At 72.3% G+C, this 115,343-nt stretch carries 98 protein-coding genes, 3 tRNA genes and 2 pseudogenes (2 of these 103 running past the window's edge); 58 read left to right on the forward strand and 45 right to left on the reverse strand.

Annotation, left to right across the window (positions count from 1 at the left end; translation table 11 throughout):
• A protein-coding gene (locus tag BN2279_RS16495) for a hypothetical protein (RefSeq protein ID WP_059010307.1) crosses the window boundary here: on the forward strand, positions 1-153 show its 3' portion. It extends 357 nt beyond the left edge of the window; the window shows 153 of its 510 coding nt (coding positions 358-510); its start codon lies beyond the left edge, outside the window; its stop codon occupies positions 151-153.
• Positions 154-233: 80 nt separating this feature from the next.
• Here the strand turns inward: BN2279_RS16495 and BN2279_RS16500 are convergent, their stop codons facing one another.
• The 4 genes from BN2279_RS16500 to BN2279_RS16515 form a co-directional block, all read right to left on the reverse strand.
• Complete coding sequence (locus BN2279_RS16500) at positions 234-1,703, reverse strand: NAD-dependent succinate-semialdehyde dehydrogenase (RefSeq protein ID WP_059010909.1); 1,470 nt, start codon at positions 1,701-1,703, stop codon at positions 234-236.
• 27 nt (positions 1,704-1,730) lie between these two features.
• Positions 1,731-2,750 (reverse strand): dihydrodipicolinate synthase family protein, encoded by a 1,020-nt coding sequence (locus tag BN2279_RS16505; protein WP_059010309.1) that lies wholly within the window; start codon positions 2,748-2,750, stop codon positions 1,731-1,733.
• Positions 2,751-2,772: 22 nt separating this feature from the next.
• The gene (locus tag BN2279_RS16510) at positions 2,773-3,780 is read right to left on the reverse strand and encodes an ornithine cyclodeaminase family protein (RefSeq protein WP_059010311.1); all 1,008 of its coding nucleotides are present in this window, start codon (positions 3,778-3,780) and stop codon (positions 2,773-2,775) included.
• Positions 3,781-4,021: 241 nt separating this feature from the next.
• Positions 4,022-4,960: a VOC family protein gene (locus BN2279_RS16515; protein WP_059010313.1), complete on the reverse strand. Its 939-nt coding sequence runs from the start codon at positions 4,958-4,960 to the stop codon at positions 4,022-4,024.
• Positions 4,961-5,083: 123 nt separating this feature from the next.
• On the opposite strand from BN2279_RS16515, the gene BN2279_RS16520 reads away from it, so the two are divergent.
• From BN2279_RS16520 to BN2279_RS16525, 3 genes are all read left to right on the forward strand, one after another.
• A complete protein-coding gene (locus tag BN2279_RS16520; RefSeq protein ID WP_059010315.1) occupies positions 5,084-6,031 on the forward strand; it encodes a LysR family transcriptional regulator in 948 nt (315 codons plus the stop codon).
• 306 nt (positions 6,032-6,337) lie between these two features.
• On the forward strand, positions 6,338-6,565 hold the full coding sequence (locus BN2279_RS29400) for a hypothetical protein (protein ID WP_159037239.1): 228 nt from the start codon (positions 6,338-6,340) through the stop codon (positions 6,563-6,565).
• 127 nt (positions 6,566-6,692) lie between these two features.
• The gene (locus BN2279_RS16525; protein WP_059010317.1) at positions 6,693-7,211 is read left to right on the forward strand and encodes a hypothetical protein; all 519 of its coding nucleotides are present in this window, start codon (positions 6,693-6,695) and stop codon (positions 7,209-7,211) included.
• Positions 7,212-7,525: 314 nt separating this feature from the next.
• On the opposite strand, the gene BN2279_RS16530 is transcribed toward BN2279_RS16525, so the two are convergent.
• A complete protein-coding gene (locus BN2279_RS16530; RefSeq protein WP_079032216.1) occupies positions 7,526-8,896 on the reverse strand; it encodes an NAD(P)-binding domain-containing protein in 1,371 nt (456 codons plus the stop codon).
• Positions 8,897-8,999: 103 nt separating this feature from the next.
• Here BN2279_RS16530 and BN2279_RS16535 point away from each other — a divergent pair, with 103 nt between their 5' ends.
• The 7 genes from BN2279_RS16535 to BN2279_RS16565 all read left to right on the forward strand — a co-directional run bounded on the left by BN2279_RS16535 (position 9,000) and on the right by BN2279_RS16565 (position 14,648).
• A complete protein-coding gene (locus BN2279_RS16535) occupies positions 9,000-9,383 on the forward strand; it encodes an ArsR/SmtB family transcription factor (protein ID WP_059008377.1) in 384 nt (127 codons plus the stop codon).
• A gap of 262 nt (positions 9,384-9,645) precedes the next feature.
• Complete coding sequence (locus BN2279_RS31510; protein WP_407702265.1) at positions 9,646-9,969, forward strand: lasso peptide biosynthesis protein; 324 nt, start codon at positions 9,646-9,648, stop codon at positions 9,967-9,969.
• A 293-nt stretch (positions 9,970-10,262) separates the two neighbouring features.
• Entirely contained in the window at positions 10,263-10,883 is a 621-nt protein-coding gene (locus BN2279_RS16545) for an RNA polymerase sigma factor (protein WP_234347933.1), read from the forward strand.
• Positions 10,867-11,586: a hypothetical protein gene (locus BN2279_RS16550; protein ID WP_059010321.1), complete on the forward strand. Its 720-nt coding sequence runs from the start codon at positions 10,867-10,869 to the stop codon at positions 11,584-11,586. The genes BN2279_RS16545 and BN2279_RS16550 overlap by 17 nt, the downstream gene beginning before the upstream one ends.
• 134 nt (positions 11,587-11,720) lie before the next feature.
• Positions 11,721-11,951, forward strand: coding sequence for a hypothetical protein (locus BN2279_RS16555; protein ID WP_059010323.1), 231 nt, complete (start codon positions 11,721-11,723; stop codon positions 11,949-11,951).
• Positions 11,952-12,241: 290 nt separating this feature from the next.
• On the forward strand, positions 12,242-12,811 hold the full coding sequence (locus tag BN2279_RS16560; RefSeq protein WP_059010325.1) for a SigE family RNA polymerase sigma factor: 570 nt from the start codon (positions 12,242-12,244) through the stop codon (positions 12,809-12,811).
• Positions 12,812-12,977: 166 nt separating this feature from the next.
• Positions 12,978-14,648: a long-chain fatty acid--CoA ligase gene (locus tag BN2279_RS16565; protein WP_104531043.1), complete on the forward strand. Its 1,671-nt coding sequence runs from the start codon at positions 12,978-12,980 to the stop codon at positions 14,646-14,648.
• Positions 14,649-14,703: 55 nt separating this feature from the next.
• Here BN2279_RS16565 and BN2279_RS16570 read toward each other — a convergent pair.
• The 5 genes and pseudogenes from BN2279_RS16570 to BN2279_RS16590 form a co-directional block, all read right to left on the reverse strand.
• Positions 14,704-15,522: pseudogene (locus tag BN2279_RS16570) on the reverse strand (PAS domain S-box protein); the annotation flags it as partial.
• A gap of 483 nt (positions 15,523-16,005) precedes the next feature.
• Complete coding sequence (locus tag BN2279_RS16575) at positions 16,006-17,232, reverse strand: helix-turn-helix domain-containing protein (RefSeq protein ID WP_059010327.1); 1,227 nt, start codon at positions 17,230-17,232, stop codon at positions 16,006-16,008.
• Positions 17,222-17,536: a putative quinol monooxygenase gene (locus BN2279_RS16580; RefSeq protein WP_059010329.1), complete on the reverse strand. Its 315-nt coding sequence runs from the start codon at positions 17,534-17,536 to the stop codon at positions 17,222-17,224. Before BN2279_RS16580 ends, BN2279_RS16575 begins: the two co-directional genes overlap by 11 nt.
• Positions 17,537-18,570: 1,034 nt before the next feature.
• Positions 18,571-21,129 carry a PAS domain-containing protein gene (locus BN2279_RS16585; RefSeq protein ID WP_199827736.1) on the reverse strand — a complete coding sequence of 853 codons (2,559 nt, stop codon included), beginning with the start codon at positions 21,127-21,129 and terminating at the stop codon, positions 18,571-18,573.
• 125 nt (positions 21,130-21,254) lie between these two features.
• Positions 21,255-21,653: an SSI family serine proteinase inhibitor gene (locus BN2279_RS16590; protein WP_059010333.1), complete on the reverse strand. Its 399-nt coding sequence runs from the start codon at positions 21,651-21,653 to the stop codon at positions 21,255-21,257.
• Positions 21,654-21,852: 199 nt separating this feature from the next.
• Here BN2279_RS16590 and BN2279_RS16595 point away from each other — a divergent pair.
• The 3 genes from BN2279_RS16595 to BN2279_RS31075 all read left to right on the forward strand — a co-directional run bounded on the left by BN2279_RS16595 (position 21,853) and on the right by BN2279_RS31075 (position 22,400).
• A tRNA-Ser gene (locus tag BN2279_RS16595) sits at positions 21,853-21,942 on the forward strand.
• Between the two features lie 154 nt (positions 21,943-22,096).
• Positions 22,097-22,169, forward strand: a tRNA-Arg gene (locus tag BN2279_RS16600).
• Between the two features lie 96 nt (positions 22,170-22,265).
• The gene (locus tag BN2279_RS31075; RefSeq protein ID WP_267887132.1) at positions 22,266-22,400 is read left to right on the forward strand and encodes a hypothetical protein; all 135 of its coding nucleotides are present in this window, start codon (positions 22,266-22,268) and stop codon (positions 22,398-22,400) included.
• A 344-nt stretch (positions 22,401-22,744) separates the two neighbouring features.
• Here the strand turns inward: BN2279_RS31075 and BN2279_RS27825 are convergent, their stop codons facing one another.
• From BN2279_RS27825 to BN2279_RS16645, 8 genes are all read right to left on the reverse strand, one after another.
• Positions 22,745-25,420: an ATP-binding protein gene (locus BN2279_RS27825; protein WP_159037240.1), complete on the reverse strand. Its 2,676-nt coding sequence runs from the start codon at positions 25,418-25,420 to the stop codon at positions 22,745-22,747.
• Positions 25,421-25,464: 44 nt separating this feature from the next.
• Entirely contained in the window at positions 25,465-26,649 is a 1,185-nt protein-coding gene (locus BN2279_RS29405; RefSeq protein WP_159037241.1) for a class I SAM-dependent methyltransferase, read from the reverse strand.
• Positions 26,650-28,028: 1,379 nt separating this feature from the next.
• Positions 28,029-28,547, reverse strand: coding sequence for a DinB family protein (locus BN2279_RS16610; protein ID WP_059010335.1), 519 nt, complete (start codon positions 28,545-28,547; stop codon positions 28,029-28,031).
• 220 nt (positions 28,548-28,767) lie between these two features.
• Positions 28,768-29,025: a divalent-cation tolerance protein CutA gene (locus tag BN2279_RS16615; RefSeq protein ID WP_059010337.1), complete on the reverse strand. Its 258-nt coding sequence runs from the start codon at positions 29,023-29,025 to the stop codon at positions 28,768-28,770.
• A 34-nt stretch (positions 29,026-29,059) separates the two neighbouring features.
• Positions 29,060-30,538, reverse strand: a complete 1,479-nt coding sequence (locus tag BN2279_RS31755) for a PASTA domain-containing protein (protein ID WP_159037242.1) — start codon at positions 30,536-30,538, stop codon at positions 29,060-29,062.
• Positions 30,539-30,684: 146 nt separating this feature from the next.
• On the reverse strand, positions 30,685-33,303 hold the full coding sequence (gene rph / locus BN2279_RS16635; protein WP_059010345.1) for a rifamycin-inactivating phosphotransferase: 2,619 nt from the start codon (positions 33,301-33,303) through the stop codon (positions 30,685-30,687).
• Positions 33,304-33,590: 287 nt separating this feature from the next.
• Complete coding sequence (locus BN2279_RS16640; RefSeq protein WP_059010347.1) at positions 33,591-34,163, reverse strand: HhH-GPD-type base excision DNA repair protein; 573 nt, start codon at positions 34,161-34,163, stop codon at positions 33,591-33,593.
• A 422-nt stretch (positions 34,164-34,585) separates the two neighbouring features.
• Positions 34,586-35,041 carry a Rieske (2Fe-2S) protein gene (locus BN2279_RS16645; RefSeq protein ID WP_059010348.1) on the reverse strand — a complete coding sequence of 152 codons (456 nt, stop codon included), beginning with the start codon at positions 35,039-35,041 and terminating at the stop codon, positions 34,586-34,588.
• A gap of 127 nt (positions 35,042-35,168) precedes the next feature.
• Between BN2279_RS16645 and BN2279_RS16650 the strand changes: the two genes are divergently transcribed.
• From BN2279_RS16650 to BN2279_RS16665, 4 genes are read left to right on the forward strand one after another with little or no spacing between them, the layout of a single operon-like run.
• Positions 35,169-35,561, forward strand: a complete 393-nt coding sequence (locus tag BN2279_RS16650) for a hypothetical protein (protein WP_199827737.1) — start codon at positions 35,169-35,171, stop codon at positions 35,559-35,561.
• Complete coding sequence (locus BN2279_RS16655; RefSeq protein ID WP_079032220.1) at positions 35,558-36,094, forward strand: sigma-70 family RNA polymerase sigma factor; 537 nt, start codon at positions 35,558-35,560, stop codon at positions 36,092-36,094. Before BN2279_RS16650 ends, BN2279_RS16655 begins: the two co-directional genes overlap by 4 nt.
• A complete protein-coding gene (locus BN2279_RS16660; RefSeq protein WP_059010350.1) occupies positions 36,091-36,792 on the forward strand; it encodes a zf-HC2 domain-containing protein in 702 nt (233 codons plus the stop codon). Before BN2279_RS16655 ends, BN2279_RS16660 begins: the two co-directional genes overlap by 4 nt.
• 29 nt (positions 36,793-36,821) lie before the next feature.
• A complete protein-coding gene (locus tag BN2279_RS16665) occupies positions 36,822-37,040 on the forward strand; it encodes a hypothetical protein (protein ID WP_059010352.1) in 219 nt (72 codons plus the stop codon).
• Between the two features lie 58 nt (positions 37,041-37,098).
• Here the strand turns inward: BN2279_RS16665 and BN2279_RS16670 are convergent, their stop codons facing one another.
• The 5 genes from BN2279_RS16670 to BN2279_RS16690 form a co-directional block, all read right to left on the reverse strand.
• The gene (locus BN2279_RS16670) at positions 37,099-37,989 is read right to left on the reverse strand and encodes an RNA polymerase sigma factor SigF (RefSeq protein ID WP_059010354.1); all 891 of its coding nucleotides are present in this window, start codon (positions 37,987-37,989) and stop codon (positions 37,099-37,101) included.
• Between the two features lie 212 nt (positions 37,990-38,201).
• Positions 38,202-38,984 (reverse strand): RNA polymerase sigma factor SigF, encoded by a 783-nt coding sequence (locus BN2279_RS16675; protein WP_059010356.1) that lies wholly within the window; start codon positions 38,982-38,984, stop codon positions 38,202-38,204.
• A 151-nt stretch (positions 38,985-39,135) separates the two neighbouring features.
• Positions 39,136-39,222: transfer RNA gene (locus BN2279_RS16680), tRNA-Ser, on the reverse strand.
• Positions 39,223-39,271: 49 nt separating this feature from the next.
• The gene (locus BN2279_RS16685) at positions 39,272-39,757 is read right to left on the reverse strand and encodes a nucleoside deaminase (protein ID WP_059010358.1); all 486 of its coding nucleotides are present in this window, start codon (positions 39,755-39,757) and stop codon (positions 39,272-39,274) included.
• Between the two features lie 29 nt (positions 39,758-39,786).
• Positions 39,787-40,326: a tRNA adenosine deaminase-associated protein gene (locus tag BN2279_RS16690; RefSeq protein ID WP_059010360.1), complete on the reverse strand. Its 540-nt coding sequence runs from the start codon at positions 40,324-40,326 to the stop codon at positions 39,787-39,789.
• A gap of 327 nt (positions 40,327-40,653) precedes the next feature.
• On the opposite strand from BN2279_RS16690, the gene upp reads away from it, so the two are divergent.
• The gene (gene upp / locus BN2279_RS16695; RefSeq protein ID WP_059010362.1) at positions 40,654-41,289 is read left to right on the forward strand and encodes a uracil phosphoribosyltransferase; all 636 of its coding nucleotides are present in this window, start codon (positions 40,654-40,656) and stop codon (positions 41,287-41,289) included.
• A gap of 32 nt (positions 41,290-41,321) precedes the next feature.
• Here upp and BN2279_RS16700 read toward each other — a convergent pair whose 3' ends face one another.
• From BN2279_RS16700 to BN2279_RS16710, 3 genes are all read right to left on the reverse strand, one after another.
• Entirely contained in the window at positions 41,322-41,999 is a 678-nt protein-coding gene (locus tag BN2279_RS16700; RefSeq protein ID WP_079032221.1) for a LytR C-terminal domain-containing protein, read from the reverse strand.
• A 102-nt stretch (positions 42,000-42,101) separates the two neighbouring features.
• Positions 42,102-42,398, reverse strand: coding sequence for a type II toxin-antitoxin system VapB family antitoxin (locus BN2279_RS16705; protein ID WP_059010366.1), 297 nt, complete (start codon positions 42,396-42,398; stop codon positions 42,102-42,104).
• Between the two features lie 67 nt (positions 42,399-42,465).
• Positions 42,466-43,962: a M28 family peptidase gene (locus BN2279_RS16710; RefSeq protein ID WP_234347937.1), complete on the reverse strand. Its 1,497-nt coding sequence runs from the start codon at positions 43,960-43,962 to the stop codon at positions 42,466-42,468.
• 134 nt (positions 43,963-44,096) lie between these two features.
• Here BN2279_RS16710 and BN2279_RS16715 point away from each other — a divergent pair, with 134 nt between their 5' ends.
• Positions 44,097-45,032 carry an AEC family transporter gene (locus BN2279_RS16715; protein ID WP_059010368.1) on the forward strand — a complete coding sequence of 312 codons (936 nt, stop codon included), beginning with the start codon at positions 44,097-44,099 and terminating at the stop codon, positions 45,030-45,032.
• A 7-nt stretch (positions 45,033-45,039) separates the two neighbouring features.
• Here BN2279_RS16715 and BN2279_RS16720 read toward each other — a convergent pair whose 3' ends face one another.
• The 3 genes from BN2279_RS16720 to BN2279_RS16730 are packed head-to-tail and all read right to left on the reverse strand — an operon-like array spanning position 45,040 to position 47,798.
• On the reverse strand, positions 45,040-45,978 hold the full coding sequence (locus tag BN2279_RS16720; RefSeq protein WP_234347939.1) for a UbiA family prenyltransferase: 939 nt from the start codon (positions 45,976-45,978) through the stop codon (positions 45,040-45,042).
• The gene (locus BN2279_RS16725; RefSeq protein ID WP_059010370.1) at positions 45,969-47,162 is read right to left on the reverse strand and encodes a 4-hydroxybenzoate 3-monooxygenase; all 1,194 of its coding nucleotides are present in this window, start codon (positions 47,160-47,162) and stop codon (positions 45,969-45,971) included. The genes BN2279_RS16720 and BN2279_RS16725 overlap by 10 nt, the downstream gene beginning before the upstream one ends.
• Positions 47,163-47,177: 15 nt before the next feature.
• Positions 47,178-47,798 (reverse strand): hypothetical protein, encoded by a 621-nt coding sequence (locus BN2279_RS16730; protein WP_159037243.1) that lies wholly within the window; start codon positions 47,796-47,798, stop codon positions 47,178-47,180.
• Positions 47,799-48,043: 245 nt separating this feature from the next.
• Here BN2279_RS16730 and BN2279_RS16735 point away from each other — a divergent pair.
• Positions 48,044-49,632 (forward strand): annotated as a pseudogene (locus BN2279_RS16735) (SDR family oxidoreductase).
• A 19-nt stretch (positions 49,633-49,651) separates the two neighbouring features.
• On the opposite strand, the gene BN2279_RS16745 reads toward BN2279_RS16735, so the two are convergent.
• Complete coding sequence (locus BN2279_RS16745; RefSeq protein WP_059010377.1) at positions 49,652-50,716, reverse strand: hypothetical protein; 1,065 nt, start codon at positions 50,714-50,716, stop codon at positions 49,652-49,654.
• Positions 50,717-50,946: 230 nt separating this feature from the next.
• On the opposite strand from BN2279_RS16745, the gene BN2279_RS16750 reads away from it, so the two are divergent.
• Both BN2279_RS16750 and BN2279_RS16755 read left to right on the forward strand, forming a co-directional pair.
• Positions 50,947-53,160, forward strand: coding sequence for a terpene synthase family protein (locus BN2279_RS16750; RefSeq protein ID WP_059010379.1), 2,214 nt, complete (start codon positions 50,947-50,949; stop codon positions 53,158-53,160).
• Between the two features lie 98 nt (positions 53,161-53,258).
• Positions 53,259-53,750 (forward strand): hypothetical protein, encoded by a 492-nt coding sequence (locus tag BN2279_RS16755; RefSeq protein ID WP_059010381.1) that lies wholly within the window; start codon positions 53,259-53,261, stop codon positions 53,748-53,750.
• Here the strand turns inward: BN2279_RS16755 and BN2279_RS16760 are convergent.
• From BN2279_RS16760 to aac(3), 3 genes are all read right to left on the reverse strand, one after another.
• Positions 53,713-54,111, reverse strand: coding sequence for a hypothetical protein (locus tag BN2279_RS16760; protein ID WP_059010383.1), 399 nt, complete (start codon positions 54,109-54,111; stop codon positions 53,713-53,715). The two genes, BN2279_RS16755 and BN2279_RS16760, sit on opposite strands and share 38 nt — an antisense overlap.
• Before the next feature lie 89 nt (positions 54,112-54,200).
• Complete coding sequence (locus BN2279_RS16765) at positions 54,201-56,498, reverse strand: ATP-binding cassette domain-containing protein (RefSeq protein WP_059010920.1); 2,298 nt, start codon at positions 56,496-56,498, stop codon at positions 54,201-54,203.
• A gap of 187 nt (positions 56,499-56,685) precedes the next feature.
• Positions 56,686-57,558: an aminoglycoside 3-N-acetyltransferase gene (gene aac(3), locus BN2279_RS16770; protein ID WP_059010386.1), complete on the reverse strand. Its 873-nt coding sequence runs from the start codon at positions 57,556-57,558 to the stop codon at positions 56,686-56,688.
• A gap of 128 nt (positions 57,559-57,686) precedes the next feature.
• Here aac(3) and BN2279_RS16775 point away from each other — a divergent pair, with 128 nt between their 5' ends.
• The 21 genes from BN2279_RS16775 to BN2279_RS16880 all read left to right on the forward strand — a co-directional run bounded on the left by BN2279_RS16775 (position 57,687) and on the right by BN2279_RS16880 (position 83,360).
• Positions 57,687-58,955 carry an ATP-grasp domain-containing protein gene (locus BN2279_RS16775; RefSeq protein WP_199827738.1) on the forward strand — a complete coding sequence of 423 codons (1,269 nt, stop codon included), beginning with the start codon at positions 57,687-57,689 and terminating at the stop codon, positions 58,953-58,955.
• Positions 58,952-59,767, forward strand: coding sequence for a Rossmann-like domain-containing protein (locus tag BN2279_RS16780; RefSeq protein WP_059010388.1), 816 nt, complete (start codon positions 58,952-58,954; stop codon positions 59,765-59,767). The genes BN2279_RS16775 and BN2279_RS16780 overlap by 4 nt, the downstream gene beginning before the upstream one ends.
• On the forward strand, positions 59,764-60,858 hold the full coding sequence (locus BN2279_RS16785; protein WP_059010389.1) for a PLP-dependent cysteine synthase family protein: 1,095 nt from the start codon (positions 59,764-59,766) through the stop codon (positions 60,856-60,858). Before BN2279_RS16780 ends, BN2279_RS16785 begins: the two co-directional genes overlap by 4 nt.
• The gene (locus tag BN2279_RS16790; protein ID WP_059010391.1) at positions 60,855-61,955 is read left to right on the forward strand and encodes a dipeptide epimerase; all 1,101 of its coding nucleotides are present in this window, start codon (positions 60,855-60,857) and stop codon (positions 61,953-61,955) included. The genes BN2279_RS16785 and BN2279_RS16790 overlap by 4 nt, the downstream gene beginning before the upstream one ends.
• Positions 61,952-63,268, forward strand: coding sequence for an MFS transporter (locus tag BN2279_RS16795; RefSeq protein ID WP_059010393.1), 1,317 nt, complete (start codon positions 61,952-61,954; stop codon positions 63,266-63,268). The genes BN2279_RS16790 and BN2279_RS16795 overlap by 4 nt, the downstream gene beginning before the upstream one ends.
• A complete protein-coding gene (locus BN2279_RS16800; RefSeq protein WP_079032225.1) occupies positions 63,265-64,176 on the forward strand; it encodes a class I SAM-dependent DNA methyltransferase in 912 nt (303 codons plus the stop codon). Before BN2279_RS16795 ends, BN2279_RS16800 begins: the two co-directional genes overlap by 4 nt.
• Positions 64,173-65,759: an ABC transporter substrate-binding protein gene (locus tag BN2279_RS16805; protein ID WP_059010395.1), complete on the forward strand. Its 1,587-nt coding sequence runs from the start codon at positions 64,173-64,175 to the stop codon at positions 65,757-65,759. The genes BN2279_RS16800 and BN2279_RS16805 overlap by 4 nt, the downstream gene beginning before the upstream one ends.
• The gene (locus BN2279_RS16810) at positions 65,756-66,709 is read left to right on the forward strand and encodes an ABC transporter permease (RefSeq protein ID WP_059010397.1); all 954 of its coding nucleotides are present in this window, start codon (positions 65,756-65,758) and stop codon (positions 66,707-66,709) included. Before BN2279_RS16805 ends, BN2279_RS16810 begins: the two co-directional genes overlap by 4 nt.
• Positions 66,706-67,545 carry an ABC transporter permease subunit gene (locus BN2279_RS16815; protein ID WP_059010399.1) on the forward strand — a complete coding sequence of 280 codons (840 nt, stop codon included), beginning with the start codon at positions 66,706-66,708 and terminating at the stop codon, positions 67,543-67,545. Before BN2279_RS16810 ends, BN2279_RS16815 begins: the two co-directional genes overlap by 4 nt.
• A complete protein-coding gene (locus BN2279_RS16820; RefSeq protein WP_059010401.1) occupies positions 67,542-69,047 on the forward strand; it encodes an ABC transporter ATP-binding protein in 1,506 nt (501 codons plus the stop codon). The genes BN2279_RS16815 and BN2279_RS16820 overlap by 4 nt, the downstream gene beginning before the upstream one ends.
• Before the next feature lie 876 nt (positions 69,048-69,923).
• Entirely contained in the window at positions 69,924-70,694 is a 771-nt protein-coding gene (locus tag BN2279_RS16825; RefSeq protein WP_059010403.1) for a glycosyltransferase family 2 protein, read from the forward strand.
• A complete protein-coding gene (locus tag BN2279_RS28620; RefSeq protein WP_059010405.1) occupies positions 70,691-71,230 on the forward strand; it encodes a hypothetical protein in 540 nt (179 codons plus the stop codon). Before BN2279_RS16825 ends, BN2279_RS28620 begins: the two co-directional genes overlap by 4 nt.
• On the forward strand, positions 71,227-72,003 hold the full coding sequence (locus tag BN2279_RS28625) for a polysaccharide deacetylase family protein (protein WP_059010408.1): 777 nt from the start codon (positions 71,227-71,229) through the stop codon (positions 72,001-72,003). The genes BN2279_RS28620 and BN2279_RS28625 overlap by 4 nt, the downstream gene beginning before the upstream one ends.
• On the forward strand, positions 72,000-73,136 hold the full coding sequence (locus tag BN2279_RS16840; protein ID WP_059010410.1) for a glycosyltransferase family 4 protein: 1,137 nt from the start codon (positions 72,000-72,002) through the stop codon (positions 73,134-73,136). The genes BN2279_RS28625 and BN2279_RS16840 overlap by 4 nt, the downstream gene beginning before the upstream one ends.
• 396 nt (positions 73,137-73,532) lie before the next feature.
• The gene (locus BN2279_RS16850; RefSeq protein ID WP_059010414.1) at positions 73,533-75,581 is read left to right on the forward strand and encodes a DUF2206 domain-containing protein; all 2,049 of its coding nucleotides are present in this window, start codon (positions 73,533-73,535) and stop codon (positions 75,579-75,581) included.
• Positions 75,578-76,789: a glycosyltransferase family 4 protein gene (locus BN2279_RS16855; protein WP_079032228.1), complete on the forward strand. Its 1,212-nt coding sequence runs from the start codon at positions 75,578-75,580 to the stop codon at positions 76,787-76,789. The genes BN2279_RS16850 and BN2279_RS16855 overlap by 4 nt, the downstream gene beginning before the upstream one ends.
• On the forward strand, positions 76,786-77,274 hold the full coding sequence (locus BN2279_RS16860; RefSeq protein ID WP_059010416.1) for a hypothetical protein: 489 nt from the start codon (positions 76,786-76,788) through the stop codon (positions 77,272-77,274). The genes BN2279_RS16855 and BN2279_RS16860 overlap by 4 nt, the downstream gene beginning before the upstream one ends.
• Complete coding sequence (locus tag BN2279_RS16865; protein ID WP_059010418.1) at positions 77,271-78,581, forward strand: oligosaccharide flippase family protein; 1,311 nt, start codon at positions 77,271-77,273, stop codon at positions 78,579-78,581. The genes BN2279_RS16860 and BN2279_RS16865 overlap by 4 nt, the downstream gene beginning before the upstream one ends.
• Positions 78,578-79,744 (forward strand): glycosyltransferase family 4 protein, encoded by a 1,167-nt coding sequence (locus BN2279_RS16870; protein WP_059010421.1) that lies wholly within the window; start codon positions 78,578-78,580, stop codon positions 79,742-79,744. Before BN2279_RS16865 ends, BN2279_RS16870 begins: the two co-directional genes overlap by 4 nt.
• Positions 79,741-81,063: a polysaccharide pyruvyl transferase family protein gene (locus BN2279_RS16875; RefSeq protein WP_059010423.1), complete on the forward strand. Its 1,323-nt coding sequence runs from the start codon at positions 79,741-79,743 to the stop codon at positions 81,061-81,063. The genes BN2279_RS16870 and BN2279_RS16875 overlap by 4 nt, the downstream gene beginning before the upstream one ends.
• Complete coding sequence (locus tag BN2279_RS16880) at positions 81,060-83,360, forward strand: glycosyltransferase family 4 protein (RefSeq protein ID WP_059010425.1); 2,301 nt, start codon at positions 81,060-81,062, stop codon at positions 83,358-83,360. The genes BN2279_RS16875 and BN2279_RS16880 overlap by 4 nt, the downstream gene beginning before the upstream one ends.
• A gap of 48 nt (positions 83,361-83,408) precedes the next feature.
• Here the strand turns inward: BN2279_RS16880 and BN2279_RS16885 are convergent, their stop codons facing one another.
• The 3 genes from BN2279_RS16885 to BN2279_RS16895 all read right to left on the reverse strand — a co-directional run bounded on the left by BN2279_RS16885 (position 83,409) and on the right by BN2279_RS16895 (position 85,360).
• A complete protein-coding gene (locus BN2279_RS16885) occupies positions 83,409-83,837 on the reverse strand; it encodes an Hsp20/alpha crystallin family protein (RefSeq protein ID WP_059010427.1) in 429 nt (142 codons plus the stop codon).
• An 87-nt stretch (positions 83,838-83,924) separates the two neighbouring features.
• Positions 83,925-84,590, reverse strand: a complete 666-nt coding sequence (locus BN2279_RS16890) for a hypothetical protein (protein ID WP_059010429.1) — start codon at positions 84,588-84,590, stop codon at positions 83,925-83,927.
• Complete coding sequence (locus tag BN2279_RS16895; protein ID WP_059010431.1) at positions 84,587-85,360, reverse strand: MerR family transcriptional regulator; 774 nt, start codon at positions 85,358-85,360, stop codon at positions 84,587-84,589. Before BN2279_RS16895 ends, BN2279_RS16890 begins: the two co-directional genes overlap by 4 nt.
• A 74-nt stretch (positions 85,361-85,434) precedes the next feature.
• Here BN2279_RS16895 and BN2279_RS16900 point away from each other — a divergent pair, with 74 nt between their 5' ends.
• Positions 85,435-85,860 carry a pyridoxamine 5'-phosphate oxidase family protein gene (locus BN2279_RS16900; RefSeq protein WP_059010433.1) on the forward strand — a complete coding sequence of 142 codons (426 nt, stop codon included), beginning with the start codon at positions 85,435-85,437 and terminating at the stop codon, positions 85,858-85,860.
• Between the two features lie 9 nt (positions 85,861-85,869).
• Here BN2279_RS16900 and BN2279_RS16905 read toward each other — a convergent pair whose 3' ends face one another.
• The 6 genes from BN2279_RS16905 to BN2279_RS16930 form a co-directional block, all read right to left on the reverse strand.
• A complete protein-coding gene (locus tag BN2279_RS16905) occupies positions 85,870-87,714 on the reverse strand; it encodes an SWIM zinc finger family protein (RefSeq protein ID WP_059010435.1) in 1,845 nt (614 codons plus the stop codon).
• Entirely contained in the window at positions 87,711-91,286 is a 3,576-nt protein-coding gene (locus BN2279_RS16910; protein ID WP_059010437.1) for a DUF5682 family protein, read from the reverse strand. The genes BN2279_RS16905 and BN2279_RS16910 overlap by 4 nt, the downstream gene beginning before the upstream one ends.
• Complete coding sequence (locus BN2279_RS16915; protein WP_059010439.1) at positions 91,283-92,479, reverse strand: AAA family ATPase; 1,197 nt, start codon at positions 92,477-92,479, stop codon at positions 91,283-91,285. Before BN2279_RS16915 ends, BN2279_RS16910 begins: the two co-directional genes overlap by 4 nt.
• Before the next feature lie 83 nt (positions 92,480-92,562).
• The gene (locus BN2279_RS30700) at positions 92,563-97,545 is read right to left on the reverse strand and encodes a hypothetical protein (protein WP_059010441.1); all 4,983 of its coding nucleotides are present in this window, start codon (positions 97,543-97,545) and stop codon (positions 92,563-92,565) included.
• Positions 97,542-98,420 (reverse strand): DUF4132 domain-containing protein, encoded by an 879-nt coding sequence (locus BN2279_RS16925; RefSeq protein WP_059010443.1) that lies wholly within the window; start codon positions 98,418-98,420, stop codon positions 97,542-97,544. Before BN2279_RS16925 ends, BN2279_RS30700 begins: the two co-directional genes overlap by 4 nt.
• A gap of 258 nt (positions 98,421-98,678) precedes the next feature.
• Complete coding sequence (locus BN2279_RS16930; RefSeq protein WP_059010445.1) at positions 98,679-99,272, reverse strand: transglycosylase SLT domain-containing protein; 594 nt, start codon at positions 99,270-99,272, stop codon at positions 98,679-98,681.
• A gap of 755 nt (positions 99,273-100,027) precedes the next feature.
• On the opposite strand from BN2279_RS16930, the gene BN2279_RS16935 reads away from it, so the two are divergent.
• The 10 genes from BN2279_RS16935 (at position 100,028) to BN2279_RS16980 (ending at position 109,402) form a co-directional block, all read left to right on the forward strand.
• Positions 100,028-101,266 carry a helix-turn-helix domain-containing protein gene (locus BN2279_RS16935; protein WP_059010447.1) on the forward strand — a complete coding sequence of 413 codons (1,239 nt, stop codon included), beginning with the start codon at positions 100,028-100,030 and terminating at the stop codon, positions 101,264-101,266.
• An 86-nt stretch (positions 101,267-101,352) separates the two neighbouring features.
• A complete protein-coding gene (locus BN2279_RS16940) occupies positions 101,353-102,120 on the forward strand; it encodes a toll/interleukin-1 receptor domain-containing protein (RefSeq protein WP_059010449.1) in 768 nt (255 codons plus the stop codon).
• Between the two features lie 74 nt (positions 102,121-102,194).
• Complete coding sequence (locus BN2279_RS16945) at positions 102,195-104,084, forward strand: hypothetical protein (protein ID WP_234347942.1); 1,890 nt, start codon at positions 102,195-102,197, stop codon at positions 104,082-104,084.
• A gap of 20 nt (positions 104,085-104,104) precedes the next feature.
• Positions 104,105-105,424 (forward strand): hypothetical protein, encoded by a 1,320-nt coding sequence (locus BN2279_RS16950; protein WP_059010454.1) that lies wholly within the window; start codon positions 104,105-104,107, stop codon positions 105,422-105,424.
• Between the two features lie 46 nt (positions 105,425-105,470).
• The gene (locus BN2279_RS16955; protein ID WP_059010455.1) at positions 105,471-106,142 is read left to right on the forward strand and encodes a hypothetical protein; all 672 of its coding nucleotides are present in this window, start codon (positions 105,471-105,473) and stop codon (positions 106,140-106,142) included.
• Positions 106,139-106,417, forward strand: coding sequence for a helix-turn-helix domain-containing protein (locus BN2279_RS16960; protein WP_324612841.1), 279 nt, complete (start codon positions 106,139-106,141; stop codon positions 106,415-106,417). The genes BN2279_RS16955 and BN2279_RS16960 overlap by 4 nt, the downstream gene beginning before the upstream one ends.
• Positions 106,418-106,480: 63 nt before the next feature.
• Entirely contained in the window at positions 106,481-106,870 is a 390-nt protein-coding gene (locus BN2279_RS16965; protein WP_234347955.1) for a VOC family protein, read from the forward strand.
• Positions 106,871-106,878: 8 nt separating this feature from the next.
• Positions 106,879-107,655, forward strand: a complete 777-nt coding sequence (locus BN2279_RS16970; RefSeq protein ID WP_234347963.1) for an aminotransferase class IV — start codon at positions 106,879-106,881, stop codon at positions 107,653-107,655.
• Positions 107,656-107,871: 216 nt separating this feature from the next.
• Positions 107,872-108,405, forward strand: coding sequence for an EF-hand domain-containing protein (locus BN2279_RS16975; RefSeq protein WP_059010464.1), 534 nt, complete (start codon positions 107,872-107,874; stop codon positions 108,403-108,405).
• An 85-nt stretch (positions 108,406-108,490) separates the two neighbouring features.
• On the forward strand, positions 108,491-109,402 hold the full coding sequence (locus BN2279_RS16980; protein ID WP_059010466.1) for a class I SAM-dependent methyltransferase: 912 nt from the start codon (positions 108,491-108,493) through the stop codon (positions 109,400-109,402).
• Positions 109,403-109,586: 184 nt separating this feature from the next.
• Here BN2279_RS16980 and BN2279_RS16985 read toward each other — a convergent pair whose 3' ends face one another.
• Positions 109,587-109,808, reverse strand: coding sequence for a helix-turn-helix domain-containing protein (locus BN2279_RS16985; protein ID WP_059010468.1), 222 nt, complete (start codon positions 109,806-109,808; stop codon positions 109,587-109,589).
• Positions 109,808-110,296 carry a DUF2975 domain-containing protein gene (locus BN2279_RS16990; RefSeq protein ID WP_059010469.1) on the reverse strand — a complete coding sequence of 163 codons (489 nt, stop codon included), beginning with the start codon at positions 110,294-110,296 and terminating at the stop codon, positions 109,808-109,810. Before BN2279_RS16990 ends, BN2279_RS16985 begins: the two co-directional genes overlap by 1 nt.
• A gap of 235 nt (positions 110,297-110,531) precedes the next feature.
• Here BN2279_RS16990 and BN2279_RS16995 point away from each other — a divergent pair, with 235 nt between their 5' ends.
• The 3 genes from BN2279_RS16995 to BN2279_RS17005 all read left to right on the forward strand — a co-directional run bounded on the left by BN2279_RS16995 (position 110,532) and on the right by BN2279_RS17005 (position 113,852).
• Positions 110,532-111,491 (forward strand): protein NO VEIN domain-containing protein, encoded by a 960-nt coding sequence (locus BN2279_RS16995; RefSeq protein ID WP_234347964.1) that lies wholly within the window; start codon positions 110,532-110,534, stop codon positions 111,489-111,491.
• 97 nt (positions 111,492-111,588) lie between these two features.
• Positions 111,589-113,439, forward strand: a complete 1,851-nt coding sequence (locus BN2279_RS17000; RefSeq protein ID WP_059010924.1) for a DUF2075 domain-containing protein — start codon at positions 111,589-111,591, stop codon at positions 113,437-113,439.
• Between the two features lie 59 nt (positions 113,440-113,498).
• Positions 113,499-113,852, forward strand: a complete 354-nt coding sequence (locus tag BN2279_RS17005; RefSeq protein WP_324612842.1) for a nucleotide pyrophosphohydrolase — start codon at positions 113,499-113,501, stop codon at positions 113,850-113,852.
• Positions 113,853-114,214: 362 nt separating this feature from the next.
• Here BN2279_RS17005 and rox read toward each other — a convergent pair whose 3' ends face one another.
• Positions 114,215-115,343, reverse strand: partial view of a rifampin monooxygenase gene (gene rox, locus BN2279_RS17010; RefSeq protein WP_059010473.1) — the 3' portion only. The gene runs 299 nt beyond the window's last position; 1,129 of the gene's 1,428 nt are visible here — the last part of the coding sequence; its start codon lies beyond the right edge, outside the window; its stop codon occupies positions 114,215-114,217.

Raw genomic sequence — 115,343 nt, forward strand, 5'->3', positions numbered from 1 at the left:
GCCGAGTTCACGTTCGAGCCGCACGCCGTCCTGTTCGCCGACCCGATGTGGACGTTCGGTATCCGGCTGAGTGGGGAGGGCGCCTACGACCGGTGGGTGGCGGAAACGCGGGAGAATCCTGAACTTCCCTATCAGGAACGCGAGTGGGGATGAGCGCGGGAAGGCATGCGGGCGAGGGCGGGCGAGTCCGTCGTGAGGCAACCCCTCACCGTGGGTTCGACGGTCCGGGATGGTCACCAGGCTGTCGCGATGTACTTGGTCTCCAGGTACTCCAGCAGGCCGTCGTGGGCGCCCTCGCGGCCGGTGCCGCTTTCTTTCCAGCCGCCGAAGGGGGCGGCCGGGTCGGAGACGGCGCCGCGGTTGATGCCGACCATGCCGACGTCGAGCCGGTCGGCCACGCGCAGGGCCCGGCCGAGGTTCTGGGACTGGACGAAGCCGACGAGCCCGAAGACGGTGTCGTTCGCCAGCGTCAGCGCCTCGTCGTCGTCCTCGACGACGACGATCGGCGCGACCGGGCCGAAGATCTCCTCGGTCAGGGCCGGTGATCCGTGCGGGACGCCGGTGAGGATCGTCGGGGGGAAGAAGGCGCCCGGTCCGTCGAGGGCCCGGCCGCCGATCACGGTCTCGGCGCCCTCGGCGACCGTGGCGTCGACGATCCGGCCGATGTCGGCCACCGCCCCGTCGTGGATCATCGAGCCGAGGTCCACGGCGGCGTCGAGCCCGTGGCCGATCCGTATCCGGGCCATCGCCTCGGCGAACCTGGCCGTGAACTCGTCCGCGACCCGCCGGTGGACGTAGAAGCGGTTCGCCGCCGTGCAGGACTGGCCGCCGTTGCGGAGCTTGGCGACCATCGCGCTGTCCACCGCGGTGCCGATGTCGGCGTCCTCCAGCACGAGGAAGGGCGCGTTGCCGCCCAGTTCCATCGAGGTGCGGACGACACGCCGCGCCGCCTTGGCGAGGAGCAGCCGGCCGACCTCCGTCGAGCCGGTGAAGGAGAGCTTGCGGACGCGTGGGTCCTCCAGCATCGCGTTGACGACGGCGCCGGCGCGCGTCGTCGGAACCACGTTCACGACGCCGTCCGGCACGCCCGCGTCGCGGAACACCTCGGCCGTCGCGAGGGCGGTCAGGGGTGTCTCCGCGGCCGGTTTCAGCACGACGGTGCACCCGGCGGCGAGGGCCGGGCCGATCTTGCGGGTGGCCATCGCCGCCGGGAAGTTCCACGGGGTGACGAAGACGCTGACGCCGACCGGGCGCAGGTCGGTGATCATCCGGCCGTTGCCGTGCGGCAGGGGGCCGAAGGCGCCCAGTGCGCGGCATGCCTCCTCGGAGAACCAGCGCAGGAACTCCGCCGCGTAGTCCACCTCGCCGAACGCCTCGGCGAGCGCCTTGCCGCTCTCGCGGGTGATGAGCCGGGCGAGCGGGTCGCGGCGCTCCCGCATCAGGTCGAACGCCCGCCTGAGCAGCTCGCCCCGCCGCCGGGGCGGGGTCGCCGCCCAGTCCGTGGCCGCCGCCGAGGCGGCGGCGACCGCGTCGACGGCGTCCTCCGGCGCGGCATCGGCGACGGTGGCGAGCTGTTCGCCGTTGCCGGGGTCGAAGACGGCGAACGTCGCGCCGCCGCGGGCCGCGGTCCACTGCCCGTCGATGAAGGAGGCGCCGTGGGGAAGGGAGAGACCGGTCCCCGGGACCACATCGGTGGTGATCATGAGCATGCCTTGCTGTCGGGAGTGGTGTCAGGCCGGGAAGCGGCCACGGAGGAACTCGCTGTCCGGCAGATCCGTCACGGGAAGCCCGGCGGCCGACAGCCCGGCACGCAGGGTGCGCATGTGGCGGTCCGGCGCCCGCATGGCGGGGGCCCGCCGCGGCCCGCCGCCGAATCCGGCGAGCCAGGCCTGGTACTTCCAGATCGTCCGGGTGAGCCCGCCGGTGGCGCTCAGATAGCCGCCCGTCCCCGCGTCGTGGGCCTGCCGGGGGGGGTTGCCCCGCCAGTAGTCCTCCATCGCCTCGGCCCAGCGGCCGGCGCGTGCCTTGGCGAAGGCCGCGGGGAAGTACGTGCTCATCCACTGGGTGTTGCTGGTGCCGGAGAAGCGCAGGTCGAGCACGTCCATCAACGGGACGCAGTGGCCCTCGATGGGGCAACTGATGACCACCTCACCGGCGAAGTGGTGGTACGTCTCGATCACGCCGGCCGGCAGCGGGTAGCCCTGCTCGGCCTTGATCGCGACGATGTTCGGGATGGTGTCGAGCATCCGGCGGATCAGCGCCACGGACATGCCCGCGGGGTGGAACCGTTCGAAGCCCCAGCTCGGCAGCGGGAAGATCATCACACCGAGTCCGGTCTGCTCGCAGAATCCGCGGGTGTACTCGTAGACGTCGTCCTCGGACTCGGCGCGGAACTGCGGTGGGTACGACAGCAGTGCCAGGTCCGCGCCGGCTTTCTCGGCGAGCCTGGCGGCGCGGATGTTGTCGGCGAGCGTGCCGAAGGCGGCGTGGAAGAACAGGCCGAGCCGGTCACCCGCGGTGTCCCGCGCGATCGCGGTGAACTCCGCGTTCTCCTCGGGGGTCAGGTTGACCTCGGCCATGACGAGGGTGTGATCGAAGCCGAGACCGATGATGTGCTCGATGTCGTGGGCGATCGCGGCCCGGTTCAGCCGGGTCAGGTCCGCGGTGAAGGACGGGATGGTGACGCCGGACACTCCGGTCAGGTTCTCCAGCGCCCATTCGCGCGCTTCGCCGGGTCGGTAGGCGGGCATGGTGGCTCCGCTCCCTTCGCTGTTACTTGGTGACGGGGGTGACGAGGGCCGGCAGGCGGCGCCCGATCCCGCGTTCGGTGGCCTCGCGGTAGAGGTGCTCGGCCAGGACGATGTCCTGGAGGGCGGAGCCGACGGACTTGTAGACCAGGATCTGGTCGGGTGACGACCGTCCGGTGACGCGACCGCTGATCAGGTCCGCGAGCGGGACGAGCCGGGCGTCGATGTCGATCCCGGCGGCCCGGGCGGCGATCATGTCGCCGCTGTCGTCGCGCACTTCCTCGACGACGTCGGCGACGATCAGGTCGGCCCGGGCGATGGTGGTCGTATCGGCCTCGCGCTGTTCGGGGAGGGTGGACCCGATCGAGACGAGCGTCGTTCCGGGCCGCAGCCAGGCGCCGTCGATCACCGGGGTCTCGTCGCGCGACCGCGCCGCGCAGATGACCAGGTCCGCTTCCCGTACGGCCGCCTCGGGGGAGTCCACCGCCCGTGCCCGGCCCGTGACACGGTCCCGGGCGCGCGCGGCGAAGCGCTCGCGGTTGGCCGGGGTGGGGCTGAACACCCGCAACGCGCCGATGTCCCGCACGGCGGCCAGGGCGTCGACGTGGTTGGTGGCCTCGAACCCGGCGCCGATCACCCCGACGGAGACCGGTCCGGCCACGGCCAGCCGGTCCGCGGCGAGCGCGGAGGTCGCGGCGGTGCGCAGACCGGTGACGTGGTGTCCGTCGATCACGGCCAGCAGTTCGGCGGTACGGCGGTCCTGGAGCGTGATGACGTAGCTGACCTCGCCGGTGGCCGTGGCCGCGGTGATGAGCTTGGCGCCCACGACGTCCCCGGACGTCGACACCGCGGTGAGGCCGCGCAGCCAGACTCCGTCGCCCCGGGCCATGGTGCGCGGCGGCACCATCTCCGTGGTGATGGTGCCGCCGTACGCCTCGGCGAGGACGTCGACGGTCCGTTTCCACGCGGTCAGCTCCAGGACGTCGGCGCTGGACAGCGCGAGGGTCGAGGCGCGGGGCGCGGTGGTGTCCATGGTGTCGATCCCCTGCCGGTTCAGAACGGTTCCGCGAGCGTGGCGACGGGCTTGCCGGGGCGGCCGGGCGCGATCCCCTCGCCCGCGTGATCGCGGGTCGGGAGTGCGGTGCCGCCGCCGGTGATGAGGGGGTGGGGCATGGGAGGTGCTCCTTGCTGGTGATCGGGGCCGGCCGTGGGCGGCGTCCGCGCGGCCGGGAACCGGGCCGGAGCGCGGTTCGCTCCGGTACCGGCGGGCGGGATCAGACGGGGGGCGGGGGGGAGAGGCCCTTGTCGACGTCGTTCATCATCTGGCCGTAGACCTCTTCGGCCAGCGGCCCGGCCGTACCCCACTGGTCCTGTGTCTCCGGCTCGGTCACGTCGAGCACGTGTGGGTGCCAGGTGTCCTCGTCGATCGTCGTGAGCTCGGTCGTGTACTCGATGACGTTGCCGTGCGGGTCGAGGAAGTACGAGAAGGTGTTGTCCCCGATGCGGTGCCGGCCGGGGCCCCAGAGCTTTTCGGCGCCCGCGCGCAGCAGGCGGCCGGTGCCGCGCATGTACTCGTCCAGGCCCCGCATGTCGAACGACATGTGATTGAGCGAGACGTGGGGGCCTTGCGCGAGCCCGATGCTGTGGTGGGCGCTGTTGATCCTCATGAAATAGAACAGATCGCCGTTGACCGGGTGGGCGAGGGTGTCGGTGTGCCGGAGCGTGAGGTGCTTCTCGTAGAAGGCCCGGGTGCGCGCGATGTCGGGAGAGTTGAGAACGACGTGGGACAGCTTGACCGGGATGGACTCGCCCGCCTCGATCTTGCGGTGCTTCCGCGTCTCCACGTCGGCCGAGATCTCGACCACGCGGCCGTCGATGTCGAAGAAACGGAAGCCGTATCCACCACCCGGCGTCTGTACGGCATCAGGCTCAGTGATGAGCTGGATGCCGTCGGCTTCCAGGTCCGCCGCGAGTTCGTCGACCTCCGCGCGGTCCTCGGCGCCGAACGCGACGAGGTCGAGCCGCTTCTCCTCACTCCCGCGCAGCCGCACCGAGTACTGCTCGGGCGAACCCTCGGCCGCCAGGAAGACGAGGTCCTTCTCCACGTGGACCGGCGTGAGTCCCCATGTCCCGGTGTAGAAACGGGTCTGCGCCGCCAGGTCCGGCACCGCGATGTCGACATGGCGCAGATGGGTCAAGCGGTAGCCGCTCATGGCTCGCCCTCCGGGTCCAACGGGGCTGTGTGGTTCTCGTCACCTGGAGTATCGACGGGGCGACCGTCGCTGAGAACCCCGAATCTCCTGATCCGAGGTATCAGTGCTGCTTATGCTCCTGTCGTGGAACTCGGCCGGCTCGATCTCAACCTGTTGGTCCCTCTCGACGCGCTTCTGCGGGAGCGCGGCGTCACCCGCGCGGCAGCCCGCCTCGGACTGAGCCAGCCCGCGCTCAGCGCGTCCCTGCGGCGGTTGAGGCGGCATTTCAACGACGAACTGCTGGTCCGCAAGGGGAACTCCTACGTCCTCAGCCCGTTCGCCGTGCAGTTGCGGCACCGGCTCACCGAGGCGCTCGGCTCGATCGAGAACGTCTTCGCCGAGCACCCGTCCTTCGATCCCGGTGCGTCCACCCGTGAGTACCGGATCATCGCGTCGGACTACGCGATTTCCATGATCGGCGGACGGCTGGTCTCGGCGCTCTCCGCGGTCGCGCCGCACGCCCGCGTGCGTTTCTCGCGCTGGGACCTGGTGACGGCACTGGTCGCGGGGACATCGCTCCTCGACGACATCGACGGCCTGATGCTGCCCCACGGGTTCGTTTCCGAGTTCCCGTATCTGGATCTCTTCGCCGACACCTGGACGGGGCTGGTCGCCGTGGAGAACAGGAGTGTCGGCGACGCGCTCACCCTTGAGCAGGTCAGCTCCCTGCCGTGGGTCGTCGCCTTCCGCGACGACGGGCTCGCCAGCGCGGCGGAGCGGACCCTGCGCCTTCAGGGGATCGAACTCAACGTCACCGTCGTGGTCGACAACTTCATGTCCATGCCGGATCTGGTCGCCGACAGCGACCGCGTCGCCCTTGTCCCGACCCGCCTCGCCCACAGGGCCTCCGCGACCTCCCGGGTCCGCATGGTCGCGCTCCCCCGGACGCCGCCGACGATCATCGAGGCGTTCTGGTGGCACCGTTCACGGACCGGTGACCCGGAGCACACGTGGCTCCGCGGTCTGGTCCAGGACGTGGCCGCGTCGCTGGAACCCGCCGGAGCCCCGGCCGGCACCGGCGAGGGCCCCTGAGCGTCAGGGCACGGATCAGGCCCGCCAGGTGCCGAACGGCGTACCGGACCGTGTCCCGCGGGTCATGCCCCGGACGGGTTTGACTCGCGGCTGCCGTAGGTAAGTTGACGGTGTGATGTGCGTTGAACGGTCGCGCGCTGTCCCAGGCGCCGCGACCGGGTGCGACGTACGTCCTCGGGGGAAACGGAAAGCGCCGCACGGGCGGCGTGGCCGGGGAATTGACCCAAGAGGGCGTGCCGCACCAGCGCAGGGCCGACGGCGTCAAGGACTCGGACGTTTCCCTCGATCGACATCGAGGAGGACCCAGTGCCGTCGAACGAGCAGCAGGTTCCGGGCGATGGCGCGCCCGGCAGGAAACCGCGTCGCACCGGTGAGCCGGGTTCGCCCGTTGCCCTGCGCACCCTTGAACTGGTCGGATTGCTCGCGATCCTGACCGTCTGCGCCGTTGTCCACACCCTGGCGGGCGCGGCGGCCTTCGGGGCGGTCACCGCCGTCACAGCATCGTTCTTCGCCGCCTGGCGCACCCGCCGCTGAACGGACCGGAGCGCGTTGTCAGGAAAGGGTGGAAGCAACACCGGTTCCCTGCCGCCGTGTTGACGCTCCCGGACCCCCCGCCGAGCATGGCGTCAGGTGGCCGGTGTCGTGTCGGACGGAGTCGCACATGAAGTCGTTGGCCGGGGTGGTGGCTTGTGCCGCCGCCGTCGTGGGGTTGGCGAGTGTTCCGGGGACCGCGATAGCGGCCGAGCCGGGCGTCGCCGAGCAGTTCACAGTGCAGGTCGTGACGTTGAGGCCGTGCGCGATCCGCACCTTTTCGGTCGGGTCGGTGACCTTCGAGAGCGACGAGCGGGTCAGGGTGAGCGGCGTGCTGGGAGCCTGGGCGCCGGAGGAGTTGTGCACCCCCTCGTGGGAGCCGTCGAGCAGCAGCCTCGTGATCTCCGCCCGCAACTACCTTCCGAACAGCGTCGCCGCGGACACCACGAGGATTCCGCTGGAGGCGGCGAAGGGTCCGACCGAGTGGGTGGCCTTCCAGCGCTATGACGTGACGCTGACCGCGGACGAGTGGGAGTCCATCGTGGGCGTCTCGATCAGCGCCGAATGGCGCCAGGGCGACCACACCATGCATGAGTACGAGGGCGAACCGGTGTACATCCCCCTGACCCCGTCCCCGGACGGGACGTGAGGCGCCGTCCCGTCGTCGCCTCCCTCAGTCCCGCGGCCGTGTCGCGACCACCACCGTGGCGGGTGGGTCCTCGGAGGTGGCCAGGTGGGGGAGGAGGCCCGCGTCGGTGAGGGCGTGGGTGGCCAGGGGGGCCTGGGCCTCTGTCTCTTATAAACAACACCGAGCCCACGGGACAGGGAGAAATCCCGTATGCCGGCTTCTGCCTGAAAAAAAAAACATAAAGACCCGAGACGGTGGCTACAACCGTGACGTGTATACGCATGTATTTGTTTTGGCGGCCCCGCACGTCACCGCCCTGCCCTCCGCCCGCACGGTCAGGGGGGTGAAAGCGACGGCCCCCGGCGGGGGGGGGGGCCCCCCCCCCCGGGGGGGGGGGGGCGGGGCCGGCGGGGGCGGGGGGCGGGGGCGCAGCAGCCGCCGCCGCTGTCGGCGCCCGCCTCGTCGGACAGACCGGCGCCGCCGCACACGCCGGTCTCGGGCAGGGTCAACTCCACGCGACGCGCCGCCTCGTGGTCACCCGCCAGCGCGGCGGCGATCGAGCGGACCTGCTCGTGTCCGGTCATCGCGAGGAACGTCGGGGCGCGGCCGTAGGACTTCATCCCGGCCAGGAACAGCCCCTCCTCGGGGTGGGACAGCTCCGTGACGCCGTGGGGGCGGACCGTGCCGCAGGAGTGGACGTTGGGGTCGATCGACGGCGCCAGCGCGACGGGGGCGGAGAGCCGCTCGTCCAGGCCGAGGCGGACCTCGGAGAGGAACGACAGGTCGGGGCGCAGCCCCGTCAGCGCGATCACCTCGTCGACCGGCCCGGTGCGGCGGCCGTCGTCCGCCACCAGGACGAGCCGCTCGCCGTCGCGCTCCACGGCGGCGGTGCGGAACCCGTGGACGGCGGAGGCGTGCCCCGCCTCGACCGCCGCCCGGGCGCGCAGGCCCAGGGCGCCGCGGGCGGGCAACTGGTCGGCCTCGCCGCCGCCGAAGGTGTCCTCGCCGAGGCCCCGGCGCAGGACCCACACCGCGTGCGTGCCGCTCTCCTCGCGGGCCAGGTCCGCCAGCCCGGCGAGCGCGGTGAAGGCGGAGGCGCCGGAGCCGACGACGGCGGTGCGCTTCCCGGCGTAACGGGCGCGGACGGCCGGGTCGTCCAGGTCCGGCACGCGGTAGGCGATCCGGTCGGCCGCCGCGCTCTCGCCCGCCGCCGGGTAGCCGTCGGCGCCCAGCGGGCCGGGCCCGGCCCAGGTGCCGGAGGCGTCGATCACGGCGCGGGCGGTGACGCGTTCGCCGGTGGCGAGGTGGACGGTGAACGGCCGGCTGTCGCGGCCGGCGTCGACCACGCGGTCGCGGCCGGCGCGGGCCACCCCGGTCACGCGGGCGCCGTACCGCACCCGGTCGCCGAGGGCGTCGGCCAGGGGCTGGAGATACCGCTCGGCCCACTCGGCCCCGGTGGGGTAGGCACCCGCCTCCGGCCTGACCCAGCCGGTGGGGGCCAGGAGCTTCGCGGCGGCCGGATCGATCAGCTCCGCCCAGGTCGAGAACAGGCGGACATGCCCCCATTCCCGCACGGCGGACCCGGCGGCGGGGCCCGCTTCGAGCACGAGCGGGGTGATGCCGCGCCCGGCGAGGTGGGCGGCGGCGGCCAGTCCGACGGGGCCCGCGCCGATGACGGCGACGGGCGGGCGGGTGGTTTCCGACATGAAGGGCTCCTTCGCTCCGCGTCTCCGCTGAGGTCTCGTTGGATCGATATCCATCGATGCAGGGAACCTTGCCATCGGTATCGACAGACGTCAACATAGACGCATGTCGAATACGAGACCGGTGGAGCTGCCGCTGCTCCCCTCCGGGGACACGGACCAACGGGACACGGTGCCGTGCTGTCCGCCGCTGACCTCGGGGGAGTTGTCGCGGGCGGACGCGGAGCGGATGGCCGTGATGTTCAAGGCGCTGGGCGATCCGGTGCGCCTGCGGCTGTTCTCGAAAATCGCCGCCCACCCGGGCGGCGAGGCGTGCGTGTGCGACATCCAGGACGTCGGGGTCTCCCAGCCCACCGTCAGCCACCACTTGAAGAAGCTGCGCGAGGCGGGCCTGCTGACCTCCGAGCGGCGCGGCACCTGGGTCTACTACGCGGTCGCGCCCTCCGTCGTCGCCGCGATGGCCGCCATGCTCGACCTGCGCGACGCCTGACCCGCGCGGGGTCCTTCGCCGTACGGGCCGCTGAGCCCCGGATGCCTCGCGCGCCCTGCCCGGGGGAGCGGCGCGGCGCCACCCCGGCCGGATGGATCCGGCCGTCTCATGGGCACGTCGAATGCCCTCGAACCGGCGCCGCGACCGCCCTGGCGACGGCGCCCGGCCGTCCGGTCGGCCGCCGCCAGGCCGCCGGCCGCGCTGCCGCCCCGCCGGGCAGGGCTGCCTGCAACGTGCCCTGACCGCCGCGCTGTTGCGCCGCATGGGCGGCTCCTGGCCCACCTGGTGCACCGGGGTGCGCGTCGCGCCGTTCCGGGCCCACGTCTGGGGCGAGGTGGACGGCGTGCCCGTCGGCGCGGCGGCGCACCATCGCGGTGAGGCCGGACCGGGTGCGGGCCTCGGCCATCAGGAGGCGGGCCTCGTCCTCGGCGAAGACGCAGCCGGCGGAACGGAGTTCGGCGACAATGCCGGAGAAGGAGTGGGAGAAGGAGTCGGAAAAGGACATGAAGGGGCCCCTCGGGGGTGCTCCGGGCGCTCCCTCAGCCGGCCTTCGGTGAGAGCGCGCCACCTGGACTGCTGGTGGTGATCGGTCTCACCTCCTCCCGCGCTGTCGTGTCGCCCACACCCTAGCCGAGTCGCGACCCGGCCCGGACGGCGATCTGTACGCTGTGGTCCCGCCGGACGGCCAGGGTCATGGCAATCGTTCGTCTTTTCCGTAACGCTCAGGCTCCTTTCCGTAAGATCTGTGCCCCCAGTCGTGCATGATCGGTGCCCACCGGTCCGTGTACGCCCCTTGTCGTCGATGGAGACCGAAGAGAGGACCCGAAGGTCCGTGATGGTTCAGCTCGTTGGGGACGCCCCGCGCCGGGAGGCGCGGCGGTGACCGATCCGCTTCCCGCGCCCCGCGGCGCGGCCCCCCTGTCGTCGCTCCCGCCGCTTTCCGCGGACTTCCGCGCGTTCCACCAGTTGTACCGGCCCGCGTACGTCCGCTGGGCCGAGCTGTTCCTGGGGGCGCGGGCCGACGCCGAGGAGGTCGTCGATCGCACGTTCGAGCAACTCGCCGCCGAGTGGCCGGACGTGCTGCGGCTCGACGGCCCCGCCGGGCACGCGTGGTCCGTGCTCAAGCGGCACACCGTCGAGGCCGCGCACGCCCGCGGCCGGCGGGCGGTGGTGTCGGACACGGCGGCGTTCGAGACCCGGGCCCTGCGCTACGCGGTCGATCCCATAGGGGAGTTGGCCGAAAGCCTCTCCATCTACCAGGCGATCCGGGAGCTTCCCGAGCGGCAGCACGACGTCATCGTGCTGCGGTACTGCGTCGGTTACAGCACGGAGGAGACGGCCGACATCCTCGGCATCAGCGTGCCCGGCGTACGGTCCACCGCGCGGTACGCCCGGCACCGGCTCAAGGAGGTGCTCGGCCTGGACGACGGCGACCGGCCGGAAGCCGAACGGTGGGACGTGGCACGGGAGGTGAGCGGCGACGATGCCCAGGTCCATTGACGACGCGCTGGCCAGGGCGGTTTCGGCGCACCGTCCCCACACGTACACCGAGCAGGAGATCGAGGCCGCCGAGGCGCGCATCGCGGCCCGGGTGGAGGCCCGGCTCGCCGACCGCGTGCCGGGCCAGCGGCGCCGGGCGGACGCCGTTCCGGGCCGCGACGCCGTCGCCGGTCACGACGCGGACGCGGCGGGGCAGTTGGGCGTCCTGTGCCGGACCGTGGTCGGGCAGGAAGGCGCGCTCCAGCACCTGGCCGCCTTCCTGGCCCGGCGCATTCCGCACCCGGACGGCGCGCGGGTCCTCGGCTGCGTACTCCAACTGGCCGGGCGCGAGGACAGCGCGCGCTTCTGGTGGCAGTACGCCGCCGGAGCCGGGGACGCCGCCGCTGCCTACTGCCTGTATCTGCACCATCTGACGCTCGGCGAACGGTGGGAGGCCGAACTCTGGCACCGGCAGTCCGACCGCCCCGGCCGCGACGTCCGCGGTGGCCGTCACGACGAACCCACGGCGGGCGACGGCAGCAGCCCGGCCCTTGTGCTGCGCGTGCTGACGCTGCTGCGCGGCGACAGCGCGTATCTGACGGAGGCCGCCGCCGCGGTGGTCCACTACGTGCCGGACGCCGTCCAGTTCGTCGACGAGATCGAACTCCCGTTGCCCGCCGCCGATTTCGTGAAGAGGATCGAGGAGCTGACCGCGACGGGCTGAGCCAGGTTTATCCGGCGCTCGTCATTCATGCGAGCGAATCGCCCCAAGCCGGACGATTCCCCGGGGTTCACGTGGGCAACTCTGGAGCGCGACGTCGCGTTCCACCACCACGTGACTGCTCACGGAGGAGATGAATGGCAAGCAACCGCACCGCGCGGGTTCGTACCGCGCTCGCCGCGGTCCCTTTGGTCCCGGGCGCCGTCGGCGGCGCGTCCCGGGCCCGCACCACCGTCCCGGCGGTCATCGCGCCGCGCCCGTGCCCCGCCACCGTCGCCGGAGCGTCCGGCGCGAGCGCCATCGCCGGTGCGGACGGCGGCTGCGCCGGCCCGTCGCGCGAGCCTCTCGTCCGGGTGGTCACCGGCTGAGCCGTGCGGGCCGGTGACGCTCTGGGGTGTGTCGCCGGGCCCGGTCCGGAAGGGTCACGCCGCGCGGGCGCACCGGTCACGGAGCGCCCGCGCGGTCGCGCGACCCGCGTGACCGGTGGTGCCGGACGGGCGGGCATCAGGTGAATCCCTGAGCGCGACTGAGGGTAAGGAGGAGAAGCCCTCCACCTCTGGGAGGTGGTGTCGGGGTCCCGTCTACACCCTGGGGCGGAGGTGGCATCGCGACCTGTGGCCGATCCATTCCGGCGGTAATGTCACCTAATTTGTAAGGCATGACCACGCCCAGGACAGCCCAGACGGGCACGCCGCCGACCTTCACCTCATATGTGCAGGCACGCGGCGCGGTGCTGCTGCGCACGGCCCGCTCGCTGACCTCGAACCCCAGCGACGCCGAGGACCTGCTGCAGACCGCCCTCACCAAGACGTACCTGGCGTGGGAGAGGATCGAGGACCACCGGGCCCTCGACGGTTATGTCCGCCGCGCGCTGCTCAACACCCGGACGTCGCAGTGGCGCAAGCGCCGGGTGGACGAGTTCGCCGTGGAGGAGCTGCCGGAGCCCGACCCGGTGCCGGCGCCCGACCCCGCCGAGCAGCAGGCCATGCGCGACGCGATGTGGCGGGCCGTGGGGAAGCTGCCCGCCCGGCAGCGCGCGATGGTCGTCCTGCGGTACTACGAGGATTTGAGCGAGGCGTCGACCGCCGAGGTCCTGGGCGTCTCGGTCGGCACGGTGAAGAGCGCCGTCTCGCGGGCGCTGGCCAAGCTCCGCGAGGACGAGGAGCTGGCCGAGGTCGCCTCCCGCGCCCCGCAGGGCAGCCAGGCCGACCAGGCCATGGCCGCCTGACATCCGCGAGGGCACCCCGGCCCCGGCCGGCCCCCGCGCCCGGCCACGGTTTCCGGCCCGATCCCGCACGGGGGTGGTGCGCCGACGCCTCACGCCGCCAGAATCACCGGTGACCCAGCTCGCCCATGTCCGCGCGTGACGACGCGCGTCACGACGGGAGGCCACCGTGTTCGGCATGATGCAGGACGTTCCCCTACTGGTCAGCCGCATCCTGCGGCACGGCTCCACCATTCACGCCGGGTCCCTGATCACCACGTGGACCGGTGACACAGCCCCCGCCCGCCGCACCTTCGCCGAGGCGGGAGCGCGTTCCGCCCAGCTCGCCCACGCACTCGCCGACGAGTTCGGCATCCGCGACGGCGACCGTGTCGCGACCCTCATGTGGAACAACGCGGAGCACCTGGAGGCGTACTTCGCGGTTCCCTCCATGGGCGCCGTCCTCCACACCCTCAACCTCAGACTGCCGCCCGAGCAGCTCACGTTCATCGTCAACCACGCCGCCGACCGCGTCATCCTGCTCAACGGCACGCTGATCCCGCTCCTCGCGCCGCTCCTGCCCGGCCTCGGCGGGGTCGAGCACCTCGTCGTCGTCGGCCCGGGCGACATCGCCGAGCTCCGGGCCGCCGCGTCCGGCACCGGCGCCGCCGTCCACGCGTACGAGGAGCTGATAGCCGGCCGCCCGACCTCGTACGACTGGCCCGACCTGGACGAACGGACCGCCGCCGCCCTCTGTTACACCTCCGGCACCACCAGCGACCCCAAGGGCGTCCTCTACACCCACCGTTCGGTCTACCTGCACTCGATGCAGGTCAACACGGCCCAGTCGATGGGCCTCACCGACGCCGACACCACGCTCCCGGTGGTGCCGATGTTCCACGTGAACGCGTGGGGCATCCCGCACGCCGTCTTCATGTCCGGGGCGAGCCTGCTGATGCCCGACCGCTTCCTCCAGCCCGCCCCGCTCGCCGACATGATCGCCGCCGAACACCCCACCCACGCCGCCGCCGTCCCCACCATCTGGCAGGGCCTCCTCACCGAACTCGACACCACGCCCCGCGACATCTCCTCCCTCGCCCGCGTCACCATCGGCGGCTCGGCCTGCCCGCCCGCGATGATGAAGGCGTTCGAGGAACGGCACGGCGTCCGCGTCTGCCACGCCTGGGGCATGACCGAGACCTCGCCGCTCGGCACCAACTCCAGCCCGCCGCCCGGCCTCACCCCCGAGGAGGAGTGGCCCTACCGCGTCAGCCAGGGCCGCTTCCCGGCCGGTGTCGAGGCGCGGCTGGCCGGCCCCGACGGGTCGTTCCTGCCGTGGGACGGCGTCTCGGCCGGTGAGCTGGAGGTGCGCGGCCCGTGGATCGCCGCCGCGTACTACGGCGGCGCGGACGCCGGACCGCTGCGCCCCGAGGACCGGTTCGCCCCGGACGGCTGGCTCCGTACGGGCGACGTCGGCGTCATCTCGCCCGACGGCTACCTCACGCTGACCGACCGAGCCAAGGACGTCATCAAATCGGGCGGCGAGTGGATCTCGTCGGTCGAGCTGGAGAACCACCTGATGGCCCACCCGGCCGTCGCCGAGGCCGCCGTGGTCGCCGTCCCCGACGAGCGGTGGGGCGAACGGCCGCTCGCCGCCGTCGTCCTCGGCCCGGACCCGGCCGGGGCCGTCACGTACGAGGAGCTGCGCGCGTTCCTCGGTGAACGGATCGCCCGCTGGCAGTTGCCCGAACGCTGGACCACCATCGAGGCCGTGCCCAAGACGAGCGTCGGCAAGTTCGACAAGAAGGTGCTCCGGGCCCGTTACGCCAAGGGTGAACTGACGGTCACCACACTGGCGTAGCCACCCGGCCGCCGCCGCGTCGGCGCGCGCCGGCCGTTCAGTGCGCGCCGGCCCTTCAATGGGCGCCGATCTTGGTCAGCAGGTCGACGATCCGGGCCTGGACCTCGGGGTTGGTGGAGCGCTCCGCGAGGAAGAGCACCGTCTCCCCCGAGGCCAGCAGCGGAAGCTGGCCCGGGTCCATCTCGGCGGCCGTGTAGACGACGAACGGCGTGCGGTTCAGCAGCCCGTTGACGCGCAGCCAGTCGATGATCCCGGCCCGCCTGCGCCGGACCTGGTTGAGGTCCATGACCACCAGGTTCGGCCGGATGCGCGCCGCCACCTCCACCGCCTCGGTGTCGGAGGCGGCGTGCGCGGACTGCATGCCGCGCCGCTCCAGCGAGACGGCCAGCGCCTGCGCGATGGCCTGCTGCTCCTCCACCAGCAGCACCCGCGGCGGGTGCTGCTCGCTGTCCCGGGGCGCCAGGGCCTTCAGCAGAACGGCCGGGTCCGCGCCGTACGCGGCCTCGCGGCTCGCCTGGCCCAGACCGGCCGTCACCAGCACCGGCACCTCGGCCGCCACCGCCGCCATGCGCAGCGACTGGAGGGCGGTCCGGGTGATCGGCCCGGTCAGCGGGTCGACGAAGAGGGCGGCCGGGTAGGCGGCGATCTGCGCGTCGACCTCCTCGCGGGAGTTGACGATCACCGGCCGGTAGCCGCGGTCGGTCAGGGCCTGCTGGGTGGAGACGTCGGGCTCGGGCCAGACCAGGAGCCGCCGGGGGTTGTCCAGCGGCTCGGGCGGCAGCTCGTCGTCGGCCGGGGCGGACAGGCGGCGCAGCCCGCGGCCGTCGGAGTGCGCGTCGGTGACCTCGACCGCGCCGTTCGGCCCGTCCAGCGGGGCCACGGGGGTCGGCCGCAGCGCCCGACCGGCCTAGCGGGCGCGGTGCCACGCGGCGTGCTGGCCGCGACGAGTCGGGTCCGCCGGAGGAGGAACTGTGCGTCCAATATGTCGTGCAGAGGCTGTGTTGGAAGGTTAAAAGGGACACACAGATCTGCACCACCAGCTGCGTCGGAGGCGTCGGAGGGGGATAAGAGACAGCCGCACGCCCGCGCCCGAGGCCCGCCGCCCCGCACGACCCCTTCGGGGATGCCGGACAGGGTGACGGTGACCTGGGCGAGCGAGGAGCCGGCGTCCGGGCACGGGCGACGGTGATCCGTACCCGCGCCTCTCCGGCGGGGGTCGTTGATGCCGATTCCTCGATGAACAGGGTGATCACGGCGGAGATCGCCATTCGTGTCGAACGCATGGCAGACCTCCCTCGTCGACGTGCGGCTCCGCCACGTCCCACGATAGGCCGTACTTTCCGTACTGTCTAGTACTTCACATATCAGTCCGCACTTCCGGTACGGCCAACTCCCGCGCCAGCGCCCGCAACTCGTCGGACGGCACCGGGCTCATGGCCACCAGATCGGACACGAGCTGCTTGACGGCGGGCTTGGCGCGGAACATCTCCGGCAGCAGATCCCGCACCTCCACCAGCGCGGACACCGCGTCGGCAACTTGTCGGCGCTGGGCGTGCGCCGTGGCGAGGTCGATGCCGAAACGGGCCTGCCGTTCGGTGGACAGCCCGGAGGCGTCCACGGCTTCGGCGGCGCGCAGGGCGACGCCCGCGTCCCCGAGGTCCACGGCGACGGCGACTTCATGCAGGGCGACGTTGGTGGGGCCGAACTCGGTGTTGTAGTCGTTGCGACCGTCGCCCACCCGCTCGGCCATCTCCCGGGCCTGCCGCAGGTAGGCGTAGGCCTCCTCGGCCCGGTTCAACCGCCCTGCCGCGAGCGCGCGTTGCAAGGTCAGCGCACCCCGCAACGCGACGGCCTCGACCTGTCCGTCCTCCGCCGGCGGTCGCAAGGCGTCCGCCGCGCTGCCGGAGACCTGGGCGGCCTGCTCGTAGTGGCGTGCGCCGAGGAAGACGATGGACAGCCGGAACTCCCCGGCGGCCATCAGCAGCGGGTCACCCGCCCGTTCGGCGGCCACGATCGCGCGGTCCGCCGCGATCCAGGCGACTTCCGGCTCACCCATGTTCGCCAGGGCGGCGCTGCACGTGTGGTACATCGCGGCCAGCAGGCGGAACAGCTCGGGCCGTTCGTCATCGGTGCCCGCGCGGGTGGCGGATTCGAGCCGGGGCACGAGCCGTTCCAGCAACTCGGTCAGGTCCGCGTACGCGCCCTCGTGCGTCAGCGACCAGGCACGGTCCACGTCGGCCCGCAGGGCCGGAACGTCCGGCGGCTCCACCTGCCCCAGGACCGCCTTCAGCGAGTGCGCGCCGCTGAGCACCAGGCGCAGGCGGCTGGCGCCGGGGCCATCCCCCTCGGCCACGGAAGCCACGATGGGCGCCTCGGCCGCCAGTTCCGCGACCGGGACGTTGAGAACCTCGGCCACCTTCTCCAGAACGGTCATCCTGTCGACCCGCCGCACACCCCGTTCCACCTGGGACACCCAGGCCTCCGACCGGTCCAGCAGGCCGGCGAACTCCTTCTGCGACAGGCCCCGGCGCTTGCGGTGGAAGGCGATCTTGCGGCCGAGGGCCTTCTCGTAGTCAGCGCTCACCGTCAACACCCTTGCCGGACACGAGACGCAGCCGATCTACCTCGGTGGCGGACAGGTATTGCTCCCGCTCGGCGAGGAAGGCCCGCACGTAGTCCTGCTCCTCGTGGACCCGGAAGGCCGCCTCGTCCCGGTACAGCTCGTAGAAGACCCGCTGGAGCGGCCGACCGTCCACGCGGTGCACCGCGTAGACCACCGTCCCCGGCTCCTCCGCGCGAATCCGCGCTCCGGTCCGCGCCACCAACTCATCGAACGCGGCAGCGGCGTCCTCATCCTTGCAGGTGAACCGCACCATCAGTCCGTACATCCCGGTTCCTTCCTCACTGGCGTCTCGGGGTGGACACCGCCGTCAAGCCAACGCTACGGCCACCCATCCGCACGAAAAATACGGACTGATACTTCCGGCGCTCGCATATGAGGTACGGTGCTAGTACTTATTCTACGTGTCATGGCGGTCCGCGTCAGCCGACTCCCGAGCCGACAGCCCGAACCGCACGTGGACAGGGACGGAGAACTCCCATGCCGACCTACCACCGCACCTCCTCCGGACACCCCGAAGAGGTCACCCACTCCCGCGGCCACACAGTCACGGGCCACCTCCACACCCCGGCATAAGACCCATGAACTCTGGATCGAGGCCGGGTCCGCCGTCCCCTGGCCGGCCCGCCGCCCATCAGCATGGAGACACCCCTATGAACGACCACGCTGCGCGCCCGGAGCCCCAGGCCCTGACGGCCAGGGGAAGGGTGCCACACATCACTCAGTGGAGCGGCGAACACCCCGCGGAGGTACGGGTCGTGGAGCGGCGCGGACGCCTGGCCTACGCCGACGAACGCTTCTTCGACCGTGACACCGGTGGCGTCCTGTGGCGCCGCATCCCCTCCACCCCCGGCAGAGGGGAACCGGAGTTCGGCGCGGTACACGCTCTCCGGCAGCGCGTCGCAATGACCGGCCTGCTCTGCCAGGTGTGCGGCGCCCCCGCCGACCGCAACGAACACGGCGTCCTGTGGCTGATGGGCGAAGCCTCCGACGCGCCAGGCTCCTGGCCCCAGGGGTTGGAGACCGCCCATCCCCCGGTATGCCGCCCCTGCGCTTCCCTGGCAGTCCGGGCCTGCCCCCACCTACGCCGACGCCACGTCGCCTTGCGAGTCCAACGCTGCACTCCGGCCGGAGTCCACGGAGTCCTCTACCGCCCCACCCCCGAAGGCCCCGTCCCTGTGTCTTATACACATCCGACGCTGCCGACGAAGAGGCCAGATCCGACTCTGGCGCTCCCCGCGTCCCGAAATAAAAAAGCCAAGTGTCCACCACCTTGAGAATTCGCACACAACAGAGAGACAATCAACCGCACAGATTCGACCGCGCGGGGCGGGGCGCGGGGGCCTGCCCCGGAACCTGCGCCCGCGGCTGCGCCGGCTGCGTTCCCTGAGCGGGAGCCGCGAGCTGCGAGCCGACCGGAACGCCCTGCCCGAGCGTCTGCACGCTGACCCCGGATGCCCGGGGGCCGGCCTTCATCCGCTCGCTGCCCGGCATGGGGAGCGCGCGCACCTGCGGGCGCGGGGGAACGGGCGGGGCGCTGCCGTCGAGGATCGGGCTGGCCGCGACAACGGTGTGCTCGACGACCTGCGGCTCGTCGCTCTCCTCGGCGCCGTTCTCCGCGTCGTTCTGCGGGGCGTTCTGCGGGGCGTTCTGCGGGGTGTTTTCCGCGCCGTTCTGCGGGGCGGGCCCGGGGTCGGCCGACTGCTGTGGCGGCTGCTGTTGCTGTGCCGCCTGCGGGACGGCGGGTTCGAGCGCGGCGGCACCGGCGGGTTCCGGCGGCGCCTGCTGGGGCTGCTGTGCTTGCTGGGGCTGCTGGGGTGACGGGGCCGGCTCCGCCGGGCCGAGCGCGAGCGGCTCCGGTGCCTGCGGGGCCGCCCTTCGGCGCCGCCCGGTCGGCTCCGGCGCCTGCCGCTCGGGCACGGGCCGGGCCTGCGGGGGCACGACCTGCGCGGGCGCGGGCGGTGCCTGCCGCACGGCGCGTGGTGGCTGGGGCGTCTGCCGCACGGGCTGCGGCGGGTGAGGCGCCTGGGGCGGCTGGGGCGCCTGCTGGGGCATCTGGTGCGCGGACTGGTGCGGCACGGGGATGGGACCTGGCGCGGGCACGGGCGACGCGGGCACGGGCCCCGGTGCCTCCTCGGCCGGTCCGAGCGCCCGCCGCCGGCGGCCGTGCCCGGGGCCGAATTCCTGCCCCTGCCCCTGACTGTCCCCCTGCTCCGGCACGGGCGCCGCCGCACCGGAGTGCCTGCGCCGCCGGCCGGTCGGGGTGTCGGGCACCGGCTCTATGGCCATCGGCGTCCTGCCCGCCGTCCCCCGGACGGGCTGCGCCGGAACGGGCATCACCGTCGTGTCCCCGCTCGCGTCACGCGCCGGGACCGCGCGGGGAGCCGTTCCCCCGGCCGCCAGCACCGGCACCTCCAGCACATACGCGGACGAACCGCCCACCTGATGCGTCTGGAGCACACCGCCGTGCTGCCGCACGATGCCGCGCACGATCGGCTCGTGCACCGGATCACCGCCGGGATACGGTCCGCGCACCTCGATGCGCACCACGTCACCGCGCTGCGCCGCCGCCACCACGATCGTGGAGTCGGCACCGGGCGACAGCGCGGCGGGAACGGCCTGCCCGGTGGCGTCCACCCCCGCGACCCCGGCGACCAGATGCGCCAGCGCCTGCGCCATCCGCTCCGGGTCCACCTCCGCCTCGATCGGCGGAGCGTGCACCGCGAACTGCGCGCGCCCCGGCCCGATCAGCTCGGTCGCGCCCTCCACCCCGGCGGAGACGACGGTGTCCAGCGAGATCCGCTTGAACGACAGCTTCTCCCGGCCCTCGTCGAGCCGCTGATAGCTGAGCACGTTGTCGACCAGCGTCGTCATCCGGGCGTACCCGGCGGCGAGGTGGTGCAGCACCTGGTTCGCCTCGGGCCACAACTGCCCGGCCGGGTCGGCGGCCAGCGCCGACAGCTCCGTCCGCAGCGAGTCGAGCGGCCCGCGCAGGCTCTCGCGCAGCACCGCCAGGAGCTGCGCGTGGCGGGCGGCGAGCGCGTCGTAGGAACGGCGGTCGGTGAAGGCGAGGACCGCGCCGACCAGTTGATCCCCGTCCCGCACCGGCGCGGTGGTCAGGTCGACCGGCACCGCCCGGCCGTCCCGCGTCCACAGCACCTGCCCGCGCACCCGGTGCTTGCGGCCGGAGGTGAGGGTGTCGTGGAGCGGGGTCTCCTCGAACGCCAGCGGCGTGCCGTCCGCCCGCGAGTGCTGGACCAGCGGGTGCAGCTCCTGGCCGCCGAGCTGGCTGGCGCGATGGCCGAGGATCTGCGCCGCCGCCGGGTTGACCAGGACGATCCGGCCGGCGGTGTCGACGCCGACCACGCCCTCCGATGCGGCGCGCAGGATCATCTCGGTCTGCCGCTGCTGCCGGACCAGCTCGGCCTCGGTGTCGAGGGCGTCGGAGAGGTCGCGGATGATCAGCACCAGCAGTTCCTCACCGGCGTGATCGTCCGCGAACGCCGCCTCGATCGCGGACGCGTACGGCGCGTGACCCGCGTTGAGGCCGGCGCTGGTCACCTCGACCGGCAGCTCGACCCCGTCGGTCCGCCGCGCGACCATCCGGGTGGGCTTGGTCCGGACGCTCGGGTCCTCCTCCGGGCGGCGCATCGAACCGGGGATACGGCGCGGATCGAACTCGGGCACGATGTCGAGGAGTCCGCGACCGATGAGCGGGGCGCCCGGCACCTCCAGCGTGTCCACGGCGATGGCGTTCGCGTTGACGACGGTGCCGTTGCCATTGACGAGCAACAGCGCGTCAGGCAGCGCGTCGAGTATGGCGGCGAGGCGAGCAGCGCCCCTCGCTGGCCTGCTGCTCACGACGTCGGTTCCTCCCTTGACCCACGTGTTCCTGGTGCACGTAACCCGTGCGTGTCATCAGAGGGAGTCTACGGGCAGCCGCGCCGGACGCGGCGGTGCGTTCGAAAGAAGCAGCTCAGGGCCGCTCAGCTCAGCGCGGGGGGGGCGGGCACGAGGGCGTCCCAGCGGGCGATCTCGCACCCGTTGGAACGGCTGAACTCCGCCTGGACCGGCTGGCCTTCCCACACTCCCTCGATCGTGGCGGTGGCCGGGCCGCCGTACATGTAGGTGCACAGGGTGTCCGCCGAGACCGGCTCGAAAGGCGCGGCGGCCCGTTCGATCGCGGCACACGCGTCGGCCGGCTCGGGGTGGTCGCCCCCGGCGGGCGCACAGGTCAGCTCGAAGGTGCCGTCCGTCTCCCCGGTGCCGGTGACGGTGATCTCCAGACGATGCGTGTCGGCGCCCTCGTCCTGGGCGGTGGCGACGGCCGGCAGGGCGGCCGACGCGGCGAGGGCGAGAGCGGTGGCGAGGGTCGTGAACGGCATGGGGGCGCTCCTGGTGCGAGTGGCGATGTGGCGAGGGGAGGCGCCTGGTGCCTCCGCCCGCACTGCTAACGCTCCTCGGCCCGTTCCGTTGCGCAACTCGACGCGACGGCGACACCCCCGTAGGGTGGAATCCGGTTGGCTGCGGCCGTTCGGGCTGTGGCATCATTTGCTCGCACGCGGCGCTCGCGCTGCTGTGCGAGGAGGCTTCGCCTAGTCTGGTCTATGGCGCCGCACTGCTAATGCGGTTTGGGGTAACCCCCCATCCCGGGTTCAAATCCCGGAGCCTCCGCCGGTGGAACAAGATCACGCACACACGGAAGCCCTGGTCGTCACCGACCAGGGCTTTTGCTTGTTTCCGCAGCTCAGACGGGCTGCCCCGATCTGATTTCACCAGGACGGCCGGGTCATGTAATGTTGTCCCCGCACCACGGCCCCCGGGCCGGGCGCTCGTAGCTTAACGGATAGAGCATCTGACTACGGATCAGAAGGTTGCAGGTTCGAATCCTGCCGAGCGCACAGCCAAAGCCCCGTTTCCTTCGCGGAACGGGGCTTTCGTGTATGGCGTGGTGGCGGCGCTCCGGGAGTGGACCCGGGGCGGTATCGCGGCATCGGATGACCCCGGTGCCCGGGCCGCCCGTCACCGGCCTCCCCTTCGACCACCCCGCCACACGCTGGATCATCGCCGCCCAACTCATCATGCGCCTCGACCACTTCACCTTCACCGACATCAGCACCGAGACCGAGTAACAACCTTCTCCACGACCTCAGGTCGGCTCGCTCGGCTCCCCGCGCGGGGCCCAGGCCCCGGCCGGGCCTGCCGCCCGTGCCGCGCTCACGGCGATCAGCCGCCTTATGCCAAAGGAGGGGTGCGTGGTGGCCGGGGCGGTCGGCTCCACGGCTTTACGGAGCCACTTTGGCGCGAGCCTCGGAGATCGTGGCCCCAACGTCGTGCCTTACCGGACTGGTCCACAGACTGCCCGACGCGCCGGCAGCTTACGGGGCCATGATTGCTCGCGCCAAAGCAGCTCCAGCCCAAAGCCGCCCCACCGACCTATACAGAGATGTGCTCGCCGCTGACCACAACGGCTACGTCACTCTGACGCCTGTGGCATGGAGGCCAGATACGGAGCAACCATTCCTCCGTCTTCATACACCTCCAGTGACGCACGAATCTCAGAGTACAGCGCCTCTATCGAGGCATTCAGGGCTATATAGCCGTCCTGATAGAAGAAGGACACCGGCGCAAGCGCGTGGAGACCTCGAACCAGGCCCTCTAGCTCGCTCTCAGCTCCCGTCCAATTATCCGCAATCATCCAAGCATGAAGATGCTGAATCTTCGTAGCGACCGGCTTATCGCTAAACTTTTCGAGGACCTGAACCAATCGATCAATCCGGGGTCGAGGAACCGAGACACTCGCTTCTTGCTGCTTAATCCAGGCAGCAGTGTCCGCCGGCGAACGAAGGTCGAACAGTGGCCTAATTGAAGCGGGGGACAATCCTTGCAGCGGAAATACTTCGACTAGCTTTGCAAAGTCGGCTACGCGGATAGGAACGATGTCGTCGTTCTCGCAAACTTTAGACAACAGAGCTTCAGGATCCTCTGCGCCTTGAAAATCTGGAGCAACAACTACCGTAAAGCTAGGCTTAATCTCGACGGATGCATCCTTCACCAAACTCTCGCGATGCACCCGAAGGATGGATGTCCTGGCCGTGTCGGCCCGAATTTTGGCTACCTTCGAGGTGTTCTCTATCGGGATCTCAACGCCGTCGTCGTCGAGATGGATGACAACCGATTCACCACTCGACTTCGCATCGTAAGTGAATGCGTAGCTGGATGATTGAGCATTTTCGTGACGCCGCCCAAGTCGAGCTGTTACGATCCCATCCGTCCCGTGGCTTGCGCCTCCCCGTTTGACTACATGGAAACCCAGTATGGAAAAGGCATCCGCAACCGCGTCTTCTAGATCATCTTCCCTGTTGCGCGCATCATTCAGGTGCTGAGCAATCACCGTGGCCGACCTCGGGTATCGTTTAACCAGTGCTCTGAGGAACGAATCTCGCCGTCGCATAACACGCTCAACGACTTCCGGAGCCACATTCTCGTCAAGCATGTACGCCTCGGTCAGCAGCTCAGTGAGGCCTAGGAGGCGAAGAGGCTCATCGACCTTCTTAGCGTCCTTATAATTTGCTACGAACGGGTGCGACTCGTTGAGAACTACAGTTTTGCGGACCGGATCGTAGGAGACGAAACGCGCACTGGACACCTGCGGTTCCATGACGATCTTTTCCACTAGATCGTCTTTGCTGTCCACCGCATTGGCCATATCCTCCTCTTGAGAAGGAATAATGCCAAGACTGTCTTGAACTACGCTATCGCCCTCTGCCGCACGCCTTAGCATTCGACGTAGCGGCCCCTGACTCAACGCCAGGGGAGGATCAGCAAGCCTGTTGTCTTTCCCGAGTCGACCCAGCTTGTCATCCCGGTCCTTTTCCTGAGCTATCGTGCGCGCCCTATTGAAGACCGCCTTTAGATAAGACTTGACCTCATCCAGCGCAAGAGACTCTTTGATGCTTTCTCGTGCGCTGGCCACCCCTTCATCGAGTCCGTCGGCCCACACTTCCATGAAGAAGCGGCTCAAGGTTCCATGGCGCAGCTCAACATCAAGATCGAAGTCTGCCGCCTCCACTCCCAGGTTGATGAGCCTCCCTCGAACCCGGACGAAGAAGCCATGGCTTCTCTCAATACGTTCACTCTTACCCGAATTGATGGGATCCTTGAAAAGGATGGCTTTACCGGCGATAGGCCCAGCGTGAGGCAACTGGAGAGCGCTAGCCGTAGAACCATCCGGCAGTTGAATCTCCGAGGTCGCCAGTTGTGCCCACTCGGATTTCTTCCCTTTCCCGTGAGCCGGAAGCTGTCCCTCGTCCTTACCGACTACGAACTCCCAAAGCCGCTCTTTGTCAGCCTTGGTTGACTCCAAGTCCTCTGCATTATAGTAAAGCTTGAAATCGGGATGCAGAGGCAACGCAGTTCGAAGAATCCACCTCAGCCTACCAAGTTCAATTTCTGAAGCGGCAGGCTTCAGATCGGCAAGAATTACTGCTGTCCAGTGATCCGGCTCATTACCTCGAATCACTTCAAGGAACGCATTGTTCTCACCTAGGGAGATGAAGGCATTCTCCATCGCCGAGAGAGCATCTTCTCGACTCAGCTCGACCATATCCAATTGAAGGTCGATGGTATTTAGAAGCCCGGCGGGGGCATTTTCCAGGATAGAAAAGTCCATAGTAATAGCCCTATAAACCCCTCCTTGATACACCAAGTAGGTGAGGGATCGAGCAAGGACGTAAGTGGCGAGTTTACCGATCCCAAACTTTCCAACAGGGTTCTTACGTCCAGCCGGCGGACTTTGCGTCCTTTTCTTTGACTCGCCAATCTTCCAAAGATCATGGAGGTCGCTTTGCCCCATCGACTCGCCGTCATCGCCGACGACTACCACTGCCCCGGAGGCCGCGAGATCATTGGGAAGTGCCACCCAAACCCGCTTAGCGCCAGCATCATACGAATTGGTGATCAACTCTTCGAAGGCTTTATTAGGAGAGCTATAAAGTCCTTCAGAGAAGCGCTCAATGATGCCAAACGAGAGCTGAAGAGGAACACGGTCAACTAGCGAGCCACCACTGATAAGAGATGAGACCGGAACAAGATGTTCCACCTCAGCAGCCTGCGTAGCGGCTTCGTCCGACTGCCGAAATTCTGCGGTCACAGGTATTTCCCCCGGGAGAATATGGATTCCTGTATGCCAGTGAACTAACGCACTCTCGGGCTCTCAACCGTCAGGACTACCTCTTTGCGCATCCGCTTCGCCATCGAGGAAGATGGGTTAGCTGATGACACGGGAAGATACCTGCGGTTCTCCGGTAGAGCTCTTTCAGTTTGATCGATCACACGAAACCCAGATTCCTTGTACGCAAGGCGCACAAGGGAATCATTCTGGATGTAGTTACCACGCAGGGTTGAGTTACCGATCACTGTGACAACTCTGGCACCAGGTTTGCTAACCCTACGCAATTCGTCGCCAAACATGCACAAGTCTCGCGCGTATCTCGTGATTGTCGCAATGGGCAGCAGGCCCGGGTTCGGCACGGACGCCTTGATGGAATCAACCATTGTTTCGACTCGCTCAGTCGACGGTTCGCCCAAGGCACGTTCCGCGCCGATGCTGCTGGAGCGAATTTTTCGCAGTTCAGGGATAGAGTACCCGAGCCAAATAAGTGACAGTTTGTGACCGCGCAGATAATCAATGGCGTTCAGGTAAGGGGGCGAGGTAATTACCAGATCAATTGACTCATCTTCTACTCGCAACGAGCGAGCGTCGCCGCGCCTCACTAGAGCGGTACCCCGAACTTCTCGCTGGTCAAGAAGGCGCTTAAGCTCTTTAACTGATTTAGTGAAGCCACTCAAGACATCGTACTGGGATTCCAGAATTACCCTGTGTGGACGACTGTGTGACGTATCGGCAGCAAGAGAAGCCCGTGGAGATTTGGTGACAATTGTTCGACTCAGCGCGATCTGAAGGGCTTCCCTGATCGAGATATCTTCAAGACCATTAATTACCCTGGAGAGTCGGTTCAACTGTGCCCGCTGGTTTTGACCAAACCAATACTCCGCAAACTTGACGGTTTCCTCGTCAGGCCAAGGTAGAGAATTAGTCCGCGAGCGCCCAGCCAAGGAGACCGCGCGTGCCGCTTCTTCGGTCATGTTCAGCGTATCGACGTGCTGGGTAGCGACTTTGCTCATCAAGACCGCGAGCGGATCGACGTCGAACCCTTGAGCTCTATGCCCATTTGCTGTTGCTGCTGCCAACACGGTGCCCGATCCGCACATGGGATCCAGTACAGCTAGAGAGCCGCTCGCAGTGTCACCCTTAAGGTGGTCGATGGCGATATCCGGAGCCATCCGAGCCGGGAATGGATGGATCGTTCTGGCGCTCAAGCTGCACTCCTCCGTGTCGCCTGCACGGCAGGCTTAAGCATGCTGCAGGCATTCAATCAGCGTCGATCTTTCCAGTCAACATGCATTTAGCCAGGTTCAGTGATGGACGAGGTTGCCGCGCTCACCACACCGTCAGAGGGCGGGTAGCAGGTCAGAGCTTCGATGTGTAGAACCAGCACACCCCTTACAGTGGCACAACTTCGGACAGGGTCCAGGCACCGTCTGTGCAGGGCAAGCTGTACTGCTGCGGCAACGCTGGACGGCAGTACAGGGCCAGCCGCGCGACCGATCCAGTTGCTCGGATGCGGCTGGTCGGTGGTGACCATGAGCGTCATGCCCGGCATGTCCGCATGCTCGACCGCGAACGTGCATGGCGACCAGGCCAAGCCCTGGAAGTACGTCGGCCTGCCTCGCAGCCGCCAGCGGTAGGCCGTGCCGTCGACAACCTTCCGTCGTGATTCCTTGCGGACCAGTGCCATCACACCCCCTCCAACAGCGACGATGCTAGCGAGCCCGACCCCACCGTCCGTCTCAGTTTCCGTCTCATTCAGCACCGTTCCGGGCCGTTCAGACGAGACCGGTGGCGGTAGCCACCTCCGCGACTTCACGATCCGGAAGCACGTCCTCTGGGAGTCCGAGACGGCCACCAAGAGTGAAGAGCTGCGGAAGGAGATCGAGCTCATTTTTGAGCACCGATCGAACGACCCTCGCGTCGGGTACAACCAACGGCCGGCATGCCGAGCCCCTGTCGATGAACTACCTGTCTCGCTCTGAGAGCGGCTGGCGTACAGCAACGTAGTACCGCAACCGCAGTGACCGGCTGCGGCCGATCGCGGCCGTCACCAGTCCCACGATGACCGTTACGGCCGTAGATGACCAATCCGCTTTGAGCTACGGATCAGAAGGTTGCAGGTTCGAATCCCGCCGAGCGCACAGCCAGAGCCCCGTTCCCACTGCGGAACGGGGCTCTTTGGTGTGGCGCGGCGGCGCTGCTCAGGGAGTGGACCCGGGGTGTGGTCCTCCAGTGTCCGCGAGTGCCGTGGGATGTGCTGCGCTCTCTCGGGGGTGCACCTTCCGGGCGGTCAGGAGCGAGGGCGGTTGCCGGGTGTTTCCGCGCGGGTTTCCCCCACCCCCGCCTGCCGGGCCCGGACGGTCGAGTGCCGCGCGAGGTGCGCGGACGAGATCATGCTCCGCCGGTCCTGTCATAGCTCACCGGCCGCCCGCTTCGAGGCAGGAAGTCGTCTGAGTCATCGGCGAACCTGGTGGTGTGGGTGCGGTGGTGTCTGGGCCGTTCGGGTTCCGGTGGGTGGGGACGGTGGCGTGCGGGGTTCGGCGCTTTCGCGGGCTGTCTCCGTCCTGGCGGGGGCTGTGGGGCGGTCTCAGGTCAGGATCTTCCATTGCCGGCCGTCGATGAGTTCTCGGGCCGCGTCGAGATGGCCCGCGTGGCACGCGGTCTCGGTGATGACGTGCAGCAGGACGTCACGAACGGTGTGCAAGTGTGGTTCTCCGAAGAGGTGGTGGGGCCACCAGGCCAGGGGAGTGTCCGCGGTCGTTTCGGTCATGGCGGTGTTGGCGAGGTCCGCCTCCGTGCGATAGCGGTCGAGGACTTCGGTGTGCGGGACGTCGGGTGCCACCTGCCAGGCGTCGTCGATGTCGTCCAGGGCTTTGATGACGGCCGGGTCGCCGGTGACGACGGCGCGGAACCAGAACCGCTCGACATCGAGGGCGAGATGCTGGACGAGTCCCAGGCAGTTCCATCCGGACGGCAGCACGGGCCGCCGCAGTGCCTCTGTGTCGAGCCCGTCGAGTGTGCCGAGGACGTGGCGGCGCTGTCCGTCCAGGGCGGACAGGAGTGCTCGGATCTCGGCGTTCGATGCCGCGGTTGTGGTCGTGGTCACTGTGCGTTCTCCCCAGATGTGACCGCCTGGATCGCGGACGTCGGCGGTCCGTGTTCCCCGGGGCCGGTCCGTCGGACCATTGAACAGCGTCACGCCGCGGACGGCCAGCACTCTGCTCGGGGGATGGCGGGGACTTCTCGGGGTTTCGCTGAGGGGTGCCCCGGGCTTCTGACGGCCCGGTGGGGCACCGCCGTTATCTGGCCGAACTCGGCAAGCCCTTTCACCTCGCGCGGAACCGTGTGGCTTCGGGGCCCTCGCCGGTCGTGCGGCGGACCGGGTCCGGGTGACCGGCCGAGTCGGTACGGATCAGCACGGCCACGATCTCGGGGTTGTTCCACAGGTGATGCGCCAGGAGGTGCGCTTCGAGCGCCGGATAACGGCCGACCGGTGTCCTGAACAGGATCTGTGCCTCGGCCTCAAGCCGGGCCTCCACCACCCCCCGGGCCAGTTCCTCGGCCGTCTGCACGCAGTCGGTCATGGCCAGAGGCTACTGACGGCCGCCGCGTTCTCCGTCAGCCGCGCCAACTGGGCTCACCTCGTTCGCTCGGGGGACATCCAGCGTCGTTGTCAGTGGGCGCCGCTATGGTCCGATCATGAAGGTCATCTACATGATCACCTACCCCAACGGGAAGATCTACGTCGGCTCCGATCTCACCGACAGCCGGCTGACCTACTTCGGAAGCCCGTCGAAGGAGCTGCTTGAGCGCGACTTCGACCGCGAGGCTCTCCGTGACTTCACGATCCGGAAGCGCATCCTCTGGCAGTCCGAGACGGCCACCAAGAGCGAAGTGCTCCGGAAAGAGATCGAGTTCATCCTGGAGCACCGATCGAACGACCCCCGCATCGGCTACAACCAACGGCCGAAGTACCGGGTTCCTGTTGACGAACAGCCTGTCTCGCTCGGAGACCGACTGACGTGACAGCACCCGGTACCACGTCGTGGAATGGGGATCAGGTGTCGCAGGCTGTGCCGTCGTTGTCGCGGTCCAGGGCGGCGCGGTAGCCGGGGTCGCCCTCGTGGAGGGGGGCTGCGCCTGCTGCTCGGGCCGCGTCGCAGTTTTCGTAGTAGACGAAGCCACCGTCGTCTTCCTCGTCCACCGTCGGTTCCGGTTCGGGTTCCGGGGTGGGGCCCGTCCCTTATACACATCTGACGCTGCCGACGAAGAGGGTAGGGGGGGTGTTGGGGGCCGCGCCGACACTACAGCAAACGGTGAGTCGAGACCCGTTACTTCTGGGCGGCGTCGGATGTGTAGAGGGGACGGGGCCGGGATGGTGCCGGGGTCGCGGAGTTCTTCGCCCGCCGCCGGGGACTGGAAGCACACGACCCAGTCGTCGTGGCCGGCCGGGAGGGTGACGTCCGTGTAGGCGCTGTCGGCCTCGATGTCGGTCAGGCCGATGTCGCGCAGCGCGCCTTCGGCGTCCGCGTACGGCAGGCCGGTGACGTCGGGGGCCTCCGGGTGGGTGACGGCGGCGCCGTCGCGGGACGGGCAGGGGGTGCCCTCCGGCACCACGGCGAAGTCGATGGTGGTGCCCAGGGCGGCCTCCGTGCCGGCTGCCGGGGACTGGAAGCAGACGGACCAGTTGCCCTCGACCCGCTGGGCGGCGTCCTCGTCGGTGGCGTCGTGCGACATGGAGTCGAAGCCGGCCTCGCGGGCGGTGTCGCCCGCGGTCGCCAGGTTCTCGCCGGCGAAGTCCGGCACCGCGGTCCGGGTGACGGGTTCCGCCGCCTCGGTGGGGGTGGAGTCCGCCCGGTCGTCGTCCTTCTCGTCCTTCGCGTCGTCCGAGGGAGTGAACACCAGGAGCGCGAACCAGAGACCGGAGACCACGGTGGCGATGATCTTCTTCCGCTGCGGCCAGTCGCAGAGCCAGACGATGACGATGCCCGCGGGCGGGAAGACGATCAGCAGCGTGATGACGACGGCCGGGTGCTGCCACTTGGGTCTCGGCGGCAGGGGGAGCGGCGGCGGGGGCGGCAGGTACGGGGGATGCACGGCGGTGGTCTGTCCCTCGGCTCGGGCGGGATTCGGACCGCGCACGTTATATGACGGTCGGTAACAGCCGGGGGTGACGCCGGGTGACGGTACGGAAACGGCGGGCGGTGCGGTGAGCCCGCGCCGCCCGCCGTCGCCGTGGCCGGTCAGGGCAGGAGTTCGACGTACCCGTCGGTCCCGTGCACGCGGATCCGCTGACCGTCCCGGATCAGCCGGGTCGCCTGCTCCACGCCCACGATGGCCGGCAGGCCGTACTCCCGGGCGATCACCGCGCCATGGGTCATCAGGCCGCCCACCTCCGTCACCAGGCCCGCGATGCCGGGGAACACGGGCGACCAGCTCGGGTCCGTGAAGGTCGTGACCAGGATGTCGCCCGTTTCGAGATCGGCCTCCGCCATGTCGAGGACGACGCGGGCCCTTCCCTCGACGGTCCCGGCGGAGACCGGCAGGCCGACCAGGGCGCCGGCCGGCACGTCGTCACGCCGGTACGCCCCGGTGAGGGCCTCGCCGTCCGAGGTGAGGACCCGGGGCGGTGTCAGCGCGTGGTACGAACGGAACGCGTCCTTGCGCCGCCGGATGAGCCGGTCGTCCACCTGGTGCGAGCGTACGGCGTCGTGGAACTCCTGGAACGTGAGGTAGAAGACGTCCTCCTTCTCGGCGAGCACCCCGGCCCGCACGAGGCGCCCGGCCTCCGTCAGCAGGGCCCGCTTGTAGACGAAGTAGCGGCTGACGATGTTGTACTTCGGGTACTCGCGGTACCCGGCGAAGGCCCTGACCTGGTCGATCATCCGCTTGGTCTCGTCGGCCTTCCGGTCCCCGTCCGGCAGGGCCCGCAGGCGTGCCAGCACGTCCTGTTCCTTCTGCCGCGCCTTCTGCCGCCCTTGCTCGAAGCGCTGGGCGGCGGCGCCGGGCTGGAAGTTTCTGACATTGTCGAGGATCGCGGGCACGAGCGTGGTGGGGCGCTCGCGCCAGCGTGGCCTGGAGATGTCGATCTCGCCGACGCAGCGCATGCCGTACCGGTCGAGGTACGTCTCGATGGCGTCGCGTGCTTCGGTCCCGCCCGGGAGCTTCGCCAGATCGTCCAGGAAGTCCTCGTCCTCGTGCTCCCCGCCGCCGCCGGTGCCGAGGTCCCGCAGGAACGCCACCACCTCGGGATGCGGGCGGATCACGTCCGCGACGTCGAGCAGCGCCAGGCCCATCTCCGACGTGATGTTGTCGGGCGCGGACAGCGTCAGCGTGTCAGCGGCGTTCTTCTCGCCCAGCCACTCCCACAGCTTGTCGTTGAGCCACCAGGCGGCCTCCATCCCCGCCATGATGGCCCGAAGGTTCAGCGGGTCGCTGAGAACCCGCTTGTGCTCCTCGAAAGCCTCCAGCAGGAAGTCGAACAGCGCCGGTCCGGTCTTCGTCCGGATGTCGCGCTCCAGGGCGGCGACGGACGCCTCGCTGCGCTCGATCAGCTCGGTGACGATGGCCGGATCGGCCTCGGCCGGGGCGGACGCACCGCCGGCCGGCGGCCCGCCGGGGCCCGTGTCCGGGAGCGACGGAACGAAGTCGCCGTCGAGGACGGTCTCCAGCGCGTCCCTGACCAGCGGATCGCCCCTGCCCATGGTGTCCAGGAGGGCGGCGCGGCTCGCGGGCGAGGCCAGGCGCGGGGTGATGTCGACGAACAGCCTTCCGCCGGCCTCGTGCATCGGCGTCATGGCCGTCAACTGCCACATGGAGAGCCCCAGGGGCCTCATGGGGTCGGTCATCATCTGCCCGTGGCCGACGGAGACGTAGACGTGGTTCTCCTCGTCGCCGGTCTCGGGGACGGGGAACAGCGTCGTGATCGGCCGGCTCTGGACGATCTGGAAGCCCTCGTCGTCCAGGCACCATTCGATGTCCTGCGGGCGGCCGAAGTGGGCCTCGATCCGCCGCCCGAGCTCCACCAGCCGCACGACCTGCGCGTCCGTCAGCGCGGGCCGCTCCCGCCGCCCGGGGTCGATCGCCACTTCCTCCGTGCCGCCGGCCGGCCGGGCGTGCACGGCGCGCTGTTTGGCGGCGATCGTCCTGGCGACGATCTCGCCGTTCCGCACCGTGAAGACGTCCGGGTTGACCAGGCCGGAGACCAGGGCCTCGCCGAGGCCGAAGCCGGCGTCCACGGTGGCGACCTTCCGGTTGCCCGTGACGGGGTCGGCCGTGAACAGGACGCCGGCCGCGTTCGGGAAGACCATCCGCTGCACGACGACGGCCATCTGGACCGTGCGGTGGTCGATGCCGTTCCGTCGGCGGTACGTCACGGCCCGCTCGGTGAACAGCGAGGCCCAGCACCGGCTGACGTGCCGGAGGACCGCCGCGGGCCCCACGACGTTCAGGTACGTGTCCTGCTGGCCGGCGAAGGAGGCCGTCGGCAGGTCCTCCGCCGTCGCGCTGGACCGGACGGCATACGCGGCCTCCTCGCCGGACCGGGCGAGCGCGCCGGTGATCGCCGCCGCGAGGTCGCCCGGGAGGGGGATCTCCTCGATGGTCCGGCGGATCCGCGCGCTGAGCGCGCGGATCGCCTCCCGGTCGTCCGGGTCCACGCGCGACAACTCATCGAGCCGGTCGCCGAGCGACGGCGCCTCCGCCATGACCCGCCGGAAGGCGTCCGTCGTCACGCAGAAACCGTCCGGCACGCGGACGCCCTCGATCCGGGACAGCGCGCCCAGGTGCGCGCCCTTGCCGCCGACGTCCGCGATCCGCGTCTCGTCGATCTCCCGGAGGCCGTACACGTACTGCCCGGTCATCGCGACACCTCCGGGACAGCCGCGCCGCGTCGCCTCGCGGTGGCCGGCCGCGCTGGACCTGATCGCCCTCCCACCCGCGACCGCGCCGCCGGACTCAGCAGCGGTTCGACGTCACCGCGTCCCCTGTACGCCGACCTCAACACACGCACGTCGTGCCCTCGTTTCCGCAGGTTGTGGCTTGGGCCGACGATTCTGCGACGTGACGGGGGCCTTGTGGCAAGCCCCCCTGTGCGCTATACGTTGAGAGTGGCAAGGAGAGAGCGCTCTCCTTGCCTTTGTCATGTGGGTCAGGCGCGGCGTTTCGCTTCCTGTTTCGTCGCGCGGACCCGGGCCAGGGACGCGGGGTCGGTGATGTCGGCGACCGAGCGGTACGAGCCGTCCTCCCCGTACGGGCCGGCCGCCTCGCGCCAGCCGTCGGGGGTCACGCCGAGCCGTTTGCCGAGGAGGGCCACAAAGATCTGGGCCTTCTGCCGGCCGTAACCGGGCAGCGCCAGCAGGCGGCGCAGCAGGTCCGCGCCGTCCGCCGCGCCGCGCCAGACCTCGGCGGCGTCGCCGTCGTAGTGGTCGACGAGGTACTGGCACAGCGCCTGCACCCGTTTCGCCATCGAGCCGGGGTAGCGGTGCACCGCCGGTTTGGTGGCGAAGAGCGCGGCGAACGCCTCCGGGTCGTACGCCGCGATCTCCCCCGCGTCCAGGTCGTCGCGGCCCATCCGGGTCGCCAGGGTGTACGGGCCGGTGAAGGCCCACTCCATCGGGATCTGCTGGTCGAGGAGCATCCCGACGAGCGCCGCCAGCGGGCTGCGGGAGAGCAGTGCGTCGGCCTCCTCGCGCTGGGCGAGCCGGAGGGTGTGGTGGTTCATTCACCCATCATGGCCGGTCAGGCCGGACGAGACGGACAGGCGCGGGCGGTGTGGTCGGCGGTCACCGGATACGCGTGGGCGCCGCCCGCCGTGCGTCACGTTCGCGTCCGCGAACTCCCGGGCGGGGTCGGCCGCCTCGTGTTCCCGGATGCCGCGGGTGCCGGTGGCCACCGTGATCCGGGAGGTGGCGGCGCGGATGGGGACGGCCCGCGCGACGCCGGGGCCGCTGCCCGGCCGGATCGTGCGTAGCCCAGTTCGTCCAACTCCCGGGCGGCGTCGGCGATCTCGGTCCGTCGTGCCGGGGCCTCCGAGCGCGGGGCGCTGATCGGACGGCGACATGGCCGAGGTCCCCGGCGAGGTTCCTCACGCGTGTGGCCTGCCCGGGGAGTCCGACCGTGGGCTGCGAGTGGATTGTTCGGGGGTCACTCCGGGACGGCCGTGACCACCTGATCGTCCTCGATCCGCACCGGGATGGGCGGCAGGGGCGCGTCGGCGGGGCCTTCGAGGCGTTCGCCGGTCGCCGCGTCGAAGACCGAGTCGTGGCACGGGCAGTGCAGCCTGCCGCCGTCGGGCTGAACGGTGCAGCCGGCGTGGGTGCAGATCGCGCTGAACGCGGCGACCGTGGTCTCGTCGGCCCGGAACAGCAACGCGTCCCCGCCGTTGGGGGTCTTCACGGCGACGGCCTCGCCGACCGGCACGTCGACGAGGGCCGCGATCGGCCCCGCGCCCGGGTCGGCCGCGTCCTCACCGTCCTCCACGCCGCACGCGGTCAGCGCGAGGGCCCCGGCCGAGGCGGCGGAGGCGGCCAGAACGGTGCGGCGCCGAGGGCAGGCGGCCTGCCGTGGCTGGTGTGACTGGTGTGGTGGCGTCGTCGTCATACCCGAGCACACGGTGCCGACCGGCCCCCGGTTCAACGCGGCGCCGCGCCGGCGCGGGATGGTTGAACCCCGTGCGCGTCCGGCCCGTGTGGTGGGTGAGGGCGCGGCGGGAACGAGGGAGCGAGCCATGGTGGTCGGCTGGGCACTGCGGGCACTGACGGCGCTCGGCCTGCTCGGCTCGGCCTGGACGCATCTGGTGGTGTGGCGGGACTGGGCGCGTGACGACGCCGTGGTCGGGCCGTTGTTCCTGGTCAACGTGGTCGCCGGACCGATCCTGGCGCTGGCCGTGCTGCTGTGGCGCGGGCACTGGCTGCCGGAGCTGGCGGCCGTCGCGTTCGGCGCGGTGACGCTCGGGGCGTACGGTCTGTCGCTGACGGTCGGCTTCTTCGGTGTGGAGGAGCGGTTCAGGACCGACGAGGAGGTGTGGGGCGTGGTCACCGAAGTGGCCTGCGTGGTCTGCGGCGCGGCCCTGCTCGCGCTCCGGCCCGGTCCCCGCGCCCGGCCCGGGGGGCGCGGATGAACGATCACCCGCGGGAGGAGCGGGAGCACCTGCCGGAGGCGCAGTTGATGCGGGCGCTGCACGACGAACACGCGGCGGCGCTCTGGGCGTTCGCCCTCCAGCTCACCGGCGGCGACCGGGAGCGGGCCGAGGATGTGACGCAGGAGACGTTGCTGCGGGCCTGGCGTCATCCGGGCGTGCTCGACCAGACGACGCGTTCGGCACGTACCTGGTTGTTCACCGTCGCCCGGCGCATCGTGATCGACAACTGGCGCTCGGCGGCGGCGCGCGCCGAGATCAGCACCGACGCGCCGCCCGAGCTGCCCGTGCCGGACGACACCGAACGCGCCGTCCAGGGCTGGCTGGTCGCCGACGCGCTGGCCGAACTGACCGAGCGCCACCGCGAGGTGCTGGTCCTGTGCTCCTTCCACGGGCTGTCGGTGGCCGAGGCCGCCGCCCGTCTCGGGGTGGCGGAGGGGACCGTCAAGTCGCGGACGCACTACGCCCTCCGCGCGCTGCGCCTGGTGCTGGAGGAGAAGGGGGTGACGCGATGAGCGCCGATCCGTTCGCGATGTACGACGCGGCGTACGTGCTCGGCGCGCTCTCCCCGCAGGACCGGGCGGCGTTCGAGGAGCACATGCGCGGCTGCGACACCTGCGCCCGGGCCGTGGGGGAACTGGCCGGGCTGCCGGGGCTGTTGGGGTTGCTGAGCCAGGGCTCGTCCGGGGAGGAGGGGCCGGCGCCGCGCCCGGAGCCGCCCGCCGTGGTGCTGCCCGCGCTGCTGGCCCGGGTCGCCGGGGAGCGCAGGCGGCGGCGGGCGCTGGCCGCGCTATCGGCGGGCGCGGTGGCGCTGGCGGCGTGCGTGGCCCTGGTGTTCACCCTCACGGGTGCTTCCGGCGCCGGCGGGGAGTCCGAGAGCGGGGAGTCGGAGGGCACGGAGTCGGAGGGCGCCACCGCGATGACGCCGCTGGGGCACTGGCCGGTGACCGCGAGCGTCGAGCTGATCCCGGCGGGGAGCGGCGGCGGCACGCGGGTGGAGATGGAGTGCAGCTACACCGGTGGGCGGGAAGGCGACTACGTGCTGGTCGCGATCAGCGGCGACGGCGCGATCGACGAACTGGCGCGGTGGCACGCGCTGCCGCAGGACACGGCGCGGCTGGCGGTGAGCACGTCGCTGCCGCGCGCGGACATCGTGACGCTGGAGATCAGGATTCCGAGCGGGCTGCCGGTGCTCCGGACCGACCTGCGCTGACGGCACCGGATTCGCTAGGGTCGGCAGGCATGGCTCACAATCCGCACGCGCCCCAGGGTCCGCAGGACCACGACCCCGCGGGCAGCACCCAGATGTTCCAGGCGTTCGTCGACGACCAGGACCGGAACCGGCCATCGGCGCCCGCCGCACCGGCGGCGGTCTCCTCCGGGCCACGCGCCGGGGTGATCGCCGGTGTCGTGCTGGCGCTCGTGGTCGTCGTCGCCGTGGCCTGGCTGGCCCTCGCCTGACGGCCCGTCCGGGCGCGCGCTCCCCGGACCGGCGACGCGTCCGCCGGTCCGGGCCCGGTCACTCCTCGGCGGTCAGCCCGTCCCGCAACTGCGCGAGGGTGCGGGTCAGCAGCCGGGAGACATGCATCTGCGAGATGCCGACCTCCTCGCCGATCTGCGACTGCGTCATGTTCGCGAAGAAGCGGAGCATGATGATGCGCCGCTCGCGGGCGGGGAGCCGCGCGAGCAGGGGCTTGAGGGACTCGCGGTACTCGACGCCCTCCAGGGCGGTGTCCTCGTACCCCAGGCGGTCGGCCAGCGAGCCCTCGCCGCCGTCCTCCTCGGGCGAGGGGGAGTCCAGCGAACTGGCGGTGTACGCGTTCCCCACGGCGAGGCCGTCCACGACCTCGTCCTCCGTGACGCCCAGGCAGGCGGCCAGCTCGGGGACGGTGGGGGAACGGTCGAGCCGCTGGGACAGCTCGTCGCTCGCCTTGGTGAGGGCGAGCCGCAGCTCCTGGAGCCGGCGCGGGACCCGCACGGACCACGAGGTGTCACGGAAGAAGCGCTTGATCTCCCCGACGACGGTCGGCATCGCGAACGTCGGGAACTCCACGCCGCGTTCGCAGTCGAAGCGGTCGATGGCCTTGATCAGACCGATGGTGCCGACCTGGACGATGTCCTCCATCGGCTCGTTCCTGCTGCGGAAACGGGCCGCCGCGTAGCGGACCAGCGGGAGGTTGAGCTCGATCAGGGTGTCCCGCACATAGCCGCGCTCCGGGCTGTCCGCGTCGAGCGTGGCCAGCCGCTGGAAGAGGGAACGCGAGAGTGTGCGGGTGTCGAGGCTGTCGGTGTCCGCGGGAGCTTCCTGCGGCGACGAGGGCGCGTGCGGCGACGAGGGTGCGTGCTGCGCGGGTACGTGCGGCGTGCCGGTCGTGTCGAGCACCTTGGAGCTGCCCAGTTCTACGGACATGCCACCCCCTTGAGGTCGTGGACGGGTCGCGGCGGCGCGCTTCCGACAGTGACTCCCGACGAGAAGGTGGCGCCTCCTCGGAGATACCGGTCCTGCCGCCACGGCAAACGCGGTTTCCACAGAATGTCACAAGTCATCAACGCGACGTAGCTTCATGTCGATAAAACGGTATAGCTGATGGGGGAGTTCCCGGAGTTGGAACCCCATGTGACTTACGTCTCGATCAGATTTGCGGCGCGGAGCCGGGTGACGCTGCGGGCCAGCAGGCGGGACACGTGCATCTGCGACAGGCCCAGTTCCGCGCTGATTTGCGACTGCGTCAGATTGCGGTAGTACCGCATGAGGAGGATCCGCTGTTCCCGCTCGGGGAGTTGGACCAGCAGGTGCCGCACCAGCGCCCGGTGCTCGACGCCGGCCAGCCCGGGGTCCTCGTAGCCGAGCCGGTCGGCCAGTCCGGGACCGCCCTCGTCCCGCTCGTCGCCGGCGTCCAGCGAGCAGACCCGGTACGCCCGGGTCGCCTCCGCGCTGGCGCGGACGTCCTCCTCGGGAACGCTCAGCCGCCCGGCGATCTCCGCCGTCGTCGGCGTGCGGCCCAGCGCGGCCGTCAGCTCCTCGGTGGTGGCCCGCACCCGCGCCCACAACTCGTGGGTCCGGCGCGGCACGTGCACCCCGCGCACGCCGTCCCGGAAGTACCGGCGGATCTCGCCGACGATCGTGGGCATCGCGAAGGTGGGGAACTGGACGCCGCGCTCGCGGTCGAAGCGGTCGATGGCGTGGATCAGGCCGACGGTGCCGACCTGGACGATGTCCTCCATGGGCTCGTCGCGGCCCCGGAAGCGGGCGGCGATGTAGCGGACCAGGGGCAGGTTCGCCTCGACGAGGGCCCCGCGCACCCGCGCGTGCTCGGCGGTGCCGGGCTCGCAGCACGCCAGACGTTCGAACAGCGCCTGGGTCAGGGCGCGGGCCTGAGCACCCCGGGTCTGCGTCACCGCCACCTGCCGACCACCCCTTCGCTGGGAGAAGCGGTCATAGCATCACAAGACATTTCCACCCTGCGCAAGCACCCGGTCACCCCGTGTTGATGCCGGACGCACGGCGAAGGGCCCGGTCCGCCGGACCGGGCCCTTCGCTTCGCGTTACTCGCGGCGGTAGCGGAGGGATTTGAACCCTCGGTGGAGTTGCCCCCACACTCGCTTTCGAGGCGAGCTCCTTCGGCCGCTCGGACACGCTACCGGGAGAAAGCCTATCCCACCCGGTGGCGTGGTCGTGAACGGGTTACCGGTCACCGGCCGCGGAAGAAGTCGGTCAGCAGCCGGCCGCAGTCGTCGGCGAGCACCGAGCCGATCACCTCCGGGCGGTGGTTGAGCCGGCGGTCGCGCAGCACGTCCCACAGCGACCCGGCCGCCCCCGCCTTCGGGTCGATCGCGCCGTACACGACCCGGTCGAGCCGCGCCAGCACGCCGGCGCCCGCGCACATCGTGCACGGTTCCAGCGTGACGACCAGGGTGCAGCCCGTCAGCCGCCACTCGCCCAGCCGGCCGGCGGCGGCGCGCAGCGCGAGGACCTCCGCGTGGGCCGTCGGGTCCCCGGTGGCCTCGCGCTCGTTGCGCCCGGTGCCCAGCACCGGGCCGTCCGGGCCGCCGGGGCCCAGGAGGACCGCCCCCACCGGCACGTCCCCCGTTCCCGCGGCGGCGGCGGCCTCCGCGAGCGCCCGGCGCCTCGCCGGGCGCCACGGGTCGCGCAGCGGATCACCGCCCCCCGCTGTCATGCCGTCATGCCGTCACACCGTCCGCGTCCTCACCTGACCGCCTCCAGCACCTCGGCGCAGCCCAGGGTGTCGGCGATCTCGCTGAGCGCGTCGTCCGGGGTGAGCTTCAGGACGGTGCCCGCGTCGATGCCGAGGTCCGCCAGCAGATCGGCGTCCCCCAGCGGGCCGCGCGGCACCGCTTCCGAGCCGCCGGGGGCGGCGCTCTCCTCGTCGTCGACCACGTCCTCGACGCCGTCCTCCGTGCCGTCCAGATCGACCATCTGCTCCAGGGTGCCGGGGTCCTCCGGCTCCCGGCCCAGCAGCTCGTCGGTCAGCAGAATCTCGCCGTACGCGCTGCGCAGCGCGCGTGCGGCGTCGGAGACGAAGACCCGCGGGTCGTCCTCGCCGTCCACGCGGACGAGGCCGAACCAGGCGCCTTCCTGCTCGATGCAGACGAGAACGGTCTCGTCATCGGGAGCCGCCGCGCGGGCCAACTCGGCCAGCTCGTCCAGGCTCTCCACGTCATCGAGCTCTGTATCACTCGCTTCCCAACCATCATCGGTCCGCGCGAGCAGTGCGGTGAAGTACACCGTGACTCTCCCCACTCGGTTCGGCTGTGCCACCTGCATCGTGGCAGATAAGGGGTGCGCTGTCGGGTAACTCGGCAGTTCACCAACGGAATGTCCGCCCGCGTCATTCCCAGTGCGGGCGGGCGGTACGGGCGCGGTGCGGCGGGACGCGGACATACCCTGCGGCCGGATCGCGGGTCTGCGGCTCACCGGGTCGCGGCATATGCCCTCTCCTCCCTCCATGCACCACTCTCCCCGCCCCCGACGGCGTTTGTCCACCAGGGGTCCCCGACGGGAAACGCGCCGGTCAGTCCGGCGCTGTCGGTCACGTTCGGTACTGTCGGACGCATGCGGACCCATGTCGTCGACCACCCGCTGGTGGCGCACAAGCTGACCACGCTGCGCGACGCGCGTACCGATTCACCGACGTTCCGGCGGCTGGCGGATGAGCTCGTCACCCTGCTCGCTTACGAAGCGACCCGTGATGTCCGCACGGAGCTGGTCGAGATCGCAACTCCGGTGGCGGCGACCACGGGTGTGCGACTTTCCCACCCCCGTCCGCTGGTCGTGCCGATCATACGGGCAGGTCTCGGCATGCTCGACGGCATGGTCCGGTTGCTGCCCACCGCCGAGGTCGGGTTCTTCGGGATGATCCGCGACGAGCGGACGCTGGAGGCGTCCACCTACGCGAACCGGGTGCCGGAGGACCTGTCGGGGCGGCAGGTCTACGTGCTGGACCCGATGCTGGCGACCGGCGGGACGCTGGTGGCGGCCGTCCGGGAGCTGCTGGACCGGGGCGCGGACGACATCACCGCGATCTGTCTGCTGGCGGCGCCCGAGGGCGTCCAGCGCCTGGAGCGCGACCTGGCCGGGGCGCCGGTGACGGTGGTGACCGGCGCGCTGGACGAGCGGCTCGACGACAAGGGCTTCATCGTGCCCGGTCTGGGTGACGCGGGCGACCGCATGTACGGGACGGCCGGCTGAGGCGTACGGCGCTCCGCGGCGGGTTCCGCCGGTCAGCAGGCGGGGGTCGTCGGGGACGCGGTGCCGGGGGCGGTCAGCTCCGCGAGGCGGCGTTCGGCCTCGCCGGCGGCGGTCAGCTCGGTGAACGCGTCGCCGATGACGAAGTCGACGACCGTGTCCTCGCCGGCGTCCTCGCCGGTCCTGGGGTCGCCGGTCTCGGCGCCGTCGAGCTGGGCGGCGAGCATGGCCAGCGCGCCGGACTCCGCGGCGGCGGCGGTGCCCAGGAGCAGTCCGGGGGCGTCGACCTGGCCGTCGAGGTCCTCGGGGGCGTTGCCGACCTCGCCGATGGCGAAGCCGCGCTCGGCGAGCGTGTCGGCGGTCTGCTGGGCGAGTCCGGTGCGGCTGGTGGCGTTGTAGACGTTCACGGTGATGGTCGCGGGGTCGGGCAGCTCCGCGGTGTCGCCCGTCCGCGTGTCGCGCGCCGGGGGCACGCAGTCCTCGTCGGCGGGGCCGGAGCGGGCCCGGGTGGTGTCGGAGCCGCCGTTGTCGTCCCCGGAGAAGACGTCGATGAGCTGGAGGGTCCCGTAGCCGAGCAGGGCGAGCACGGTGACGGCGGCGAAGACGGCCAGACCGAGGCGTCCGCGGCGCCGGCGGGGGCGCATCCTGGGATACCGGTCGCCCGTGACGCGGAACTTCTTGCCGCCCATGCCAGGGGGCGTCAGCATGCTCATGGCCGCAGCGTAGTCAGGGGATCGGCGGCGGCCTAATAAATGATCAGCTCAGATGAAGGACCGACCCGATCGGGGCAATCGGCGCGCGGCCGGGCGGCGGGGTCAGTCCAGCTCCAGCACCCGCGCGTGAAGCACCTGGCGCTGTTGCAGGGCGGCGCGGACGGCCCGGTGCAGGCCGTCCTCCAGATACAGGTCGCCCCGCCACTTCACGACGTGGGCGAAGAGGTCACCGTAGAAGGTGGAGTCCTCGGCCAGCAGCGTCTCCAGGTCGAGCTGCTGCTTGGTGGTGACCAACTGGTCGAGGCGGACCGGGCGCGGCGCCACGTCTGCCCACTGCCGGGTGTGCTCCCGGCCGTGGTCAGGGCAGGGTCGTCCGTTTCCGATGCGCTTGAAGATCACACGGAGAGCCTACCGGGCGGGACGCTTCCGACGCAGCCTCCTGTCGTGGTGACGGGACGGACCCGCGTCACCGCGCGCGCCCCGTCACGGGCCGGTGGGCGGGGGGCGGTTCCGGCCGGGGTCCGGGCCGTGGTTCCGGCTCCGGCAGGCGCCAGGCGTAGCGTCCGACGGCGTGCGCGATCACCTTCGCGCCGATGTCGAGCGCGGTGGCGCTGATGTTGCGCAGGTCGTCGCAGGCGGCGTGGTAGCACGCGTCGTAGGGGGCGCCCGCGGTGCCGCCCCACAGGCTTGCCTCCGCCTCGGACTTGACGCCCTCGGCGCCGGTGAAGACGCCCCCGGCCGGGATGCCCGCCGCGACGAACGGCCCGTAGTCGCTGCGCCCGTCGAGGGGCGCGTGGCCGGGGGACAGGCCCCGTCCCTCCAGGAACGCCGTGATGTCGCGCCGGACCGGCTCCGAGCCCTCGTAGACGAACAGGCCGTAGTTGGGGGAGGCGATCATGTCGAAGTTCAGGTAGAGGGCGACGGCGTCGCGGGCGTCGGCCGGGAGGTTCGCCACGTAGTGCTCGGAGCCGAGCAGGCCGAACTCCTCGGCGGACCACAGGGCGAACCTGACGCGGTGCGGGGGGCCGTCCGCCGGGGCGGTGGCGGCCAGCCGCAGCGCGGTCTCCAGGATTCCGGCCGCGCCCGAGCCGTTGTCGTTGAGGCCGGGGCCGCCGGGGACCGAGTCCAGGTGGGCGCCGGCCATCACCACGCGGGACGGGTCGCCGCCGGGGGTCTCGGCGATGACGTTCGTGGTGGTGCGTTCCTCGGCCAGCTCCGCCAGTTCGAGCCGGACGGTCACCTCCTCGTCCGCCGTGAGGGCGGCGAGCAGTTCCTCGCCGTCGGCGCGTGAGATGCCGCCGGTCGGGATGGCGGCGTGTTCCGGGCCGCCGAGGGTGCCGGACAGTTCGCCGGGCACGTTGTTCCGGATCAGCGCCCCGGCGGCGCCGGCCTCCGCCGCGTTGGCCTGCTTCTCGGCGAAGGTGCACGTGCCGCGTTCGATCAGCGCGATCCGGCCGGTCAGCGGCCCGGGGCCGAAGTCGGCGGCGGCGCAGCCGGTGCCGGCCGGGGTGAGCGCGGCGGTGAGGCCGCCGGGCGGGGTGGCCGGGCTGTACGTCATCACCCGCACCGGGATGTCCCGTTCCTCGGGGGTGAGCCGGGTCAGCCGCTCGGTGAGCGGTTCGCGGTAGGGGAACGCGAAGCGCTGGTACGTGACGTCGTATCCGGCGGCGGCCAGGAGCGTCCCGGCGTAACGGGCGGACCGTTCGTGGCCGGGGGTGCCGGCGGCGCGGGTGCCGTCGCTCGCGTCCGCGATCCGCTGGAGGGCGGCCAGGTGGCGCAGCGCGCCCTCGCCGGTGACCGCCTCGGCCAGCGCGTCGGCCGGTCCGCCGCTGTCGGCCCCGGCGGCGGGGGAGGTGACGGGCGCGGCCAGGAGCAGCGGCGCGGTGACGGCGGCCACCGCGAGGGCGGCCGGCGCGCCGCGGCGGAGGCGGCGGGCGAAGCGGCGTGCGAGGGGATGTGTCACGGAATGGCACGTTATCGCCCGTCACGCGGGTGCCCGGCGTGCTCGTCCGGCATGTCTCGCCATCCGAGAGCCCATTGACCGGGCGGGGCGCGCGGCCGAGAGTGCGCGTATTCGATTACGCGGAGGGTGGCGTCGTGGGCGGGGTCTTCACCGGCTTCACGATCATCGCCACCGTCATCGCCATCGGCTATCTCCTGGGCCGCCGGGGGCTGCTGGGCGAGGACGGGCGGGAGGTCCTGACCCGGCTGGCGTTCCACGTGGCGAACCCGGCGCTGCTGTTCGTCATCCTCGCCGACGCCGATCTCGGGGTGCTCTTCTCGCCGTCGCTGCTGGCCACGGCACTGAGCACGGTCGCCACCGCCGCGATCTTCGTCGCGGTCGGCACCGTCCGCCGCTGGGGCACGGCCCGGGTGACGATCGGCGCGCTGTGCTCCGCGTATGTGAACGCGGGCAACCTGGGCATCCCCATCGCGCTCTACGTGCTGGGCGACGCGTCGCTGGTCGCGCCGATCCTGCTCCTCCAGCAGCTCGCGTTCACGCCCGCCGCCCTCACCGTGCTGGACATGACCGCCGTGCGCGGCGGCGAGGGCGGGCGGGGAACCGTCGTACGGCGGCTGACCACCCCGTTCCGCAATCCGGTCGTGGTCGGCTCGCTCGGCGGCATCGCGGTCGCCGCCTCGGGGCGCACCCTGCCCAGCGCCGTCATGGAACCGCTCGCGCTGGTCGGCGACATGGCGGTGCCCGCCGTGCTGCTCGCCTTCGGCATCTCGCTGCGCGGCAGCGCGCTGCCGGGGCGGGGCGAGGAACGCGGGCCGGTGCTGCTGTCGGTGGCGCTGAAGTCCGTCGTCCATCCGCTGCTCGGGTGGGCGACGGCCGCCTGGCTGTTCCGCCTCGACGCGGCGGACCAGCTCACCGTGGTCGTCACCTCCGCCCTGCCCGGCGCGCAGAACGTCTTCACCTACGCGGCGCACTACGGCACGGGCGTCCGGCTGGCCCGGGAGTCGATCCTGCTCACCACGGCCCTGGCCGGTCCCGCGGTCGCGCTGGTGGTGGCGCTGCTCGGCCCGTGAACGGGCGTCAGGCGCCGGTCGCGTGGCGGACGGCCAGCGAGCCGAGGACGATCAGCAGCAGCGCCGGGGGGTAGAGGCTCGCCCGGTTGAAGACGGCCATCGCGTTCTCGGGGTAGGGCTCGCGCAGCAGCCGCAGGCCGGGGGCGAGCAGCGTGTACAGGCCGGCCAGCGCGGCGCCCGCGACGCCGAGCGCGCCGCAGGACGGCCAGGCGGCGGCGGCCATGCCGGTGCCGCAGACCACGGCCAGGGCCAGGAACCAGAACGTCAGCAGGCCGCTGACCCGGTATCCGTAGACGACGGGGACGGTCCGGACGCCGAGGTGGACGTCCTCCTCCACGTCGGCCCAGTCGTTCACGATGTTCCGGCCGCCGATCTCCCAGGCCGCCAGCCAGGCGCAGAACAGCCACAGCAGCGGCCGGTCCACCTCCGAGGAGACCGCGAACCAGCCGACGCAGCCGCCGAGCGCCACCATCACGCCGGTCAGCAGGAACTTGAACGGCGTCACCCGCGCCAGCGCGCAGTACGCCGCCTCCAGCAGCGCCGCCGCGACCAGCAGCGCGGCGCACACCCAGCTCAGCATCGCGGACAGCGTCAGCGCCACCGCGCCCAGCGCGGTCACCCAGACGGCGGCCGTCGCCGGGCTGAGCCGGCCCTGCGCCAGCGGGTGGCGACCGCCCGCGCTGTCGATGTCGAAGCCCTGGTAGGCGCGGACGTAACGGAACCGCTGCCGGTCCAGCCGGGCGTCGATGAGGTCGTTGGCGGCGAACACCGCGAAGTACCCCGCCAGGGAAGCCGTCAGGACCAGGCCGAACCGGGCGGGGGGCGGGCTGCCGTCCGCCAGGAGGACGCCGAGCAGCGGCTGGGCCACGCTCAGCGTGGCCTGTGTGCCCCGGGAGAACCCGTACAGCGCCCGGACGTTCTCGGTCAGCACCGCGGTCACGGCCACCCGTCGTCCCCGGTGTCCTCGCCCGCGCCGGAGCCGACGTACTCGTGGGCGAACGCGGTGGCGTGCGGCCCCGGCTCGCCGAGGCGCTCGATCGCCGCGCGCCGCAGCCGCAGCGCGTACGCGGCGTCGCCGTCCTTCTCCGGCGGCAGGTGCAGCAGCCGCAGCAGCCGGTCGGAGAACTCCTGGGCCCGCCAGATCCGCGGCAGCCGCCGGGCGCCGTAGGCGTCGAGGGCGCCGTGGTCGCCGTCCGTGTAGCGGCGCGTCAGGGCGCCGGCCAGGGCGGTGGCGTCGGCGATGGCCAGGTTCATGCCCTTCGCGCCGGAGGGGGTCAGCAGGTGCGCCGCGTCCCCGGCCAGCAGGAGACGGCCGTGGCGCAGCGGCTCGGTGACGCTGCTGCGCATCCGCAGCACCTGGACGTCGGCGAAGCCGGTGATCTCCGGCAGCCGCGCGAGCCGGGCGCGCAACCGCTCGTGGATGCGGCGCGCGGGCCAGTCGCGGGCCGGGTCGCCGGGGGCGCACTGGAGATAGAAGCGGCTCAGGCGGGAGGTGCGCGGCATCATGCCGGCGAAGCCGTCGGGGTGCACGGCGTAGACGACTCCTTCGGCGGGACGGGCCACTTCGGCGAGGACGGTCAGCCAGTCGTACGGGTAGCGGCGGCGGAAGACACGGTGGCGGGCGGCGGGGAGGGCGGCGCGGGAGGCGCCTCGGTGGCCGTCGCAGCCGACGACATACTCGCACTCGATCTCGATGCCGTCGCACACCAGCCGCGGGCGGTGGGTCGAGATGTCCTCGACGGCCCGGACCGTCTTGGAGAACATCGGCGGCGGCCCGTGTCCGGCCAGCGCGGCGATCAGGTCCCTGACGAGCCACTGCTGGGGGTAGACCCAGTGCCGCCGGCCGGTGAGGGCGCCGTAGTCCACGCGGACGTCGTCGCCCAGGCAGCGGAAGGCGCACCAGCCGTGCTCGACACCGTCGTCGAGGAGCCGCCCGGCCAGGCCGGAGCGGCGCAGGGACGCGACCACGCGGTGTTCGAGGAGGCCGGCGCGCGGGCGGTGCTCCACGTGCTCCCGGGACTGGCGTTCGACCACGCGGCAGGCCACGCCGGCCCTGGTGAGCAGGTTGGCCAGCACCAGACCGGCCGGGCCCGCGCCGATGATGCCCACCTGGGTACGCGACCGCCGCATCAGGACCGTGCCATCTCACGCCGCCGGAACGGCGGACGGGTTGAAGAGTTCGTTGATCAGTGCCAGCGGGTCGTCGCCGTGCCAGACGAGGTACGTCTTGTAGGCCGCGAGGCGCCAGTGGCCGTCCTCGTCCGTCCAGGGGCGGCGGCCCGCGTCCAGCAGCGTGCGGCGGTACCCCGTGCCGGCCGCGGTCAGGGCCGGGCCGAGGGGGATGGACCTGCTGGTGAGGCAGGGTTCGAGGCCGGGCGCGAGGCCCAGCCTGGCCACCACGTGGTTCACGGACAGGGCCTGCCCCCCGGTCCGTGTGGTGGCGGAGTAGCGCACGAGAACGTCCCCGCCGCCGTCGATCCGGAGCAGCGCGGGCACGCCGTTCCCCGTCTCGCGGGCGGGGGTCCGTAATTGGGCGAGACAGGTCAGGTGCAACGATTCGCCAGCCATGGATTCCAGAAGAGTGGTGGTCAGACCCTCGCTGCTGAGCAGCATGCGGGTCACGGGAGAGGCGAAGTGCCGGATCCGCTCTCTCGGGTCGGCGGGGCCGTCGAGAGCGGCGCCGAGTATCGCGTCGAGAGGCACGTCGAGGGGCACGTCGAGGGGGAAGGTCCTGGGGAGAACCCCGCATGACGTCGGCACCGACATCTGATCACTCCTCACCGCCGGGCATCTCAGATGTCCAACGGCGCCGGACCCGTCAGGTCACGGCCAGGCTCCTATCCACTTCCCGCCGTGCGCCCGCAGCCGCTACCCTAGCTCTCCGACCCTCTCTCCTGACCGTGGGCGGCGTCGGTCGTTGATAAGCGACGGGGGGGCCGCGGTCACCCGCTTCAGGTCGCCCGCCGCCGGTCGCCCGCTCCCGGTTGCGCGCGCCGGGGGCGCGGCCGACGATGGCGGGCATGACGCGCCGCCGCTGCCTGGTCACCGGCGCCACCGGCTATCTCGGCGGCCGGCTGGTGCCCGCGCTGCTCGACGCCGGGTACGCGGTGCGTTGCATGGCCCGCACCCCGGAGAAGCCCCGGGACCGGCCGTGGGCCGGCCGCGTCGAGACGGTGCGCGGTGACGCCACCGACCCGGTGTCGGTCGCCGCCGCGCTGGAGGGCGTCGAGGTCGCGTACTACCTGGTGCACGCCCTCGGGGCGGGGAGCGGCTTCGAGGAGAAGGACCGCCGTGCCGCCCGCGTCTTCGGCGGGGCGGCGCGCGCGGCCGGGGTGCGCCGCGTCGTCTACCTGGGGGGCCTGACCCCGGCGGGCGTGCCCGAGCGGGAGCTGTCGCCGCACCTGCGGTCGCGCACGGAGGTGGGGCGGATCCTGCTCGGCTCGGGCGTGCCGACCGCCGTGCTGCGGGCGGCGGTCATCATCGGTTCCGGCTCGGCGTCGTTCGAGATGCTGCGGCAGCTCACCGAGCGGCTGCCCGTGATGGTGACGCCGAGCTGGGTGCGCACCCGCGTCCAGCCGGTCGCGGTCCGGGACGTGCTGCGGGTGCTCGTCGCCTGCGCGGAGCTGCCGGACGGCGTGAGCCGGACGTTCGACCTGGGCGGGCCCGACGTGGTGACGTACCAGGACATGATGCGGCGCTACGCCCGGCACACCGGGCTGCGGCGGCGGCTGATCGTGCCGGTGCCCGTGCTCTCCCCGTGGCTGTCCAGCCTCTGGGTGGGGCTGGTGACGCCCGTGCCGGGGGCGATCGCGCGCCCGCTGGTGGAGTCGCTGCGGCACGAAGTGGTGTGCGGGGAACGGGACATCGAACGGTACGTGACGGTGCCGCCGGGCGGGTTCCTCGATCTGGACGGCGCGCTGCGGGCGGCGTCGCGGCAGGTCGCGGGGACGACGCCGCCCACGCGGCCGGCGCCGGGCGATCCGCTGCCCGGCGACCCCGGCTGGGCGGGCGGCAGCCTGTACACCGACCGGCGGGAGCGGGCCGTGGACGCGTCGCCCGCCGCGCTGTGGCGGGGGGGCGGGGGGGGCGGCGGGGGGCGGGGGCGGGGGCCTTGCTCTCTTTATAACCCCCCGCCCCCCAGGCCCGGGAGAAAGAACCTTTGCGGCCTTTTGTTCGTTAAAAAAATTATACCGAACAGTGGCTAGTGACCGCCGTGTGATTCATAGCTCGTGCGCTCGAAGATGGAAAACAGATCCGGGCCCCGGCGCCCCGTCCCGCCAGAAGTCCAGGTGGTCCCCGACCCGCAGCCGCCCCGGGGCGGCTGCGGGTCGGGGACCACCTGGACTTCTGGCGGGTCGAGGCGCTGGAGCCGGAGAAGCTGCTGCGGCTGCGGGCCGAGATGCGGCTGCCGGGGCTGGCGTGGCTGGAGCTGACGGTGTCCCGCGACCGGACGGGCCGGACGGTGTACGGGCAGCGCGCCACGTTCCAGCCGCGCGGGCTGGCGGGGCACCTCTACTGGTGGGGGGTGGCGCCGTTCCACGCCTGGGTGTTCGGGGGCATGGTCCGCAACATCACGGGTGCCGCGCGCCGGGGTGGTTGAGGCCGCGGGGCCCCGCGGCCTAGTCGCCGCCTCCGCCTCCGCCGCCGTCTCCTCCGCCCCCGCCGCCGTCGCTGCCACCGCTGCCGCCGCCGTCTCCTCCGCCGCCGTCACCGCCGTCGGACCAGCCGTCGCCGCCTCCGCCGGGGCCCGAGTCGTCGCCGCCCCGGCCGAGTCCGGTGAACCAGGGCTCCTCCCACACCCGCGGCTCCTCCGGCTCCGGCAGCCGGTGGCGCGTGCCGAACCGGATCGTGCCGGTGGCGTCGCCGAGGCCGAAGACGACGGCGAAGAAGTGCGCGACGACCGCGTCGAGCGGGTCACCCGTCTCGTGCCGGACGTCCGCCAGCGGCAGCAGCACATCGCCCCGGCCCGCCGTCGGCGCCGGGCGGCGCAGCAGCGCCACCGGCCGGCCGTCGCGCAACAGCCGCGAGGCGCGGGCGTCGTGCCGCCACAGCTCCCAACGGCCTTGCGCGGCCTGGACGATGACCGTCCGCTTGGACTTGCGCCAGTTCTGCACGAGGGTGATGTGCGCGGGCATCTCGCCGAGCGTCACCACCAGGGCGGGCGGAACGTCGGTCAGCCCGGCGGGCATTCCGTACGGACCGCGCAGCCGGGCCACGGGCAGCCCGGGGGTCCACACGTCGGCCCGGACCAGGCGCCGGTCGACGGCGACCACGACCGGACCGGCGGGTCCGTGCGCCACGCGACGCGCCATCCACAGCGGTACGCCCTCGTGCGCGGCGCGTTCGGCCGCCTGCGCCACCGCGTCCCGGCCGCCGCTCAGCCGGACCGCCAGGTCACCGAGGACGCGGACGAACTCGGCGGCCCGGCGCACCCGGACGGGTTTGGCGGCGCCGGTGGCGCGGATGACGGGCACCGTGCCGGCGCCCGCCGGGATAGCGGACAGCGGCCGTTCGGAACCGCCGCCGCCGAGCCAGCCGCCGCGGAGGTAGGCGTCCGCCATGGCCGGGAGGTTCAGCTCGGCCAGCGGCATCCGGCGTGTGCCCACGCGCAGTTCGCCGTCGGTCAGGTTGACGCTGACCGACAGCGGATTCCAGGATTTCTCCGCGTAGATGACGTTGCTCATCGTTCCCCCGTGACGCCCCAGTTCACCGCCATCGTAGCCACCTGCCGGGGAGCGGAGGGCAGTTGGGCGGGCGGCCGGACGAAACCCTTCACCTGACGCCGTCCGGCGTCCCGGGGCCGGCGGATTCACCCACATGGGGGGTTTGGCGGCGGCGGCCGGTCCGGGTGGCGTGCGCTCGGGTCACCCTGGGCGCACCGGGACCGCGACCCACGGAACACGGAAGGCGCGTCATGGCACAGCCCTTCGAACTGCCCGAGTTCTACACCCCCTACCCCGCACGCCTGAATCCGCATCTGGAGGAGGCGCGGGAGCACTCCCGGCGGTGGGCCCGCGAGATGGGCATGCTGGAGGGCTCCGGGATCTGGGAGCAGAGCGATCTCGACGCCCACGACTACGCGCTGTTGTGCGCCTACACCCACCCCGACGCGTCCGCCTCCGATCTCGCGCTGGTCACCGACTGGTACGTGTGGGTGTTCTTCTTCGACGATCACTTTCTGGAGACGTTCAAACGCAGCCAGGACCGGGCCGGCGGCAAGGCGTATCTGGACCGGCTGCCCGCGTTCATGCCGATGGACCCGGCCACGCCGATGCCCGAGCCGGTGAACCCGGTGGAGGCGGGGCTGGCCGACCTGTGGCTGCGGACCGTGCCCGCCATGTCGCCGGAGTGGCGGGCCCGTTTCGCCGAGAGCACCGAGAACCTGCTCAACGAGTCGCTGTGGGAGCTGTCCAACATCAACATCGGCCGGGTCCCCAACCCCGTCGAGTACATCGAGATGCGCCGCAAGGTCGGCGGCGCGCCCTGGTCGGCGGGGCTCATCGAGTACGCGGCCCGCGCCGAGGTCCCGGCCGTGATCGCCGGTTCGCGGCCGATGCTGGTGCTGCGGGACGCCTTCTCGGACGGGGTGCACCTGCGCAACGACCTCTTCTCGTACCAGCGGGAGGTCGAGGACGAGGGCGAGTTGAGCAACGGGGTGCTGGTGCTGGAGACGTTCCTCGGCTGCTCCACGCAGGAGGCCGCCGAGGCCGTCAACGACCTGCTCACGTCGCGTCTCCAGCAGTTCGAGCACACCACCGTGACCGAACTGCCGCCGCTCTTCGCCGAGCACGGGCTCGGCCCGGAGGCGGTGACGCGGGTGATGGCCTATGTGAAGGGGTTGCAGGACTGGCAGTCCGGCGGCCACGAGTGGCACCTGCGGTCCAGCCGGTACATGAACGAGGGCACCCGGTCGCGGGCGCCGCTGGGGATGGCGGGGATCGGCGCGGGGCCGGGGATCGGGCTGTCGGCCACCGACATCACGCTGACCACGCGGCGCGCGGAGACCGCGCGGGTGCGGAACTTCACCCATGTCCCGTTCCGCCGCGTCGGGCCGTCCCGACTGCCGGACTTCTACCTGCCGTTCACGCCCCGGCTCAACGCGAACCTGGCGGGCGCCCGGGTCCGCCTGGTCGAGTGGTCGCGGCGGATGGGGCTGCTGTCCGAGGGGGTGTGGGACGAACAGGGGCTGCTCGACTTCGACTTGCCGCTGTGCGCGGCCGGGCTCGATCCGGACGGGTCGGCCGATGAACTCGACCTCGGGTCGGCCTGGTTGGCGTGGGGTACCTACGGCGACGACTACTACCCGGTGCTCTTCGGCGCCCGCCGTGATCTGGTCGCCGCCAAGGTGTGCACCGACCGGCTGGGGTTGTTCATGCCCGTGGACGAGCCGGCCGCCACGCCGCCGCCGGCGAACGCGCTGGAACGCGGCCTCGCCGACCTGTGGCAGCGGACCGCCGGGCCGATGGACGGGCCGGCGCGGCGCGCGTTCCGCGAGGCCGTCGACCGGATGACGGAGAGCTGGCTGTGGGAGCTGGTGAACCAGGCGCACAACCGGGTGCCCGACCCCGTGGACTACATGGAGATGCGGCGCCACACGTTCGGCTCCGACCTGACGATGAGCCTGGCCCGGATCGGGCACGGGCGGAGGATTCCCGACGCGGTCTACCGCAGCGGGCCGATGCGTTCGCTGGAGAACGCCGCCGTCAACTACGCGACGCTGATGAACGACGTCTTCTCGTACCAGAAGGAAGTCGAGTTCGAGGGCGAGTTCCACAACGGGATCGTCGTCGTGCAGACCTTCTTCGACTGCGACTACGCCACCGGGCTGGCCATCGTCCATGACCTGATGACCGAGCGGATGCGCCAGTTCCAGCATGTCGCCGCCAATGAACTGCCGATCCTGTACGACGACTTCGGGCTCGACGCGGAGGCGAGGAAGATCCTGGACGGCTATGTGCGGGAGCTGGAGAACTGGATGTCGGGCATCTACGTCTGGCACCGCGACTGCCGGCGGTACCGCGAGGAGGACCTGATCCGCCGCTTCGCGCGCCAGTGGCCGCTGAGCGGCCCCACCGGCCTCGGCACGTCGGCGGCGCGGCTGGTCACCGCGCGGGCGGGGGTCCGGTAGGGCCGTCCCCCGCTTGGCTGCTCCGGGATGGCCGGGTCCCGGGCGCGCGACCACGATCGGACCTACCGCGCACCGGGCGCGGGGAAACGGAGTCCGACATGCGCAGACGCGTCCTCACCGTCCTGGGCCTGGCCGCCCTGATGTCCCTGCCGCCGACGGGTGCCGTGGCCCTGGACGACGAGTGGGCCTCGGTGCTCTCGCCCGGCGCCCTGCTGCCGTTCCAGGTGCAGGAGATACGGGCGGCGACGTACACGTTCCACGAGCAGGAGGCGGCGACCGCCGCCGGTTACGCGCCGGTGGGCGCGTGCGTGCCGGGCTCGGGCCACCACTACGTGCGGTCGGTGGCCGAGGGGCAGGACGATCTGGTGGTCGGCGAGCCGAACCTGCTCGTGTACGCGCCGCTGGCCGGGGGCGGTCAGGAGCTGGTGGCCGTCGGGTACGCGTCGAAGACGCCCGCCACGCTGTTCGGCCAGGCGTTTGAGCCGCCGGGCGACGGCAGGCCGTACCACACGCTGCACGTGTGGGCGTGGAAGGTGAACCCGGACGGGCTGCTCAACCGGACGAGCCCGCGCGTCGCCTGCGACGGCTGACCTCGTCCCGCCCGGCGGGCCACAGCAGCCCGGCCGCGGACAGCGCGCCCCAGCCGACGGACACCGCGACGGCGGCCCGGCGCCGCCCGCGCCCCGGCAGCGTCGCGCCGAGCAGCGCCGCGTCCCCGAGGTCCGCCGCGATCCGCAGGACGGCGGCGGTGCGCAGCGCGGGCCCCTCCGGCGCGGGGGCCAGGGCGGCGCCGCCCGCGGCGCCCCGCCAGCCCAGGGGGCGCAGCGAGGTCCGCGTCGAGGCGTCGTCCGCCAGTCCCGAGGGTGTGGCCAGCAGCTTCGGCCACACCGCGACGGCGATCCCGTACGCGGCGGTGGCCACGCCGACCCTCCGCAGCAACCCGACCCGCATGTGCGCCTCCTTCGTCGTGCGTGCCTCGTGCCTCGTGTGTCGTGCCTCGTGTGTCGGTGCGATGGTGCGTAGGTGCGTGGGCGGCCCGCTCAGCGGGCGTCGCCTCCCACGTAGGTGCGCAGGTGGCGGGCCGTGAGGGTGTCGGCGTCGGCTATGAGGGCGGCCGGGGTGCCGGTGAACACGACCTGGCCGCCGTCGTGTCCGCCGCCGGGGCCGAGGTCGATGATCCAGTCGGCGTGGGCCATCACGGCCTGGTGGTGCTCGATGACCACCACCGTGTTCCCGTCGTCGACCAGCCGGTCCAGCAGGGCGAGCAACTGGTCCACGTCCGCCATGTGGAGCCCGGTCGTGGGCTCGTCCAGCACATAGGTCGAGGACTTCTCCGCCATGTGGATGGCGAGCTTCAGCCGCTGGCGCTCGCCGCCGGACAGGGTGTTCAGCGGCTGGCCCAGGCTCAGGTAGCCGAGCCCCACGTCGGTGAGCCGCTCCAGGATCGCGTGCGCCTGGCCGGTCGGGAAGAAGTCGCGGGCCTCGGCCACGGACATGCCGAGGACCTCGCTGATGTTCTTCCCGCGGAGCGTGTACGTCAGGACCTCGGGGGTGAACCGCTTCCCCTCGCACCGCTCGCAGACCGACGCGACCCCGGCCATCATGGCGAGGTCGGTGTAGACGACGCCGATGCCGTTGCAGTTGGGGCAGGCGCCCTCCGAGTTCGCGCTGAACAGGGCGGCCTTCACCCCGTTGGCCTTGGCGAACGCGGTGCGGATCGGGCTCAGCAGGCCGCTGTACGTCGCGGGGTTGCTCCGCCGGGAGCCGCGGATCGGCGACTGGTCGGCCACCACCACGCCGTCGCGGCCCGACAGGTAGCCGTGGATCAGCGAACTCTTGCCGGATCCGGCGACGCCGGTGACCACGGTCAGCACGCCCAGCGGGATGTCCACGCTCACGTCCCGCAGGTTGTGCAGGTCGGCGTGGTGGATGGAGAGCGAGCCCATCGGCTCGCGGGTCCGCTCCCGCAGCCGCGCCCGGTGGTCCAGGTGCCGCCCGGTGAGGGTGCCGGAGGCGCGCAGCCCGGCGACGTCCCCGCTGTAGCAGATCCGGCCGCCGTCGGTGCCGGCGCCGGGGCCGAGGTCCACGACGTGGTCGGCGATGGCGATGACCTCGGGCTTGTGCTCCACGACGAGCACCGTGTTCCCCTTGTCGCGCAGCCGGAGCAGCAGGCCGTTCATCCGCTGGATGTCGTGCGGGTGCAGGCCGACCGTGGGCTCGTCGAAGACATAGGTGACGTCGGTGAGGCTGGAGCCGAGGTGGCGCACCATCTTGACGCGCTGGCTCTCGCCGCCGGAGAGGGTCGCCGAGGTGCGGTCCAGGCTCAGGTAGCCGAGGCCGATCTCGACCAGCGAGTCCAGCGTCTGCCGCAGGGTCGCCAGCAGCGGGGCGACGGACGGGTCCTCGATGGTGCGGACGAACGCGGCGAGGTCGCTGATCTGCATCGCGGAGCACCGCGCGATGTTGACCCCCGCGATGGTGGACGACAGCGCGGCGGCGCTCAGCCGCGAGCCGCCGCAGTCGCCGCACTCGGCGAACACCACGGCCCGGTCCACGAAGGCGCGGATGTGGGACTGCATCGAGTCGCGGTCCTTGGTCAGGTAGAGCCGCTGGACCTTGCTGACGAGCCCCTCGTACGTCATGTTGCCCGAGCCGATCTTGACCTTGGTGACAGGCTTGTGCAGGAAGTCCTCCCACTCGGCCGGGGTGAAGTCCCGCAGCTTCTTGTCCGGGTCGTAGAACCCGGAGTGGGCCATGATCTGCCAGTACCACGAGTCGACGGCGAAGCCGGGGGCGGTGATCGCGCCCTCGTTGAGGGAGAGGTCCCGGTCCACGAGCTGGTCGATGTCGATCGTGGAGACCTGGCCGAGGCCCTCGCACGCCGGGCACATGCCTTCCGGGCTGTTGAAGCTGAAGGCGCTCGACGTGCCGATGTGGGGGGTGCCGAGGCGGCTGAAGATGATGCGGAGCATGGTGTACGCGTCGGTGGCGGTGCCGACGGTGGACCGTGAGTTCGCCCCCATCCGCTCCTGGTCGACCACGATGGCCGCGCTGAGGTTCTCCAGGGCGTCGACGTCGGGGCGGCCGAGGCTCGGCATGAACGACTGGATGAACGCCGTGTACGTCTCGTTGATCAGGCGCTGCGACTCGGCGGCGATGGTGCCGAAGACGAGCGAGGACTTGCCGGAGCCGGAGACGCCGGTGAAGACGGTGAGGCGGCGCTTGGGGATGTCGAGCGAGACGTCCGCCAGATTGTTCTCCCGGGCGCCGCGCACCTTGATGAGGTCATGGCTGTCCGCGGGGGCTGCGTGGGCGGTCGGGGTGGTCTCGGCGGACATGCGCGTCTCCCGGGAATCGGCGGCGTCGTCGGACAGCGGTGGGCGGACATCGATGGACCCGAGTATGACCCGGGCCACTGACAGTGGCGGTTTCGTTCGGCCCGGCCCGGTTTCCGGGCGGGCCACCGGGCCGTTCCGCCGGGCCGTTCCGCCGGGTCAGGGGTCAGGGGCCAGGGGTCGTTCAGGGTCAGGGGCCCGGCGTCGCTCCGGCGGCCGTGAGCTTCGACTCCATCCACGCCACGCCGAACCGCGTCGCGTCGGCCGCGTCGAAGAGGTGGGAGGTCGCCGCGCCCGTCGTGCCGCTCGTGCCGATGCCCGCCGCGAGCATGTCGCGGGCGATGGCCGTGAACGGCCACTCCACGTCGGCCGGGACGACGCCGGAGTAGTCGAACGCGCCGTCGCTGGAGTCGATGTCGCGGAAGCGGCGCCACACCCGTTTCCCGTCGACCGTGATCGGCTGCTCGAACTCCACGAAGCGCTTGCCCGGCGCGTCGGCCAGGGCCTCGGCGTGGTGGAGCAGGGTGAACGAGTCGAGCGGCGCGCCCAGCATCAGCACCTTGCCGCGCGCCTCCACCAGATGGGCCAGCGGGCTGCCCGGGCCGTGCGGATGGTCCCACGGGTGGTCCGCCATCAGCGCGTGCGCGTCGGCCCCGAGGGCGGCGAAGCTCGCGTCGGGGTGGCGGCTGCGCACGGCGCCCGGACGGCGGCGCAGGGCCTCGGGGAGGCGGCCGTTGGCGTGGTCGGCCTCGCTGAGCAGCGGGTCGTAGGCGGGGTGATGGGCGCGCACCGCGTCCTGCCAGGCCCGGGGCCAGGTGGGGAATTCGTACGGCAGGGCGTCGTTCCAGCCGCAGGTCACCATGAGCGTGCCGCGGGGGCCGACCACGTCCAGCAGGGCGCCGATGACGGCCTGGGTGCCGCCGGCGACCCAGCCGAGCGCGGACATCCTCGTGTGGAACATCACGGTGTCACCGGTCCCGAGACCGAGGTCGCGCAGTTCCCGTCCGAGCCGGTCCTGGGTCACCGGTCCACCGGAACGGCGCAGCAACTCCCTTTCGTCCATGGGCGGAACTGTGCCACGCGGCATGATCCCGTGCTTCCGGATTTTTCCGCGCGTTGACCGGATGACAATGAAAATGATTATCGATAGTCTTCCCGGCGGCCAGGTCCATGTCACTGGAAGGGCGCACCGTGGGACATCTGCTGATGATCGAGAGCTGGGTCGGCTCCATGAGCCGGCTGTTGCCGCGCGCGATCGGGGAAGCGGGGCACCGGTTCACGTTCCTCACCCGTGATCTGCACCATTACCTGCGCGGGGCGTCCTCCGCCGCGCCGCATCCGCTGCTCGCCGCCGCGAACGTGCTCACCGCCGACACCAATGACACGGACGCGCTGCTGGACCACGCCGCCCGGACGCACGAGGTGCTCGGCTTCGACGGGGTGATCTCGTCGTGCGACTACTACCTTCCCGCCGTCGCCCGCGTCGCGCGCCACCTCGGACTGCCCGGGCCCGCGCCCGAGGCGGTGGAGGCCGCCTGCCACAAGGACGCCACCCGCCGGGTGCTCGCCGGAGCGGGGGTGCCGGGGCCGGACCACGCGGTCTGCCGGGACTGGCCGGAGACGGCGGCGGCTGCCGCGCGCATCGGATATCCCCTGGTGATCAAGCCCGTTGACCTCTGCGCCGGGATGTACGTCCGCGAGGTCGACGGCGAACGGGCGCTCGCCGAGGCGTACAAGGCGCTGGGCGACTTCCCCGTCAACGCGCGCGGCCAGCGCCGCTCGCCCGTGGTGCTCCTCGAAGAGCTGCTGGTGGGCCCCGAGTTCAGTGTCGAGACGGTGTCGTACGACGGCACCTGCCACGTGGTGGGGGTGACCGACAAGAGCGTGGGCGGGGCGCCGGCGTTCATCGAGACCGGGCACATGTTCCCGGCCGCGCTCGACCCGGCCGCCACCCGGGCGGTCGCGGACACGGCGGTCGCCGCGCTGACGGCGCTGGGCCTGGACCAGGTGGTCGCCCACACCGAGATCAAGCTCACGGCGGACGGCCCCCGGGTGATCGAGGTCAACCCCCGCCCGGCGGGCAACCGGATCACCGAACTGGTCCGGCACGTCACCGGCATCGACCTGCCGGGCGCCGCCGTGGACGTCGCCCTCGGCCTGACCCCGGACGTCGCGCCGCGCGAAACGGGCGTGCGCAGCGCCGCCATCGGCTTCCTGCTGCCCGAACAGGCCGGTGAACTCGCCGGGTTCGACGGCGTCGAGGACGCCTCCTCGGCGGCGGGCCTGCGGGAGCTGGAACTCGCCGGCCCCGGCCGCGCCGTGCGGCCGGCCGCCAGTAACAACGACTATCTGGGCCACGCCATGGTCACCGCCGACGAGACCGGCGCGGCGCGCGGCCGGGGCGAGGCCGTGCTCGCCGGGCTGTGTCCGCGCTACGCGCCGGCGGACGGTGCGGCGTGAGGTCGGTCGCCGAACTGGAACGCCGCGGGCTGGCCGGGGAGTTCGGCCCCGACCCGGCCGGACTGCGGATATCCGTGGCCTTCACCCCCTGCCAGGCCGTGCGGCACCGGGACCGGTCGGGCGGCTACCGCAACGAGGTCCTCAGCCTGCGGCTGGCCGGGTCGGTCGGCTCCTGCGCCGTGGAGCCCGGCGCGCTGCCGGCCGCCACGCTGGACGACTGCGTCGGCGCGGACGTCGCGTCGCTGCTGGCCCACCCGTCGCCCGCCGTGCGGATCGCGGCGCTGGACGCGTACCTCGCGCACGTGCTGCCGCACACCCCGGAGAACGGCGCCCGCCCGTATCCGCTGCCGGACGGCGACAGCCTTCGCAAGTCCCGGGCCCGCGCGCGGGCCGTGGTGGACCTGCTGCCCGAAACGCCCGCGCCGCGCCGGGTGCTGGTTGTCGGCGTGGTCAACTCCCTGCTGGAGCGGCGGCGGGAGCGCGGCACCGGCTACGTTCCGTGCGGCCTCAAGGGCGGCACCACCGAGTGGGGCGAGCCGGTCCGCCGGGACGCCGCCGCCGAACTCGACGGCTGCGACGCGCTGCTGGTCTCCGGGATGACGCTGGGCAACGGCACGTTCGAGCCGCTGCTGGAGCACGCGCGGTCCACCGGCAAGCCGTTGGTGCTGTTCGCGCAGTCGGGCAGCGCGGTGCTGCCGCGTTTCCTCGGCGCCGGGGTGACCGCCGTGTCGGCCGAGCCGTACCCGTTCTTCTGGCTGGACGGCGGGCCCGGTGTGCTGCACCGCTACGCCGTGGGCGGAGGTGCCGTATGACCGTCGTCGCCACCGAACAGACCGGGCACGCGGGGCCGGTGACCGCGCGGCCCGAGATGCTGGCGCTGCTCGGCCGCACGCCGATGGCGCGGATCACCGTTCCGCTGCCGCGCCCGCATCCCGGGTTCTGGGCGAAGCTGGAGGGGCTGAGCGCGGGCGGCCTGAAGGCGCGCGCCGCCGTCGCCATGCTGCGCGGCGCCCGCGAGCGCGGTGAACTGCGGCCCGGGGCGCCGGTGGTGGAGTCCACCTCCGGCACGCTCGGCCTCGGCCTGGCCTTCGCCGGACAGGCTCTCGGGCATCCGGTGATCCTCGTCGGGGACGCCGAACTGGAGCCCGCCGTCCGTGCGTTGCTCCGCGCTCACGGCGCCGGGCTGGAGCTGGTGGAACGGCCCGCCGCCCGGGGCGGCTGGCAGGCCGCGCGCATCGCCCGGCTGCGCGAGCTGCTCGACGCCCTGCCGGGCGCCTACTGGCCGGACCAGTACAACAACCCGGACAACGTCGCCGGTTACGCCACGATGGCCACCGAGATCGGGGACGCGCTGGACCATCTCGACGTCCTCGTGTGCAGCGTCGGAACGGGCGGCCACAGCGCGGGCGTCCCCGGCCCGCTGCGCCGCCGCTGGCCACGACTGCACGTGATCGGCGTCGACTCGATCGGCTCCACGATCTTCGGGCAGCCCGCCCGGCCGCGTCTGATGCGCGGCCTCGGCTCCAGCATCCACCCGCGCAACGTCCGCCACGACATCTTCGACGAGGTGCACTGGGTCGGCCCGGCGGAGGCGGTGGACACCTGCCGCAGGCTGGCCAGGGGCTGTTTCGTCAGCGGCGGTTGGAGCACCGGCGCGGTCGCGCTCGTCGCGGCGTGGGCCGCCCGCACCCGGCCGGGCGCGGTCGTCGCCACCGTGTTCCCCGACGGACCGCACCGCTACGTCGGCACCATCTACGACGACGACTACTGCCTGCGCCACGGCATCGGCACCCAAGGGCCGCCCGCCGCGCGCCCGTTGGAGATCGCCCACCCGCGCGCCGTGGAGGCGACGGGCTGGACCCGCTGCCGCACCGTCGTCGATCCGCTGCGGAGCCCGGCATGAGACTCACCGTGAGGACCGCGACACTCGAACTCCGCACGCCGCTGCGCATCTCACGCTCGGTGATGGCCCGCCGTGACGCGGTGTGGCTGGCGGTGGAGGACGACGAGGGCGTCACCGGGCACGGTGAGGCCGTCAGTTCGGTGTATCTGGGGCTGACCGCCGAACGCGCCAAGCATGCCCTGCTCGGCCACGCCGCTCCCGCGCTGGCCCGTCAACCCGACCCGGAGACGGCCCTGTCGGCCCTGCTGGACGGCACGCTGCTGCCGCGCGGCTTCCCGCCGGGCGCGATGGCGGCGGTCGATTCGGCGCTGCTCGATCTGGTCGGCAAGCGGGCCGGCCGGCCCGTGCACGGCCTGCTCGGCGAGAGCGAAAGCGGGGACGGGGACGATGGCGGTGAGGTGGTCGCGGCGACCGCGCGCACGATCGGGATCACCGACACGGCCGACGCGGCGGCGCAGGCGGGCGAGTTGGCCGCCCTGGGCTTCACGGTCCTGAAGATCAAGGCGGGATCGCCCGATCCGGCGGACGACCTCGACCGGGTCGCCGCCGTCCGCGACGCCGCGCCCGGCGTCCGGCTCCTGCTCGACCCCAACGGCGCCTGGACGCCCACCGCGGCCGGGGAGTTGCTGCCGCGGTTCGCCGCGCTCGGCGTCGAGGCGGTCGAACAGCCCACCGCGGCGGGCGATCCGGAGGCGCTGGCCCGACTGGCGGAACGCTCGCCCGTGCCGGTGATCGCCGACGAGGACGCGGCCGGGTACGAGGAGGCGCTCCGGCTGGCGGGCCGCGTCCACGGCGTGAACATCAAACTCGCCAAGTGCGGTGGCGCGCACCAGGCGTTGCGGATCCGCGCGGCGCTCGACGGCAGCGGCACCGAGGTGATGCTCGGCTGCCTGGCGGCGTCCTCGCTCGGCATCGCCCCGGCCGTCCACCTCGCGGCCCGCGCCCGCTGGGTCGATCTCGACGGTCATCTGCTGCTCGCCCACGACCCGTGGCAGGGCATCGGCGGCGCCGACGGAACGGTCCGGGCCGCCGCCCGGCCCGGGCTCGGCGTCGGCCCGGCGCCCGGAACGTCCCGGCCGGAAGGAGACCCGGCGTGAGAACCCTGCGCGCCGTACGCGGCTTCCCGCTGGCCGTACGGCTGTTGCTGGTCAACCAGTTCGGCGTCAACACCGGCTTCTACCTGCTCATCCCCTACCTCGCCGTCCACCTGGAGGAGGACCTGGGGATGTCCGCCGCGCTGATCGGCGTGGTGCTCGGGGTGCGGAACCTCAGCCAGCAGGGCTTGTTCATCATCGGCGGCTCGGCCGCCGACCGGCTCGGCGCGCGCGGTGTCATCATCGCCGGATGCGCCGTGCGCACGGTCGGGTTCGCGCTCTTCGCGCTCGGTGACGCGCTGGCCGTGCTGCTCGCGGCGTCGGTGCTCAGCGGGTTGGCGGGCGCCCTGTTCAACCCGGCCGTCCGCGCCTACATCGCCGTCGAGTCGGGGGAGCGGAAGGCCGAGGCGTTCGCGCTGTTCCAGGTGTTCGCGATGGCCGGGGCGATGGCCGGGCCGTTGCTCGGCAGCGCGCTGCTGCTGATCGACTTCCGCGCCTCGGCGCTCACCGCCGCCGCGATCTTCGCCGTGCTCACCGTCGCGCAGGCCCTCGTCCTGCCCGCGCGCCGCGCGTCCAAGGACCCGGAGCCGGGGAAGTCGGCGGGCGGGGACGGGCGTCGGCCCGGGGTGCTCGCCGACTGGCGCGAAGTGGCGTCCAACCGCCGCTTCCTGGCCTTCGCCGTCGCCATGACCGGCATGTTCACCCTGGAGAGCCAGCTCTACCTGCTGCTGCCGGACGGCGCGAGGACCGCGACCGGCTGGGCGGGGGCGGCCGGGCTCATCTTCCTGGTGGGGACGGTGCTCAGTCTCACCCTCCAGCTCCGTGTCACCACCGCGCTCAAGTCGCGCGGCAGCAGGGGGCGTTGGATCGCCGCCGGACTCGCCTGCATGGGGCTGGCGTTCGTGCCGCCGCTGCTGGTGGCGGACGGTGACGCGCCGGGCGGGGCGGCCGTGCGGCTGCTGCCGGTGCTCGCCGGGGCCGCGTTGCTCTACCTCGGGGTGATGGCGGCGCAGCCGTTCGTCATGGAGCTGATCCCCTCGTTCGGCCGGGAGTCGCTCACCGGCACCTCCTTCGGGCTGTTCTACGTCGTGTCCGGCGTCGCGGCGGCCGTCGGGAACACGGCCGTGGGCTGGGCCATGGACCTCGGCGAGCGCGGCGGCCGGTCGTGGCTGCCGTGGCTGTTCTGCCTGGCCGTGGGCCTGTCGTCCGCCGCCGGGGTCGCGTGGCTGAGCCGCCGGGGCGCGCTGCCCGAACCGGTCACGGCCGGTGTCCGCCCCGCCGGTTCGGCGCGTCCCGCCCGGGAGGCCGTCTCATGACCGGCGGCCCTGCCCCGGGCGGCGACAGCAATCTGCTCACCGACCGGCCCGACTTGTACGAGGCGCGGTTCCCCGATCCCGAACGCCTCGCCGCTCGCTGGGCGGAGGACGTGCTGCTGCGCCACGGCGCCGGGCCGCGCGTGCTGGACGCGGGCTGCGGCACCGGGCGCGACGCCGCTCATCTGCACGGCCTGGGACGGCGGGTCACCGGCATCGACGTCGCCACGTCGATGCTCGCGTACGCCCGCACCCATCATCCCGGGCCCGAGTATCTCCGCGCGGACCTGCGGGACTTCGACCTCGGCCGCACGGTGGACGCCGTGCTGTGCCTGGACAGCGCCCTGTTGTACTGCCACGGCAACGACGAGCTGGACGGGTTCCTCGCCTCCTGCCGCCGCCATCTTTCGCCCGGTGGGCTGCTGGTGGCGGAGATGCGCAACGGCGCGTTCTTCCTCGGTGACAGCGAACTGCTGGACCGGCCCGTGACCCGCACGCTCAGCGACGGCGGCGTCGTCCGCACCTCCGTCACCACCCTGTGGGTCGATCGCGCGGCCCAACTCCTGTGCCGTCGCCGGGTGTGGACCGCCGACGACGGTTCGCCGCCCCTCGAACAGCGGTCCGCGTGGCGGCTGCTGTTCCCGCGGGAGCTGTGCCACTTCCTCGCCGTCGCCGGGTTCGAGGTGCTGGAGCTGCACGACGGGCCAGGACCGCGCACCGAACCGCCCTGGCGGCCCGGCGCTCCCGCGCCCGAGGGCACCACGGCAGACGGCGACCGGCTCCAACCCCCCCCTCCTTACCATCTCGCCCCGCCGACGAACGGGGAACCACTTCTACCCCCGCGCGCCCGCGCGCGTCCCGAACTCCCCACCGACCCGAACTTTTCACCGAAAGAGGAACGATCAGCATGACCGAGCAGTCGCACAGATCCCTCCCGGCCGGCCCGGCCCGTCGTACCGTCCTCGCCGTGGGCGGCGCCTCCGCCGCCGCCTTGGCGCTGACCGCCTGCGGCGGCGGCTCGGGCTCCGGCGGGAACGGTGAGGGCGGCGGCGACGAGCCGCGCCCCGGTGGGCGGTTGCGGGCCGCGTTCGCGGGCGGTGGCGCGAGCGAGACCCTGGACCCGCACCTGACCAACCTGTTCGCCGACGCCGCCCGCGCCAAGGCCCTGTTCGACAAGCTCGCGGACTTCGGCTCCGACATGTCGGCGCAGCCGCGTCTCGCCGAACGCTGGGAGCCCGGCGACGGGTTGGACGTCTGGACCATCACCCTCCGGGCCGCCCAGTGGCACGACGGTTCGCCGGTCACCGCCGCCGACGTCCTGTACAGCTACCGCCGCATTGCCGACCCGGACGGGGCGTTCCGCGCCAAGGCGTCGCTGGAGCCGATCGATCTCGACGCCAGCCGCGCCGTGGACGACCGGACCGTCGAGTTCAAGCTGAAGCGCCCGTACGCCGAGTTCCCCAACGTGCTGGCCGCGTTCGGCGCGTACATCGTTCCCGACGGCGCGGAGACGTTCGACAGCCCGGTCGGCTCGGGGCCGTTCCGCTTCGTCTCGTTCGAGCCCGGCAGTTCCCTCCTCGTGGAGCGCTTCGACGGCTACTGGGACGGCGCCCCGCACCTGGACGAGCTGGAGTTCGTCATCGCCGACGAGGAGTCCGCGCGCATCAACGCGCTGCTCGGCGGCCAGGTGGAGTACGCCCACGAATTGAACCCGGCGACCGCCCGCGCCCACGAGAACGGCGGCCAGGCCCACATCGTGCGGCTGCGCAACAGCGCCATGCAGGGCTTTGTGATGAAGACCGACCGGGCGCCGTTCGACGACCCGCGCGTCCGGGAGGCGTTCTTCCTGATCGCCGACCGGCAGGAGCTGGTCGACGGCGCCCTGTCCGGCGCGGGCGAGATCGGCAACGACCTGTTCGGCAAGGGCTATCAGTACTACGCCGACGACATCCCGCAGCGCGCGCAGGACCTCGACCGGGCGCGGGAGCTGCTGGCCGAGGCCGGTCACGGCGACGGGCTCACCGTCACCCTCGACACCTCGCCGGTCGCCACCGGGTTCATCGAGGCGGCCGAGATCTTCAAGGAGCAGGCGGCGCGCGCCGGGGTCACCATCGAGGTCGCGGTCGGCAACGAGGACACCTACTGGGCCGACACCCTCGACTCCGGCACCCTGGCCTGCACCCGCTCCGGGACGATGCCCATCGAGTCCCACATCTCGCAGCGCCTGCTCAGCGATTCGCCCACCAACGCCACCCACTGGCGGCACGACGACTTCGACGAGCTGTACCGGCAGGCCCAGTCCACCTCCGACGAGGGCGAACGGGCCGCGCTGTACGGGCGGATGCAGCGCCGTCTGCATGCCGAGGGCGGCTTCCTGATCTGGGGCTTCGCCGACTGGATCGTGGCAACGGCCGGAAACGTGCGGGGCGTCGCCGAGGACGCTCCCGCCAACACCCTGGACTGGGCGCGCTTCGACCGGGTGTGGCTGGCGTGACCGACGGCCGTTCCTGGCTGCTGCGGCGGCTGGTGGTCGGCGTCGCGCAGATCGCCGGGGTGGTGGCGCTGGTGTTCCTGCTCACCGAGGCCCTCCCCGGCGACGCGGCCGTCGCGCTGGCCGGGGACGCGCCCGATCCCGAACGCGTCGCGCGCATCCGGGAGATCATGCGGCTGGACGAGCCGGCGGCCGAGCGTTTCGCCGACTGGGCAGCCGGTCTGCTCCGCGCCGACCTCGGCACCTCGCTGGTCTCCGGGCGGCCGGTGACCGGCTATCTGGCGGACGCCCTGGGGCCGACGCTGCTGCTGGCCGGTCTCACGCTGCTGTTGCTCGTGCCGGTCTCGGTGGGGCTCGGGGTGCTCGCCGCGCGCCACGAGGGCGGCCGGACCGACCGGTTGATCAGCACGGTGACCCTCGGGGTGTACGCGGTGCCGGAGTTCGCCCTCGGGGTGCTGCTGATCGTGGTGTTCGCGCTGCGTCTTGGCTGGCTGCCGCCGACGGCGGTGGGGCACGGCACCGATCTGCTCGCCGAACCGGCCGTGCTGGTGCTGCCGGTGCTGGTGCTGCTGGCCCGGCCGGTCTGCTCGATCAGCAGGCTGGTCAGGGCCGGGATGATCGAGGCGATGGCGTCGCCGTACGCGGCGCAGGCCCGGCGGTACGGCGTGCCCGGCCGCCGGGTCCGCTGGGCGCACGCGCTGCCCAACGCGGTCGCGCCCGCCGCGCAGCAACTGGCCAGGACCTGCGACTGGTTGCTGTCCGGAGTGATCGTGGTGGAGGCGCTGTTCGTCATCCCCGGCCTGGGCACGGTCCTGATCGACGCGGTCGCCGCCAGGGACATCCCGGTGGTGCAAGGGCTCGCGGTCGTCTTCGGAGTGGTGACGGTGGTGCTGAACCTGGGGGCCGACGTGGTGACGCGCCGCTTCGCGCCCCGGGCGGGGGTGGCGGCGTGAACGGCCGCGCGCCGGACGGCGGGACGGGCGTCACGGCGGGCCGTGGGCAGGCCGTGCTCGGGCTGGCCCTGATCGCCGTGCCGCTTCTCCTCGCCGTCGCCGGACCGTGGTTCGCGGGTGAACCGGGCCCGCGCGGCGTCTCGTTCACCACCGGCCAGGGGCACTGGCTGGGCACGGACTTCACCGGGCGCGACGTGTGGCGGCAAGTGCTGCTCGGCGGGCGGTCGGTGGTGCTGACGGCGGTGACGGCGACGGCCGTCGCGTATCTGGTGGCGCTGCCGGTCGCGCTGGCCGCCGCGCTGACCCACCGGGCGTGGCTGGAGGAGCTGTTGATCAGGCCGCTGGACGTGGTGCTGGCCGTGCCGTCGCTGTTGCTGCTGCTGATGACGGCGGCGCTGTTCACCCCGGGCCCGGTCGGGCTGGCGCTGATCGTGGCGCTGATCAACGTGCCGGACGCGGCGCGGATCGTGCGGGCCGCGGCGGCGGAGGCGGCGGCCCGGCCGGCCGTCGAGGCGATGCGGATGCAGGGCGAGAGCTGGTGGCGGATGGCGATCGGCTATGTGGGCCGGTCGGCGCTGCGCACGCTGGCCGCCGACGCGGGGGTGCGGCTGACCGGGACGCTGTATCTGGTGGCGACCGCCGCGTTCCTGGGCGTCGGGGTCGCGCCCGACGCGGCCGACTGGGCCGTGATGGTGGACCACAACCGGACCGGGCTGTTCGTCCAGCCGTGGGCCGTGGTGGTCCCGGCCGTGCTGATCGTCGCGTTGACCACCGGCACCAACCTGCTGTTCGACGCCGGGCTGGCGAGGCCGGGGAAGAGAGGGAAACGCCCGTGACCGTGGCGCGCGTGGAGAATCTGCGGGTCGAGATCGGCGGCCGGGCGGTGGTGGACGGCGTCTCGCTGACCGCGTGGCCGGGCCGCTGCACCGCGCTGGTGGGCCCGTCCGGCAGCGGCAAGAGCACCACCGGGCTGGCGCTGCTGGGTGAATACCCGGCCGGGGCGCGGGTGTCGGGGACGGTGACCGTGACCGGCCGCGCCGGGTACGTTCCGCAGCAGCCCGCCGCCGCGCTCAACCCGGCGCGGCGGGCGGGGGCGTTGCTCGCCGACATCGCCCGGCAGGCGGGCGGCACCCGGGCGGAGCGCGCCGAGCGGACGCGGGCGGCTCTGCTGGCGGCGCAGCTTCCCGAACCCGAGCGGGTGCTGCGCCGTTATCCGCACCAGCTTTCGGGCGGCCAGCAGCAGCGGGCCGGTCTGGCGCAGGCGCTGCTGTCGGGCGCGCCGGTGGTGGTCGCGGACGAACCGACCACCGGGCAGGACGCGTTGACCCGGCAGCGGGTGGTGGCCGAGCTGCGCGCGGTGCTGGCGCGCGGCGTGGCGGTGGTGCTGCTCAGCCACGATCTGGACGTGGTGCGGGAGCTGGCCGACGAGTTGGTGGTCCTGGACGGAGGCCGGGTGGTGGAGTCGGGGCCCGCGGACCGGGTCTTCGCGGCGCCCCGGCACCCGTGGACCGCGAAGATGCTGGCCGCCGGGGCGCCGAGGCCGGCGCCGGAACGGGCGGTGCGGCCGCCGGGGGACGAGCCGGGCGGCGCGGGGCTGCGGGCGGTGGGGCTGACCGCGTGGCACGGCGCCCGCCGGGGCGGGAGCACCGTGCTGCGCGACGTCTCGCTGACGCTGGGCGCGGGGGAGTGCCGGGCGGTCGTCGGCCGGTCCGGCTCGGGGAAGACGACGCTGGCGCGCTGCCTGGCCGGGCTGCACCGGCGCTGGTCGGGCCGGTTGGAGCTGGACGGGGTGGCGCTGCCGCGCAGTGTGCGCGAGCGGCGGCGGGAGCAGGTGGCCGCCGTGCAGTACGTGTTCCAGGACGCGCGGGCCTCGTTCGACGAGTTCCGGCCGGTCGCGGCCCAGATCGCGCGTACCGCCGTCCGGTTGCGCGGCGCGACGGAGGAGGCGGCGCGGGCGGAGGCCGTCGAGACGCTGGCGGCCGTGGGGGTCGGGGCGGGGACGGCGGACCGGCCGCCCGGCGGGCTCTCCGGCGGGGAGCTGCAACGTGCCGCGCTGGCCCGCGCCTTGCTGGCCCGGCCCAGGGTGCTGCTGTGCGACGAGATCACCTCGGGTCTCGATCCGGTCACCCAGCAGGGGGTGCGCACGCTGCTGGCCGGGCTGAAGGAGCGCACGTCGCTGGTGCTCATCACCCACGATCTGGCGGTGGCGGCGAGCCTGGCCGACCGGATCGCCGTGCTCGACGAGGGCCGGGTCGTGGAACAGGGTCCCGCGGCGGAGCTGTTGGCCGCGCCGGCGCATCCGTTCACGCGCCGGCTGCTGGCGGCATCGTCGCATTAGGCCGATATTCGATTCGGTTCTCGTGCAACTTTTCGGTTACGTCGTTGGTCGTTGGCCCGCTCGTCGTCATCTCCCGGTTGTCCTTTCATGTCGTTCTCGTTAAACAAAGCCGCGCGTGCGCCCTGGGAGTGAACGATTTATGGAGATGAGCGCGCGTTCACCTGGCGTCGAGAGAGCCGCGCACGCCGAAGTCGGGTGACTGTGTGTGTGGTTCTGACCTGCGGTTGAGCGTTCTCGTGGGTCTGCGGGAGACGCGTGGGGCGGCAGAAGGCCGCCGGGGCGCCGCCGATCGGCCTCCATCTGTGGAGAGATGGCCGCAGCGCCCGCATCTCGGCCACAAATGCAAAATGATTACATCATCTGCTTTTTTGGTGGCGAGTTCCGCTAGTGTGGTCCCGGCTTCACAGCGCCCCCCGGCGTCACCGCTCATGGCGTCGAGGCGGCGCCCACGTGTCCGCACCCGATGGGTGCCACCACGCTCGCTCGCTTCCCGGGGAGGGGAACATGAACTGCTCAGCCGTCAGGGTGAGTCACGCCCCCAGCGGTGGCTGAGGGCCACAGGCCACTGTCGGGTGACGGGTGCATCGGTGCCCCGGAAACCGAGATGATCCGGCGCCACCGGCCGCACGCGTCGCATTCCCCCACGGGCCACGCGTAAAGCGGGACGCCGCACCTTCCGTCGAACGCACGGCTGGGTGCTGCGAATTCCCGGTGACGCTCTCATGAATTCCTGAGTCGGCGGGTCAGTGCTGTCCTGTCCGGAACATTCGACCGTCGGACTGATTTCCCATGCCCGCGCGCATGGGTCAACGGATTCCCGCGCATGGCGCGGCCGTTATTTCGGGCATCGCTCAACGCAGCCGGAGGGGGCTCCCAATGAAGGTGCTGTCGATTGTCATTCCCGCGCTCAACGAGGCTTCCAATCTGCCTTCGGTGATGGCGACGATACCGACGGCGGAACTCGCCGCGTCGGGTTGGAGAACGGAGGTGGTCGTCGTGGACAACGCCTCCACCGACGGCACCGGCGACGTGGCCCGCGCGCTGGGCGCCCGGGTCGTCCTCCAGCCACGGCGCGGCTACGGCAACGCCTACCACGCCGGATTCGCGGCGGCGACCGGCGAGGTGATCGCCACCGGGGACGCCGACCGCACCTACCCGTTCGACGCGTTGCCCTGGCTGGTGGGGACCCTTGAGGTCCGCGACGTCGAATTCATGACGACCAACCGCCTTGTGCCCGGCAACGACGAGGCGATGAAACCGTCCCACGCCATCGCCAATCACGCACTGAGCGCTGTCAGTCGCGCACTGTTCCGAAATGGTCTGCGCGACTCGCAGTCGGGCATGTGGATCTTCCGCCGCTACGTCTGGCACGGCATCGATGTCCGCTCCACCGGCATGGCCTTCTCGCAGGAGATCAAGAACGCGGTGTCGCTGGCCGGTTACCGCTACCTTGAAGTCCCCATCGAGTACCGCAAACGCGGTGGCGAGGTGAAACTGAACGCGATGCGGGACGGTGTGGCCAATCTGCGCCAGCTCGTGGACCACCGCTTCCGCAGGCCCAGGCCCAGGAGCGTGCCGGTCGTGGCCGGCCGCCTCGTCGAGAATGCCGTCGCCGCGCCGCCGACCGAAGAACTCGGAGCCGCATGAGCAGAGTCGACGCCCGCACGTCCGAGGCGGCGCACGACCGGGACGGCGACGCCCCGGCGGGCCCCGCCGGTACCCGGGCGCGCCCGCGCCGCCGTCGCGACCGGCCCCGCGACGGCGCGCGGGCGGGCCGCCGCGCGCTCGTCGCGCTGGTGGCCGCGGTCGTCGGGGTGGCGGCGGCGCTCGCCGTACCGGCGGTCCGCGACGAACTGCGCAACTCGTTCACGCGGTTGCCCAGCGAATACGCCGAGCTGTACTTCACGGCCCTGCCCACCGTCGAGGGCACCACCGCCGTCGTCCCGGTCACGCTCGCCGACCACCACACCGGTACCGGGTCGTACCGGCTGCGCGTGTGGCTGGAGTCGGCCGACGGCGAGATCACGGCGTCGGACACCATCACCGTCGTTCCCGAGGGGGACACGCCCGCGCCGTCCGTGATCCGCCTGCCCATGCGGGGCGACCCGGTCGCCGTGGGCGTCGAACTCCTCGGCCACGACCAGACCTTGCACTACCGATTCGAAACCGGGGGCACACCATGAACGCCACGCCGACGGCACCACCCGCGGGCGGCCGGCCCCCCGCCGTCGTCACCACGAGCTGGGACGACGGCCACCGGCTCGACCCGCGTCTCGCCGCGCTGCTCGACAAGTACGGCATCGGCGCCACCTTCTACATCGCGCCGCACAATCTCGAACTCGCCCCCGCCGACCGGCTGCCGCCCGCCGGCATCCGCGAACTCGGCGAGCGCTTCGAGATCGGCGGGCACACCCTCACCCACCAGCGGCTCCCCCAACTCACCGAGGACGCCGCCCGCGAGGAGATCCGCGCGGGCAAGGAGGAGCTGGAGGAGATCACCGGGACCGCCGTCACCAGCTTCTGCTACCCGCGCGGCGAGTACACCCCCGCGCACGTCCGGCTCGCCCGCGAGGCCGGGTTCACCGTCGCCCGCACCGTCCGGCGCAGCTCGCTCGACCCGGGCGACCCGCTGGAGATGGTCACCACGGTCAACGCCTACGCCCATCGCGTCGACATCCCCCTCGTGCTGCGGCTGGCCCGGATGCGGCCCTGGACCGCCGCCCGGCTCTACCTGCGGTGGGACGACCTGGCGTTGTGGTGGTTCGAGCGGTGCCGTGAACGCGGCGGCGTCTTCCACCTCTGGGGACACAGTTGGGAGGTGGACGCCCGCGGCGACTGGCACCGGCTGGAACGCGTGCTGGACCACATCTCCCGCCGCCCCGACGTCCGTTACGTGCCCAACGGCGAACTGCCCGGCGTTCCCCGCGCCACCGCGCCGGAGGAGGAGGCCCGATGAGCACGATCCTCCAGATCACCCCGTACTACCCGCCGCACCTCGGCGGGCTCGAACGCGTCGTGGAGAGCCTCGCCGCCGGACTCGGCCGCCGCCACCACGACGTCCGCGTGCTCACCACCACCATCGGCGCGGACGGCGCGCCGCCGCTGGCCCGCGACGGCGAGGTGACCGTACGGCGGCACCGCTCCGTCGAGTTCGCCCACACTCCGCTGGCCCCCGGGCTGCTCGGGTCGCTGCTGCGGGCCCCGCGCACCGCCGTGCTGCACCTGCACTGCGCGCACGCCGTGCTGCCGGAACTCGTCGCGCTCACCGCCCGGTTGCGGCGCCAGCGCTTCATCCTCCACTTCCACCTCGACGTGGACGCCTCCGGCCCGCTCGGCATGCTGCTGCCGCCGTACAAGAAGCACGTGTTCGGCCGCGTGCTGCGCGCCGCCGCGGCCGTCGTCGTGCTCACCGACGCGCAGGCCGCGTTCGTCCGCGACACCTACCGGGTGCCCGCCGACCGGGTGTTCGTCGTGCCCAACGGTGTGGACCGGCGGTACTTCATGCCGGTGCGGGAACCCGCGGGCGGTGACCGCCCGACGCGCCTGCTCTACGTCGGACGGCTCAGCCCGCAGAAGAACGTCGGTCGGCTGCTGGAGGCGATGAGCCTGGTCACCCGGCCCGTGGCGCTGACCGTCGTCGGGGACGGCGAACAGCGGGCGCACCTGGAGCGGCAGACGGCCGGACTCGGCCTGGACAACGTCACCTTCGCCGGACAGCGCCTCGGTCCCGACCTGATCGCCGCCTACGCGGACGCCGACGCGTTCGTGCTGCCCTCCGACAAGGAGGGCATGCCGCTGGTCGTCCTGGAGGCGATGGCCGCCGCGCTGCCGATCGTCGCCACCGACGTCCCCGGCAACGCCGAACTCATCGGCGGCACCGGCCTGCTGGCCGCCCCCGAACCCCGGGCGCTCGCCGCCGCCGTCGACCGGATCGCCGAAGACCCCGCGCTGCGCCTGCGGCTGGCGCGGAACAGCGCCGAGCGGGCCGCCGCGTTCACCTGGGACGCGGTCGTCGCCCGCGTTGAGGAGGTCTACGCCACGGCGCTGGCCCCGTCATTCACCCCCGCCCTCACCGAGAGCCGCGCATGAGCCCGACCGCGACGGCCACCGCGACCGCGAAGGCGACGGTCCGGCGCGCGACCAGGCCCCGGTGGCTGCTGGCCGGCGTGGCGCTCGCCCCCGCCGTCGAGATGCTCCCCGGCGTCCCGGCCGTCGCGCTCCCCCCGGCCGCGCTCTGGCTGGTGATCGGCGCGCCCGCCGTCGTCGCGTACCACCCTGTCTCTTCTACCCATCCGACGCTGCCGACGCAGAGGATAGTGTAGATCTCGGTGGGCGCCGGATCATTTATCAACCCACACGATCCACCGACATCCGTATGTCACGCCACACCGCTACACCACTAACAGCACTACCGAGCTCGGACTCGCGGTCACCGGACATCTCGTCGTCGGGCTGGCGCTCAACACCGCGCTGCCGCTCGCCGGTATGGACGATCCGCTCACCCGCCGGCCGCTCGCGCTCGCCGCCGCGCTGGCCGTCGTGGTCGCGGCCCTCGTGTGCCCGGCGCCACCCGGCCCGGCGGCCCGCGGGGGCGGGCGACCGCCGTTGCCCGAGGGGCTGTTGGCCGTCTCGGCGGCCGGAGCCGTGACCGTCGCGCTGTCGGTCGCGGGCGCGATCCGGCTCAACAACGGGCTGGGCTCGGCCGTCAGCGTCACCGCGCTGGTGGCGGTGGGGGCGCTGCTGGCGCTGCTGGTGTGGCGCCGCGGCCGGTACCCGGCGGCCGTGCTGGAGTTCGGCCTGTTCCTCGCCGCCGCCGCGCTGCTGCTGCTGACGTCACTGCGCGGCTGGTACATCACCGGCCACGACATCCAGCGGGAGTTCGGCGTCTACCAGATGACGACCGACGCCGCCCACTGGGACATCGCGGCCTTCCGCGACCCGTACAACGCGTGCCTGAGCATCACCCTGTTGCCGACGTCGCTGTCCGAACTCACCGGCATCTCCGGCACCCACGTCTTCAAGGTGCTCTTCCCGCTGCTCTTCGCGCTGACCGCGCCGCTGGTCTACCGGTCGGTGCGGAACGTCGCGCCGCAGAGCGTCGCGCTGCTGTCGGCCGTCTACCTGATGGCGTTCCCCACCTTCTTCACCGACATGGCGTTCCTCGCCCGGCAGGAGATCGCGTTCCTGCTGATGGCGTGCGCGACGGTCGTGCTCACCGACGGGCGGCGCCCGGTGCGCGCCCGGCGCGTGGTCTTCCTCGTGCTGCTCGTCGGCATCGTGCTGTCGCACTACTCCACCACCTACGTGGTGATCGCCGCCCTGGTGATCGCGCTCGGCACCGACCTCGTCTGGCGGTTCCTGTCCGCCCGCGCCAACCGGCGGCGCGGCGGGGCGAGGCGGCCGCGCCCGGCCCAACGCGCGTTCCTCACCTGGTGGATCGTCATCGCCCCCGCCGCGGCGACGGCCGTCTGGGTGGGTGCCGTCACGCGGACCACGGACCAGCTCGACAGCACCGTCACCCAGACCTACGACGACATCATGGGCAACGGCAGCGGCGAGAGCGGTTCTTCCGACACCGCCTACGGCCTGCTCGGCGGCGCGGCCGTCAGCGCCGAACAGCGGCTGGCCGACTACCGCGCCGACACCCTGGACGAGACGGCCGAGGCGCGGGCCGCCGGGGACTACCTGCCGCTGGACATCGTCAACTCCCACGGCATCACGGCTGCCCAGGAGGAGACACTGCCGCTGACCTCGGCGGGCCGCGCGCTCACGGACGCGGGCGTGGACGTCGAGGCGGCCAACCCCCTGGCCCGCCAGTCCGCCGCCCGGCTGCTCCAGGTCTTCCTGCTCCTCGGCGTCGTCACCACCGTCGTCGGCCGCCGCCGGGCGTTCCGCCCGACCCGCGACCAAGTCACCCTGACCGTGGGCATGGTGGCCGTCATGGGGCTGCTCACGGTCCTGCCGCAGCTCTCCGTCGACTACGGAGTGCTGCGCGCGTTCCAGCAGGGCCTGTTCTTCTTCGCGCCCTTCGTCGCGGCGGGCACGCTCTGGCTGTTCCGCTGGGCCGGGCGGCGCGCGGTGCCGCTGGCGTGCGGGCTGGCGCTGGCGTTCTTCCTCGACCTCACCGGCGTCGTGCCCAAGCTCGTCGGGGGCTACCCGCCGCAGCTCCATCTGGACAACGCCGGTCAGTACTACGACATTTACTACCTCCACCCGGAGGAGCGCGCCGCCATCGACTGGCTGCGGCAGCGGACTTCGGAGGACGAGGCGCACGACGTGCAGTCCGAGATCCAGACCGACCGCTACACCTTCAGCCGGCTCCAGACCCTGATCGAGGGCCGGGCGCAGAACGACATCTACCCGACCCTGATCGGCACCGACAACTACGTCTTCCTCGGCTCGACCACCGTGCGCAAGGAGGAGGCGACGACGTTCTACCGGGGCGATCTGGTGACCTACCACTATCCCGTGGAGTTGCTGGATATCACGAAGGACAAGCTCTACAGCAGCGAGGGGGCGGAGATCTACCGATGAGGCGACCGCGGGTCCTGCTCGTCAGCCACTACTACCCGCCGCACGTCGGCGGGATAGAGAACGTCGTCCGCCACGAGGCCGACCACCTGGCACGCCAGGGCGCCGACGTGACCGTGCTCACCAGCGGGTCGGAACGCGCGCCGCACGCCGCCGACGCGCCGGGCGTGCGCGTCGTGCGCGTCGTGCGCGTCCCGGCGTGGAACGGTGTGGAACGGCGCACGGGCGTGCCGTTCCCCGTCCTCTCGCCGCGTCTCCCGGCGGACGCGCTGCGCTGGGCGCGCTGGGCCGATGTCGTGCACATCCACGACTGCCTCTACATGACGTCCTGGGCCGCCGGTCTGGCCGCCGCCCTGACCCGCACCCCGCGTGTCCTCACCCAGCACGTCGCCCTGGTCGAGCACCCCTCCGCGCTGGTGCGGGGCGTGCAGCGCGCCGTGTACGCGGTGGCCGGGCGCCCGTTGCTGCGTCGCGCCGCCCGCGTCGTGGTGCTCAACGCGACCGTGGGCACGTTCGTCACCGGGCTCGGCGCCCGGCCCGCGACCGTCCGCCACGTCCCGAACGGCGTGGACACGGCCCTGTTCCGGCCGCCGCGCTCGGCCGCCGAACGCGACCGCGCCCGCGACCGGTTGGGCCTGCCCAAGGACCGGGTGCTGGTGCTGTTCGCCGGCCGACTGGTGCCGAAGAAGGGGTACGACCTGCTGCTGGCGGCGGCCGACCCGGCGTACGACCTGGTCTTCGCCGGGCAGGGCGCGGAGGGCGTGGTCCACCTGCCGCGCGCCGGCGTGCACCACCTCGGGTCCCTGCCGGCCGGGCGGCTGGCCGAGGCGTACCGGGCGTGCGACGTCTTCGCCCTGCCCTCGACCGCCGAGGGCTTCCCGCTGACCGTCCAGGAGGCCATGGCGTCCGGGCTGCCCGTCGTCACGACCGACGACCCGGGCTACGCGCCGTACGGGCTCGACCGGGAGAACGTCACGCTTCTCCCGCGCGACGCCGACGCGTTGCGCGCCGCGCTGACCCGGCTCGCCGGTGACGAGCCGCTGCGGCGGCGGATGGGCGAGTATGCCCGGGGGTACGCGACCGGCGGGCTGGCCTGGGAGGAGCACGCGCGGACGCTGCTGCGGCTGTACCAGGAGGCGACCGGGGACGCGACCGGCAAGGAGGCCGGGGACGCGGCCGGGACCGCGCGCACCCCGGTGGCGGCCGGATGAGGACCGTCCTGCTCCGGCCCGCGCTGGAAGTCACCGCCGTGCACGGCCTGTTGGGCTGGTTGTACGTCGCGGCGGTGGCGGCCGTGCGTCCGGACGACCTCACCGTGCCGATCACCTCGCTGCTGCCGCTGCGCCGCGACACGTTCGGCACCTGCTGCTTCGCGGCCTCGGCCGCCGCCGCGTTCGCGCTCCAGGCGGGCGCCAGGAGCCCGTTGCCGTGGGCGCCGGACCGGCCCCGGCGCGCGCCGCGGCCCGGCCCGGTGGACGCGGCGCTGCGGACCGTGCTCGCCTACGGGCTGGTGGTCTGGGCGTACCTCGCGGTCAACTCGCTGACCCACCCGGAGACGATCGCGCTGCGGCTCACCCACTTCGCGCCGTTCCCGACCGAAGGGGCCACCGCCGTCGCGTGCTTCGCGGCCTCGGCCGCCGCGCTCGTCGCGCTCCGGGTCCGGATACGGGCCGCCGCCGGGGGTGACGCGGCATGACGCTGACGCCCGAGCGGGCCGTCCGGCCCACCCTCACCACCCGGCTGGCCGGGCTGCGCGACGACCCGCTGCTCCTCAACTCCTTCTTCCTCATCCTGACCACGGCGCTGGGCGCGGCGGCGGGCTTCGGGTTCTGGATCGCGGTCGCGCGGCTGTTCCCGGCCGCCGACGTCGGGCGCGCGTCGTCGCTGCTGTCCTGCCTGGCGCTGCTGTCGTACTTCAGCCTGTTCGGGCTGAGCAGCACGCTGGTACGGCGGTTGCCGACCAGCGACCGCCCGGGCGAGGAGGTCAGCACCGCCGTCACCACCGTGACCGGCTGCTCGGTGCTGATCGCCGGTGGCTTCGTCGCGCTGATCCCGGTGGCGGCACCGCAGTTGGGGTTCGTCCACGAAACGCCGTGGCACGTCGTGGGGTTCGTGGTCCTCGCGGTCGGGGCGGCGGTCAACCTCCTCACCGACTCGATCTTCGTGGCGTTCCGCGCGACCCGCTCCAACCTGCTGATCAACGGCGTGCTGATGAGCGCGGTGAAGCTCGCGCTGCCTCTCGCGCTCGTCGGCGGCGGGCCGTTCGGCATCTTCCTCGCCAGCGGCATCGCCTCGGTCGTCGCCGCCACCGCGAGCATCGCCACCATCCGGGGCCGGCTGCGGGTGCCGGTGCGGCCGTCGTTCTCCTGGCCGGTGCTGCGGGACTCGCTCGCGTACTCGCTGACGAGTTACGTCTCCAGCGCGCTGAATCTGGTGCCGCAGATCGTGCTGCCCATCATCGTCCTCCAGGGCCTCGGACCGGTCCCGGCGGCGACGTACTTCGTCGCGTTCCAGATCGCCAACCTCGTCAACTCCGCGTCGTACGCGATCGGCGAGGCGCTCTTCGCGGAAGGCTCGTACGAGAAGGCGCCGTTGGGCGACCTGGCGCGGCGCTCGGCGCTCGCGATGCTGGCCGCGACGGCGCCGGTCGCGGCGCTGGTCGTCGTCCTCGCGCACCCGGTGCTGCGGCTGTTCGGCCCCGAGTACGCGGCGAGCGGCACGGCCACCCTGGTCGTGTTCACCGTGTCCTCGCTCGCCGTCGCGTTCAACGCCTGGGCCAGCTTCCTGCTGAAGGTGACCCGGCAGCTCGTGCCGATGGTCGTCTCCAACGTGGTGCTGGTCGTGGTGATCCTGGCCATCGCGCTGGGGAAGCTGGACGACGGGCTGTACTGGGCGGCCGTCGCCTGGGGGATCGGGAACTTCGCGTCCGGCGCGGTCGCCGCGGCGGCCCTGCTGCGCCGCCGCCCCACGGCCGGGAGCGCCGGGAACGGGGTGGGGGCATGAGGATTCTCCAGATCGTCAACATCGGCTTCGAGGCGGGCGGCGCGGAGAAGAGCGTGCGGCTCATCGCGGACGGCCTCGGCGCCCGGGGCCACGAAGTCCGCGTCGTCGCCACGGATCTGCTGGCGTCCGGCCGGGAGGCTGAGCTGTTCGCGGACGACCTCGTTCCGGCCATCGGCGGCAACGCGGCCCGCAGGTTCGCCCGTTACTTCTGGAACCCCGACGCGTACCGCCGGATCCGGGCCGTCGTCGGCGCGTTCCGGCCGGACTGCGTCCACCTGCACACCATCGGCGAGTTCAGCCCGGCGGTCCTGGCCGCCACGGACGGCTGCCGCCGGGTGCTGACCGTGCACGGGCCGGAGGACTGGACCCGTTCCCTCCTGCGGTGGAACCTGCCCAGCGCCACCGCGGGACGCCGGCTGTCCGCCGCCGACGCCGCTCGTTACGCCTATCTGCGGTTCCTCCAACGGCCCGCCTACCTGCCCCGGTTGCGGCGGGTGGACCGGGTGCTGGCGCCGAGCCGTTACTTCGCCGAGGCCGTCGCGCCCGACGTCGGCCGGGTGCCGGTCCACGTCGTGCCCAACGGCATCCCGCGCGGGGCCGGGCCCCGGCCGGTCACCGGCACCGGGCACGTGGTGTTCGTCGGCCGGCTCGAACCGGTCAAGGGCGTCCACGTGTTGCTCGACGCGTTCCGCGCGCTGCTGCCCCGCCACCCCGCCGCGCGGCTGACCGTCGTCGGGGACGGCTCGGACCGGGACCGGCTCCGGGCCGCGGCGGACGACCTGACGGCCGCCGGGCGCGTCGAGTTCAGGGGCTGGCTGGCCCGCGAGGACGTCACCGCCTGCCTGACCGACGCGTCCGTCGTCGTACTGCCCTCGCTGTGGCCGGAGAACTTCCCGACCGTGGCCCTGGAGGCGCTCCAACTCGGCCGCCCGCTGGTCGCGTCCCGCGTCGGCGGCCTGCCCGAACTCGTCGGCGACGACAACGGCGCGCTGGTCGGGCCGGGCGACCCGGCCGCGCTGACCGCCGCCCTCGACGGCCTGCTGGGCCGTCCCGACGTGCTGGAACGCAAGGGCGCGGCCTCGGCGGCGCGCGCCGGACGGTACGGCGTCGAGGAGTTCCTCGACGCGCTGGAACACCACTACGGAGAGGTCGTGGCCGGATGAGGATCGCCCTGGTCAACGTGTTCGAGCGCGGCAACCGCGGGGACGCCGCCCTGCTCAGCGTCACCATCCGGCAGCTCAGACAGACCTTCCCGGGCGCCGAGTTGAGCATCGCCGGCTTCGAGAGACCCGAGGACCGACCGGAGTTCGACGGCGTTCCGACGCTCGGCTCGATCCGCCGCTATGTCGGCGACGAGGACACCGGGCGCGTCACCCGCGTCACCCGCAAGGTCCTGACCCTCGGCGTCGCCGCGTTCGCCGCCCTGCCCGGCACCCGGCACACCCTGCCCGTCCTCGCCCGGCTGCTGCCCGCCGAGATGCGGCGCGAACTCACCGCCATCGCTCGCGCCGACCTCGTGGTCGGCCCCGGCGGCGGCTACGTCAACGCCCGCGACGACTTCCCCTCGGACATCAACATCGCGCTCCTGACCCTGCCGTTGTGGCTCGCGCACCGCTGCCGCGTGCCCGTCGCGCTCGGCCCCCAGTCCTACGGCCCGTTCCCGCGCCGCTTCCAACGCGCCCTGCTGCGGCGGTCGGTGGGCCGCGCCGACCGCGTCATGACCCGCGAGTCGATCAGCGCCGAACGGCTGGAGGCGGCCGGTGTGCCGCGCGAGCGGATCGTGCGCAGCGTGGACGCCGCGTTCGCGTTCACCATCGGCTCCCGGCGCGACTGGCGCGCGGAACTCGGCATCCCCGCCGACGCCACCATGGTCCTGATGACGACCAAGGACGACCTGCCGCCGGACGGCCAGGCCGCGTACGAGGAAGCCCTCACCGCCGCCGTGCGGCACATGCTGGCCCGCCCCGACTGTCACGTGGTGCTCGTCCCGCAGGTCACCTGCGGGTTCCAGGACGACGACGACCGCATCGTCAACGCCCGCCTCGCCGCCGCCGTTTCCAGCCCCCGGCTGCACGTCCTGGACGACGACCGCCTCGACCACCACGACGTCTCGGCGCTCTACCCGTGCGCGGACTACATCATCGGCACCCGGTTCCACGCGGTGATCTTCGGGCTGATCGCGCGGGTGCCGTGCGTCGCCATCGAGTACGACCACAAGACCAGCGGCATCATGCGGGACCTGGGCCTGGAACGCTGGGTCGTGCACATGGCCGATGTGCGGCCCGGCCAACTGATCGGGCTCATCGAGGAGATGATGACCGCGCCGGACGCGTACCGGAGCCACCTCGACGCCGTCCTGCCCGGTTACGCCGAGCGCGCCACCGACTTCGTCGAGAACCTGCGGCGAACCGTCCCCGCCGTCCCGGCCGTTGCCGCCGCCGCGCCGGGCGTGGCGGCGACACGGGAGGTCGTCGGCCCGTGACCTCGGTCCTGCTCGTCACGCCGTACTTCCCGCCGGACATCGGCGGCGTCGAGAACTACGTCTGGAACGTGGCCCGTCTGCTGCGGTCCCGGCACGACTGGCGGGTCGCCGTCGCCGCCACCGCCTCCCACGGCACGACGCCCGGACGGCACGTGGGCCCCGACGGCATCCCCGTGTACCGCCTCCCGGCCCCGGTCACCCTCTCGCAGACCCCCGTCGGCCCGCACTGGCCGAGGCTGTTGCGCGCCGTCATCGAGCGGGAGGGCGCCGAAGTCGTCAACGCCCACGCGCCCGTACCGCTGTTCGCCGACGCCGCGGCGCGGGCCGCGCGGCGCGCGGGCGTGCCGTTCGTCCTGACCTACCACACCGGCCGGATGCGCAAGGGCAGGCCGCTGCCCGACGCGGTGTGCGCCGCCTACGAGACGACCGTGCTGGCCAGGACCGCACGCCACGCCCGCGAGGTGATCTGCTCCTCCGACTACGTCACGACCGACCTGCCCGGCCTCTTCCTGGGCCGCGCCACGGTCATCTCGCCCGGCGTCGACCCCGGACTCTTCACCACCAGCCCGGTGCCGGAGGCGCCGCGCGTCCTGTTCGCCGGATCGCTCGCACGCGCCGCGTCCTACAAGGGACTTCCCGATCTGCTGCACGCGGTCCGCGCCCTGGCCCGTACGACCACGCCCGGCGTACGGCTCGAAGTCGTCGGCGCGGGCTCGTCCGCCGCCGGGTACCAGAGCCTCGCCAGGCGGCTCGGGCTGGCGGACCACGTCACGTTCACCGGGCGCCTGGCCGGCGGCGAACTCGCCGCCGCCTACCGCCGCGCCCGCGTCCTGGCGCTGCCGACCCACTACGACAGCTTCCCCAGCGTGCTGGTCGAGGCCATGGCCAGCGGCCGGCCCGTCGTCACCACGCGGGTCGGCGGCATCCCGTCCCTGGTCGAGGACGGCGGCAATGGCCTGCTCGTCGGCGCGGGCGACATCACGGCGCTGACCGGCGCGCTCGGCGCGGTCCTCGGCGACGACGCCCTCGCCGGCCGGCTCGGCGCGGCGGGGCACGCGCTGGTGCGGCGCGAACTGACCTGGGAGCGGCAGACCGAGCGCACGGTCGAGGTCTTCGAACGGGCCTTGGGCCGGCGCCGCGCCGCCCCGGTGCGCACGGTCGCCGTCGTCACGCCGTACTACCCGCCGAAGATCGGCGGCGTCGAGAACTACGCGTCGCGCGTCGCCCGCGCCGTCGCCGACGACCCCGCGCTGCGGGCCGTCGTCATCACCACCAACACCACCGGGCGGCGCGCCTCGTTCAGCATCGACGGCCCTGTGCCCGTCGTCCGGCTCGGCACCTGGGCCAAGCTGTCCAACACGCCCGTGAATCCGCTGTGGCCGCTGCAACTGCGCCGCTGGCTGCGCCGGTTCGACGTCGATGTCGTCAACGCCCACGCGCCCGTCCCCGGGTTGCCCGATCTGGCGGTCGCCCTGTCCGGGCGCCACCGCCCGGCGGTGCTGACCTACCACGCCGGGTCGATGCGGAAGGGCGACCGGCGCGTGGACCTGCTGATCGGCGCGTACGAACGGCACGTGCTGCCGCGCGTGTTCGGCCGGGCCCGTGCCCTCGTCGGCGTCTCGCCCGTCTCGCTGGCGGCGGGACGCGCGGGCGCCGTGCGGATCACGCCGGGCGTGGACACCGAACGGTTCACGCCCGGCCCGCCGCCCTCGACGCGCCCGCCGGTCGTGCTCTACGTCGGGCGGATGGACCGTTCGTCGGCGTGGAAGGGCGTGGACGTGCTGGTGCGCGCGTTCGCGTCCCTTGCGCCCGGTCTCCCCGGGGCGCGGCTGTGCCTGGTGGGCGGCGGGGACGCCACGGGCGACCACGCCGGACTGGCCGCCCGGCTCGGCGTCGCCGATCGGGTGGACCTGCCGGGCGAGCTGACCGGCGACGCCCTGACCGCCGCGCTGCGCGGCGCCGCCGTGCTGGTGCTGCCGTCGCTGAGCGAGGCCGAGTCGTTCGGTATGGCCCTGGTGGAGGCGATGGCCTGCGGCACGCCGGTCGTCGGCTCGCGGGTGGGCGGCATCCCGTATGTGATCGACGAGGGCGTGACCGGTCTGCTCGTGCCGCCCGGCGACGCCGACGCCCTGGCGGCGGCGTGCCGCCGCCTGTTGACGGAGCCGGCGCTGGCCGACGCGCTGGGCGCGGCCGGCCGCCGGGTGGCGGAGGAGCGGTACGCCTGGCCGCGCCTGACGGATCGCTGGCTGGCGCTGTTCCGCTCGCTGCTGCCGCCACCGGCGGCGGGGGGCCGCTGACCGGACCGCCGGGCGGCGGCCGGTCCGTCAGGTGGCGACCGGTCCGTGTCAGGCCGCGGCGCTGATCGAACGGCGCGGCTCGCCGCCGCTGATGGCGATCTTGCGAGGCTTGGCCTGCTCGGCGACCGGGATGCGCAGCCGCAGGACACCCGCGTCGTACGAGGCGTCGATGCGCTCGGTGTCCAGGGTGTCGCCGAGGATCAGCCGGCGGCTGAAGGACCCGGTGGGCCGCTCGGCCGTCAGCACCTGCGCGTCCTCACCGGCGCGGGACCTGCGCTCCGCCCGCACGGTGAGCACGTTGTGCTCGACGTCGAGGTCGATGCTCTCGGGGTCCACGCCGGGGAGATCCAGCTCCACCAGGAACGTGTCACCCTCGCGCCAGGCGTCCATGGGCAGGGCCGCGGGCCGCGCGGCGGTGCCGAGGACCTGCTGGGCGAGGCGGTCGATCTCACGGAAGGGGTCGGTCTGGAGCAGCATCGTTCGTTCCTCCTTCTCGTCCAGTGAGGGAAGCTCAACCGACACCTCCTTTATAACTCCGGACGAGGAAAGTTGACAAGCTGGCGCTCAGGTTTGTTGCTGGTCCTGCGCGGCGTCCCGGGAGGTCTCGTGGAGAGCTTCGTGGAGGGCGGCCAGGAGCGGGCCGGGGTCGTCGGCGTAGATCCGCAGCACACGGGCCTCGCCGGTCCCCCCGAGGGGGCGCCGGAACACGACCGGCCCGGCCGGCACCACGGTGACGTTCGTCTGGCCGCCCACCGCCAGATCGACCGTGCCGTCCGCGCCGATCCGTACCGTCCGTCCGCCCGGGAAGCGCCGGTCCAGCCGGACGGAGGCGATCCGGTCGGCCGGCACCGCTATGTCGACCAGCGCGCCGTACCGCACACGCAACGACCCGTCCCGGCCGACGACATGCGGCCTGACCGCGCACGAGGCGTGCAGTCCGACCACGAAGAAGATCCCCCAGACGTCGATCGCCAGCACCGCCCGGTGCGCGGCGGGCCAGGGGATGAGCAGCGCCAGCGCCACCGTCTCGACCACCGAGACGAACAGCATCACGAACACGAGAGCCGTCTGCCCGGCCGCGTACGCCACGGCACGGTCGCCCGCCTTGACCCCGTGCGCCGGGCGGCGCCCGATCCAGCGCGCCAGCGACGCCCACAGCGCCAGCTCGTGCCGCACCAACTGGGTCATGACACGCCACGCCCGCACGCCGAGCCGCCCGTTCGCCCTCACCGGCCGTCCTTCCGCAGGAGCCGCATCGCCTGCCGTACCGCCTCGGCCTGGGCCGGGGCCAGGTCCGCGAAGAACGCCTCGGCGAGGCCGGAGCCGCCGCTCGCCCCGGCCGTTCCCTCTTCTTCCCCCACGCCCTCGCCCCAGGTGACGTCCGGTGGCACCGCCGCGACGATCGCCCGCGCCGTCTCCCCGACCCGGGGGTCGTCCACCGGGGCCCCGGCCAGTTGGTCCAGCCGCGCGTACACGTCGTAGGCCCGCGCGAGGGCGTCGCCCCGCAGTGAACGCGTCAGCCCGGCGAGCCACGCCCGCACCTCCGGCCGTTCCGCGCCGTCCAGGAGCACGAGCAGCTCCCGTTCCTTCGCCGCCATCGCCGGCTCCGGACCCGGCATCCGTGCCATCTCCTGGAACAGCTCGGCGAGTTCGGCGGAGACCGGCCCCTCGGGCGGCAGGCCGCGCTCCCGCAGCTCCGCGAGCCGCGCCCGCCGCGCCCGGATCGCCTCCTCCTGCCGCGCCAACGCGGCGTCGAGGTCGGCGAGCACGTCGTCCAGCTCGCCGCCCGCGTCGTCCGCGAGGACGTCCCTGATCTCGTCGAGACCGAGCCCCAGCTCGGTCAGCCGCCGGATCCGGGCCAGCCGGACGGCGTCCCGCAATCCGTACACCCGATAACCGTTGGGCTGCCGCGCCGACTCGGGTAGGAGGCCGATGTGGTGATAGTGCCGGACGGTGCGGGTCGTGACTCCGGCCAGTGCCGCCAGTTCGCCGATGCGCATGAGTCCAGTACAGACGTTGTCGTCGCGACAGGGTCAAGCCGTCACCGAAACCGACCGAGACCGAAGGAGACACCATGGCTCTCACCAAGCAGGAGCGCGAGGAGTTCCTCGCCGAGCCGCACATCGCGGCTCTGGCCGTGGACGCGGAGGAGGGGCGGGCCCCGCTGACCGTGCCGATCTGGTACCAGTACGCGCCGGGCGCCGACCTCTGGGTGATGACCGGCGCCGACTCCCGCAAGGCGCGGCTGATCAAGGCGGCGGGCCGGTTCTCGCTGATGGTCGAGCGCGTGGAACCGACCATCCGCTACGTCTCGGTCGAGGGACCGGTGACCGAGACCTCGCCCGCCACCCTGCCGCAGTTGCGGGAGCTGGCGGCGCGCTATCTGCCGCCCGAGAAGGTCGACGGGTATGTCGAGTACGCCTGGCGGGACCACGGCGAACAGGTCGTCTTCCACCTCCGTCCCGAACGCTGGGTCGCCACCGACCTCGGCACCGTCTGACCCGCCCGCTCAGACGGACGCGGGCTCCCGCTCGTCCTCCTCGCGCCAGGAGGCGGCTATCAGGGCGCGCTCCGTCGCCGCGAGATAGACGGCGGTGGCGAGCCAGGCCCGCGCGTAGCCGTCGGGGTCGCTGTCGGCCAGGCGGCCGAAGACGTCGCGGCCCCGGCGGTCGGCCTCGGCGGTCAGGGCCGCGCACAGGCCGGCGGCCGTGCGCAGCCCGGCGCGGCGCAGCGGGACGCGCGCCCCGGCGTCGTCCCGGCCCGCCTCCGCCACCGCGCGCCGCCCTCCGGCGACGGCCAGCTCGACCAGCCGCCGCACCCGCCACAGCGGCGAGTCGCCCAGCGGGTCGGCCGCCGCGCCGCCGTCCGTCACCCCGGGGGTGGTGGCGGGCGGCAGGTGGGCGCCCTCGACGCGGTCGTACCCCAGGTCCGCCCGGCCCAGCCAGGCGTCGGGCAGCCGCAGCGTGCGCTCCGACCCGGGCACGGGCCCGGCCGCGAGCGGGCGGAGGGTGGCCGTGCGGTCGGGGTCGAGCCGGGCGACCACGCGGACGCACAGGCCGGGACGAGAGGCGAACCGCCGCAGGTTCGCCGTGTGGGCCAGGGACGGATGCCCGTGCGCCGGGACCAGCCGGATGACGGGACCGGCCGGGGCGCCGTCGCGCAGCTCCCGGGCGAACACCTGATCGCCCCGCGCGCCGGTGATCACCAGATCGCAGCCGAGCGGCTCGTCCGCCGCGCCCTCGTCCGCGCCCGTCATGTCCGTCGCGTCCGGCCCGACCGCGAGGCGGGCGGCGACGGCCTCCGCGAGCGGGCGGGTGAACAGCGCGCCCGGCGGGCCCTCCTCCCACGGCCGCCCGGGCAACGGAGTGGCGCGCACGCCGCGCCCCGTGCCGAGGCGGCCCTCGGGCGAAACGGTCGCGCCCGTCACGAGCAGGCCGCCGCGCGCCAGCGCGGCGTGGTCGAGGGCCGGGGCCAGGGCGACCGTGGCCGTCGCCGCGCCGACGGCCCGTGCCGGGCCGCCCGGCCTGACGTCGGCCACGGAGAACCAGCGGCCGTCCTCCCCGACGAGCCGGGTCACCACGCCGCCGTATCTTGTCGCGCTGATCACCGGCTCCCGGAAGACGCCGTGCACGCGCAGGCCGCCGCCCGGCCGGTAGTCCCGGCGGGCGGTGCCGATCAGCGACGGGTCGGGGTCGGCGGCGGCGATCCGGCCGGAGGTGAGGAGAAGATCGCGCAGCGCGGCGGTCAGGTCGGCCAGCCGGTGACCGTCGTGGCCCGCCCGCGCGGCGCGCAGGCCGCGCACCACGCGCAGGGCGGCGGCCTCGGCGCGGAGCAGCCCGGCCAGCCGCGCGGTGTGGGCGGCGCGGAGCACCTCGGCCTGGGCGACGGCGTCGGCGGCCGGGACCCCCGCCGCCAGCACGGCAGCGGCGGCGGCCCACAGCCCGGCGGCGGCCGACCGCCGCGCGGCGCTGGGCGGCTCCGGGACCGGGCTCGGTGCCGGATCGGGGGCCGGTTCAGGGGCCGGGCCGTCCGGATCGGGGACCGCCGCCGGCTCGGTGACGGCGTCCGCGAGCGGGCAGGCGGTCAGCACGGCCGCGCGGTGCGGGCAGCGCGGCGCCAGCAGGCAGGTGCAGCGGGCCTGGTCCGGGTCGGTGATCGCGCCCGAGGGACCGGGCAGGAGCGTGACCTCGGCGTCCTCGCCCCACGGCACCCGGAACGTTCCCCCGTCGTCGGTCACGGGCGTGGCGGCGCACCGTTCGACCGCCGCGTCCAGCTTCTTGCGCAGCCGCGAGGTGAGCCCCTCCACGGCGGAGGCGGCCACGTCGGGGGCGACCGGGGGAAGCGCGGTGGTCATCGGTGCTCTCCTCGGAGACAGTCGCCGACCCAGCGGGCGAGGGCGAGGGGGCTCAGCGCGGCGACCGGCATGCCCGCGGCGGCGAGCTGCCCGGCGACCGGGACCGAGTAACGCGGGGTGCCGGAGTCGTCCAGCGCGGCGCAGCCCATCAGGCGCACCCCGGACCCCGCCAGGGCACGGACCTCGCCGAGCAGGCCGCCCAGCGGATAGCCCTCCTCGAAGTCGCTGACCACCACCACGAGCGTGCGGCCGGGGACCGTCACCAGGGAACGGGCGTGCGCGAGCCCGGCCGCGATGTGCGTGCCGCCGCCGACCCGCACCTCCAGCAGCAGCGACAACGGGTCGCTCACCCGGTCGGTCAGGTCGATCACCTCCGTCGAGAAGGCGAGGAAATGGGTGGACAGGGTGGGGACCCCGCCCAGCACGGCGGCGGTGAGCGCGGACCACACGACGGAGGACTCCATCGACCCGGACACGTCCACCACGAGGATCAGCCGCCAGTCCGCCTCCCGGCGCGATCGCGTGCTGAACACCGGCCGCTCCGGCACCACCACGGTGCGGCCGTCGTCGAGGCGGCGGGCGTGCGCGAGGTTCGCCCGCAGGGTGCGCGGCAGGTCGAGGCGCCCGCCGGGGCGCCGGGTCGGGCGCGGGGTCGCCAGGCCGGTCAGCGCGGGCCGCAGTCGGGTCGCCAGCTCCCGGGACAGCTCGTCCACCAGACGGCGGACGAGCGGGCGCAGCCGCGCGAGCCGCTGCTCGGGCAGGCCGCCCGCGAGGGAGAGGACGGAGGTGAGCAACGCGACCGAGGGGCGCACCGACGCCGGGTCCAGCTCGCCGAGGACATCGGTCCTGCCGTGCTCGGCGGCGCGGGCGAGCACCTCCTCGCGGACCTCCGTGCCGAACAGCGCGTCCAGCTCCTCGGCCCACTCCCGGACGCCGGGGAACGACGCCTCCCGGCCACCGCCGCTCCCGCCATGGAAGTCCCCGAAGTCCTCCGCGCCCTCGCCGCGCCCCGACCCGTACAGCTCGTCCAGGGCGTGCGCGTACCGGCGGGCCCCGGCCGTGAGCCGGTCCCGCTCCCGCCCGAGCAGCAGCCGCCACCGGTCGCCCGGGGACAGCGCGGCCCCCGAGCCGGCCGCCCCCGCACGGGCCGCGTCCAACACGGCGTCCGGCCCGGCGGGAACGGCGTCCGCCGGAACGGCCTCGGCGGAGGCCGGCAGCCGCAGGGCGGCGAGGGCCTCCAGGGCGGCGAGGCCCGCCGCGTCCGCCTCGGCCCACCGCGCGAGGAGCGCGGGCGGCGCGTCCAGCGTCAGGTCCGGCCGGTCCCCGAGGCGCTCGGCGACCTCGCCGAGCAGCCGGTCCCGCGCGGCGGGCGCGAGGATGTCGAACCCCCCGCGCAGCGCGGGCAGCCGCTCCAGGAACCCCTGGTCGGGCAGCGAACCGACCCGGTCGAGCAACGGCCCGAGCGCCGCCGGGGCCGCCTGGAGCAACGGGCCGGCGGCCGTGAGCAGGCCGCGCAGCAGACCCGTCAGCCGGCGGCGGGCCTCCGGCGACGTGGCCGCGTCGACCCAGCCCGCGACCCGCGTGCCCAGCGCGTCGGCGCCGTCGAGCCCGAGCAGGACCCGGGCGGCGAGCGCGGCGCCCTGGACCATCGGCGCCCCGGTGCGGCCCAGCGCGGCCAGCGCGTCGTCCAGCCGCAGGCCGAGACGCCGCTCACCGGCCCGCGCGCACAGGGCGATCAGGGCCGCGGCGTCCTCGGGCCGGTCGCTCCCGGCGAGGCCGGGCAGCGAACGGACGGCCGTGTCGAGCAGGGTGGCGGCGAGCGCGGCGACCGCGGGGGCGCCGTCCGGGGCGAGGCCGGGCAGGTGTCCCCGGCGCAGCGCCTCCAGCAGGTCCAGCGCCTCGATCAGCTCGGCCAGGGTGGCGGTCCCGGGGAACGTGGCCGACGCGTCGGCGAGGCGGTCGGCGACCAGCTCCGGCAGGTCGCACCCGGCGGCGGCGCGCAGACCGGCCAGGGGCTGCGCGCGGGGGGGTCCGCCCTCGGCGGCCTGGCGGCGGACCGCCGCGCGCGGCGCCCGGGCGGCGGCCGTCGCGGCGGTGACGCCGCGCCCGCCCGCCAGGTCGAGCCGCGCGGGCACGGCCGGGGTCCACGCCAGCCGCCAGCGGGTGGTGAGGGCGGCGCCGTCGCCGGTGCCGCTCCCCTCGACCGGCTCGCCGTACCCCGCGCCGCACCCCCCCAGCCGCCGCAGCAGGATCTCGCGGCGGCGGTCGAGCGCCGAACGCAGCGGATCGAGCCTGACCTCGCGCGACTCGGGCCGCTCCGGCCCCGGCAGGCGCGCTTCCGCCAGCTCGGCCTCGACGGACGGGCCGAGACCGGAACGGGGCGCGCCGGGCGCGATCCGGCCCCGGGCGGAGCCGACCAGCACCGTTTCCAGCGCGGCGGCCAGTGCCCGGCCGCGCCCCAGCGGCTCGCCCTGGCCGAGCACGGTGGTGACCGCCTCGACCAGCTCGCCGCGCCCGGGGGCGGGCCGGGCGCGCAGCCGGGCCAGGTCGCACGCCAGCCGCAGCGTCTCGGCGGCCTCGCCGGTGCCCGCCGTGTGCCCGGCGGCGCGCAGCTCCCGGCACACGTCGGTGATGGCGCGGGCGGCGGCGTCGTGGATCAGGGCCGGGTCGCCGCCCGCCGCGAGGACGGCCTGCTGCCAGCGCGGGTCGCGGATGCCCGCCGGGTAGCCGGAGCGGGAGTCCAGCAGCCCGAAGGCGTACGGAACGAGGGAGGTGACGACGGGCGGCGCGGCACCGTCCGGGTCCTGGGCGGGCGGCCCGGGGGCACCGGGCGGCTCGGTGGCGGGCGTGGCCAGCGCCGGGGCGTGGAACGCGCCCACGACGGCCGCCACCCGGCGGCCCCCGGCGGCGGCAGCGGCGAGGACCCGCCGCATGTGCGCCTCGCGGGCCAGGTCGGCCGGGGGCACGCCGTCACGGCGCTCCGCGTCGCGGCGCAGCGCCCAGCCGACGCCGAGGGCGGCCCGCCGGACCGCCTCGGGCGCGCAGCCGGGCGCGAGAACCTCCACGGCGCGGTCCCACATGTCGTCCCCGTCGCGGCCGGTCCCGGCGTCGGCGAGCGCGCCGGCGAACGTACCGCCTCCTGCCGCGTCCCCGCCGTCCCGGTCCGGGGCGGTCGCGTCCCAGCCCGGGTCGGACAGCGGCAGGTCGCAGCAGACCACCTCGGCGCCGTGCTCCCGCGCCCAGCGCAGCGCGGCCAGCTCGGGCGAGAAGTCCGCGAACGGGTAGAAGCCGAGCCGCCCGTCCGGCCTGGTCCCGGCGAGCGCCACGGGCGCGACGGTGCCCGGGTCGGCCAGGTGCGTGAGCCACGGTCCGAAGTCGGCCGGCAGCTCCACGCAGACGACCTCCGGGGCGGCGGCGTCCAGCAGGGCGGGCACCACGGCGGCCAGCGCCGGGCTGTGGTGCCGGACGCCCAGCAGGAACGGGCGGGCCGACGCGGCGAGCGCTTCGACGGCGGCCCGCGGGTCGCCGTCGAGGGCGTCCTGGGTCGCGTCGCGGGGCGTGGTGAGCGTCACCGCAGGCTCTCCCGCAGGTCCCACAGGCGGCGCCAGAGCGCCGAGCCGTCCTCGGCGCGGCGGCGGACCGGGCCGTCCCAGTAGCCCAGCAGCCGGGCGTGGTCGGACGCGTCGTCCTTGCGGACGACGCCCAGCAGGTGTCCCGGCAGCAGGTCCAGGACGTCGCCGCCCGGCAGATACGCGGCGGCCACCCCCAGGGACGCCGCGACCTGCACGGCCTCGGCGGTGGACATCACCGTGCCCGGCTTCTCCACGTCCCAGCCCTCGGCGGACCGGCCGGACCGCAGGTCGCGGAAGACGGTCACGAGCACGTCGAGCACGGCGTCGTCCACCCCGAACGCCGCGCCCGCCCGCCGCACGGCGGCACCGGCCTGCCCGCGCACGAGGGCCGTCTCGGCGTCGGCGTCCGCGATCGGGTGCACCGTCTCGAAGTTGAAGCGGCGCTTGAGCGCGGCCGACATCTCGGACACGCCGCGGTCGCGGAGGTTCGCCGTGGCGATCACGGTGAACCCGGAGGCCGCCGGCACCTGCGCGTCGTCCGTCCCGGCCAGCTCCGGAACGCTCAGCCGCCGGTCGGACAGGATCGACACCAGCGCGTCCTGCACCTCCGGGAGGCAGCGGGTGATCTCCTCGACGCGCGCGACCCGGCCGCCGCGCATCGCGGTCAGCACCGGCGAGTCGACCAGCGCGGCCGGGCTGGGGCCCTGGGCGAGCAGCAGCGCGTAGTTCCAGCCGTAGCGGAAGGCGTCCTCGGTGGTGCCCGCGGTGCCCTGCACGGTGAGCGCGCTGGTGCCGCAGACGGCGGCGGCCAGCAGCTCCGACAGCATCGACTTGGCGGTGCCCGGCTCGCCGACGAGCAGCAGGCCGCGCTCCCCGGCGAGCGTCACGACGCACCGCTCGACCAGAGCCCGCTCCCCGACGAACTTGGCGGGGATCTCCAGCCGCTCGGGCAGGCCGTCGTGCGGCCGGGGCAGCCGCAGCGCCTCGCCGCCGCTGCCGCAGATGAACGTGACGACCGCGCGCGGCGTCAGGCGCCAGCCGGGCGGGCGCGGGCCGTCGTCGGGGGCGGCGAGGAACGCCAGCTCGCCGGCGTGGCGCTCCTCGGCGGGCAGCGTCTGCCGGGCGGCGGGCGCGTCCGCCGCCTCCCGGGACGGGGCCGGGGCCGGGACCGGCGCCGGAGTGGTGGTGGTCATGGGGAATCCTCGGGGGTCGAGTGGTGGTGGGTGTTGCGGTGCCACCGGGCCGGGCCGTGCCGTGCCCGGCCCGGTGGCGGAGTTCAGCGGCGGCGGGCGCGGCCCTTGGGCAGGGCCAGCTCCTCCAGGCGGGGAACGTCCCCCTCCCGTATCCGCCGCCACGCCCGCCGGTACACGTCGGCGGCCGGCTCGACCGGCACGGCCACGTCGAGCGGAACGGCGACGCCACCCGCTTCCCGCACGGTCAGCAGGTCGAACAGCGGGAGCTTCCACCCCTCCAGCGGCACGACGCCCGCCCCGGCGTCGACCCAGCTTCCGGGCAGGAACAGCGACCGCCCGGCCCGGACGCGGGCCCCTTCCACCACCAGCTCTGTGGCGGCCAGCTCGGCGCGCGCGGCCTTGAGACGGGCGGGCTTCCAGCCGGTCCACCGCGCCGCGTTCTTGTCGGTGGGGTCGGGCATGGCCAGCAGCATGAGGTACAGCGCGGCGGCGTCCGGGCCGAGCCCGTACTCCCCGGCCGCCTCGGCCACCAGCTCCGGCACGGAACGGGACGGGTCCTGCGGCCACCAGAAGCCGTCCTTGTCCCGCTCGCCCCCGGCCGGATCGCCGGGGTCGGCGAGCAGCAGCGCGAACCGGGGATCACGCGCCGTCCGCAGCGCCACCTCCATCGGGAACGGGTCCCCGGCGGCCTCGACCAGCACGGTCAGGAACGGGTCGCTGCCCGCCGCGTCGAGCAGCTCCACCCGGATCGCGGGGGAGGGCTCGTCGTCGTGCGTCGCCATGACGACCGCGCCGTACCGCTCGAAGCCGGGGCCGGTCTCGTCCGGGTGTCCGGCCACCTTGCGGAACGCGGGCAGGTTCGCGAACCGCCCGAGGGGCAGCATCAGGCCCGGCGCCGCCAGCCGGTCCCGGACGGCGGCCAGCGCGGCGGGCAGCGCCGCGCGCAGCGGGTCGCCCGCCGGGAGCCGGTGGGCGAGCCAGGCGGCCATGGTGACGACGCCGGTGAGGCTGTCGGCCGTGAAGCCGGGCGTGTCCTCGACGGGCCGGACGCGGTCCTCCCGGATCTCCCAGCGCAGGTCCCGGGCGAGCAGCGGATCACCGGCCGGGTCCAGCAGCGCCGACAGCCACACGCCCGCCCGGTACCTGATCCGGCTCGCCTCGCCGAGCAGCACCTCGGGCACGGACGGCTTGCGGCCCACCTCGCGCAGCCACACCCCGGCCGCCGCGGCGGCGTCCGGGCCGTCCGTCCACAGCCGCTCGGGCCGTTCCGGGACCAGGGCGGCGACGAGGGCGCGCCGGACCCGGACGTCCAGGGCGCGGAGCTGATCCCTGGCGACGGCCGCCTCGGTGGCCTTCACGCCGAGCGTCTGGCGCGTCTCCGGCGGCAGGAAGCTCCGGCCGTCCGCGTCGAGGTGCGGCAGGCCCGCGACGACGAGCGCGGCCAGCGTCGGCGTTATGCCCGTCAGCGCGGCGAACTCCTCCGCGGCGGCCGGGAACCACGGAGCCGGGCCGCGTGCCGCCAGCTCCGCCGTCACCCCGGTGACGCGGCCCGCCCCGTCCCCGCTCGCGGCGGGGGAGGAGCGCCGCGTCGCATAGGGCTCGGGCACCGCGAACCGGCCGGACGGGTCGTGGAACAGCGCGTCGAACTCGTACCCGTCGTCCTTCCGGCTCGTGGTCAGGAAGACGATGAACGCGCCGCCGGCCAGCGGCAGGATGCCGCGCCAGCTCCCGCTGCGGACCGGCGCGGTGGGCCAGGGCGCGCGGTCGAGGAACAGGGCGAAACGGCGCCAGCGGGCCGCCTCGCCCCTCCCCGCGTCGCTCCCGGCCTCCACGAGCCCCAGCTCCGTCAGCGCGGCCAGGAACGCGACCAGCGCGTCCCGGTCCTCCTCGCCCGTCGTCCCCGCCGCCGCGCGGAACGCCACCGAGGCGGCGTTGTCGAGCACCTCGTGCCAGGCGGGCGCGTACGGCAGCTCGGCGCCGTACAGGTGGAGCGTGCCCGCCGGGTCGCCCGGCTCCGGCACGCGCGGCTCCCGCAGGGCCCGGCGCATGGCGTGCAGGGTGCCCATCGTCCCGGCCGCCTCACGGTCCCGGTGGTACGAACCGTGCGCCCACAGCCCGCTCAGCGCCTCGCGGAGCGCGAAGTCGCGGGGGCCCGGGACGGGCCCGGCGTCCGCCGCGTCGCGCCCGCCCGCCTCCAGCGCCGAGGTGAGCCGCGCCGTCGCCGTGTCGAGCGACGCCTGCTGCGTGGCGGCGAAACGCACCACCCCCGCGACACCGGCCACCAGCGCGTCATGCGTGACGCCCGGCAGGACGCGGCGCACCTCGGCCCGGAGCCGCTCCGGCGGCGTCGTGCCGCCCTCGGCGGCGGCCAGCAGCGCCGCGGCGGTGTCGCGGTCCACGCGGCGCAGCACGGCGGAGCCCTCGGGGTCGCGGGGCCGCAGGCAGTGCCAGTACTGGCTGGGCGGCAGGATGAGCGTGCCCTCGGCGAACTCCCCGGGCGGGTCGTCCGTCCTGGCCGTGGCGGTGACGACGCCGTCCGGGTCGATCAGCTCCAGCCGGTAGCTCCGCCCGGTGACGACCGCTGTGGGGCGGTCCGCGCCGGGGAAGACGACCAGGCCGGCCAGCGTGCCCGCGCCGGGCGGCACGGTGACGGTCCGCCCGGCCATGTCCTCACCGCGCAGCGACCCGTCGCCCAGCCGCACCACGCGCCAGCCGAGCAGGCCGTCCACCGGCGCGCTCGCCGGGCCGGCGGTCGCGCCGGGCGTGGGCCGCACCCAGCCGTCGTGGAACCGTCCGCCGCCGGACGCGCGCTCCGCCGAGGCGAGGAAGGCCGGCAGCTCCGCGCGGCCGACCCGCCCGGAGGCCGGGTCGTACACGCACCACCCGGCGTGGTCGCGGCCCGCCTGCTCCGGTGCCCAGACCCAGTACGACACGCCGTCGCCCATCAGCGGCTCGTCGACGGGCACCGTGGTGTCACCCCGGTGGAGGACGCCGCCGCCCGTGACGCGCCCGCCGCCGGGCAGCGGCAGCGTCACCGGCTCCGAGCCCAGGTACCAGTTCATCCGGACGCCTCGCCGCCGGTGCTCACCCGCGTCCGTCATGGGCCGGGGCCGGTCGGCGGCGGTGTGCCAGTACCCGTGGATCCGGCCGCCGTCGTCGCGGGCCGCCCAGTACACCAGCAGCTCGCCGTCCACCCAGTGCATGCCGGGGTCGTCCCAGGTGTGCGTCGCGCCGGCCGGGATCCGCAGGTCGTGGGTCAGCAGTGTGCCCTCGGCGCCGATGACCCGCGCCTGCGCGCGCCCGGAGACGATCAGGTGCGGCCAGGCGTCCGCCACGATGAGGTCCTCGACGTCCTTGGCGGGCACCAGCGACGCCGCCGCCTCGTCCCACGCGGGCCAGCCCAGCTCGTCGAGGAGCCCCGCCCGCAGCGTGTGGGCGAGCACCGGCGCCAGGTCCGTCCCGGCGGCCTCGCGGACCTCGGCCTCGGCGAGGACCAGGGCCTCGCCCGGCAGCCACGCCAGCCTCCGCAGCGTGTCGGGGAGCCGTGGCAGCCCGGCCGCCACCGACTGGCGGGCGACCGCGCGCACCCACTCCGCCAGCATGGGCCGCCCGCCGGGCGACCGGGCCAGCAGCCGCACGACCCGCATGGCCCGGTCGGACTGGCCGAGGCCGTCCGCGGCCTTGTGGAACGGGCGCCGGAAACGGGGATCGGCGGCCACCGCCAGCAGGTCGCGCTGACCCTCGCCGCGCGCCCAGCCCTGCAACGGCAGGTCCTGCCTCGCGTCGAACTCCTCGACCGGGATCTCCAGCTCCAGCAGCAGGTCCAGCAGGTCGAGGTCGTCCGTGACGCGCAGCCGCTCGCCCGACACGGCCAGCTCCGCGCGCACCCGCCCGGCCATCCGCTCCACCAGCCCGTACAGCGCGGGCAGCCGCTCCTGCCGCCACCGTTGCCCCCGCAGCCCGAGGAACCGCCGGAACCAGCCCACCACCCCGTCCACCGGCGCCCGGTCCACCACGGCCCCGGCCACCGGACCGCCCGTGGAGCCGTCCGCCGGGCCGTCCGTGGAGCCGCCCGCCGGGCCGGTCAGCCCGGCCGTGGCGCCGGACTCCTCCAGCACCTGGAGCCACAGCTCCGGCATGTGGTCGTCGCGGCTCGACGGCATCAGGTCGAGCAGCCTGCCCCGCACCTCCGGGTCCTGCCGCGCCAGCGCGGTCAGGGCCGCCCGGTGCCCGGCCCACCAGGCCGCCGAGGCACGCAGCGTGGCGGGCAGCCCGAGCAGCTCCCGCAGATACGCCCGCTCCTCCGCGTCGGCGTCCAGCCCGGCGGCCCGCGCCAGCTTCCGCTGGTCCTTCGCCATCTGCGGCGAGGGCGGCAGCCCGCCGGCGGTGCGCCGCACGCACAGCCGGGTGAAACGGCGCAGCGCGTCGTCCGCCGGTATCCGCGCCGCCAGGTCCTTCGCGTAACCCGAGAGCACCTTCACCGGCAGCGCCCCGGCCAGCGCGAACTCCAGGAAGACGGCGTCCAGCCGCTCCTCGTCCACCGCGAGCCCGTGCTCCGCCTCGGCCCGCCGGGCGCGGGCGAACATCTGCGCCGCGTACGTCGCGTTCTCCACGGCCAGGAAGACCCGCCCGGCCTGCTCGAAGAACGTCGGCAGGAAGTGCGGCACCGAGGCGGCCAGCCGCCCGGCCAGCTCGACATACGCGTCCAGCGCCGCCTTCGGCTTGGACTTCGCCTGCCGGGCCACCCGCTCCAGCTCGGGAACGACCCCGAGCGCGTGCCGCCCGTCCTCCGGGTGATGCGCCAGCACCCACTCCGGGAAACCGAGCGACTGCCGCAGCCCCATGCCCACCACGGCCGGCTCCCCGTCCGGCTCCAGGCCCAGGAAGCCCGCCGCCAGATCCTCCGCCGCGCCCAGCTCCGCCGCGACCAGCCGCACCACGACCCGGTCGTCCAGCGCGGGATGCCGGTACCCCCGGGCGGTCAGCGGCACCGCGCGCTCCCCGGCGTCCTGGGTACCGGGCGGCAGCACGGCCCCGGCCCGCAACAGCTCCTCGTTGGCGCTCACGCGGCCTTCCCCTCCTCGATCACGCGACCGGCGTACAGCGCCGACGCCATCCGCATCCCCTCGGACCACGCCACCGGGCCCACGTCGGCCACACGGAGGGAACGGCCCTCCCGGTCGCGCCAGGACAGGCCGCCGGTCTCGACGTCCTCGTCCCAGTACGGCTCACCGATCCACACCGACGCCTCGACGGTCCCGCCGCCGTCCCGCACCTGGCACGTGGCGTAACCGCCGGAGACCCGGTACCCCAGCGACGAGGCGCGGGCGGCCAGCGCGAAACGGGACGGGAACGCGCCCCCGGCGAACTCCGACACCTCCGTCCGCGCCCCGTCCGCCCCGCCCGCCGCGTCGGCGGGCTTGTGCCAGGTCGCGCGGTGGATCTGCTCGATGCCCTGCGTGATCCCCAGCTCCGCCGCGAACTCGCGCAGCTCCGCCAGGTCGGGCAGCAGCACCGGATGCGGCAACGTCACTCGTTCGGGTGAAAGTCGCACGGTCTCGCCGTCCAGATCGACGATCCGCAGCTCCCCGGCGCCGGACGCGTCCCGCAGGAACCCGACGTCGTCGGGCCCGTCCCCCACAACCACGGCGTCCCGCAGCGCGGCCCGCCACGCCTCGTCGGCCCAGACCCGCGCCAGCAGCCCGGTCGGCACGGGCAGCGACGACACCATCCAGGCGTCCACCTGGGCGAGGCACGCCGTGGCGTGCCGGCCGAGCCACTCGGCGAGCCGCCGCAGCCGGTCCACCTCGGGGTGGTCCTTCAACGCCTTCGGCAGCGTTTTCAACTGCCGCCCGGTTCTCCGCCCGGCTGTGGCCCGCGCGGCCACCCGCCCATCCAGAAGGGCGATCTCATACCCCTCGCCCGCCGGCACCCAGCCCATGGGCCCCCACCTCTCAACCTCACGAAAACACCACGTCAGCACAGCGGAGCCGGGGAATTCCGACACCAGTGTGAAGACGCTGAGAAGGCTAGCGGTGGCTACTGACAGTCAGCCCCACACCGGCCCCGACCCCCTCGGTCGAGGCAACCGTGCGTGCGGACAGTATGTATGACAGTTGATCAGTGTCCCCCGGGGCGGTTTCCCGCCCCTGGCCCCGCCCGTCCGGCGGGGCGCGTTTCCTCCGGGCCGGAGGGCGGCTCAGTACGCGCTGTCGACGTTGTCCATCGAGCCGTAGCGGTCGGCCGCGTAGTTGCAGGCGGCCACGATGTTGGCGACCGGGTCGTACAGGTCGTGCGCGGTGCCCTCGACGTGGTACGCGTCGAACGTGGGCTGGATCACCTGGAGCAGGCCCTTGGACGGGATGCCGTTGATGGCGTTGATGTCCCAGGTGTTGATGGCGTGGGGGTCACCGCTGGACTCGCGCATCACGTTGCGGTGGATGCCCTCGTAGGTGCCGGGGATGTCGTGCTTCTTCATGATGTCGAGCGCCTCGCGGATCCAGCCATCGAGGTTGTCCTCGTAGGTCGGCTCGGCCTGCTCGGCGGACTCCGCCTGAGTCTCCAGGCTCGCCTGCTGGCTGCCTATCGCGTCGCTCAGGGTCTCCATGCGGAAGGTGCTCACATCGGCGGACGCGGTCACGTCCGTGGTCACGGCCGCGGCCTCGGCGGCGGGGGCGGGGCTCGGAAGGATCGAGAACGTCAGAGCGGCAGCGCCTGCGGCGGCGACACCGGCCATGGAGACCTTGCGGCTCCTGCTGGTCGGGCGGGTGCCAAGGGTGCTGGTCGCGGACATGAAGGAGAACCTCATTCTGATCGGGGTAAATGCCGCTTTTGCGGCGGGGGGGATCGTGGGGGGGGGGTTGGGGGTCCCCGGCAAACCGGGGGGCTCCTCACACCCCCCGCCGCCCGCCCCCTGCAAAACTCCTCACCCACCCACCAGAGAGGAAGACAAGGATGCGGCGAGGCACGCGCCACACTAACAAACAATACAATCCGCACACATTCAAAAGCAGAGGCGGCTATCAGTTTTTTGTGTGTTGCGCGTGCGCGCGGAGGTGTATATAAGGATGTGTATAAGAGACCGCCACCGCTCCGTGTCCCCGCGCGGTCGGCTCCTTCCCGGGCCGTGTCACCGCACAGAAGGGGGTCGGGCGAGAACTCACCGCTCCCCACGATCACGAACCGCTCGCACAGAGTCACAATGCTCGAGGCGCGCCCTCCCGCCCCCGCCCGCTCCCGCCGGTCGGCGTCGAGCCTTCCCGCGAGTGCGCGGCGGGCGTCCCTGGGTGCGCGGTCGCACGGCGAAGAAACCGAATGAACGTTCACCCGAGGGTGGGGCCAGGCGTCGGGAACGAGTCCCACCGCATTCCTGATTCTGTGTCCCCACTGCCCCTTCTCCCGGCTCGGCAAAGAGGCAACAGACAACCCCTGAGAACCGCTGTTACGCGGAGGCGCCGCATGCCACACTCTCTTCCGGGTGCCGGGCAAGTGCCCCGGTCTCCCTTCCTTTCACACGCGGCTGCCTACATCCCGGAGGATGGTATTGGTATGAGCGAGTCCCCTAAATTCGGCGCAGAGTTACGCCGCCTGCGCCTTGAGGCAGGTTTCACCCTCAGTGATTTCGCACGGGCCGTGACATACACCAAGGGGCATCTCAGCAGGGTCGAGCGCGGAATGAAGCCTGTCTCCCCCGATCTGGCCGGGCGGTGTGACGCATTACTCGGTGCGGGAGGGAAACTGCGGCGATTAGCCGAACGGGAATCGTCGCGACGTGTCTCCCGACCCGTCAACGACCCATCGCTGGTGAAGCGCCGAAGGGTGCTCACGGCGGGCTCGGGCTCGTTGATCGGGGTCCACCTGGCCACGGGCCAGAACGTCTCATGGCTGGGGGCGAAGTCCCTCACCTCCCCGTTCCTGTCCCAGCTCGACCACATGCGACAACTCGGTCAGAACGCCGATCCGGCAGCCCTCGTGCCCCTGCTGGAGGCCCAGACGCGCATCGTGCTCGAGTTCGCCGCCAGGAGCGGTTCGAGGGATCGGACCGCACTGCTGGTGATCGCCGCCCGCTTCGCCGAGTACACCGGCTGGATGGCTCAGGAAGCGGGTGGCAACGACGCAGCCCTCGCCTGGACGGCGGAGGCGGTCGAACTGGCACAGGCTGGAGGAGATCACCATCTCGCCTCCTACGCCCTCGTGCGCCGCGCGCTGATCACTCTCTACGACTCCGACGCGGAACACACCATCGCTCTCGCCGGCCAGGCCCAGGACGGCGGGTTGCCGCCCAGGATTCGGGGTCTCGCCGCGCAGCGCGAAGCGCAGGGACATGCTCTGGCGGGTGACGAGCGCGCCTGCCTCAGCAGCATGGAGCGCGCGCGTGAACTGCTCGCGTCCGCCGAGGAGGAGGCCGATGGGGCGCCGACGATCGGCATGACACACGTGCCGGACCCGGCGGCGATGGTGACCGGCTGGTGCCTGTACGACCTGGGGCGTCCCCGGGAGGCCGCCGGAATTCTTGACCGAGAGTGCATGCGCATCGCTCCCCGGGCGCTTCGTACCCGTATCAGGTACGGCATGCGGAGATCACTGGCCCATGCCGCCGCGGGAGAGATCGAACACTCCTGCGAGATCGCCAAGGAATTGCTCGGGTTCGCGGCGACCGTGCCTTCCGTCACCGTGAATGCCGACATCCGGCGGCTTGCCCGTGAATTGTCGCGGTTCCGGACGAACCGGGCGGTGTGCAGCCTGCAGCCGGCGCTGGCTGAGGCGCTTCAGTACCCCCCGGGCTGACATCCCGCGGTCGCGTTTCCCGGTCACGAGACCCGCGCGTGCGGCGTCTTGCCCTCTATTCCACACTTCCGGAAAGGGAGTTTGCTATGCCTGAAATATTCGTGAATTACCGCACCGGGGACGAGGAGGGCGTGGCTACCCTGATAGAGCGTGAACTCTCCCGCCGCTTCGGGGACGAGCGCGTGTTTCGTGCCAGCAAATCGATCGCGCCGGGTCATCGCTTCCCGCGTGAACTGCTCAACGCCGTCCGCCGCAGCGATGTGCTGCTCGTGGTCATCGGGCCACGCTGGACCGAAGCGCGGAACCAGGAGGGCCGCCGGGCGCTCGACGACCCCGAGGACTGGACGCGTCGCGAGATCCTGGAGGCTTTCGAGAGCGGCGCCCTGGTCGTTCCCGTACTGGTCGGCAAGGCCACCCGCCTGGACCGCGACGCACTCCCCCCGCCCCTTCTGGAGCTGGCGGACTACCAGTACCGGCGGCTGGACACCCGCAACGCCGAAGCCGATCTCACCCGGCTCGCGAACGATCTGGCCGACCTGCTGCCGCAGTTGGCGGCTGTCGATACCGACCGCCGACGCGAGCGGAATCAGGAGACGACAGACCGCGCGGGCAACGACACGGCGGCCGGCCGGAGTATCCGGACGCAGACGCATGACACCAGGTACAAGCAACGTGGCGGCATCGGCACGCTCAACGGAGACCTTTCCGGCACCTTCGTCAACGAATCGCAAGGACCGATCCACACCGGCCAGGGACACCAGTACTACAGCGCGCACGTTCCCAGTGACAACGTGAACGGCGACCACACCGAGATGCTCGGCCGGAAGCGGCGACGCCCGGACGACGACCGATGAGCGGTGGGGACGGTACGTGGATCCAGGCACCTCGCGGGCCGATTCACAGCGGCCACGGATCGCAGAACATCTACATGCTCGCTTCCGCTGATCGGCTGGTGAGAACCGGCGCTGATCCTCAGCAAGTTGTCCGGAACCGCAGGATCCAGCTCAGCAGGCGGTTCATCCCTCCCCGCGACTACGTCCGGGCCAGTGAGCGGCTGGCCGACCCCGGTTCGGTGGTGCTCCTGGACGGACCGCGCGGCGGCGGACGACGGACTGCGGCGATCATGCTGCTGCACCGACTCGGCGAGTCCGACGGAAGGTTCGAGGAGCTCTCGGGGGAGCGGGAGGAGGGCAGCCTCGACGCTGCCCCGGGAGACCGTTTCTTTGTCGATCTGTCCAACACGGCTGAGGACAAGTACTTCGACGCCCAGCGGACCGTTACCGCCTACCGCACGGCGATCGAGACCTGCGACGCCCGCATGGTGGTCGTCGTCCCGGCAGGCTTGGACTACCTCCTGGATCCGGAACTCGCCACGCTCGTCGTCCGGCTCGGCAGGCCACGCGGTATGTCCGTGTTCCGCCAGCACCTGCGGGTGGACGGTATAAGCCCCGAGCCGGAGCAGTTGACCGCGCCCGAACTGACCGAGCTGCTGGAGCGGTCCCCGATGCGCGAGCTGGCCCGCTTGGCCGACATGGTCCGACGCGCCCGGGACAGCGGGCAGTACGGCGACGACTTCACCTCCTGGTACGCCGAGGCGATCGCCGCGGTCACCAACTGGACGGATCGCGTGGCCAGTCAGGTGAAACAGCATCGTGCCGCGCACCAACGAGCGCTGTTGCTCACTGCCGCCATGTTCAACGGGGCGTCGGCCGATGCCGTTTTCCACGGCTCACGCACTCTGCTGGAGACCCTCGATCACGGTGAGGACGAGACCCCGCGGCTCGCGCAGGCGGACCTGGGCGAGCAGTTGACCGCCCTGGACATCCGTCGTGATCGGGAGGGCCGGATCGGCTTCGATCACCTTGCCTACGACTCGGCCGTCCGGACGCACTTCTGGGTCAACTTCCCCGACCTCCGGGCAGGGCTTCGTACCTGGGTGCAACGCTCGGCGGAGCTGCCCTCCCTCACCGCCGACGACCGGAAAGAGCTGGTCGCCCGCTTCGCCGAGCAGTCTCTCGGTGTCGGCTGCCCCGAGCACCTCTGGACCCTCGCCGAGGCATGGACGCAGCCCACTGCCTCCAAGACCTTGCACCCCGAAGCGGCGGCCGTGCTCGAACACGGACTCAACCACGAACGTTACGCGGCGAAATTCCGCTCACAGATTTATCAATGGGTGACCTCCTCGCGTCTGTCGGCGGACCTCGTCCGCGTTCTGACCGGAGTCTGTCAACAGGTGATGGCCGCGACCCATCCGGACCAGGCCATGGTCAGACTGCACCATCTCGCTGTCCGCGGAGGAGGCGAGGAGCATCAAGTGGCTCGCGCGGCACTGATCGAACTCGCTGCGAGAAGCCGACGCCTGTACAGGCGGCTGGTCGAACGGTTGCAGTCCCGCTTGCACGCACAGCGGGAACACAACCTGGCGCTGCTCACCGAACTCGCGGAGCCCGCGAGTCTGCCGAGGGACATTCCGTGGCCCGAACTCTCCGCCGCCTGGCACACGGTTCTGGCCGAACGACCGATGGCCGACTGGGCACCAGCGGTCCACCGCTGGCTCTCGGCGGTCCACGAGAACGAACGATGGGCCCCGGTGTTGCGCGTTCTGATGGCGGCCACCTCGAACCGCAGAGATCTGCTCGACCGGCTCTACGTGGTCACGTGCGATTGGGCCCTCACCGAATCCCAGGTTGTTCCGTACGACCGCGCAGCCAGGGAAGCGACCGCTGCCCGGCTATGGCAGATGATCGACCTCGCGCAGGGCGCCGACGTCGTGGACGACGACGCCCCTGGCGCATCGGACTCAGGAGAGAACCGTTGATTTCCAGGAACAAAGCTCACGTGGTCCTTCTTGTCTGCGGTCTGACTCCGATCGTCCTGGGAGGTGTACTGGGCTGGCCCGTACTGCTGTGGGTGCTCGTATCGCTCACCGTCATCTCCGGCATCGGCCTGATCCTGATGTGGATGGACGGCTCCGGCGGTGCCGCCCGGGCCGGACAGCGGTCCGCCGACGAGCCCTACGTCGTGCCCGACTCACCGGCCGAGCCTCCGTACCGGGAACTGCCCGTGCACAACGTGACGCTGCCGAGTTCCCTCCCCGACTATGACTTCGTGTTCTCCGCGTCGGTGTGGTGGCGACCTGCCCCGGACAACGCTGATGCCTCGTACCCGAATCTGGCGGGTCTGGCGGCTGCCGCCATCCTCGACCGGGCACAGGGCATCACCCGGCAAGAGCACCCCAGCCGCTGGGAGTTCTCCCGCTACCTGCTCGACGGAGCACTGAGCGTGCCACTGCCGGACGGCTTGGGCCTGGTGACCGCGTTGGCCTCCAACGTCAGGCTCACCCTTGCCCCCGCTGATCAGGAGCGGCTCCAGGAATACGCGAGTCTCCGCAAGGAGGAGGAAGCTTGGGAACGCCAGTGTCAACTTGAGCGGAACAAGCGGGCGTACCTCGGTGACGAGGTGCTCAAGAGCACCGGTAGCGCCGTGGTGTGGTGGATGTCGAGGCACGATGACGAGATCCAGAAGGCAGTTGAGCTGATCGGCCCGCTGGCTCAGATCACAGCCGCCGCGAACGACACGGAAGTGCCCGAGATGTTCCGGCACTTGGTCGTTCAGCATGCTGGACCGGGGACGGCCGGACCGTTCGGCGACTTCGACCGTTCGGGAGCGAACGGAGAGCCATGGTTCTCCGCGGGGTCCGACCCCGGACAGGCGGAGCCGGACGACACCCTGTTCGAGCACATCTCCGGTCTGATGGACGACCTCGGGTTCGCCCATGGCTCCGACGAGCGCAGGGTTTTCATGCACCGCATGGCTCGATCGGCGGAAGCCGCCGGCCGCCGTGCCGCCGCCGAGCGGATCCGGCAGGACCTCAAGGCCGACCGTTCGGGTGCCGACGGACCACCCCCACCGGCGGACGAGACCTCCACCGTTCCTCCCGAGTCCACCACCGATCCCTCGATGGGGAAGCACACCCCTTACTGGGCCCAAACCCAGGCTCAGGGCCCGGACTTCGATCTCGCGGACGACCCCGCGCGCGGCGAGAACGACACCATCTACTTCCGTCCCAGCGCCCCGACCGGCGACCGCCCACCCGCGACGGACGAACCCGACTCGACCACCAGCGACACCGGCCCCGACTGGGCCGACGAGCCCTGACCTCTTGCGGTCTCGGGGAATCGAAACTCAACCGGAGGAAGAAGACTTGCTTCACTGGTCCAGCGCCCTCGACTCCGTCGAGGCGAGCATCGAGGCATCGCAGCCACTCTCCCGGCATCTCCTCGCCGTGACCTCGCACGAGGACAGGCTCCTGCTGAGTCCTGCGGAGGCCCGGGGGGCTCTCTACAGTCGGCCGGTGGACGAGACGCTTGCCGGTGCCATCTGGCACGAACTGGTCCGCAGGGCCCACGAGGAGAGTGCCTCTGACGAACGCTGGCGGCTCATCGCCGTCTGGATGGCGATTCCCGCGCTCCGGCGCACCGGTTACCGGGTGAGCCGGCGGCTCGGCGCGGAACGAGCGGACGTCGAGGCCGCGATGCTGCTGGCCTTCCTCGAACAACTGCGGGTCATCGACCAGGACATCTCCCAGCCCGGGCTGACCCTGCTGCGCGCGGCCGGCCTGGCGGGCTGGAAGGTCGGCCGGAGCGCCGTGGGAACATCGCCGGTCGAGGACATGGAGGGCGTCGTCAGCCGTCTTGTACGGGACGGCCGCGCCTGGCAGTTCGAGGTGCCCACCGGTGACGAGCGCGATCTCACCGCGCCGTTGCGCGTCGTCGTGTCCCAGAACGGGATCGCATCCGCGTGCGCCGCGTCGATCGCGCGGTGGCTGCCGCAGGAGCGGCGACCGCGGCGCGCGCAGCCCGTGGAAGGACGATGATGAAGCGACGGGTCGATCCGCCTCTCACCTTCGGAGAGCTCTACGAGCTTCCGGTGATCCTGGACCTCCGCACAGCGGCACGGGCGTTCGGCGTGGCCCGCGCCACGGCATACCGGCATGTGCGGCTCGGGATCTTCCCGTGCGAGGTGCTCCGCGTAGGACATCAGTACCGTGTCCCGACCACCGCGGTGATGCGGGCTCTCGGCATCAGCGAGGGACCGGTCTACTCGGTCACCACGGACCCCGAGAACACTCCGGTCACAGCGGGTGATTGACGAAGTCGATGGCCGAACCGGCCCGGAGGCGGGGATGATCGGGGGGGGGCTCATCTCGGACTGGTGACTGTCGTTGTGCGTGACTACGACGAAGCCCTCGCCTTCTACGTGGACGTCCTCGGCTTCCGCCTGCTGGGGGACACGCCGCTCGGCGGTGGGAAGCGGTGGGTGGTCGTGGCTCCGGCGGGGGCGCGGGAGGGGGCGGTGCTACTGGCCAAGGCCGGAACCGCCGAGCAGGAAGCTCGAGTCGGGGACCAGACCGGCGGCCGGGTCGGGTGGTTCCTGACCACCGACGCGTTCGACCGTGACTACGAGCGGATGCGGGCGGCCGGGGTCGAGTTCGAGGAGACGCCGCGCCGTGAGGCGTACGGCACGGTCGCCGTCTTCCGCGATCTGTACGGGAACCGCTGGGACTTGATCCAGCCGGACCGCCCCGCTCGGTCCGAAGCATGAGTTCGGTCGTGCGAGCTGAGTTGGACGGCGGCCTGGTCGACGTGGACGCCCTGCAGAGCCTGGCCCTGACCAACTACGGGCACTTCACGTCGATGCGCGTCGACGACGGCCGGGTGCGCGGCCTCTCCCTGCATCTGGAGCGGCTGGCGCGCGACTGCCGGGCGCTGTTCGGTACGGAGTTGGACGTCGAGCGCGTGCGGGTCCTCGCCCGCCGCGTGGTTCCGGGGGGCGGGACCGGCGTCGTCCGGGTGACGATCTTCGATCCCGCCCTGGATCTGGGCCACATCGGCGCGGACGCCCATCCGCGGGTGCTGGTGACCGTCCGGCCGGCGGCGGGCTCGCCGGCGGCTCCGTTGCGGGTGCGGTCCGCCGTCCATACCCGCGACACGCCCGCGGTGAAGAGCGTCGGCCTGTTCGCCTCGCTCCGGCTCCGGCGCGAAGCCCAACGCGCGGGCTACGACGACGTGTTGTTCGTGAACGAACAGTCCGCGATCTCCGAGGGAGCCACCTGGAACGTCGGCTTCGTCCAAGGAAGCCGCGTCGTCTGGCCGGAGGCGGAGTATCTCCCGGGCACCACCATGGAACTCCTGCGACAGGCCCACGAGCACACCACCGCGGCGGTGCCCCTGGCCGACCTCCCGCGCTACGACGCGGCGTTCGCCACCAACGCCGCTGTCGGCGTCCGGGCCATCAGCCGGATCGACGGCGTGACGTTTCCCGGCAACCACGACACCGTCGCGGCCCTGGCCGAGCGGTACAGCCAACTACCCGGTGACCCGCTGTAGTTGATCTTCCGGCGCCCGGTACGAAACGTCGAAGCGCCGCGTCCACTCAATCAGGTGAACCCCTCGGCCTCCCCGCCCGCGAGCCCGGCCGCCGCCGGATAGTGGGTTACCGCCGGGCTGCCACGCCTCTCCGCACCTCGGGTGGCCAACAGCCCGCCGTTCCTGAGCCGTTCCCGCGCCGATCCCAGGCGACCCCGGAAGAGAAGGTGAAGGCCCATGCGCACAGAGGCGATCAACCGCGTCAAAGTCGTGTTCTCCCTGTTCGACGCCGACGGCAGTGGCGCCATCGAGGCCAGTGACTTCGACCTCATGGCGAGCCGGGTCACCGAGGCCGCGCCCGATGCCGACGACGTGGCGAAGAGCGCGCTGCGTGCCTCCTTCCAGCGGTACTGGACGACGCTGGCCGCCGAGCTGGACGCCAACCACGACGGCAGGATCAGCCTGGACGAGTTCGTCGCGTGCGTGCTGTCACCCGAGCGTTTCGACGCGACGATCGCGGAGTTCGCCGAGGCACTGGCGACGGTGGGGGACCCGGACGGGGACGGATTCGTCGAACGCCCCGACTTCGTGGCCCTGATGACCGCGATCGGATTCGAACGGGCCAACATCGACGCCCTGTTCGAGGCCTTCGGTCCGACGGACGGGGATCGCATCGCGGTGACGACCTGGGTCGAGGGCATCAAGGACTTCTACCACCCCGAGAAGGCGGGTATCCCGGGTGACCACCTGGTCCCGTCGGCGGCGTCCTGAGGATGCGCACGGGCACGGCGGCGCTCGCACCACGACCCACGACCAGTCGGCCACGTGGTCATGAACTCGACCCCGGGGAAGCGGCATGGCCGATACGCGACGGCTGACCGCCGGTGTCGAGGGCGGTGTCGGCCAGACCGCCCTCATGGTCGCCGCGGCACGGGCCATCGAGACCCACCGCGGCGACGCCCTGGCCCGGGACACGTTCGCGGAGCACTTCGTGCGCGCGGCGCGGGCGTCCACGAACTGGCCGATCCACCCGGACGAGGTCGCCGGGGGCGAAACGAACCCGCTGTGGGGGCGGTTGGCGCGCTACTTCGGACTGCGTACCAGGGTCTTCGACGACTTCGTCGCCGGTTCGGTCCGAACCGGCGCGCGCCAAGTGGTGCTCTTGGGCGCGGGGTTGGACACGCGGGCTTACCGCCTCGACTGGCCGCCCGGCTGCGTGATCTACGAGGTGGACAGTTCGCAGGTCCTGGCGTTCAAGCACACGGTGCTGCGCGAGCTGGACGCCGCTCCCCGGGCGGTGCGCGTGCCCATCGCGGCCGACCTGTGCGCCGGTTGGGCGGAGACGCTGATCGCGTCGGGCTTCGACCCGGCCGCCCGCACCGCCTGGGTCGCCGAGGGGCTTCTGCTCTACCTCCCGCACGCCGCCGAGCGCGATCTCATCGCCACAGTGGACCGGTTGAGCGCGGACGGAAGCACGCTGGTCTACGAGGTGAAGCTCGACGCCGTGTCGCCGGTGGCCCGGAACGGGCCGGTCTATTCCATGGCGAAGGACATCGGCGTGGACCTGCTGACGTTGTTCAGCGACGAGCCACGCCCCGACTCGGCGGCCGACTTGAGGAAACGGGGCTGGTCCGCGTCCGTTCACCTCCCTTTCGACCACACCACGATCCACGGCCGCGGGCCCCGTCCCGAACCGAACGACGTACTGGCGAGCAACCGTTGGGTCTTCGCGACATCCACGTCCCCATCGGGCCACCGCACCGCCTGAACTCTCCGCCTCCCCGGAACGAGAGGGCCTCCACCGGGCGCTCGGCGACGACGGCGAGCGAGCGTTGACAGAGGCCCTGAGAGCCAACGAAACGGAACTGCTCCGCACCGCCGAACTGGTCATCACCCGCTGGCTGACCACCTGCCTCCGCACGTGACGAAAACCCTGTGCGTCTCACCTGTCGTCACTCGCCCCCGTCGATGCCGGGCTCCCAGCGCAGCAAGTCCCCCGGCTGGCAGTCGAGTACCTCGCAGAGCGCGGCGAGCGTCGCGAAACGCACCGCCTTGGCACGGCCGTTCTTCAACACCGCCAGGTTCGCGGGCGTGATCCCGACACGGTCCGCCAGCTCGCCCACGGACATCTTCCGCTTGGCCAGCATCACGTCGATGTCGACGGCGATCGGCATCAGATCACCTCTTCCAACTCGGCCCGCATCCGCGCCGCTTCGACGTCGCGCGCAACGGCCTGGGCGAGCAGCATCCGCAGCACGAGCACGATAAGCGCCATCCCCAGGACCGCCACGACAGCCCCGCACAACAGCAGCACGATGCCCGGAGCGACGGCCTCCCCCGGCGCCAGAACGACCGCGAGCGCGAACAACAGCACAGCCGCCGCCACGATCGCGCCGATCACGACATGCACATACCGGAAGGCGGCATGCGAAAACACCGTCCCCCGCCGCACCATGGTCACCAGCCGCCACACACAGACCAGCACGACCTGCACCGCCACGACGCCCAGAACCGTGATCACCAGCACCGGAACCGCACGACCGGTGTCCACCTCGTCCAGATCGATGGCCAACAGCGGAACCATCACGGTCTGCACGAACACCGAACCCACGCCCAGCACCACGATCACGGCACGCAGCGCGAGCACTGTCAGATGTCCCATCGTCTCCCCTTCGATCGAGCCACGATCGAAAGCTATCGAAAGTCGATAGGTCTGGCAAGGGTGACCTCGCGGCCGGGAAGCGGCACGGTGTGCTCGACGGGCGGGGAGGCCTGCCCGAGGCGACGGCCGCCCGCAGGAGCCGACCCGGGGGGCTGCCGGATGGGCGGAAGGCTCCGATGTGGATGGCCGCTCGCGCATGGACCCATATATAAGGCTTGTATTACGATCAGCTCCCATGGGGACAGCATCCTTCGTCGTGGTCCACGTCGGTCAGAGCACCGAAGCCCAGCGCAACCTGCAGCACGGCATCGAAACGCGATCGTGGGGATTCCCTCTGTGGAAGCCCGAGTTCCGCTCCGCACGCCCCCGCTTCGCTGTACTGGCCACGGGAGTGGCCCCGCGCGTTCCACTCGACGTGTGGGTCACCAGCAAGATCACGCTCTATCTCTTCGAGGTGGCCGGGGACTTCTACGAGGCGAAGGCCCCCCACTGGCCGGACGAAGAGGCTGAGAACACCATCAAGTACCCTGTGCGCTTCGGTATTGAGCCGTTGGCCGTGCTTCATGAGGTTTCGCTCGACGAGGACGGGCCGCTGACGCTGGCCGGCAGCGACGCCGTACGGCGTTCGGGTATCGAGCGAGGCATCGGCAAGCTCGTCGACCTGGACCCGCAGCCCTTGCTGGACGCCGCGGGGATACACGTGCGCTGGGCGGACCGGCAGATGGTGCCCCTGAACCGAACGCCCGGCATCACCGCGGAGCAGGTGGATACGTCCAAGGCACCGAAACGCCGACGCCGGGGGGCCGGCTTCATCTCCGATCCGAAGAAACGCAAGGCGATCGAACTGCACGCGGAGGACATGGCCGTTGCTCACTATGAGCGGCAGGCATGGACTGTCGAGCGTCTCGGGAAGCCTTACGACCTCCACTGCACCCGTGACGGAGAGGTGCGGTGCGTCGAAGTGAAGGGGACGACGGGCGCTGCCACAAGTGTCGAGTTGACGATCAACGAGGTCGAGCACGCGCGGAAGCCGCAGAACACCGTGGATCTCTACGTGGTGAGCGACATCGAGGTCGACGTGCGCACCGAGCCCTACGTGACGAGCGGGGGCCAGGTGCTGCACTTCCGCGACTGGGTACCGGCTGAGGAAGATCTGAGGCCGAGAAGCTTCGAGTACCGGCTGCCCCTCAACTGACGCGCCCGCTCAGTCTTTCGGGAATCACCAGATCCCCAAGGGCCCTCCCGTCGTCATGTCCGGCTCTCCTACGGAGTTCCCCGTGCCCCTTCTCCGCATGTCCGCACGTGCACTGTTCGAACGCAGCAACGGCGACAGCCTCGTTGAACGCCTGGCGCAGCGGTACCACTCCGTTCTCGCCAAGGAACCGTCGGTGGGTGAGCGCCGCGCCTGGACGGAAAGCCTTCCTGCCCTGGGTGAGGTGCTCTGCGATGCCGGGCTCGATGAGGTCGAGGTGCTGATCGAACAGCGACTCCCCCTCAGCAGCCTGCGCGCGGACGCCGTCCTCGCCGGCTCGCACCCCGCGACCGGCAGACCGTCCTATGTCGTTGTGGAACTCAAGCAGTGGAGTGAAGCCCGCCTTGTTCCGGACGCGGAAGACCTTTGTCTGGTAGCGAAGATGGGGAACCGTCCGTTGCTGCATCCCGTTGCCCAGGTGCGCCGCTACTGCGAGTACCTGCAGGACTTCACCAGCCTGTTGAGTGACGAGCAGGACGTTGTCGCGGGTGTCGCCTACCTTCACAACACCACCGATCAGCACATTGACGAGCTTTTCCGGTTACCCGATGCGAAGGCCCAGCTCTTCACCAAGACGACCTGCGGCGAGTTCAAACGGTACCTGCAGACCCGACTCTCCCCCCTGGACGGATCACTTGAGGCCGATGCTCTCCTGGAGAGTCCCGTCGCTCCGGGCCGCCAGCTCATGCGGGTCGCCGCGGACGAGATCATCCATGGCGGCGAGTTCCTGCTCCTGGACGAGCAACAGGTCGCGGTTTCCCTGGTCAAGCGGGCCGTGGCCCTGTCCCGTCGCTCGGACAAGAAGGAAGTCATCGTCGTCTCCGGTGGACCGGGTTCGGGAAAGAGCGTCATCGCCCTCCACCTCATGAGCTACCTCGGACGCAACGGGCGCAGCGTCGTCCACGCCACCGGATCGAAATCCTTCACCACCACTCTCCGGCACGTGGTGGGCAGGAAGCACAGCCAGATACCCAAGCTCTTCCAGTACTTCAACACCTTCTCAGCCGCCGAACGGAACGGGCTGGACGTCCTCATCTGCGACGAGGCTCATCGCATCCGGCAGTCGCAGGCAGGTCCCGGCACCCCGACCGCGCGCCGCGACAGCCGTGAGCAGGTAGAGGAGCTCATCGACGCGGCAAGGGTCCCGGTGTTCTTGCTCGACGAGCATCAGGTGGTGCGTCCGGGAGAGATGGGGAGCGTCGAAACCATCGCCCGAGCCGCGCACGCGCGGGAGTGTCTCGTCCGGCACGTCGACCTCAACAGTCAGTTCCGGTGCGGTGGGAGCCGGGCCTACGAACACTGGGTTCTCCGCCTCCTGGGCCTCGTGCCCGGTGGCCCCATTCCCTGGCTGGGAGATGAGAACTTCGCGTTGCTCGTCGCCGACTCGCCCCAGGAGATGGAGGATTACCTTCGCGCACAGCACGAAGCCGGCTACACAGCCCGGATGACGGCGGGATTCTGCTGGCCCTGGAGTGACCCACGTGCCGACGGCAGCCTGGTCGATGACGTGGTCATCGGAGAATGGCGCAGGCCCTGGAATCTCCGGAGTGATCGCCCGACAGGCGGTGCCCCCGCGTCGGCACTGTGGGCCACAGAGGCGGCCGGCTTCGGCCAAATCGGCTGCATCTACACCGCGCAGGGGTTCGAGTACGCGTGGAACGGGGCCATCTTCGGTCACGATCTGGTCTGGCGTGGCACGGATTGGCGTGCGGTGCGGTCAGCCAGCGAAGACCGCAGCGTGACTCGAGCGTCACCGCGGGACTTCCACCGCCTCCTGCGCAACACGTACAAAGTGTTGCTGACGCGCGGGCTGGTCGGCACCGTGCTCTACTCGACTGACGCCGAAACGCGGACCATGCTGCGGAGCCTGATCCCTGCCAGGACCGTGTGAAGGGCGCCAGTGCTCAGCGTCCCACGCTCCGCGCGCCCCACGACGCAAAGGCCGTGCCCATGAGAGAACTCCAGGAAATGCTGACCCAGTTCGCAGAGGAGCGTGACTGGGAGAAGTTCCACACACCCAAGAACCTCGCCATGGCACTGGCGGGAGAAGCCGGTGAGCTACTGGAGATCTTCCAGTGGCTCGACCCGGACGAGTCGTGCTCGATCATGCGGTCACCTGAGCGGGCGAAGGCAGTTGAACAAGAACTGGCCGACATCTTCTCGTACTTGCTCCGGCTGGCCGATGTGCTCGGCATCGACTTGGCAGGGGCGTTGAGGGACAAGGTGGAGATCAACCGAACCCGGTATCCGGTGGAGCTGTCGCGGGGCCATGCGCAGAAGTACACCCGGCTGACAGAGGCATGAACCCTCCCGCCGCCGTGGTCCGGGTGAGGCATCTCTCGATCAATGGCGGAAGGCCGTCGAGGCCCACCGCGGCGCGGTGCGGTCGCCGCGTTCCCGTTGGGTCACCGTTCGCACCCGAAGCTGTTGAGCAGGCCGCCGGCCCGGATACGCGCAATTCCCGGATCGGAGGGACTGGCCACCAGCCGGGGCGGGTTATCGCCTCCATGTGAGCCCGGCGCGGGAACTCGGACACCGAGTCCCCGCGCCGGCCACCGCGTGACCGCGTCAGGCGTTCCACCGTCGCTCAAGCTGCTCAGTGACCGCCAGGAAGAACAGGAAGCGGAAGTCGGCCTTCACGGAAAGGCCAGAACGTTACCGCGCGCTCAACCCGCCGCGGTGCCGAACCACTTGGGCAGGTGGTCGAGCAGGTCGCGCTGTTCTTCGCCGGCCCATGCGATGTGGCCGTCGGGGCGCAGCAACACGGCGGGTGCGTCGAGTTCTTCGCTGATGTCGATGACGTGGTCGACGCGGTCGGTCCAGCCTCTCACCGAGAGCCGGCCGGTCTGGTCGAGCAGCAATCCCCGGCCGCTGTGCATGAGGTCGTAGAGGCGTCCTCGCTTCAGCTTCACGTCCCGCAACCGCCGGCCGAGCAGCTCATGCCCCTCGCCGAAGTCGTACCGCACGGAGAGCGCCGTGATCTTCTCGATCAGGTACCGGTTCACCTCCTCGAAGTCCATCAGTTCCGACACCAGTCGTCGTACCGCCTGGGGGCCCGGCTCGGTGGACAGCAACTCCATTTGCGCGCGGGTGTTGTTCAGGACGTCGGCGGCCACCGGGTGCCGTTCTGTGTGGTAGGTGTCCAACAGCCCTGCCGGGGCCCAGCCGTTGAGGTCGGCGGCCAGTTTCCAGCCGAGGTTGAACGCGTCCTGGACGCCGAGGTTGAGCCCCTGCCCGCCGGCCGGCGGGTGAATATGCGCCGCGTCCCCGGCGAGCAGCACCCGGCCGGTCCGGTAGTGCTCGACCAGCCGCGTGGCGTCGCCGAAACGGGAGAGCCAGCGCGGTGAGTGCGCGCCGAAGTCGGTCCCGGCGACCGCCCGGAGTTGCCGGGTGAACTCCTCCATGGTCGGCGGGACCGTACGGTCCTCGGCCACCCCCTCGGCGGGAACGACGAGGCGGTATGTTCCCTCGCCGAGAGGCATGACGCCGAACCGCTTCTCGGTTTCCCGGACTTCGGCCATCACCGCATGCAGCGTCTCCGGCGGCGCGGTCACTTCCATCTCGCCCAGCAGCGTTTCGACCCTGGATGGTTCACCGGGGAAGCCGACGCCGAGCAGTTTGCGTACGGTGCTCCGGCCACCGTCGCACCCGACAAGATAACGCGCGCGCACCTGCGTGCTGTCGGCCAGTTCAACGGTCACCCCTTCGTCGTCCTGCCGGAAACCGACCAGCTCGCAGCCACGCCGGAGTTCGGCCCCGACCTCGATGGCGTGCTCGGCCAACAGGCGCTCGGTG

It is taken from the genome of Streptomyces specialis (assembly GCF_001493375.1).
Classification (GTDB): domain Bacteria; phylum Actinomycetota; class Actinomycetes; order Streptomycetales; family Streptomycetaceae; genus Streptomyces; species Streptomyces specialis.

Coding starts and splice junctions, on each gene's coding strand:
- BN2279_RS16560 (WP_059010325.1), top strand. CDS start 12,242: ATGACCACGCCCAGGACAGCCCAGACGGGCACGCCGCCGACCTTCACC.
- BN2279_RS16665 (WP_059010352.1), top strand. CDS start 36,822: ATGGCTCACAATCCGCACGCGCCCCAGGGTCCGCAGGACCACGACCCC.
- BN2279_RS28620 (WP_059010405.1), top strand. CDS start 70,691: ATGAGCAGAGTCGACGCCCGCACGTCCGAGGCGGCGCACGACCGGGAC.
- BN2279_RS16790 (WP_059010391.1), top strand. CDS start 60,855: ATGAGACTCACCGTGAGGACCGCGACACTCGAACTCCGCACGCCGCTG.
- BN2279_RS16805 (WP_059010395.1), top strand. CDS start 64,173: ATGACCGAGCAGTCGCACAGATCCCTCCCGGCCGGCCCGGCCCGTCGT.
- BN2279_RS16745 (WP_059010377.1), bottom strand. CDS start 50,716: ATGAGCAACGTCATCTACGCGGAGAAATCCTGGAATCCGCTGTCGGTC.
- BN2279_RS16840 (WP_059010410.1), top strand. CDS start 72,000: ATGAGCACGATCCTCCAGATCACCCCGTACTACCCGCCGCACCTCGGC.
- BN2279_RS16885 (WP_059010427.1), bottom strand. CDS start 83,837: ATGCTGCTCCAGACCGACCCCTTCCGTGAGATCGACCGCCTCGCCCAG.
- BN2279_RS16725 (WP_059010370.1), bottom strand. CDS start 47,162: ATGCGGCGGTCGCGTACCCAGGTGGGCATCATCGGCGCGGGCCCGGCC.
- BN2279_RS16645 (WP_059010348.1), bottom strand. CDS start 35,041: ATGACGACGACGCCACCACACCAGTCACACCAGCCACGGCAGGCCGCC.
- BN2279_RS16860 (WP_059010416.1), top strand. CDS start 76,786: ATGAGGACCGTCCTGCTCCGGCCCGCGCTGGAAGTCACCGCCGTGCAC.
- BN2279_RS16895 (WP_059010431.1), bottom strand. CDS start 85,360: ATGCGCATCGGCGAACTGGCGGCACTGGCCGGAGTCACGACCCGCACC.
- BN2279_RS16940 (WP_059010449.1), top strand. CDS start 101,353: ATGCCTGAAATATTCGTGAATTACCGCACCGGGGACGAGGAGGGCGTG.
- BN2279_RS16700 (WP_079032221.1), bottom strand. CDS start 41,999: ATGAGCATGCTGACGCCCCCTGGCATGGGCGGCAAGAAGTTCCGCGTC.
- BN2279_RS16535 (WP_059008377.1), top strand. CDS start 9,000: ATGTCGAATACGAGACCGGTGGAGCTGCCGCTGCTCCCCTCCGGGGAC.
- BN2279_RS16985 (WP_059010468.1), bottom strand. CDS start 109,808: ATGCCGATCGCCGTCGACATCGACGTGATGCTGGCCAAGCGGAAGATG.
- BN2279_RS16550 (WP_059010321.1), top strand. CDS start 10,867: ATGCCCAGGTCCATTGACGACGCGCTGGCCAGGGCGGTTTCGGCGCAC.
- BN2279_RS16850 (WP_059010414.1), top strand. CDS start 73,533: ATGGACGATCCGCTCACCCGCCGGCCGCTCGCGCTCGCCGCCGCGCTG.
- BN2279_RS16865 (WP_059010418.1), top strand. CDS start 77,271: ATGACGCTGACGCCCGAGCGGGCCGTCCGGCCCACCCTCACCACCCGG.
- BN2279_RS16905 (WP_059010435.1), bottom strand. CDS start 87,714: ATGACCACCGCGCTTCCCCCGGTCGCCCCCGACGTGGCCGCCTCCGCC.
- BN2279_RS16765 (WP_059010920.1), bottom strand. CDS start 56,498: ATGTCCGCCGAGACCACCCCGACCGCCCACGCAGCCCCCGCGGACAGC.
- BN2279_RS16650 (WP_199827737.1), top strand. CDS start 35,169: ATGGTGGTCGGCTGGGCACTGCGGGCACTGACGGCGCTCGGCCTGCTC.
- BN2279_RS16730 (WP_159037243.1), bottom strand. CDS start 47,798: ATGTCGGTGCCGACGTCATGCGGGGTTCTCCCCAGGACCTTCCCCCTC.
- BN2279_RS16580 (WP_059010329.1), bottom strand. CDS start 17,536: ATGTACGGACTGATGGTGCGGTTCACCTGCAAGGATGAGGACGCCGCT.
- BN2279_RS16935 (WP_059010447.1), top strand. CDS start 100,028: ATGAGCGAGTCCCCTAAATTCGGCGCAGAGTTACGCCGCCTGCGCCTT.
- BN2279_RS16660 (WP_059010350.1), top strand. CDS start 36,091: ATGAGCGCCGATCCGTTCGCGATGTACGACGCGGCGTACGTGCTCGGC.
- BN2279_RS16515 (WP_059010313.1), bottom strand. CDS start 4,960: ATGAGCGGCTACCGCTTGACCCATCTGCGCCATGTCGACATCGCGGTG.
- BN2279_RS16785 (WP_059010389.1), top strand. CDS start 59,764: ATGACCGTCGTCGCCACCGAACAGACCGGGCACGCGGGGCCGGTGACC.
- BN2279_RS16990 (WP_059010469.1), bottom strand. CDS start 110,296: ATGGGACATCTGACAGTGCTCGCGCTGCGTGCCGTGATCGTGGTGCTG.
- BN2279_RS16670 (WP_059010354.1), bottom strand. CDS start 37,989: ATGTCCGTAGAACTGGGCAGCTCCAAGGTGCTCGACACGACCGGCACG.
- BN2279_RS16505 (WP_059010309.1), bottom strand. CDS start 2,750: ATGCCCGCCTACCGACCCGGCGAAGCGCGCGAATGGGCGCTGGAGAAC.
- BN2279_RS16930 (WP_059010445.1), bottom strand. CDS start 99,272: ATGTCCGCGACCAGCACCCTTGGCACCCGCCCGACCAGCAGGAGCCGC.
- rph (WP_059010345.1), bottom strand. CDS start 33,303: ATGACCGGGCAGTACGTGTACGGCCTCCGGGAGATCGACGAGACGCGG.
- upp (WP_059010362.1), top strand. CDS start 40,654: ATGCGGACCCATGTCGTCGACCACCCGCTGGTGGCGCACAAGCTGACC.
- BN2279_RS31075 (WP_267887132.1), top strand. CDS start 22,266: ATGACCCCGGTGCCCGGGCCGCCCGTCACCGGCCTCCCCTTCGACCAC.
- BN2279_RS16945 (WP_234347942.1), top strand. CDS start 102,195: ATGCTCGCTTCCGCTGATCGGCTGGTGAGAACCGGCGCTGATCCTCAG.
- BN2279_RS16825 (WP_059010403.1), top strand. CDS start 69,924: ATGAAGGTGCTGTCGATTGTCATTCCCGCGCTCAACGAGGCTTCCAAT.
- BN2279_RS16655 (WP_079032220.1), top strand. CDS start 35,558: ATGAACGATCACCCGCGGGAGGAGCGGGAGCACCTGCCGGAGGCGCAG.
- BN2279_RS16640 (WP_059010347.1), bottom strand. CDS start 34,163: ATGAACCACCACACCCTCCGGCTCGCCCAGCGCGAGGAGGCCGACGCA.
- BN2279_RS16525 (WP_059010317.1), top strand. CDS start 6,693: ATGAAGTCGTTGGCCGGGGTGGTGGCTTGTGCCGCCGCCGTCGTGGGG.
- BN2279_RS16855 (WP_079032228.1), top strand. CDS start 75,578: ATGAGGCGACCGCGGGTCCTGCTCGTCAGCCACTACTACCCGCCGCAC.
- BN2279_RS16975 (WP_059010464.1), top strand. CDS start 107,872: ATGCGCACAGAGGCGATCAACCGCGTCAAAGTCGTGTTCTCCCTGTTC.
- BN2279_RS16875 (WP_059010423.1), top strand. CDS start 79,741: ATGAGGATCGCCCTGGTCAACGTGTTCGAGCGCGGCAACCGCGGGGAC.
- BN2279_RS16510 (WP_059010311.1), bottom strand. CDS start 3,780: ATGGACACCACCGCGCCCCGCGCCTCGACCCTCGCGCTGTCCAGCGCC.
- BN2279_RS16750 (WP_059010379.1), top strand. CDS start 50,947: ATGGCACAGCCCTTCGAACTGCCCGAGTTCTACACCCCCTACCCCGCA.
- BN2279_RS16870 (WP_059010421.1), top strand. CDS start 78,578: ATGAGGATTCTCCAGATCGTCAACATCGGCTTCGAGGCGGGCGGCGCG.
- BN2279_RS16760 (WP_059010383.1), bottom strand. CDS start 54,111: ATGCGGGTCGGGTTGCTGCGGAGGGTCGGCGTGGCCACCGCCGCGTAC.
- BN2279_RS16995 (WP_234347964.1), top strand. CDS start 110,532: ATGGGGACAGCATCCTTCGTCGTGGTCCACGTCGGTCAGAGCACCGAA.
- BN2279_RS17000 (WP_059010924.1), top strand. CDS start 111,589: ATGTCCGCACGTGCACTGTTCGAACGCAGCAACGGCGACAGCCTCGTT.
- BN2279_RS16755 (WP_059010381.1), top strand. CDS start 53,259: ATGCGCAGACGCGTCCTCACCGTCCTGGGCCTGGCCGCCCTGATGTCC.
- BN2279_RS28625 (WP_059010408.1), top strand. CDS start 71,227: ATGAACGCCACGCCGACGGCACCACCCGCGGGCGGCCGGCCCCCCGCC.
- BN2279_RS16555 (WP_059010323.1), top strand. CDS start 11,721: ATGGCAAGCAACCGCACCGCGCGGGTTCGTACCGCGCTCGCCGCGGTC.
- BN2279_RS16915 (WP_059010439.1), bottom strand. CDS start 92,479: ATGACCACCACCACTCCGGCGCCGGTCCCGGCCCCGGCCCCGTCCCGG.
- BN2279_RS16615 (WP_059010337.1), bottom strand. CDS start 29,025: ATGACCGACTGCGTGCAGACGGCCGAGGAACTGGCCCGGGGGGTGGTG.
- BN2279_RS31510 (WP_407702265.1), top strand. CDS start 9,646: ATGGGCGGCTCCTGGCCCACCTGGTGCACCGGGGTGCGCGTCGCGCCG.
- BN2279_RS16980 (WP_059010466.1), top strand. CDS start 108,491: ATGGCCGATACGCGACGGCTGACCGCCGGTGTCGAGGGCGGTGTCGGC.
- BN2279_RS16530 (WP_079032216.1), bottom strand. CDS start 8,896: ATGTCGGAAACCACCCGCCCGCCCGTCGCCGTCATCGGCGCGGGCCCC.
- BN2279_RS16800 (WP_079032225.1), top strand. CDS start 63,265: ATGACCGGCGGCCCTGCCCCGGGCGGCGACAGCAATCTGCTCACCGAC.
- BN2279_RS16685 (WP_059010358.1), bottom strand. CDS start 39,757: ATGACAGCGGGGGGCGGTGATCCGCTGCGCGACCCGTGGCGCCCGGCG.
- BN2279_RS16960 (WP_324612841.1), top strand. CDS start 106,139: ATGATGAAGCGACGGGTCGATCCGCCTCTCACCTTCGGAGAGCTCTAC.
- BN2279_RS16925 (WP_059010443.1), bottom strand. CDS start 98,420: ATGGGCTGGGTGCCGGCGGGCGAGGGGTATGAGATCGCCCTTCTGGAT.
- BN2279_RS16500 (WP_059010909.1), bottom strand. CDS start 1,703: ATGATCACCACCGATGTGGTCCCGGGGACCGGTCTCTCCCTTCCCCAC.
- BN2279_RS17005 (WP_324612842.1), top strand. CDS start 113,499: ATGAGAGAACTCCAGGAAATGCTGACCCAGTTCGCAGAGGAGCGTGAC.
- BN2279_RS16900 (WP_059010433.1), top strand. CDS start 85,435: ATGGCTCTCACCAAGCAGGAGCGCGAGGAGTTCCTCGCCGAGCCGCAC.
- BN2279_RS16590 (WP_059010333.1), bottom strand. CDS start 21,653: ATGCCGTTCACGACCCTCGCCACCGCTCTCGCCCTCGCCGCGTCGGCC.